This is a genomic window from Pantoea sp. BRR-3P, assembly GCF_039621635.1.
In the GTDB taxonomy this organism is placed as follows: Bacteria; Pseudomonadota; Gammaproteobacteria; order Enterobacterales; family Enterobacteriaceae; genus Pantoea; species Pantoea floridensis.
The window spans coordinates 3,450,858-3,566,200 of sequence record NZ_CP155066.1; the positions used below are offsets into that span (position 1 = coordinate 3,450,858).

Below are 115,343 nucleotides of genomic sequence, written 5' to 3' on the forward strand. Positions count from 1 at the left end.
CTGCAGATCCCTCCCTGGTCGCCATAAATGGCGACCCTACGTTGTTGGATTGCCGTTATTGTAGGGTCGCCATTTATGGCGACCTGGAAATTTGAGGAATTTTCATGCTGGAGCTTTTTAAAGCCATCGGGCTGGGATTGGTGGTGATTTTGCCGCTGGCCAATCCGCTCACCACCGTTGCGCTGTTTCTTGGCCTTGCAGGCGATATGAATTTTCAGGAGCGTAATCGCCAGGCGATGCAGGCCTCGATCTACGTATTCCTGATCATGATGGTGGCGTGGTACGCCGGCAGCGCGGTGTTGCACACGTTTGGTATCTCGATTCCCGGCTTGCGTATGGCGGGCGGGCTCATTGTGGCATTTATCGGTTTTCGCATGCTGTTTCCGGCGAAACCTGTTGGGCATTCGGTTGAGGCCAAACACAAGCAGGATGAACTGGACGCCACCGATAACACACGCGAAACCGTGAATATCGCCTTTGTGCCGCTGGCGATGCCGAGCACTGCGGGGCCAGGCACCATTGCGATGATCATCAGCTCGGCTTCCACGGTAAAAGCCGGCGTCGATTTTCCTGCGTGGGTGGTGGCGGTCGCGCCGGTGCTGACGTTTCTGGCTGTGTCTGTGATTCTATGGATTTCACTGCGCAGTTCTGGCGCCATTATGAAGCTGGTTGGTAAAGGTGGGATCGAGGCGATTTCACGTTTGATGGGCTTTTTGCTGGTGTGTATGGGCGTGCAGTTCATCATTAACGGCGTGTTAGAAGTGATTCACACTTTCCATTAAACCGTCTTATAAAACCAGGTCGCCATGAATGGCGACCCTACAACCGCGTAGGGTGCGCATTCATGCGCACCTGGAATTACAATATTACTTCAACGTCTTACGAACTTCCGCTACCTGATCTTTGGTCACCGCCGGCGCATGGTTGCTCCAGCCCTGACGAATGAAGGTCGCCAGTTTCGCCACTTGGTCATCATCCAGACGCTTAGCAAAATCCGGCATCGCCAGGGTTGATGGCGCCTTCGCGGTCGATGGCTGCTGCGCACCGGCCAAAATGGTGTGGATCAAACCACTGGGATCTTTAGCATTAACGATCGTCGCCTGATCCAGCTCCGGGAAGATCCCCGGCGCGCCTTTACCGGTGACAAAGTGACACGCACCGCAGTTGTCGATGTACAAACGCTCCCCTTCCGACAGGCCTTTCGCCGCCGTTAGTTTCGCTTCCGTCGCCTGCTGCTGCTGCACGTTGTACGCCTGCAGCGGCGGATTACCACCGAGGAACTTAAGATAGGCTGCAATCGCTTTCAGATCCGCATCCGTCATGTGCGAGCTGGAGTGCTCAATCACCGACTTCATCTCACCGCCTACCGCGGCCTTGTCGTTACGTCCGGTTTGCAGGTAATCGACGATCTCCTGTTCACTCCAGCGCGGCACACCGCGCAGCGACGGCACATCCCAGTTGTTCAGGCTGCCACCGGCAAGGAACCGATCGTCGCCGCTATCCAGCGCTTTCTCGTTCATGCCGAGACCGCGCGGCGTATGGCAGCTGCCGCAGTGGCCAAGGCTTTCGACGATATAAGCCCCGCGATTCACCTCTTCCGATGCGCCACCAATCGGCTGGAACGGTTTATCTGAGGTGAATGCCCAGTTCCAGAAGCGCATACCCCAACGCTGGCTGAACGGGAAGCTGAGATCGGTTTCCGGCGGCTGCTCGCTGCTCGGCTTCACGCCCTTCATAAAGTAGACGTAAAGCGCGTGCATATCGGCATCTGAGATTTTGGCGTAATCCGGATACGGCATTGCGGGATAAAGGCGTGAACCGTTCGGCAGCACGCCTTTGCGCACCGCGTCCGAGAACTGCTGCTCGCTATAGTTGCCGATACCGTGCTCTTTGTCCGGCGTGATGTTGGTGGAGTAAATGGTGCCAAGATTCGACTCAATCGCCAAACCGCCGGCGTAATCCGCTTTGCCCGCCACGGTATGGCACGCCATACAGTCGCCGAGGCGCGACAGGTATTCACCCTGCTTGATCAATTGAGCGTCATCTTCCGCGTGAGCCTGCAGGACAAAGCTGCCCAGCAGCACGGCGTTGGCGATTAACAATGATTTTAATTTCATGCGCTTATGCCTGTACCAGTGGGCCGGGATTTTTCAGATAATGTTCTTTGATGGCTTGTGCCGCCATCAGGGTGATCGCGCCGATGGTATCGGTCGGGTTCGCCTGGAAGTTTTGCGGGAAGGCGTTGCCGCCCGGCACAAACACGTTATGAACATCCCAGCTCTGCAGGTATTTGTTCAGTGCAGAGGTTTTCGGGTTATCGCCCATCACCGCGCCGCCCACGTTGTGGGTCGAGACATATTTGGTGAGGTCAAAGTCAGCGCCCATCGGCAGGAAGCTCATGCTCATGCTGTCCGGATTCAGCTCTTTGGCGATGTTGCCGACGATACCTTTCAAGTGCTGTTGCAGCTTAAGTTCGTTCTCTTTCCAGTTGAAGGTCATGCGCAGCAGCGGCTGGCCGCGATGATCGGTGTAGTGCGGATCGAGATCCAGATAGATATCGCGATACGACTGACAGGTGGTGGTAATGCTGATCTTCATGGAATGGTTGTACCACTGCTCGAGACCTTCCTTGTAGCCCATGCCCCAGCTCGGCGTACCTTTCGGCAGTGAGGTGGCGATTGGCGTGCCGGTAGCCTGCGAACTGTGGATCTTCGCGCCGCCGAGGAAACCCAGTCCTGGGCCGTCGAAATTGCCTGGTGAGATGTCATTGAACATCTGCCCGGTGGCACCCGCGGTAGCGAAAGAGTTGAAGTTTTTATCCTTGAAGAACAGCGTTGCGCCGCCGTTTGACAGGAAGGCGTAGTTACGCCCCACCACACCCTCTTCGGTGATCGGGTTATACGGCTTGCCGATACCGGACAGCAGCATCAGACGCACGTTGTAGAGCTGGAAGCTGGAGAGCACCACGATTTTGGCCGGCTGGAACACTTCGTTGCCATCCACATCGTAGTAAATTACGCCCTTCGCGGTTTTCTGATCGTCATGCAGCACCACTTTCACCACTTCCGCGTGCACTTCGTAAGAGAAGTTCGGCATGCGTTTCAGCGCATCCATCACTGCCGTTTGCGGTGAGGCTTTGGAGTAGTTCAGGCACGGATATTTCGAGCAGTAACCGCAGTAGTTGCACGGGGCGATCTGGTTGCCGTACGGGTTTTTCCACGCGCGCGATACGCACGCAGAAGGGTTCGGGAACGGGTGATAACCAAGCTTGGTCGCCGCTTCTTTGAACATCACGTTGTTCAGCGTGTCTTCCAGCGCGGGCAGCGGATAAGGTTCTGAACGCGGGCCTTCAAACGGATCGCCACCTTCCAGAATCTGACCGCGCAGGTTGCCGGTATTACCGGATTGTCCGCAGATCAGCTCAAACTTGTAGTAATACGGCTCAATCTCCTCCCAGGTGAACGGGAAGTCCATCACGCGCATATCTTCCTGCAGGATGCCCGGCTTGTAGGCCTCATCCACGTAGGTTTTCAGCTTCAGATCGGTTGGCGTTGGACGAATCAGCACCGCCGTCCAGTGCATACCCGCGCCGCCCACACCGGTGCCTGGCGCAAACGCGCCCCACTTGCGGGTCGGTAACGCCGTCTGGCTGCTGTTGTAACGCACGGTGACCGCCACTTCTTTGGGCGTCGCGAACACTTTGTTACGCACGTTGTAAGCGTATTCATCAGCCGGTTTCGGATAGGCGAAATCCGGGTAATCGCGCTCGCCGCCGCGCTCTAAGGCGCGCACTTCCAGTCCGGCCATTGCCAGTTCGATACTCATTAGCGAGCCGGCCCAGCCGAGGCCGCATACGACAACGTCGACTTCTTTCTTTGTAATCTGTGCCATGTTAATCCTGTCTCACAAACCAAAAACGGGGGTGTGCTTACGCGCTTTCACCCAAGAGGCTGACCGGCCCTAGCGGGTACGGCACGTTGTGCTGCTTCACCCATTCGGTAAAGCTGGCGCGTGCGCCCGGGAAGCCGATGGCAATCCAGGCTTTCATGCCTTTGTTGCCGCCGTACATCGGGTCAGCGAGGTAGCCGTGTTTGGTATCTGAAAGCAGCTGGCTGAAGAACTGTGAAGCCTTCAGGTTCGGTTCGCCTAACGCGGCGAAATCGATGCCGTCGTTTTTGTTCACTTTGGTGAGGACCGCATCTTTCTCTTCCAGCGACAGCGCATGGAACGGCTTCTGAAAGTGGCTTTGCGTCCACTGATTCACCAGCTTGATACCGGTTTGGTACATCTGCTGTGGCGTAAACGGAATTTGATATCCCATGGTGGCAGGAGCATGCACGTCGAATGGGCCCTGCATGTAGATCTCTGCGCCGAACTCCGGGCTGTGCAACTGCTGATCGATAAAGATCGGCACGTTGGTTTCCAGCGCGCCTGGCGCTTTACCCTTACCGCCAGCAGGAATAAGACGATCGGCTGCGGCAAGAATAAATTGCCACTCATCGCTAGTGAAAAAGATCGGTTTATAGTCGGCGAGCTCAGGTGCGGCCATTTCCGCAGCTTGCGCGGCAGTCAATCCCTTAAATACCAGGTCACTTAATGGCAAAGCCAACAGCGACCCAAGTAAAAACTTACGTCTGGTGGTCGGTTTATTTAGAAGCATGGCGTGACAACTCTCACTTGCTAAGAAAGATAATTATTTTTGTTAATAGATTTATAAATCGGTAAATAACCTGGCAATCTTAGGGATATAGGTATTTCTGAATGTAAAAATTAAATTAAAAATGTGTTTTGATGAAATTCAATCATCATGTTGAATTTAGGTTAAGGCTTGGTAAAGGGCTTTCGAGGTGGAAATGGCGGATTTAACCGTACAAATGCGGTGATTTTGGCAATATTTAGTGGGCAATTGACCAGGGATTATCGCGCATGGAAATAATCGCCAAAATGAATCAATGAAAATAAATCATACTTCCATACCAGAGAATTATTCTCATTTATAACATCTTATTTACTTAATTGGCGAAGGGGTGAGCGCTTTATTTTCCGAATATGAAAGGCAGCGCACAAAATAAACGCAATAATACCTCAACGTAATCAATTGTTATTTTCCGGCACAGCTCAGAACAAACCGGCATTTTGCCTGGACGATGGCAGAGATAAAGTCTCTTCATCTTCTCTCCAGGAAAACAATAATGCGCTCATTGATTTTGCTCGTCGCTTTATGGGGCAGCAGCTTTGCCCTGCATGCTGCCACACCGAAAGATACCCTTGTCGTTGCCGTCCCGCTCGACGGCATCATTAGCTTTGACCCGGCTGAAAGCTTTGAAACCGTCAGCAATAGCGTGCAGCGCAATATCTATCAAACGCTGGTGGAAGCCGATCGTAACTCGCCGCAAAAATTGTCGCCGCTGCTGGCGACTCGCTGGCAGCAAGGCAGCACGCCGCATAGCCTGATATTTACCCTCAAGCCCGACGCCCGCTTCTCCAGCGGCAATCCGGTCACGGTGCAGGATGTGATCTTCTCGCTGACGCGCGCGGTGCAGCTGAACAAAGCGCCCTCTTTTATCCTCGCTGAATTTGGCTGGACCAATGAAAATATCGCCAGCCAATTTAAAGTGCTGAATGACCATCAGCTGGAGATGCAGTGGCCAGCGCAGATTGGTCAGAACCTGGCACTGCGTCTGCTCACGGCGCCGGTTGCTTCGGTAGTCGATAGCAAAACCGTGCAGCAGAATGCAGTGAATAACGATTTCGGTAACGGCTGGCTACATACGCATTCTGCCGGCAGCGGCGCCTTCACCATTCAACAATATGTGCCGCAGCAGGCGCTGGTGCTAAGCGCGAATCAACAGGCCAATCCGCAGCCGAAGCTGAAACGTATTCTGCTCAAAGGCGTAGCAGATGCCGGTGCGCGTCGCCTGTTGATTCAGCAAGGCGATGTCGATGTCGCTTATCAACTCGGCCCGGATCAAATTGATGCGCTGAAGCGTGACAAAAATCTGCGTATTGAAGCCTTCCCCTCCAGCCTGGTGTATTACCTCGGGTTTAACACCAAGGATAAAGCGCAACCGGCGCTGGGCAATCCGGCGCTGTGGCAAGCCGCACGTTGGCTGGTGGATTATCAATCTCTATCGCAGGACCTGCTGAAAGGCCAGTACCGCATTCATCAGAGCTTTCTGCCGCAGGGTTTTGACGGCGCGCTGGAAGATCAACCGTTCCATTACGATGTCGCGAAAGCCAAAGAGATTTTAGCCAAAGGCGGCATCAAGCCAGGAACTAAATTTGCGCTGACGGTGATCAATCAGCCGCCTTATATTGACGTGGCGCAGGCGCTGCAGGCCAGCTTCGCCAAGGCGGATGTGCAGATCGAGCTGCAGCCGGTGGCGGAATCAGAACTGTGGAGCAAGATGCGCGGCCGTGATTTCCAATCGATCTTCATCTATTGGGGTGCGGACTATGTCGATCCGAACACCAACGCCAGCGCCTTTGCCTATAACGTACCGGGCGGATCTAAAACCCTGGCATGGCGCGTCGGTTGGGATATCCCGGATTTAAGCGCCAAAACCCGCACCGCTGCCGGAGAAAGTGATGCCGCCAAGCGACGCGCGTTATACACCGATTTGCAAAAAACCGTGCAGCAGAACTCACCCTTTGTGGTGACGCTGCAGGGCGCGCAGCAGGTCGCGGTGCGCAATAACGTGAGTCATGTGCAGCAGGGAATCGGCGTGAGTTTGCTGTTTTTTGATACGGTGCAGAAGTAATTACCCTCACCCTAGCCCTCTCCCGCACGCGGGAGAGGGGACAGTCCGCTGCAGTTTATAGCTAAGCCATAAATCCGCTGGATCGGCTCCTTCTCCCGCTGGCGGGAGAAGGTTGGGATGAGGGACAGCGCGCACCCACCCGACTTTTTCGGCACAATCCTCCTCCCTCCTTGCGCGTCGCTTGCTATCCTTTCTGGCATAACCTATTGCCTGAGAGCGAAATAATCATGACCACTCCGTTGCTGATTGCCCAAACGCCTGACGTCCAATTGCATCTTCTCTCCAACATGGCAAACCGCCACGGTTTGATCACTGGCGCCACCGGCACCGGCAAAACCGTGACGCTGCAAAAGCTGGCGGAATTTTTCTCTGACATCGGCGTGCCGGTATTTATGGCGGATGTGAAAGGCGATCTCACCGGCATCTCTGCGGCGGGCGAAGGTTCAGAGAAGCTGCTGGCGCGCCTGGCAAAAATTGGCGTCAGCGACTGGCAGGCGCAGAAAAATCCGGTGATGGTGTGGGATATCTTCGGCCAGCAGGGCCATCCGGTGCGCGCAACGGTGTCCGATCTCGGTCCGCTGCTACTGGCGCGCCTGCTTAACCTCAACGATGTGCAATCCGGCGTGCTGCAGATCATCTTTCGCATCGCCGACGATCAGGGTTTATTACTGCTGGATTTCAAAGATCTGCGCGCCATGACGCAGTACATCGGCGACAACGCCAAAGCGTTTCAGACGCAATACGGCAATATCAACGGCGCGTCGGTGGGGGCGATTCAGCGCGGTTTGCTGGCGCTGGAGCAGCAAGGCGCCGAGCACTTCTTTGGCGAACCGATGCTGGATATCCGCGACTGGATGCGCTGCGACAGCAACGGCAAAGGCTTCATCAACATCCTCTCGGCGGAAAAGCTGTATCAGATGCCGAAGCTTTACGCTACCAGCCTGCTGTGGCTGCTGGCCGAACTGTATGAGCAGCTGCCAGAAGCAGGCGACCTCGATAAGCCCAAAATGGTGTTCTTCTTCGACGAAGCGCATCTGCTGTTTAGCGATGCGCCGCCGGTGCTGCTGGAGAAGGTTGAACAGGTTATTCGCCTGATTCGCTCCAAAGGGGTTGGCGTCTATTTCGTCACGCAGAATCCTGGCGATATTCCCGACAACGTGCTGGGGCAACTCGGCAACCGCGTGCAGCATGCGCTGCGCGCCTTTACGCCGAAGGATCAGAAAGCGGTGAAAAGCGCCGCCGAAACCATGCGCGCTAATCCAGACTTTGATACCGCGGAGGCGATTCAGGCGCTCGGCACCGGCGAAGCGCTCATCTCCTTCCTCGATGAAAAAGGCAGCCCCGCCATGGTGCAACGCGCAATGGTGATTGCGCCCGGCTCACGCATGGGGCCGGTAAACCAGGATGAGCGTAATGGCCTGATCAACAACTCGCCGCTGTACGGTAAATACGACACCGAAATAGATCGTGAATCGGCATTCGAAATGCTGCAAAAAGGCGTGCAGACGGCGACGCAGCAAGCCAATGCCCCGGAAGCCAAAGGGAACAGCGTCGATGTCGATAACGGTATTCTTGGCGGCCTGAAAGATATTCTCTTTGGCACTACCGGACCACGCGGCGGCAAGCGCGATGGCGTCGTGCAGAGCGTGGCCAAGAGCGCCGCGCGTCAGGTAACCAACCAAATCATTCGCGGCGTACTCGGAAGTTTATTGGGCGGCCGTCGTCGTTAAAAGGGATTATGGATAAATATCAACAACTCAAACGCAGCAAACGTCTGGCGCTGTCGCTGCTGCTGATTGCCGCCACGATTTTCGTCGTGACGCTGTTTCTGCCGCCCAACTTTTGGGTGCTTGGCGTGAAGGCCATTGCCGAGGCAGCCATGGTCGGCGCGTTAGCCGACTGGTTCGCAGTGGTGGCGTTATTCCGGCGAGTCCCGGTACCGTTTATCTCGCGCCATACGGCGATTATTCCACGTAATAAAGATCGAATTGGGGAGAATCTTGGCCGTTTCGTGCAGGAGAAATTCCTCGATACTGATTCGCTACTGGCGCTGATTCGCCGCCACGATCCGTCGCAAATGTTGGCAACGTGGCTTAACACGCCAGGCAATGCCGATCGTATTGGTCGCCATCTGCTGCAGGTAATGCGCGGCTTTCTCGATCTTACCGACGATCAACGCATTCAGCGCTTTTTGCGTCGCGCGGTGCATCGTGCGCTGGATAAAGTCGATCTCACCCAATCCAGCGCGCTGCTGCTGGATAGCCTGACCAAAAACAATCGCCATCAGGAGTTGCTGGATGCGGCGGTGCAACAGCTGCTGCGCTTGCTGCATAAGCCCGGCACGCGCGAGTTTATCGCCGCGCAAATTGTGCGTTGGCTGAAACGCGAACACCCGATTAAAGCCAAAATGTTGCCGACCGAATGGCTTGGCGAGCACAGCGCTGATTTAGTAGCAAATGCCGTGGATTCCATTCTCGATCAGGTGGCGCTTGATCAGGGCCATGAGCTACGTCTGGGCTTCGACCGGGCGGTGCAGCGGCTGATTGAACGGCTGAAAACCGATCCTGAAATGGCCGAACGCGCCGAAGGCATTAAGAACTGGCTGAAGGAAGATGAGTCGTTCAATCGTTATATCGGCGAGCTGTGGCAGGATTTACGTGGCTGGCTGAAAGATGATTTGAACAGCGAGGATTCGCAGGTGCAGGAGCGCGTGCGGCTGGCGGCGCTGTGGTTGGGCGAGACGCTTGCCGCCGATGAAGCGCTGCGCGCCTCAATGAATCAACATCTGGAAGATGCCGCACGCAGTGTCGCACCGGAGTTTGCGGCGTTCCTGACACGCCATATTAGCGATACCGTAAAAAGCTGGGACGCGCGCGACATGTCACAGCAAATTGAGCTAAATATTGGCCGTGATTTACAGTTTATCCGCATTAACGGCACCCTGGTGGGCGGCACGATTGGCATGATTTTGTATTTGCTATCGCAGCTGCCGGGTTTCATCCAGCAGTTGCCATAAGCAGGTCGCCATGAATGGCGACCCTACGTTTTTGTCGCTGGGTTTTTGTAGGCTGCGCATTCATGCGCACCTGCATAGATCAGCGATTTATTGCTTAACTAAGCGGCATTACGCCATGAATGGCGATCCCAAAACCCCTCCTTCCATGTTCTTTCATCTATTTTCACTTTGCAGATCACAAAATCTGCAATTCGCGATCACTTTCACTTAAACTTTCATTTATTGTCATTTTGTCATTAAAAATGAAAGGAAGAGAAAATGAACCGCATTACCCAGCAGATGGCGCGCATGATTGATTTGAGCGCCGTTCAGGCAACCAATACCGAAGCTGATATTCGCCAATGCGCGGAGTTGGCCATCCGCTACAACATCATCGCTATTCACGTTTTACCCTGCTGGACGCGCTTTCTCAGCACGCTGCTGCCAGAGCAAGGTCGCGGTGACATCATGATCGGCGGTCCGGTCGGTTTCCCAAGCGGCGGACATGCCACCGATACCAAAGTGCAGGAAGTGCGTCAGCTGATCTGCGACGGCGCGCGTGAAGTCGACATGGTGGTGAATATCGGCAACGTGCTGTCGGGTCGCTTTGATGAAGTGAAGCAGGACCTTCAGCGCGTGGTTGAGGCCGCAGCGCCGGTTGAAGCCAAAGTGATCCTCGAAACCCATTATCTCGACGAACAGCAGATCCGCCGCGTGTGTGACATCGCCGTAGAAGCTGGCATGAAATGGATCAAAACCTCAACCGGCTGGGCAGCCAGCGGGGCGACCGAAGAGAAAGTGGCGATCATCGCCGATCAGCTGCAAGGGCGTTTACGCATCAAAGGATCGGGCGGCATTCGCGATCTCGACACCATCCGCACGCTGTATCGTTTGGGCGTCCGCCGCTTTGGCATGAGCGCCAGCGCTACCGAGAAAGTCCTGAGCCAATTAGAACAGGATCCGTCGCTGTTCCCGGAACTGAATCATACGGTGTAAACGCTGCAACTCTCCGGCGTGATATGGAGTGAATAATGAAAAAAAACCTTCTGACCCTCGACATCGGCACGGGCAGCACGCGCGCTGCTCTTGTCACGCCCGACGGCACCATCGTCGGCTTTGCCCAACGTGAATATTCGCAGACGTCTCCGCAACCTGGCTGGGTGGAACAATCCCCGTCGCTGTGGTGGCACTCTGCTTGCGACGGCATCCGGGAACTCAACTCACGCTTTGCCCAAGAAATGGCGCACATCGCTGCAATTGCGGTATGTGGCCAGATGCACGGCACGGTCCTACTCGATAGCGCAGGTCATCTGGTTGAAGACCGCGCTTTACTTTGGAATGACAAACGCGCCTGGCCGCAGGTGGCTGCTTTCCGGGAACGCGAGGAGATGCCTTTCTGGCTCACACATCTTAATAACCCACCAACGCCGGCCTGGCCCGCTTTTAAACTGCAGTGGATACGCGAATATCATCCCAACGTTTGGGCACGTGTCGCCAGCGTATTGATGCCAAAAGACTTTATTAATTTTCGTCTTACCGGCGTGCGTGCAACCGACTATAGCGAAGCCTCCTGTTATTACCTGATGGACAGCGCCACGCGCCAATGGTCGCACGCGGCGCTCGATCGCTTCCAGCTATCCGCCGATCTGCTGCCTGACATTCATGCAGCCAGCGATGTGATCGGCAGCATCACGCCCGAGGCGGCGCGAGAAACCGGCTTAAGGCCCGGTATTCCGGTGGTGGCAGGTACCGCCGATATGGCCGCCAGCCTGCTGGGTTCGGGTGTGTATCAGCCCGGACAGGCCTCGGATAGCACCGGCACATCAACGTTAATCACCGTCGTCAGCGACGCGCCGCTGCTGCATCCGCAGGTTAATAATCTGCATCTCAGCAATGCTGCCTGGGGCGGTTTTACGCTGCTGGATGCTGGCGGTGATGCGATGCGCTGGGCGCGGGAGGCCTTTGGGGGCGGGCAGCATTCGCACCCTGAAATGCTGCGCCTTGCCGCAGAGACGAGAGCCGGCGCAGAAGGTCTGCTGTTTCTGCCCTATCTCACCGGCGAACGCCTGGCGGATAAATGCAACTCGCGTGGCCAGCTGTTTGGATTACAGCGGCGGCATGCGGCAGGACATCTTTACCGCGCGGTGCTGGAAGGCGTGGCATTTGCCTCGTGGCGCAATCTGCGCCAGTTAAGCGCCTGTTGCACCATGCCCGACAGCATCATTGCCTCCGGCGGCGGCTCACGCAGCGAACTGTGGCTCAGCATTAAAGCCTCAGTGTACAACCGGCCAATTCAGCACACCGTTAATCAGGAAAACGGCACGCTGGGCTGCGCTATTCTCGCCGCCACCGGCATCGGTTGCTTCAGTGACCTCGCACAAGGCGTGCAGCGTATGGTGCACATTGCCGGTGAGATTCAGCCCGATGCGCGCCTGCACGATGCTTATCAACGTCAGTTCGACATCTTCGACCAACTTTATTTGCAGGCACAGCCGCTTTGGGATCGTCTCGATGCCGCCTCCGCCTGTTTTGAGGAGCAGGGATCATGAGCGAAATAGTGATTAAAAAACAAGATGAGGTCGCCGGTGCACATGGGGAAACGCTGGACCGCAGCGCCTATTTGCCCGCTACGCCGTGGCTGCAATTGCTGATGGTGTGCTGCCTGTTTGCCCTGTGGGGCATGGCGGGCAACCTCAACGATATCTTGATCGCCCAGTTCAAAAAGGGGTTTAACCTTAGCGATACACAAACGGCGCTGGTGCAGTCGATCTTCTTCCTCGGCTATTTTCTGGTGGCCTTACCCGCCGCCGCGGTGATTAAGCGCTATTCGTACAAAGTGGCGATCATCATTGGGCTGTGTCTCTATGCTGCCGGCTGTTTCCTGTTTATCCCGGCCGCACATGCTATGACCTACGCGGCGTTCCTTGGCTGCCTTGGGGTGATTGCCAGCGGTTTATCATTCCTCGAAACCTCGGCCAACACCTATTCGAGCCTGCTTGGCACCGCCGAAACCTCTACCCAACGCATCAACTTTTCACAAATCTTCAATTCCGTCGGCGTAATCATGGGTGTGGTCATTGGGCAACAGCTGGTGTTCAACAAAGACGATCTTACGCATGAGCAGCTTGCTGCCCTTCCCGTCGAAGTAGCGGACGGCATTCGCCAGCAAATGGTGTCGCAGGTCGTCACGCCTTACCTGATCATCGGTTCGATTTTGGTGGTGCTGGCGCTGGTGTTTGTGGCGGTAAAATTTCCCGCCTGTAAACCGGCGACGAAAGCCAATACCGCTGCGGAACCCCTTGCCCAATCGCTGAAAAAACTGTGGTCAGTACCGCGTTTTCGTATGGGCGTACTATCGCAATTCCTCTACGTCGGCGCGCAGGTGGGCCTGTGGAGCTTTACCATCCGCTTTGTTCAATTAATTGAACATGGCACCAGCGAGCATTCCGCCACCTGGTGGCTGATTGCCACGCTGCTGTGCTATTCCGCCGGTAAAGTTGTGACGACCGCACTGATGAAACGCTATAGCCCGGCGCTGCTACTAGGCGTGTTCTGCTCGATATGTGTAGTGCTATTGCTGTTTGCGGTGAGTCAGAAAAGCATGGCGGCAGTGGTGGCAATCATGGGGGTGAACTTCTGTATGGCGCTATGCTGGCCAACCAATTTTGGCTTAACCATCAAAGGTATGGGTGCAGAAACTCAGCTGGCAGGCTCCATTGTTGTGATGTCGATTATTGGTGGCGCGGTAATCCCGCTGGTGATGGGGATTATGTCTGACCTTAACGGCGGCGACATGCAGTTCGCCTTTATCATCCCGCTGGCATGCTTTGTCTATGTTGCCTTTTTCGGCTTCTGGTGCCAGCGCAAAGGAGTGTAGTAATGATTACATCGTTAGCGCACATTGGATTACGCACACAAAACATCGCCGCGGCGCGTGAATTCTATCGCTCACTGGGATTTGAGCCTCAGCGCCAGATCGAGATCGAAGAAGCACGCGGTACCATCGTCGTTCAGTTTATGCAGATGCAAGGCACGGTGTTAGAGCTCTATCAGCTGCCCTGGCAAGCCGATGCCCGCGCGCCGCAGGATAGCGGTATCGATCATCTGGCCTGGCAGGTAGCAGATTTGTCTGCTGCCGAGCGCTGGATTATCTCGCTTGGCTATCCTTTGGTGGAAGGACCTTGCGATCATCCGGCGGGCTGCCGCTACTTTATGATTGCCGGCCCAGATGGTGAGCGCGTGGAGTTTCTGCAACCGCTCAATCGCTAAGTGAATTGTCCGGGCGGAGTTCACGCCGCCCGGAACCTGAGATAGAGTGTTGCGGTTTCCCCCCGTTTGAGGCCGATATGTACTTAGAGGAAAGACAAGAAAAAATCCTCGCCATCCTGAAAGAGAAACGCAAAATCTCCGTAGGCGAAATGAGTGAACGTTTCAACGTTTCCGGTGCCACCATTCGCACCGATCTGCGTTTGATGGAAGAATCTGGCCAGCTGACGCGCACCCACGGCGGCGCCATTCTGCGCACCCGCGCCAGTTTTGAGATGGGCTCAGACCTGCGCGAGAGCCTGAATATTGATGCGAAAGCCCGCGTTGGTGAGCGTGCGGCACAGCTCATCGAAGACGGCGATATTATCGTGCTCGATACCGGTACCACGACGCTGCATATTGCGCACCACCTGCGCGAACGTAAAAATCTCACCGTAATTACCAACGATTTCGCCATTGCTCGCGTGCTGGAAGAAGCCAGCGGCGTGCAGGTGGTCTTGCTGGGCGGCATCGTGAAGAAAGGTTATCACTGCGTGATTCCTGCCGCAGGTGGGCAGATGATGGATCATCTTAACGTCGATAAAGCCTTTATGGCGGTGAACGGTATTTCACTCAAACAAGGCGCGTGCGTTGCCGACATTATGCTGGCAGAGAGTAAGCGCACCATCATCGAACATGCCAGCCAGGTGATTGTTGTGTGTGACAGCAGCAAGCTGGGAAACACCTCACTGGCACAGTTCGCGCGCAGCGATCAGGTTGATATGTTGGTGATGGATAATTTGCCAGAAGATGCCGATGCCTGGCAGCAGGCGGGAATTGCATTGGTGACGCTGGAAAGCTGAAAGTTTTAACCGTTTTATGAAAAAGGCCGCCATAAATGGCGTGATGCCGCTCACTTAAGCAAAAATGCCTTTTTATGCAGGTGCGCATGAATGCGCACCCTACGAAAACCCGGCTATATCCACGTAGGGTCAGCATTAATGCTGACCGCAACCCGTTACCGGCGCTTCATTAGCAGGAACAAACTGATCGCGAAGAAGGCGCCGCTCGGCAGAATCGCGCCCAATATCGGCGGTAAACCGTACACGAGGCTTAACGGGCCAAAGATCTGGTCCAGCACGTAGAATAAGAAGCCAAAGCTAATCCCCGTCACCACGCGCACGCCCATGGAGACGCTACGCAGCGGACCAAAGATAAATGACAGCGCCATCAGCATCATCACCGCCACCGACAGCGGCTGGAAGATTTTGCTCCACATATTCAGCTGGTAGCGTCCTGAAACCTGGCCACTCTGCTTGAGGTATTTACTGTAGTTATACAGGCCGCTGATCGACAGCGCGTCTGGATCCAGCGCCACCACGCCGAGCTTATCGGGCGTGAGGTTGGTTTTCCACTCGCCGCTCAGGCTCTGCGAACCGGTAATTTGTTTGGCATCCTGCAGATCGGATTCATCCACCTGCGATAGCACCCACAGCTTTCTCTCCGCATTCCAGGTCGCGCTCGCCGCGTAGCGCACGCTCAGTAAGCGACGCTGGTCGGTGAATTTATAGATGCTGACGCCATCAATCTCGTTATCGCCTTTAATGCGCTCGATGTAGATGAAATCATTGCCATCCTTCGCCCATAACCCGTTTTGCGTCGAAACCAACGAGCCGCCGTACAGCTGCTGCGCCCGGTAGTTACGCGCCATCTGCTCGCCCTGCGGCGCCACAAATTCGCCGACTGCCATGGTCAGTAACACCAGCGGAATCGCCGTTTTCATCACCGCCAGCGCCACCTGCATGCGGGTAAAGCCCGATGCCTGCATCACCACCAGCTCACTACGCTGCGCCAGCGTGCCCAAACCGAGTAACGCGCCCAACAGCGCCGCCATCGGGAAGAAGATTTCGATATCTTTCGGTACGCTGAGCAGCGTGTAATAACCCGCATCCAGCGCGGTGTAGGCGCCCTGCCCGGTTTTACGCAGCTGATCGACGAACTTAATAATGCCCGACAGCGATACCAGCATGAACAGCGTCAGCATGATGGTGTTAAAGATAGTTTTGCCGATATAGCGGTCAAGAACCTTAAACATCAGACCGATCCTCCACGGCTAAAACGGGCACGGATGCGACGCATCGGCACGGTATCCCACATGTTTAGCAACACCGCCAACGCCAGATAGGATAAGTTCACCACCCACATCCAGATGGCAGGATCGAATTTGCCTTTTGCCGCATTGGAGCGCAGCGAGCTCTGCAGCAGGAAGAAGATTAGATACAGCAGCATGGCGGGCAGCATTGAGAGCACGCGGCCCTGACGCGGGTTCACCACGCTAAGCGGCACCACCATTAATGCCATCACCAGCACCGCAAAGATCAGCGTTAAACGCCAGTGTAGCTCCGCCTGGAACTGAGGCGTCTTGGTTTTCACCAGAGTGCTGATATCGGCTTGATCGGCATCGTTCGGATCGAGCGTGGCTTCTTTGTAGCCTACCAGCGCCTGATAATTCACGAAGTCGGTGATACGGAAGTCGCGGAGCATCGCCGTGCCTTCAAAGCGCGTGCCTTTATCCAGCGTGACCACCTGTGAGCCATCTTTACGCTGCTCCATGTGCCCGCTGTCGGCCAGCACTACCGAAGGACGCGCATTCCCTTTCGGACGCAGCTGCGCCAGGAACACGTTGCCAAAGGTATTACCTTTCACATTCTCAACAAACAGCACCGCATTCCCGTCGCTGGAGGTTTGGAACTGCCCAGCCGCTAGCGCTGCCGCGCCCGGGTTAGCTTTAGCATTTTGTGTCACCTCTTCCTGATAACGCGACGACCAGGGACCTAACCAGATGACGTTAACGGCTGCGACCGCTGAAGTCAGCAACATCAGGATCATCGCCGCTTTGATGAGCACGCTTTTGCCGAGGCCGCAGGCATGCATCACCGTGATTTCACTTTCGGTGTACAGCCGTCCCAGGGTCATTAAAATCGCCAGAAACAGGCTTAGGGGCAGGATAAGTTGTGCCATTTCAGGCACGCCAAGTCCTAACAATGTCAGAACTAAGTTTGTTGGGATCTCGCCATCCACCGCAGCACCCAAAATCCGCACTAACTTCTGACAAAAGAAGATCAGTAGCAGGATGAAGAGGATAGCCAGCTGGCTTTTGAGCGTTTCCCGAACCAGATATCTAATGATGATCACGCTTAGTACGCCTGTGATAACTTGTCTTTTTGCAGGAAAATCGCTAGTTTCAACGCTTATCAGCCATTTTTCTTCATCAATGGCCGTCATCGTAGCTAAAATAGTATGACGAACGCGTTAGCGTGGTGAAAAAACAACGTATTGTCACCACAACTCATTATGACTACCGGCGTTGAATTGTCATGGCGTCGCAACGAAGTAATGAGTTACGAGCGCGCTACATTCTAACGACAGCTAAGGCCGTTGTCTTTAAGATTCAGGAGAGTGCATGGAGTTCAGTGTAAAAAGCGGTAGCCCGGAAAAACAGCGTAGCGCCTGCATTGTCGTTGGCGTTTTCGAACCGCGCCGTTTGTCGCCCATTGCTGAGCAATTGGATAAGATTAGCGATGGCTATATCAGCGCCCTGCTGCGCCGCGGTGAACTGGAAGGGAAAGTGGGCCAAACGCTGCTGCTGCACCATGTGCCGAATATCCTCTCCGAACGCATCCTGCTGATTGGCTGCGGTAAAGAGCGCGAGCTGGATGAGCGCCAGTACAAGCAGGTGATTCAGAAAACAATTAATACGCTGAATGACACCGGTTCGATGGAAGCGGTGTGCTTCCTGACCGAGCTGCACGTAAAAGGCCGCAATACTTACTGGAAAGTGCGTCAGGCGGTCGAAACCTCGAAAGAGGCACTCTACAACTTCGATCAGCTGAAAAGCAATAAAGTGGAGCCGCGTCGCCCGCTGCGCAAACTGGTGTTCAACGTGCCAACCCGCCGTGAACTGACCAGCGGCGAACGTGCCATTCAGCACGGGTTAGCCGTGGCTGCCGGTGTGAAAGCAGCCAAAGATCTCAGCAATATGCCGCCAAATATTTGTAACGCCGCGTATCTGGCTTCACAGGCGCGACAGCTGGCGGATGCGTATAGCAAAAATGTCACCACGCGCGTCATTGGCGAGCAGCAGATGAAAGAGCTGGGGATGAACGCTTATCTGGCGGTCGGCGCGGGTTCCCATAACGAATCGCTGATGTCGGTCATTGAGTACAAAGGCAGCAACGATCCTGAAGCTCGGCCGATTGTGCTGGTGGGTAAAGGCTTAACCTTCGATTCCGGCGGTATCTCCATCAAACCGGCCGAAGCGATGGATGAGATGAAGTACGACATGTGCGGCGCGGCCTCGGTGTATGGCGTGATGCGCATGGTGGCAGAACTGAATCTGCCGCTGAATGTGGTGGGCGTGCTGGTAGGCTGTGAAAACATGGCCGATGGCAAAGCGATGCGACCGGGCGACGTGTTAACCACCATGTCTGGCCAAACCGTTGAAGTGCTCAATACCGATGCCGAAGGGCGTCTGGTGCTGTGCGATGCACTCACCTATGTCGAGCGCTTCGAGCCAGAAGTGGTGATTGACGTGGCAACGCTGACCGGTGCCTGCGTCATTGCATTAGGCCATCACGTTAGCGGATTGATGTCTAACCACAACCCGCTGGCACACGAGCTGATCAGTGCATCTGAGCAGTCTGGCGATCGCGCCTGGCGCTTGCCGATGGCCGATGAGTATCAGGAGCAGCTGGAATCCAATTTTGCCGATATGGCGAACATTGGCGGCCGTCCTGGCGGCGCGATCACCGCAGCCTGCTTCCTTGCACGCTTTGCGCGTAAGTTTAACTGGGCGCACCTGGATATCGCCGGCACAGCATGGCGTTCTGGTAAAGCGAAAGGCGCCACCGGCCGTCCGGTGCCGCTGCTGTCGCAGTTCCTGCTGAATCGTGCGGGATTGAACGGCGACGATTAAGTTGTCGCTGTGCGGTCATTGAAACGGTGCGCATCAATGCGCACCCTACGAAGTTGGGTTGCCATTAATGGCGACCGAAAAGATAGACGCACGAACCCGCGGGGCGCACAATGCGCCCCACTGTCATTTATGGAAATGAGTCCGCCATGAAAAACGCCACTTTCTATGTGATGGAGTCTGAGAGCGCAGGCGACGGCTTAACCGCCATTGAAGCCCTGGTGTGCTCTCTTGCCGAAACACGCTGGCGTGACGGCAAACGCATCCTGATCGCCTGCGAAAATGAAGAACAGGCCAATCGGCTGGATGAAGCACTCTGGCAGCTCCCGGCCAACGCCTTTGTGCCACACAATCTGGCTGGCGAAGGCCCGCGCTATGGCGCACCAGTTGAACTGGCCTGGCCGCAGCGCCGCGGCAGTTCGCCGCGCGATCTGCTGATCAGCCTTTTGCCGCAGTTCGCAGATTTTGCTACTGCTTTCCATGAAGTGATAGACTTCGTACCTTATGAAGAATCCCTAAAACAACTGGCGCGCGATCGCTATAAAGCCTATCGCAGCGTTGGTTTCCAATTGAATACGGCGACGCCACCCTCGCCGCAAACGACAGTGTAGAAATGGAAAAGACATATAACCCGCAAGATATCGAGCAGCCGCTCTACGAGCACTGGGAACAGCAGGGCTACTTTAAACCGAATGGCGACACCAGCCAGGAAAGCTTTTGCATCATGATCCCGCCGCCGAATGTCACCGGCAGCTTGCATATGGGTCACGCTTTCCAGCAAACCATCATGGATACCATGGTGCGTTACCAGCGCATGCAGGGCAAAAATACCCTGTGGCAGGCCGGTACCGATCACGCCGGTATCGCGACGCAGATGGTGGTTGAACGTAAGATCGCCGCTGAAGAGGGCAAAACGCGCCAGGATTACGGCCGCGATGCGTTCATCGACAAAATCTGGCAGTGGAAAGCGGAATCCGGCGGCACCATCACCCGTCAGATGCGTCGTCTTGGCAACTCGGTTGATTGGGAGCGCGAGCGCTTCACCATGGACGACGGTTTGTCCAACGCGGTGCGTGAAGTGTTTGTCCGCCTGTATAAAGAGAACCTGATTTACCGCGGCAAGCGCCTGGTAAACTGGGATCCAAAACTGCGTACCGCCATCTCCGATCTAGAAGTGGAAAACCGCGAGAGCAAAGGCTCGATGTGGCATATCCGCTATCCGCTGGCCGACGGTGTGAAAACCGCGGAAGGCAAAGATTATCTGGTGGTGGCCACCACCCGTCCGGAAACCCTGTTGGGCGATACCGGCGTCGCGGTTAACCCGGAAGATCCGCGCTACAAAGATCTGATCGGCAAAGAAGTGATCCTGCCGCTGGTGAACCGCCGCATTCCGATCGTTGGCGATGAACACGCCGATATGGAAAAAGGCACCGGCTGCGTGAAGATCACGCCAGCGCATGACTTCAACGACTACGAAGTCGGTCGTCGTCACAAGCTGCCAATGATCAACATTCTGACCTTTGATGGCGATATCCGCGAGCGCGCGGAAGTGTTCGACACCAATGGTGAAGTCAGCGACGAGTGTGCCGACGATATCCCAGCACCGTTCCAGAAAATGGAGCGTTTTGCTGCGCGTAAAGCGATTGTCGCAGCCGTTGACGAAATCGGCCTGCTGGAAGAGATCAAACCGCACGACCTGACCGTTCCTTACGGCGATCGCGGCGGCGTGGTGATTGAACCGATGCTCACCGACCAATGGTATGTGCGCACCGCGCCGCTGGCGAAAGTTGCGGTGGAAGCGGTTGAAAATGGCGACATCCAGTTCGTGCCAAAACAGTACGAAAACATGTACTTCTCATGGATGCGTGACATTCAGGATTGGTGTATTTCGCGTCAGCTGTGGTGGGGACACCGCATTCCGGCGTGGTACGACAACGACGGCAACGTCTACGTTGGCCGCACCGAAGATGAAGTGCGTCAGGAAAACCATCTGGCCGCCGACGTCGCGCTGCGCCAGGATGACGACGTGCTGGATACCTGGTTCTCATCCGGCCTGTGGACATTCTCTACTCTCGGCTGGCCAGAGAACACTGAAGCGCTGCGTACCTTCCACCCAACCAGCGTACTGGTGAGCGGCTTCGACATTATCTTCTTCTGGATTGCGCGCATGATCATGCTGACCATGCACTTCATCAAAGATGAAAACGGCAAGCCGCAGGTACCGTTTAAAACCGTCTATATGACCGGTTTGATCCGCGATGAAGAAGGCCAGAAGATGTCCAAGTCGAAAGGCAACGTCATCGATCCGCTGGATATGATTGACGGTATTTCGCTGGAAGATCTGCTGGAGAAGCGTACCGGCAACATGATGCAGCCGCAGCTGGCTGAGAAGATCCGCAAACGTACCGAGAAGCAGTTCCCGGACGGCATCGTGCCTTCAGGTACTGATGCGCTGCGCTTTACCCTCGCCGCGCTGGCTTCTACCGGCCGTGACATCAACTGGGACATGAAACGCCTGGAAGGTTACCGCAACTTCTGTAACAAGCTGTGGAACGCCAGCCGCTTCGTGCTGATGAACACCGAAGAGCAGGATTGCGGACAAAACGGCGGCGAAATGAAGCTGTCGCTGGCGGATCGCTGGATTTTGAGCGAATTCAACCGTAGCGTGAAGGCGTATCGTGAAGCGCTGGATAGCTATCGCTTTGATATCGCCGCCAATATTCTCTACGACTTCACCTGGAACCAGTTCTGTGACTGGTATCTGGAGCTGACGAAGCCGGTGATGACCAGCGGTAGCGAAGCGGAACTGCGCGGCACGCGTAATACGCTGGTTACCGTGCTGGAAGCGCTGCTGCGTTTGGCACATCCGATCATTCCTTACATCACCGAAACCATCTGGCAGCGTGTGAAAGGCCTGAAAAACATCGATCACGATACCATCATGCTGCAGCCGTTCCCGCAATATGAGGCGGCAAAAGAAGATGCCGAGGCGCAAGCCGATATCGAGTGGATGAAGCAGGCGATCGTCGCGGTGCGTAATATTCGTGCCGAGATGAATATTGCACCAAGCAAGCCGCTTGATGTGCTGCTGCGTGATTGCTCCGCTGCGGCGCAGCGTCGCGTGGATGAGAACCGCACCTTCCTGTCGCGCCTGGCGCGTCTGGAGAGCCTGACCATTCTGCCTGCCGGCGAGAAAGGCCCGGTTGCGGTGACCAAGATTGTTGAAGGCGCTGAGTTGCTGATCCCAATGGCGGATCTGGTGAACAAAGAAGCCGAGCTGGAGCGCCTGGCGAAAGAGCTGGTGAAACTTGATGTCGAAATCGAGAAGATCCAGGCCAAGCTGGCGAATGAAGGCTTTGTGTCACGTGCGCCGGAAGCGGTCGTCGCCAAAGAGCGTGAGCGCGTGGCTGAGCTTGAACAATCTAAAGCAAAACTGTTTGAACAGCAGGGCGTGATTGCGGCATTGTAAGCGCTTCAGTCCAATTGCTTAATCGAAGCCGGGCACTGCCCGGCTTTTTTATACCGGAAGATAATGATGACCACCGACGCCCCCATCAATTTAAAGGTGCGCCCGATTACAGCCGCCGATAATCCGCTGATCGCGCAGGTGATCCGCGACGTATCAGCCGAATTTGGTCTAACGGCGGACAAAGGCTACACCGTGTCCGATCCCAATCTGGATCGCCTGTTCGAGTTGTATAGCGAAGCCAACAGCGCTTATTGGATTGTCGAGCATGAAGGCGTGGTGGTGGGCGGTGGCGGCGTTGCACCGCTGGCCTGTAGCGCACCAGATATTTGCGAGCTGCAGAAGATGTATTTCCTGCCGCAGGTACGCGGCTTGGGGTTGGCGCGCGATCTGGCGCTACGCGCCATGGAGTATGCCCGTCAGCAAGGTTTTCAGCGCTGCTACCTGGAAACCACCGGTAGCCTGACGCGTGCGATTAAGCTGTATGAGTCGTTGGGGTTTGAGCTGATTGATAGCGCGATGGGCTGCACCGGGCATGTGGATTGCGAAGTGCGGATGTTGAAGGTGTTGTGATGAATGAGGTCGCCATAAATGGCGACCCTACGTTACACCGTAGGGTGCGCATTCATGCGCACCGCGTAACCGCTAAAAAATCAATGTCTTAAACCGCCGGCACACCGCTATGAAACCGCAACTCGCCATCCGGCTCGCTGATTAAGCGCGCTTCTGCGGCACCAAACGCCTGCACCCGTGGCGCAATATCCTTCGGCGAAATCTGCTGCGCCAGCTTCAGGTAATCCTGATAGTGACGCGCTTCCGATCGCAACAGCGAAATGTAGAACTTCTCCAGCTGCTCATCCAGATACGGCGCCAGGCTGGCAAAACGCTCACAGGATCGCGCTTCGATGTACGCTCCGCAAATCAACTTATCCACCAGCGCATCTGGCTCATACGTGGCGATTTCACGGATCAGCCCTTTGGCATAACGGCTGGCGGTGATTTTGCGATAGGGCAAACCGCGCGACTGCATGATTTCCCACACCTGATAGAAATGATGCAGTTCCTCTTTAATCAGCAGCACCATCATCTCCACCAAATCATCCGCCCACGGTAGCTCGTTGCGTACAATGATGCTTTTGGTCAAATTCTTGTGCGCATTGATGAAGTTGTTGTCCGGCTCATCGCGGTAAATAAAATCTTCATAAGGCTTAAGCCACGCCAGAATGGCATCACCACTCGGCTTATCCGCCACGTATTTACGGATGATAAACACCGCGGTTTGCGCGGCCTTCAACTCGCATACCATGTGATCGGTAAGCAGCAGCGTCAGATTTTCCGGCTTGCGAGCCTCATCAATCCACGCTTGTGGCGTGCGGCAATGCAGGAATTGATAGATTGGTTCTAACAGTGGAGCGTAATTCATCGGCAATCTTTTTCTGGCGAGGAGAAAGTATCAGGGCGGCGAGCGCCGCCCATGAAGGCTTAGTGACGGACACCGTTGTCTTCTTCGTCGTCGATGAACTCGCCATCGTCGTCTTCATCTTCGGCATCCGGATCTTCAAAGTAGGTGCCCCAGCCGTCGTAATCGACGTTGTAGCTGCCCGCCAGATTGACCAGTTGCTCAACCTGCGCATCAATCAACTCAGGCTTCAGAGCGCCTTCGCTCAGGATATCCACGCACATTACGGTAGTGCCATCTTCCAGCTCCAGCTCTTCCGGCTCGCTGACTTCATAGCCCAGTTTGAAGGCATCAACGGCGACTTTTTCCAGCGAGTCGAAATTGTTGCAGGAGAGATGATGCTCGATAGTGTAAAGCGCATCGGGATCGCTGCCGTCTTCCAGCAACTCTTCGATGATCAGTCGCGTCTCTTCGCGCTGTTCTTCCAGCAATGCTTCATATGCCATGGATGTGTCCTCAAAATATTCGGCTGAATACAATTATTTTCCCACACTGCCTCGCGCGCCACTACACAAAACAACAAGTTTCTTAACGGCGGGGTTGAAAATGAATATTCATACGGTTAAATTGAATTTTAATTCATTTTAATGCGAGTATCCGGAGCGCTGTATGAGTCAGCTACATCAAAGACATTTCCTGAGATTGCTGGATTTTACCCCAGCCGAAATCGATTCTCTGCTGAGTCTGGCAGGTGAATTAAAACACGCCAAGAAAAATGCCAGCGAAACGCAGTACCTGAAAGGCAAAAACATCGCGCTCATCTTCGAAAAAGACTCGACTCGTACCCGATGCTCTTTCGAAGTTGCCGCTTACGATCAGGGCGCTAACGTCACCTATCTTGGTCCGAGCGGTAGCCAAATAGGCCACAAAGAGTCGATGAAAGACACCGCGCGCGTGCTGGGCCGTATGTATGACGGCATCCAGTATCGCGGCTACGGCCAGGAACTGGTGGAAACTTTAGCGGAGTTCGCTGGCGTGCCGGTGTGGAACGGCCTCACCACCGAGTTTCACCCAACGCAGCTGCTGGCCGATCTGCTGACCATGCAGGAACATCTGCCCGGCAAATCGCTGAATGAAATGACGCTGGTGTACGTTGGCGATGCGCGCAACAACATGGGCAACAGCATGCTGGAAGCCGCGGCGCTGGTGGGTCTTGATCTGCGTCTGGTGGCGCCAAAAGGTTGCTGGCCGGAAGCGGAATTAGTAGAACAATGCCGCGTGGCCGCCCAGCAAACCGGCGGTAAAATCACGCTGACCGAAGATATCGCCGAAGGCGTGCAAGGTGCCGACTTCATCTATACGGATGTATGGGTGTCGATGGGCGAAGCCAAATCGGTGTGGGAAGATCGCATCGCCCTGCTGCGTCCGTATCAGGTGAACAGCGCCATGCTGGCACTGACCGGTAATCCGCAGGTGAAGTTCCTGCACTGCTTACCGGCTTTCCATGATGACAAAACCACCTTGGGCCGCCAGATGGCGGAACAGTACGGTTTGCAGGATGGCATGGAAGTGAGTAATGCGGTGTTTGAATCGGCGCACAGCATCGTGTTCGATCAGGCAGAAAACCGCATGCACACCATCAAAGCGGTGATGGTTGCAACGTTGGGTAAGCGATAAATACACCGAAGCAAACGTTTACCTCGCGCGAGATATTTGCTTGCTGCAAATCAGTGAATGCGTATAATGCGGCCCAATTTGCCGGAGGAAACATGCAACAGCGCAGCGCACAACTTGACGCTCCACGACGCCTGACAGCGGGCGGCGCACCTGTTTCTTTCCGTCATCAATCGATCGTCAAAAAAGCCCCTTAAGCAGGGGCTTTTTTTTGTCCGCAATCCGGCAACGCAGAGGAGAACGCTATGGCCAACCCGCTATATCGCAAGCACATCATTTCCATTAACGATCTCAACCGCGACGAGCTGGAGCTGGTGCTGCATACTGCCGCCCAGCTCAAAGCGCATCCTCAGCCGGAGCTGCTGAAACACAACGTTATCGCCAGCTGCTTCTTTGAGGCTTCAACGCGTACGCGCCTGTCGTTTGAAACTGCGATGCATCGCCTCGGTGCGTCGGTGGTCGGCTTTGCGGATGGCAGCAACACCTCGCTCGGTAAGAAAGGCGAAACCCTCGCCGATACCATTTCGGTGATTGGTACTTACGTAGATGCCATTGTGATGCGACATCCGCAGGAAGGCGCGGCGCGTCTGGCGACCGAATTTTCCGGCGGCATTCCGATACTTAATGCCGGTGACGGTGCCAACCAGCATCCGACGCAAACGCTGCTCGATCTCTTCACCATCCGCGAAACGCAAAGCCGCCTGGATAACCTGAATGTGGCGATGGTTGGCGATCTCAAATATGGCCGCACCGTGCATTCACTGACGCAGGCGCTGGCGAAGTTTGACGGCAACCGCTTCTTCTTTATCGCCCCCGATGCGCTGGCGATGCCGTCGTACATCACCGATATGCTGGATGAGCAGAACATTGCCTGGTCGCGCCACGACACCATCGAAGAAGTGATGTCACAACTCGATATTCTCTATATGACGCGCGTGCAAAAAGAGCGCCTCGATCCGTCGGAATATGCCAACGTCAAAGCGCAGTTCATCCTGCGCGCCGCCGATTTGGTCGGTGCGCGCGATAACATGAAAGTGCTGCATCCGCTGCCACGTATCGATGAGATCACCACCGATGTCGATAGCACGCCGCATGCCTGGTATTTTCAGCAGGCCGGTAACGGCATCTTCGCCCGCCAGGCACTGCTGGCGTTGGTACTCAATAGCGAACTGGCACTGTAAGGAGTAAACCGATGACTCACGATAATAAACTGCAGGTTGAAGCCATCAAACGCGGCACGGTGATTGACCATATTCCCGCGCAGGTTGGCTTTAAGTTACTCTCGCTGTTCCGCCTGACTGAAACCGATCAGCGCATCACCATCGGCCTCAATTTGCCGTCGGGCGAAATGGGGCGCAAGGATCTGATCAAAATTGAGAATACTTTCCTGACGGACGATCAGATCAACCAGCTAGCGGTATATGCTCCGCTCGCTACGGTTAACCGCATTGATGAATACGAAGTGGTGGCCAAGATCGCCCCAACCTTGCCGGATCGTATCGATCGCGTGCTGACTTGCCCAAACAGCAACTGTATCAGCCGTAACGAGCCGGTGTTCACCAGCTTTGCGGTGAAAAAGCGTGCGGATGATGTGCACCTGAAGTGCAAATATTGTGAGAAAGAGTTTGCGCGCCACGTGGTGCTCGGTCACTGGTAATCGCCCACGTCGTCCCTATAATGGGGCGAGCAATTTCGCGGCGGACATCGGTCGGCCGCGCACTTATTAAGGAGAAACAATGTCTCGCGAAATCAGTACCTCAAACGCACCGGCAGCGATTGGCCCTTACGTGCAGGGCGTGGATCTCGGCAGTATGATCATCACTTCTGGCCAGATTCCGGTTGATCCGGCCACCGGCGCCGTGGCAGATGACGTGTCTGCACAGGCGCGTCAGTCGCTGGAAAATGTGAAGGCGATTGTTGAAGCCGCCGGCCTGAAAGTGGGCGACATTGTGAAAACCACCGTGTTTGTGAAAGACCTGAATGACTTCGCCACGGTGAACGCGACGTATGAAGCGTTCTTCACCGAGCACAACGCCAGCTTCCCAGCGCGTTCCTGCGTGGAAGTGGCGCGCCTGCCGAAAGATGTGAAGATTGAGATTGAGGCGATCGCGGTACGCCGTTGATTGTTAAGGGTGCGCATCAATGCGCACCCTACAACTCTTCGTGCCTTTCAGAGGGTCGCCATTCATGGCGACCTCCGCTATTTAAACGATCGCAGCAGCTTCTCCAGCGGCCTGACTAGCGCCAGCACAGTTTCATCCTGCACCTGCGCTGCGGCGTCCAGCTGCGCATGCATCTGCGCGACCTCACCCGCACCGTACGCCTGATTACGCTCCAGCGCGTTCACCAAATCCAGCCCCATTCGGCTCAGCTGAGCAACCTGCTGCACCTGCTGCTGTAGCGGCTTGAGTTGATAATTGCCCAAAACCAACGGCATCACCGCATCACTGTTGTTCTGCCAGCGCTGCAGTTGCTGGCGGATCGCATGTGCCGCCGCGTGATCCGTGCGGTTAGCAATCAGGCGATCGACCTGTTTATCCAGCAAGCGCACCGCGTTGCTCTCGGCGGGCAGCACATCTGCCAACCGGTTCAAGGGTTCAAAGTAGTCGTAATGCCCCGCCTGGAATTTCAGATGTTGCCGCGTGTAGTATTGCGCCGGTTCAAGCACTTCGGCCAGCACGCGCAGCGGCGTGATGTCGCTGCTGTTTGCCAGCCGCATCATCTGCACTTCCGCTTGCTGATGCTGCTGCAAGCCCACCGAAATCGTGCCCCAGCGTTCCACGGCGCTCAAACGCCGATACATGTTATCGCTGTCGGTGACATCTTTTGCAGACCACAATCGCTCGGCCACCACAAAGGCACGCGGCCACAGGCGCGTATCGATCACCCGACTATTGACGTTCTCCGCCCACAGCGCCGCTTCACCGCCAATCAGATTATTTTGCACCTGTTCAGGCGTAGGCAGCGATGGCGCAATACCTTTTGGTACCTGCGTCAACTTGCTGCCTTCTGCTGGGTAACGTACGTTGCCCACCAGCATATAGCCGGTCAGCTTGTCTTGCGTCAGCGTCACCATCGGCTGGAAAGGTCCCATCCACGTATCAACACTGAACGTCAGCTGCGTTGGTGAGAGCCAGCGGATATCGCTGACCATACGACGCGCTTTGCCGCTGAAATCAATAAAGCCGCGCCAGCCGTTTTTACTTTCAATCAGGGTAAAACTGCCTTTTAGCGCACTGCCTTTCAGGCGTGGCATGGTGAACTGCCAGCTCTGAGCCTGCTCGCCGGATTGCAGCTGATCCGCACCGTTGAGGCCTTGTGGCCAGGGCTCGTTGCGATAGTGATAGGCGGCGGTTTGCGGCTGATCGAGATAAAACCCGGTGGAAAGAATGCCGCGGAAGTCATTTTGCGCCACGGTGCCAAGTGCGTCCTGGCCTTGCCACGATTGAATCAGAATGCTTTTCGGCAGATCCGGATGGTAAACCTCATCCCACCCAATCATGCGGCGCTGGTGCGCTTCGAGGATTTTTTCGACGCGCTGGTTAAACCAGGCCTGCAGCGCATGCGTATCCTTCAGGCCGCGATCGCGCATAAATTGCTGAATACGCGTCGAATCATCCCACTGCGTGGGATCAACCTCATCGCCGCCAATGTGCACATAGGGATCCGGGAAGATCGCCGTCACTTCGCCCATCAAGGTGTCGATAAAGCGGAACACCGCTTCGTTGCTGGGATCGAGCAGCGGCTTAAACACGCCCCAGCCACGCTCCATTTGATACGGCCCCGGCGCGCTCATCAGTTCAGGCATCGCCACCGCAATCGCCGACGCATGACCCGGCAGATCGATTTCCGGCACCACGCGCACGCCGCGCTGCGTGGCATAGCGCACCACATCGCGCATCTGCTGCTGCGTATAGTACAAGCCGTCGCTGGCTTTCTCCTGCAGCTGTGGATAGTGGCTGGAGGCAAAGCGCCAACCTTGATCGTCGGTTAAGTGCCAGTGAAACACATTCATGCGCGCGGCCGCGATGCCATCGATTTGCCGCTTCACGGTTTCAATCGGCAGGAAGTGACGCGCCGAATCAATCAGTACACCGCGCCATGGAAAACGCGGTTTGTCGTCAATGGTAACGTAAGGAATTTGCGTCCCGCTTTCGGTGTTTTCGATCAGCTGCAGCACCGTTTCCATGCCGCGCATCGCACCAAACCGCGTATTGGCTTTTAATAATACGCCTGCGCTGTTGACCACGAGATGATAGCTTTCGTCGCTGTCCGGCTGCGGAAGGGGATCAACCGCCTGGGCAATTTGCACCTGGATGCTGGGGTGATCGCTGGAGGCGCTGTCTGGCAACAGCGGCCAGCCAGTTTGCCGTGCAATGCGCGCGCGCCAGCGCGCTTCGGTTCCCTCCAGATGATCGCCCGTAATATGTAGCGTAAATTGCGGTGTCAACGCATAGGCGCCGCCAGTGCTAGGCTGCTCAACGCTCTGCGGCCATGGCATTAAAGGGAGATCGCCTGCGGGTGCGGCGAAAGTTGAAAAAGTCATGGATAAACAACAGGCAAGCAACGTTCTTTGCAACAGCATGTAGGCATCCTTGTAAATGAAACGACGGACCAAATTGGGCAAAAGGCTCATTAAACCTGTTTCGCGTTGCAAAGCAAGTGATAGCAGGCTGAAATCTGGACGGGTTAAAACTTTTTCATTTTAGCGGGGTTAACGATTGCGCGGCTTTCAATCTTCGTTGTGGCTTCTTTGCTGTAGGTCAAACAGTAGGTGATTAATTCTCCCTTAAGCACCACATATAGCGGTTAAACTCCTTAAAACATCAATATGTAGTTCTACGGAGAGAAGATGGCGACGGTGGTGATTAAGCGTGACGGTTGCAGAGTGCCGTTTGATGCGCAGCGAATTGAAGCGGCAGTGCAGGCTGCCGCGCGTGCAGCACAGATCGACGATACGGCATGGTGCGAACAGGTTGCTAAACAGGTGAGCCAGCAGCTTGCTGCGCACGCGGAAGTGGATATACGCGATATTCAGTGCGCAGTAGAAGAGACGTTGATGAGTGGCCGCTGGCCGCAATTGGCGCGCGCTTATATCGAATACCGTCACGATCGTGACCTGGCACGCGAGCAGCGTGGCAAACTGCATCACGCTATCCGTGGGCTGGTTGAACAAACTAACGCCGCTTTGCTCAATGAAAATGCTAACAAAGACAGCAAAGTGATCCCAACGCAGCGCGATCTGCTGGCAGGGATCGTTGCTAAACACTATGCGCAGCAGCAACTACTGCCGCGCGATGTGGTATTGGCGCACGAGCGCGGGGAAATTCACTATCACGATCTCGACTACTCCCCCTTCTTCCCGATGTTTAACTGCATGCTGATCGATCTGCACGGCATGCTGACCAACGGTTTCAAAATGGGTAATGCCGAAATCGAGCCGCCCAAATCGATCGCTACCGCCACGGCGGTCACCGCGCAGATTATTGCCCAGGTTGCCAGCCATATTTATGGCGGTACCACCATCAACCGCATTGATGAAGTGCTGGCACCGTTCGTCACTCTCAGTCTGGAAAAACACCGCGCGGTCGCGCAGGAGTGGCAAATTGCTGATGCCGAAGCCTACGCTCGGGCTCGTACCGAGAAAGAGTGCTATGACGCGTTTCAGTCTCTGGAATACGAAGTGAATACGCTGCACACCGCCAACGGCCAGACGCCCTTTGTCACCTTCGGCTTCGGTCTCGGCACAGATTGGGCAGCACGCCTGATTCAACAGTCGATCCTGCGTAACCGCATCGCCGGGCTGGGCAAAAATCACAAAACCGCCGTCTTCCCGAAACTGGTGTTTGCTATTCGCGAAGGCGTTAATCGCAGCAAGGGGGATTTTAATTATGATATCAAGCAACTGGCGCTGGAGTGCGCCAGCAAGCGCATGTACCCCGACATCCTTAACTACGAGAAAGTGGTGGAGGTCACCGGCTCATTTAAAACGCCGATGGGCTGCCGTAGCTTCCTGGGCGTTTACGAGGAGAACGGCGAACAAATTCATGAAGGCCGCAACAATATTGGGGTGATCAGCCTGAACCTGCCACGTATCGCGCTGGAAGCGAAAGGTAATGATGCGCAGTTCTGGCTACTGCTGGATGAACGCTTGGCGCTAGCGAAACGTGCATTAATGACGCGCATTGCCCGGCTGGAAAAAACCAAAGCGCGCGTAGCGCCCATTCTCTATATGGAAGGTGCCTGCGGCGTGCGGCTGAAAGCCGATGACGAAGTCGGCGCCATTTTCCGCAACGGTCGCGCATCCATTTCCCTTGGCTATATTGGCCTGCACGAAACGCTGAACGCGCTGAGCGGCAACGAAGTACATCCTTATGATGCGGATTATCTGCGTGAAAAAGGCGTGGCGATTGTGACGCATCTGCGCAACGCGGTGGATGCATGGAAAGCCGAAACTGGTTACGGCTTCAGTTTGTACAGCACGCCGAGCGAGAATTTGTGCGATCGCTTCTGCCGTCTCGATGCCGCTGAGTTTGGCGTAGTCGCCGGCGTGACCGATAAAGGGTATTACACCAATAGCTTCCATCTCGACGTCGAGAAAAAGGTCAATCCTTACGACAAGATCGACTTTGAAGCACCCTATCCGGCCATCGCCAACGGCGGTTTCATCTGTTACGGCGAATATCCCAACATCCAGCACAATCTCAAAGCGCTGGAAGACGTGTGGGATTACAGCTATCACCGCGTGCCCTATTACGGCACCAACACGCCGATTGATGAGTGCTACGAATGTGGCTTTAGCGGCGAGTTCAGCTGTACCAGCAAAGGCTTTACCTGCCCATGCTGCGGTAATCACGACCCGGCGCGCGTTTCGGTGACGCGTCGCGTGTGCGGCTATCTCGGCAGTCCGGACGCGCGTCCATTTAATGCCGGTAAGCAGGAAGAGGTACAGCGCCGCGTCAAACATCTGGAGACAGGACAACTGGGATGATGCGCATCCACCGCTACTATCCCGTCGATATTGTTAATGGACCCGGCACCCGCTGCACGCTGTTTGTAGCGGGCTGCGAGCATCAGTGTCGCGGCTGCTATAACCAGAGCACGTGGCGAGTGGATTCTGGCGTGCCCTTTACGCTGGAGATGGAAGAGCAGCTGATTGCCGATCTTAACGATCGGCGGATTCCACGCCAGGGATTGTCACTGAGCGGTGGCGATCCGCTGCATCCGCATAACGTGCCGCATATTCGCCGCCTGGTGAAGCGCGTGCGGCGTGAATGTCCGGATAAGGATATCTGGCTGTGGACCGGTTACGAAATGGCAGAGCTTAGCGATGCGCAGCGCGAAGTGCTGGATGAGATTGACGTGCTGATCGACGGACGTTTTATTGAGGCAGAGAAAGATGCGCGGCTGCTGTGGCGCGGCAGCCGCAATCAGAAAATGTGGTGGCTACGCCAGCCACAAGCCGAGCACGCCGAGCAGCATCCCGCTGCAGGCCACGCCGATTAGCGCGATCCACAACGCACGGGCGGGAAATGCCCGATGCAACATCAATAAAGACGGCACACTGACGGCGGGCAGCGTCACTAGCAACGCCAGCGCAGGCGCAATTCCCATGCCCGCTAACATCATAGTCTGCACAATCGGGATTTCTGCAGCGGTGGGAATCACAAACAAGCAGCCCGCAATCGCCATTAACATCACCCAGATCAGCGTATTGCCCACCGCACCATTAGCATGCGGAAACAGCCAAACTCGTGCAGCTCCAAGCAACAATACCGCGACGATATACAGCGGAATGGTGTTGCAGAACAATCGCCACATCACCCGCAGCCAGCGTGTCAGAAACGGCTGTTCATCGTGAGTAACCGTGACGGGCGCAGCAACGGCGTGATCGGGCACGCTGCGTTGCACCAGCCAGGCGATACCCAACACCATGATCAGACCCGCCACCAGCCGAATGGCCGCAACGTTCCAGCCGAGCACAAAGCCCATAAAAATCAGCGTTGCCGGGTTGAGTAACGGATTCGCCAGCCAAAACGCCATCGCCGCGCCGCTCGAAACCTGCGACTGACGCAAGCCAGCGGTCACCGGTGCCGCACAGCAGCTGCACATCATCCCCGGCAAGCCCAGACCGGTGCCGACCAGCGTAGAGCCGAAGCGCGAGTCGCCCATCAAACGCATCAGCCAGCTGCGCGGAACCAGCACCTGCACCAGCGAACCCAGAATCACACCCAGCACTGCCGCTTTCCATACCGCAAGAAAATAGACCATGGCGTAATCGAGCGCCGCGCGCCACGGCGAGTCAGCCGCATTGGCCAGGATCGATTTACCGATCGAGTGGGTTTCAGCGGCAGTAAAAGCTTTACCGTAATAGGGCTGCCATTTGACATACCATAGGCCGATGACCACCACGGCCAGAAACAGCAGCGGTTTCCACCAGGCAAAGCGTGCTGCCGATGCTGAGGGGATACATTGAGTCATAACAGATTCCGTATTCAACTGAATAACGATTACCGCGCCGGGAGACGCGCTGAAGAGACCGCATTGTTATGCAGGTCTTTCGAATCTGCCATATTCAAACGGTGCAAACTTGATCCATCTCGGAAATTTACCTCGGTTGCGTTCAGCCGGCTGGCTTGCATTTTTCGCCATGGCGACCAGGCTTGTGGGTGAGTTATGTAACGAACACCCGTTCGGAATCAGCAAGGAGGAAAAAGATGAGCAAGAAAATAGCGGTACTGATTACCGATGAATTTGAAGACTCAGAGTTTACCTCACCGGCGGAGGCTTATACCAAGGCCGGACACGAAGTGGTCACCATTGAGATGCAAGCCGGTAAAATCGTCAAAGGTAAACAGGGCAAAGCCGAGGTCAAAATCGATAAAGACATCGATGATGTCAGCGCGGCAGAATTCGATGCACTGCTGCTGCCAGGTGGACACTCGCCCGACGCCTTACGCGGCGACGATCGTTTTGTCAACTTCACCAAAGAGTTTGTGGCCAGCGGCAAACCGATCTTTGCCATTTGTCATGGCCCGCAGCTGCTGATCAGTGCCAACGGCGTACGTGGCCGCAAAATGACCTGTGTAAAAGCTATCGCCATTGATCTGCGCAATGCCGGTGCGGATTTTTATGATAAAGAAGTGGTGGTGGATGACGACAAGCTCGTGACCAGCCGCACGCCAGAGGATCTGCCCGCGTTTAATCGCGAATCGCTGCGCATTTTGAACGCTGCTTAAACTCTTCTTTCGCATTGGGGTCGCCATAAATGGCGCCCCTACGACTTTGTCCATATTATCTTCTTACCAAATCCCAGCGCATTGTCGGTCATCTTCACTTCGTCGAGCGTGATCTCCCACAGCGGTGCAGTGACTTTTTTCGCCACCGGAAAACGCTTTTGATAGGCACGGCGCGCTATCGCCTCCCGTTCTCCACTCAGCTGCGTAATCTGACCACGATACTGCACGCCTTTAATCAACAGCACACTTTTCGGCTGGCCATTAATGGTGCCCGCAATACGTGGATTCATCTGCATTAACTGGCCATGACGGGTTTCCAGCTCAGTCATCAGCCAGAATGCCATGCTCGTTTCATCAAACACGTAAAAACAGTTAGCACACCAACTCTCGTCGCCGCTAGTCGCACAAAGCGAGAGCACGTGCTGCTTCTTCAGATAGCGAATCAGATGGGAAAGGTCAGACAAAGTGCGACTCCGTATGGCAAATAGCAGTGAGGACTGAAGCGCGCTACACTGCCTGCCAGCTATTTTTTGAGATGAGTATTATGGAACAGCGCTGGCAGCTTTATCTGCTACAAACTGCCGCTGGCATGCTTTATACCGGCATTACCACTGACGTTAATCGCCGTTTGCAGCAACATCAGCAGGGGCGCGGAGCACGCTCGCTGCGTGGCAAAGGTCCGCTGACGCTGGTTTTTCACTGTGATGCGGGTGACAGGGCTGCGGCTTCGCGCCTGGAATATCAGGTTAAGCAGCTAAGCCGCGCACAGAAACTGCAGCTGGTTGCGCAGCAGCCGCCCTGCCTGATAACCTGGTTTAGTCGAGACGATTAAACGGCAGCGCGAATTCGATCAACCCTTCCACGCCGACAAACGCGTCGTCTGCCAGTTTGTACACCTGAAAAGCGGCTTCGCTGCCTAACCAACGACAGTGCAAACCATGACGCGCAGCGGGCTCAAAACCGAGCGGATTGTAGAACTCAGGATCGCCCAGCACCACCACAGCGCTATAGCTGAACTCGTTGAGTGAATCCAATCCTTCGTACACCAGTTTTTTAGCCAGCCCTTGCCCACGCACCGATTCATCCACGGCGAGCGGGGCCAAAGCGACCCAGTTACGGTCTTCACCTTGCAAGGTCACCGGGCTAAAAGCGGCATAACCCAGCACCTGACCTTCATCATCCGTGGCGACAACGCCGAGAGTAAGCAAGCCATCTTCGCGCAGTTGTTGAATTAATTCCGCTTCGGCCGCGGTAGCAAAACTGCGCCTTAACAGGCTATCGATGCCTGCGGCATCAACGCCAATTTCAGTACGAATTAACATGAGATCCCCGCGCGCGCCTCAGCGGCCTTCGCGTCCTGTTTCATTCCTGCTTCAATAAAAGCAGCCAGCTGCTGCAACCCCGTGCGTAAAGGCGTGGGCATGGCATCCAGTTCAATGGCATCCATTAGGTTCTTCACCTCCAGACCCAGCTCCGTGTCACCTTCAATCACCAACCGGCGTTGAAAGAACAACATATCGGGATCCGCTTTGCGTGCTGCTACCAGCAACAGATCGTTGGCTTCGCCGCGAAACCAGACATCAGCTTCGGTGTCGCGCGAAACGGTCAGGCGCCCTGCTTGCAGGGTGGTGATCCAGCGTAGATTGACATCGGCAATCTCGATTCCCAGAAAGCGCCCTTCCAGAAAGTCTAACTCACCTTCGGACAAAGCATGACGAAATTGCCAGTTTAAGAGTTGTTGCAGAATGGCTTTTTTCAACGGGAACGGAGTGATAGAAACCGGTAAGGCTAGGAATTCTGGTCCTTTTTCAACAATCAAACCACGTAAGCGCGCAAACATCATCGACATTCCCTTCAGAAAATTTCATCTATTTTGCCACAATCGCCAGGCTTCGCCTCCACTGAGATCAAGTAAATCGTTTCACAACTGGTCGAAAATGCTTCACTCCCGATCATCAATGGCGCTTTCACTGCCTTAAATCAACATTATCGTGAAGGCAGTTATCTACACTCTTCGGCTTAAGAATCCGGGGAGGAAAATGTATGGAACTGCTGTGTCCAGCGGGGAATTTGCCTGCGCTGAAATCGGCGGTGGAGCATGGTGCTGACGCGGTGTATGTCGGCCTGAAAGACGATACCAATGCCCGCCACTTTGCTGGCCTCAATTTTACCGATAAGAAACTGGCCGAGGCTGCACGCTATCTGCACCAGCATCGCCGAAAACTGCACGTGGCGATCAACACGTTTGCGCATCCCGATGGCATGAATCGCTGGCAGACGGCGATTGACGTTGCCGCCCAGAACGGAGCAGACGCGCTGATTTTGGCCGATATCGCTACGCTTGAATATGCAGCAAAACATTATCCGCAGGTCGAACGCCATCTTTCCGTGCAGGCCTCCGCCACCAATCTGCAAGCCATTCATTTTTATCATCGCCATTTTCAGCTTAGCCGCGTGGTGCTGCCGCGCGTGCTGTCGATGCATCAGGTGAAACAGCTGGCGCGCGAGACACCGGTACCGCTCGAAGTGTTCGCCTTTGGCAGCCTGTGCATCATGGCTGAAGGCCGCTGCTACCTCTCATCCTGGCTGACCGGTGAGTCGCCGAATAGCGCAGGAGCCTGCTCTCCGGCGAAATTTGTACGCTGGCAGCAAACGCCGAAGGGGATGGAATCACGCCTTAATGAAGTGTTGATTGATCGTTACGCGCCCAACGAAAGCGCGGGATATCCCACGCTGTGTAAAGGCCGTTACGAAGTGGATAACCAGCGCTATCACGTGCTGGAAGAGCCTACCAGCCTGAACACGCTATCGCTGCTGCCTGAACTGCTGCGCGCCAACATTGCCTCGGTGAAAATCGAAGGCCGTCAGCGCAGCCCGGCGTATGTGGCGCAGGTGGCTAAAGTGTGGCGCCAGGCTATCGATCGCTGTATGGCATCGCCGGAGCACTATGTGGTGCAGGAGCCGTGGATGCAGGCACTCGGCGAATTGTCCGAAGGTAGCCAAACCACGCTGGGTGCTTATCACCGCGACTGGCAATAAGGAGATCGCATGAAATACGCTATCGGGCCGGTGCTGTGGTACTGGCCAACCGCAACCCTGGAAACCTTTTATCAACGTGCCGCCGCAAGCAGCGCCGAAATCGTTTATCTCGGTGAAGCCGTTTGCAGCAAGCGGCGCGCTACCTCATTCAACCAATGGATGGAGATGGCGCGCATGCTGGCGCAGCACGGCAAGCAGGTGGTGTTGAGCACGCTGGCCCTGCTGCAGTCGCCTTCAGAGGTGAAAGAGCTGCGGCGCTATGTCGAAAACGGTGAGTTCCTGCTTGAAGCCAATGACATGGGAACCGTGAACATGGCGGCGGAACGCCAATTACCGTTTGTCGCCGGTCCCACGCTCAATGTGTACAACGCGCAAACGCTGCAGCTGTTACTGAAAGAAGGGATGACGCGCTGGTGTATTCCTGTGGAAATGTCACGCGACTGGCTAATTCAGCTGCTGCAACAGTGCGACGCTGCTGGCGTACGCGATAAGTTTGAGGTGGAAGTCCTCGGCTACGGCCATTTGCCGCTGGCGCTGTCGGCACGCTGCTTCACCGCGCGCGCCGAGAATCGCGCTAAAGATGATTGCCAAACCTGCTGCATTAACCATCCCACCGGCCGCCGCGTACTATCGCAGGAAGGCCAGCAGGTGTTTGTGCTGAACGGCATTCAGACGATGAGCGGTTACTGCTACAACCTCGGCAATGATTTAACGGGCATGCATAACTGGGTCGACATCGTACGTCTGTCGCCACAGGGCGAAAGTACGCTAGGTGAAGTGGATCGCTTCCGTGCGAATGAAGCCGGACAGGCACCGCTGATGATGGCGCGAGGCAGTGACAGTAACGGTTATTGGCGTCGTCTGGCCGGTATGGAACTGGAAGGCGGCAGGTAAAGGCACATTCCGGCTATATTCGTGCTGTTATTAGCAGTTTTAATATGGGTATCGATGAGTAATACTCACTGGTGCAGGTAAGATTAAACACCTGCGCCATCCTTATCTGGAGTACCCATGTCTGAGAAAAAAACTGTTCGCCTGTCCGTATTGGATTTGGCTCCGATTCCGCAAGGTTCCGCAGCGCGCGACGCGTTCCACAATTCACTGGCGCTGGCTCGTCAATCTGAAGCCCTTGGTTTTCACCGCTACTGGCTGGCTGAACATCACAACATGACCGGGATTGCCAGCGCTGCAACCTCCGTATTAATTGGTTATTTAGCCGCAAATACCAACACGCTTCGTCTTGGCTCAGGCGGTATTATGCTGCCAAACCATGCGCCGCTGGTGATTGCCGAACAGTTTGGTACCCTTGAATCTCTCTATCCTGGCCGTATCGATCTCGGATTGGGCCGCGCCCCCGGATCGGACCAGCGCACCATGTTGGCATTGCGTCGCCATCTCTCCAGCGCACAAGCCGATAGTTTCCCGGAAGATGTATCAGAGCTGATTCGCTGGTTTGACGCCGAAGAAGGCGAACATCCGCCGGTACAACCGGTGCCAGGATTAGGGCTAAAAATTCCCGTATGGCTGCTCGGTTCTAGCTTGTACAGCGCACAGTTAGCCGCACAGCTCGGCCTGCCTTTCGCCTTTGCTTCACACTTTGCGCCGGACCTGTTGTTCCAGGCATTGCATCTTTATCGCGAGAAATTTAAACCTTCCGCGCGTTTAGCTAAGCCGTATGCCATGGTGTGCGTCAACGTGGTCGCCGCCGATAGCGAGCGTGATGCGCGCTTCCTCTTCACGTCAATGCAGCAGCAGTTTATTAATTTACGCCGTGGAAAACCGGGTCCGCTACCGGCTCCCGTGGAGAACATGGATAATCTGTGGTCGCCCTCTGAACAATATGGCGTGCAGCAAGCGTTGAGTATGTCGATTGTCGGTGACAGCGATAAAGTACGAAATGGCCTCGCGGCGCTGATGCGCGAAACTCAGGCGGATGAGATCATGGTCAATGGCCAGATTTTCGATACGCAGGCGCGTCTGCGTTCATTCGCACTGGCGATGGAAGCTGCACGCACGCTGTAACTGTTATTGCGGTGGGTAAAAACCTTCTGGCCCCACCGCAATCATGCGCACATCTCGCGCTGGCGACTGGCCGTGAAAGCGGCTGTACTCGCGACTGAACTGCGATGCGCTCTGATAACCTACCCGATAGCCCGCCGTTCCGGCATCCAGCTTCTCAATCAGCATCAAGCGACGTGCCTCGTTCAGACGCAGCTGCTTTTGATACTGCATCGGCGTCATCGCCGTCACCGCCTTAAAGTGATGATGCAGCGAAGAGATACTCATCCCTACGCTGCTTGCCAGCTGGTCCATTTTCAGCGGCTGATGAAAGTTCTCGCGCAGCCAGCGCGCGGCGCGGGCCACTTTGTTGCCGGGTCGCTCCGTCAACGCCATATTGAGAATGCGCGGGCCTTCTGGCCCGGTAAGCAGACGATAAAAAATCTCCTGCTCAATTAATGGCGCCAGCGCGGTGATGTCCTGCGGCTGATCCAATAACTCAATCAAACGCATTACCGCATCCACCAACGGCGGCGCGACTTTATGCACGGTAATACCGCGCTCGCTTATTGAATTGGTGCCAACATGATGGTGTGGAAAGTGCTCCAGATAACGCATCAGACGCGCTTCGTTGATGGTAATGCCAACGCCCAGATTGGGTTTTTCTGGCGTTGCCATCACCACGCAGGATTGCACCGGCATATCGAGCGTCACCAGTAATAAATCGCCCGGTCCGTAATGCATGACATCGTCGCCCATGCGCAGCGCTTTTTGCCCTTGCGCTACCAGCGCAAAACTTGCCCAGGTGGCGATGTGCGCCAAACTGGTGGGTTTTGAACTGCGGCCAAACGAGAGAAAATCGATCGGGCTATTATGTCGGCCATCTTCCGGCGCGTGGTGAGCAATTTTCGCTACCAGTTGCTGCCACTGTTCCTGATGAATCATGCGATGCGCGCTCCACCATGAGAATTCACTGAGCGAGTATTCTCGCTTTTTGCATCAGCTTCGCCTAGTCCTTGAGCAGTAGATTTGCAGGATCGTGCAAAAAGCTTGCAGGATTGCGCTACCGCCAGATTGTAAGGAAAGCGCATGCTTTATCTTCCCCGAAATCTCAGGTGGAGAGACACGATGAAAACACTTGAAGGCAAAATTGCGCTGGTGACGGGCGCTTCGAAAGGCATTGGTGCCGCCATCGCCATGACTTTCGCGGCGGCCGGTGCTCGGGTAGTAGTGAATTATCTTCAGGACGAAGTTGGCGCGGCGGATGTGGTGACAGACATCCAGGCGCTGGGAAGCGATGCCATCGCCGTTCAGGCTGATATCTCACGCCAGGCCGATGTGCAGCGCTTGTTCGCTAGCAGCATTGAGCAGTTTGGCGCGCCAGATATTGTGGTGAACAATGCCGGTATTTTCCACCATGGTGATTTTGCCGATCTCAGCGTTGGCGAGATGCAGCAGCAGCTCAATGTGAATTTGCTTGGCACTCTGCTGGTATGCCAACAGGCGGCACATCACTTTCCGGCGCGCGGCGGATCCATCATCAACCTTAGCGCGCTCAACAGCCAGCGCAGCACGCCCGGCTCGGTGCTGTGGGCGGCAACGAAGGGTGCGATTGACACGCTGACACAAGGCCTGGCTCGAGAACTGGGGCCGCGCAATATCCGCGTCAATGCGTTAGCGCCCGGCATCATTTTGACCGAAGGTTTGCTGGCTGCTAAAAAGATGCACCCGGAGTTGAAGGCGCAGTTAATTGCCGCCACACCGCTTGGGCGCTTTGGTTTACCAGAAGATGTGGCACAGGTGGCGCTATTTCTGGCTTCTGAAGAGTCAGCTTACGTGAGTGGTGAACGCGTGCTGATTGCTGGCGGCGTGTAAAGCTTACTTTCCACATGCATAAAAAAAGGGACGCCTTCGCGTCCCTTTTTACTTTAAGCGTTTATCGCTTATGCGTCACGACGACGTGGTGCAGCGGCTGCACCCTCTTCACGACGTGGGCCACGACCACCTTCACGGCTGAAGCGTCCGCCTTCGCGGCCGCCTTCACGACGATCGGAGAAGCGACGTGGAGCGCCTTCGCCACGTGGTGCGCCATCACGCGGAGCACCGTTACCGCGACGTTCGCCGCCGGCAGGACGACGTTCGCTACGCTCATGCACCGGTGCATCACCCATCAACTGCATATTCATCGGTTTGTTCAGAATACGCGTACGAGTGAAGTGCTGCAGCACTTCGCCCGGCATACCTTTCGGCAGCTCGATGGTTGAATGGGTACCGAACAACTTGATGTTGCCGATGTAACGGCTGCTAATGTCGCCTTCGTTAGCGATCGCGCCAACAATGTGACGCACTTCAACACCATCATCACGGCCCACTTCAATGCGGTACAGCTGCATTTCGCCAACGTCACGACGTTCACGACGAGGACGGTCACCATCGCGGCTGTCACGGCTTTCGCGTGGACCACGAGAATCACGTGAATCGCGGCGATCACCACGGTCAGGACGATCGCTGAATTCACGACGTGCTGGACGCGGTGCTTCTGGTGGCAGAATCAGTGGACGTTCGCCCTGAGCCATTTTCAGCAGTGCTGCGGCCAGTGTTTCGATATCCAGATCTTCACCCGGCTGCATTTTGCTCAGCAGTGCGCGATACATGTCCAGATCGCTGCTTTCCAGCTGCTGCTGTACTTTAGCCGCGAACTTAGCCAGGCGACGCTCACCCAGCAGCTCTGCGTTAGGCAGCTCAACTTCTGGAATGGTCAGCTTCATGGTGCGTTCAATGTTGCGCAGCAGACGACGCTCGCGGTTCTCAACGAACAGCAGTGCGCGACCAGCACGACCAGCACGGCCAGTACGACCAATACGGTGAACGTAAGATTCAGCATCCATTGGGATGTCAAAGTTTACCACCAGGCTGATGCGTTCCACGTCCAGACCACGTGCGGCTACGTCGGTAGCGATCAGAATGTCGAGACGACCATCTTTCAGACGCTCCAGCGTCTGCTCACGCAGTGCCTGGTTCATGTCACCGTTCAGTGCTGCGCTGTTATAACCGCTGCGCTCAAGCGCTTCGGCCACTTCTAGCGTGGCATTTTTAGTACGTACGAAGATGATGGCTGCATCGAAATCTTCAGCTTCCAGGAAGCGAACCAGCGCGTCAGTTTTACGGCCATATGCGGTCCAGTAAGACTGAGAAATGTCTGGGCGCGTAGTCAGGCTTGACTGGATACGCACTTCCTGCGGATCTTTCATGAAGCGTTTGGTGATACGACGAATCGCTTCTGGCATGGTTGCTGAGAACAGCGCGGTCTGATGACCGTCTGGAATCTGCGCCATGATGGTTTCAACGTCTTCGATGAAGCCCATACGCAGCATTTCATCAGCTTCGTCCAGCACCAGACCGCGCAGGTTAGACAGATCTAACGTGCCACGTTTCAGGTGATCCAGCAAACGACCAGGGGTACCCACTACCACTTGTGGTCCCTGACGCAGTGCGCGCAGCTGCACGTCATAACGTTGGCCACCGTACAGGGCAACAACGTTAATGCCACGCATGTGTTTAGAGAATTCTGTGACGGCTTCAGCAACCTGTACCGCTAATTCGCGGGTCGGTGCCAGCACCAAAATTTGCGGTGCTTTAACAGTAGGATCAATGTTGTTTAGCAGCGGCAATGAGAATGCCGCGGTTTTACCACTACCGGTCTGCGCCATACCCAACACATCACGGCCAGCCAGCAGGTGAGGAATACACTCAGCCTGGATTGGAGAAGGCTTAACGTAGCCCATACCGTTCAGTGATTCGAGGATGTCGGCGTTCAGGCCAAGGTCAGCAAAAGTGGTTTGAATATCAGTCATGTAGTACACGTGCCTCTTAGATTGCGGCGGCCAGTCTACATAACTCGTCGTGAAAACTTTCAGTCATTTTCATCAAAAAGTGTGAACCGGCTCAAATTAGAAGTTTTGACGAACAGAAAAGCCCTCATCTCTGAAGATGATGACTTTACAGGTATTCAGGCAATAAAAGTTCGTCAGCTATTGCTGGTCAGATTCTGATAAATCGTCTTGTGTCTGGCCGAGTTGCGCCAGTTCCAACAATGCGTATCGGTGTTCAACAAAGTTGTTTACGTTGTTGGCCACCGCCAGTTTGAACAACGCTTTCGCGTCGTCCTTCTCCCCCAGACTTAGGTAGTACTTACCTAAATAGAAGTTGGTTTCACTGAGATGTTCAGCGAGCGAGGTGTTATCCGTTGCGTCCGCCTTGAGACGTTCCATCAATGTTTTTTCACTGATGTCGCCAAGGTAGAACTCGACAATATTCCATCCCCATTGGTCCCGGACCGCTTTGTCATGACGCTGTCTCAGCGTAACTTTCGCCTTGTCGGCATCCATATCGCTTTCAACGAGATAGAGCCAAAGGCTGCGGAAAGGATCGTTAGGATCGTCTTGATAAAACGCCAGCAGATCATCTTGCGCTAACTTGTATCGACCGCCGTAATAGAGGGCGATACCACGGTTTAAATGCGCATAGTTGTAAGTTGGATCAAGCTCAAGTACAGAATCAAACGCTTCATAGGCAGCATCAAAATTGCCTGCCTGCGTTAAGTATATACCGAGATAGTTAAATACCTCAGGCATATCTGGTCTTATAGACAGCGCTTGCGAAAAATCGTTCCGCGCTAATGCCCTCAGACCCAAACTATCATACAACACTCCGCGCTCATATAACAGCTGTGCGCGTTCATCATCGGTAAGGGCACGACTGGCAAGAATTTGTTCCATGCGCGCAAGAATGACTTCTTGCTGCAGTGTGGGCTGCAAAGGTACTGCCAGAACTTCGTTCTTACGCCAATTGGAGTTGCTGCATCCTGCCAGCGTGATAGCTGTCGCAACAAAACACCAGCGCAAAAAAGGCTTCATTTCCCACTCCCGAATACAAACATTGGGACAACCATCCTGTCATCCTCCTGCTGTGCACAAGGATTCCCGCCCTCGCGATGATCTAAATACCTCTCCCCGCAAAGCAGGGAGAGGCCAATCGGTAAACGCTTACTCGGCGTCAGATGCATCAGTGGCAGCGGTAGCAACTTCTTCCGCTGGTTTCTGCTCTGTCGCTTCTTTGATGCTCAGGCGTACACGGCCCTGACGGTCCACTTCCATGACTTTCACTGGAACTTCCTGGCCCATCTGCAGGTAGTCGGTCACTTTTTCAACGCGCTTATCGGCGATCTGAGAAATATGAACCAAACCTTCTTTACCGCCGCCAATGGCCACGAAGGCACCGAAATCAACGATACGTGTCACTTTGCCAGAGTAAACGCGGCCAACTTCGATCTCAGCAGTGATCTCTTCGATGCGGCGAATGGCTTCTTTGGCTTTCAGGCTATCAGTTGCAGCGATCTTCACGGTGCCATCATCTTCGATTTCGATGGTAGTACCGGTTTCTTCGGTCAGCGCACGGATAACCGAGCCGCCTTTACCGATAACATCTTTGATCTTGTCTGAACTGATTTTGATGGTGTAAATGCGCGGCGCGAACTCAGAGATTTCCTGACGCGGCGTGCTGATTGCCTGTTCCATCACGCTCAGGATATGCAGACGTGCACCCTTCGCCTGGTTCAGAGCAACCTGCATGATTTCGCGGGTGATACCTTCGATTTTGATATCCATCTGCAGCGCGGTGATACCCTCGCGGCTACCCGCAACTTTGAAGTCCATGTCGCCGAGGTGATCTTCGTCACCCAGGATGTCAGACAGAACCACAAAGTTGTCAGCTTCTTTGACCAGCCCCATAGCAATACCGGCTACGGCTGCTTTGATCGGTACACCTGCGTCCATCAGTGCCAAAGAAGCACCACACACAGAAGCCATTGAAGAGGAACCGTTTGATTCGGTGATTTCAGACACAACACGTACGGTGTATGGGAAATCAGCTTGCTTAGGCATTACTGCCAGCACGCCACGCTTCGCCAGACGGCCGTGACCGATCTCACGACGCTTCGGTGAGCCAACCATACCGGTTTCACCCACGCAGTACGGAGGGAAGTTGTAGTGGAACAGGAAGCTATCAGTACGCTCGCCCATCAACTCATCCAGATTCTGCGCGTCACGCGCGGTACCCAGCGTTGCGGTAACCAGCGCCTGCGTTTCACCACGGGTGAACAGTGAAGAACCGTGCGTGCGCGGCAGTACGCCAGTACGCACGTCGAGGCCGCGAATCATATCTTTTTCACGACCATCGATGCGCGGTTCGCCACGGATAATACGGCTACGCACAACGCTTTTCTCGAGGTCATGCACGATGTCAGCGATGTCGCCTGCATCCAGGGTTTCGTCTTCAGCCTGCAGAGCGGCGATGGTCGCGTCTTTAACCGCGCCAACCTGCGTGTAACGCTCTTGCTTGTCGGTGATGCGGTAAGCATCGCTGATGCCTGCTTCTGCCAATGCAGTAACGCGTGCGATCAACGCATCGTTAGTTGGCAATGGCTGCCAATCCCAACGTGGCTTACCGGCTTCAGCAACCAGCGCATTGATGTTTTCGATTACGATCTGCTGCTGATCGTGGCCATAGACCACGGCACCCAACATCTGCTCTTCAGTCAGGATGTCTGCTTCAGATTCAACCATCAGCACCGCATTCTGCGTACCGGCAACCACCAGGTTCAAACGAGATTCGTTGATCTCATCGGCAGTTGGGTTCAGAACGTACTGATCGTTGATATAACCCACGCGAGCAGCACCGATTGGACCATTGAACGGCAGCCCAGACAGCGCTAACGCTGCAGAAGCACCGATCATCGCCACGATGTCCGGGTTAACTTGTGGGTTTACAGAAACAACGGTCGCAATGACCTGCACTTCGTTGATGAAGCCTTCCGGGAAGAGCGGACGAACTGGACGGTCAATCAGACGTGAGATCAGGGTTTCGCCTTCGCTTGGACGGCCTTCACGACGGAAGAAACTACCCGGGATACGACCAGCAGCGTAAGTACGCTCCTGATAGTTAACCGTCAGCGGGAAGAAATCCTGACCTGGTTTCGTTTTTTTCTGGCCAACAACGGTAACAAATACAGCCGTGTCATCCATGCTCACCATTACTGCTGCGGTAGCCTGGCGCGCCATCATGCCGGTTTCCAGCGTGACGGTATGCTGACCATATTGGAATTTGCGTACGATCGGGTTCAGCAAAATTTAAGTCCTTAAATTCGGGGGGCGCAGCCTATTATGGCGCGCCGGGGATTACCGATCTTCAGTTGCATCCTCGCGACTAATGACAACCTTAACCGCCCTTGCGGTAAAGCCTCTCATTAGCCGCGCGAACCTCTGCAAGCAAAGATCGCTCTCTGCAACAATACATGAGTTTGGTCCGGATTGCTGCGGATTGCTCGAAAAAAGGGGCCATCAAGGCCCCCTTTTCGCGAAACTCGCACAAATCTGATCGTCAGATGCGTTTTTTTGCATACTGGATGCGCTACACCCTTGATCAGATTCTTCAGACTTAGCGACGCAGACCCAGGCTTTCGATCAGACCGGTGTAACGTGCAACGTCTTTACGCTTCAGGTAGTCCAGCAGCTTACGACGCTGAGATACCATGCGCAGCAGACCGCGACGGCTGTGGTGATCTTTCTTGTGCTCAGAGAAGTGACCCTGCAGGTGATTGATCTGAGCAGTCAGCAGAGCAACCTGAACTTCAGTTGAACCGCTGTCGTTGGTACCACGACCGTATTTAGCAACGATCTCTGCTTTAGCTTCTACGCTTAGAGACATAATAAACTCCAGTAATAAATGAATGTATGGGTGCCGATCTCTAATTCAGCAGCCCGCTTTTAAAGCCGCGCCATTCTACTCTTCGCCTGATAGCAACGCAAATGCGCCGTTACGTCAGATTTGAGTCGCTTGATTATGCAGGAAATTCTACCACCAGACGACGCGGCGCCACGCGCCCGTCATCAGCAATTTCGGCCATGCCAATGAATTTGTGCTCATCACCTTCGGTCACGCGCACCAAGCCTTGTTCCGGCGCATCTGCCACCTGAACCGGCATTCCTTGCTTGAAATAGGCCGCCACAGCAGGCAAGAGATTCACAATTGGGAACTCTTCAGCCGGGCTATCCATTGGTAGCAATAACGCGTCAAGCGCGCTGTAATCCGGCGGTACCGCCATGTTGACGGTGGCGGCCACTTCCTGCAGCTGCTCCAGCGTCACCATTCTTTCAATGGGATAACGTGCCACCTGCAAACGACGCAGCATGATCACATGCGCACCACAACCAAGCTTCTCACCGAGATCGTCAATGATGGTACGGATGTAAGTGCCTTTAGAGACATGAATCTCTAGTTCCAGCTCATCCCCTTCCCAGCGAATAAACTGCAGTTCGAACACTTTGATCGGACGTGCTTCACGCGGCACGGTAATGCCTTCACGCGCGTACTCATACAACTTACGTCCCTGATACTTCAGCGCGGAAAACATGGTCGGCACCTGCATGGTGTCGCCGCGAAAATACTCCAGCGCTGCATCTAGCTCAGCCTGATTGAACGTAATTGCACGCGTTTCAACAATATTACCGTCGGCATCTGACGTATCGGTACGTTCACCAAGACGAGCGATGACGCGATAGCGCTTGTCAGAATCGAGCAGATACTGCGAAAACTTGGTGGCTTCACCGAGGCATACCGGCAACATGCCGGTTGCCAGCGGATCAAGCGCGCCGGTGTGGCCCGCTTTATTCGCATTAAACAGGCGTTTTACTTTCTGCAGTACATCATTGGAGGATGCGCCTTGATGCTTATCCAGCAGAAACACACCGTGGACGTCGCGACCGCGACGACGAGGACGACTCATTAGTCCTCCTTGTCATCTTCCGCCGGGCTATCGCCACGACGCTCAACATCACTCTTGATAACATTGCTGACCAGGTTCGACATGCGCATGCCTTCAATCAGCGAATTGTCGTAGAAGAAGGTCAGTTCCGGCACGATACGTAAACGCATCGCTTTACCTACCAGCGTGCGAATATAACCAGAGGCTTCTTTCAGCGCCTTCAGCCCGTTTTGCACCGCTTCTTCGTCTTTGTCATTTAAAAAGGTCACAAACACCTTGGCATAAGCCAGATCGCGGGAGACTTCAACACCCGAAACTGTCACCATCATTCCAAGACGCGGATCTTTAATTTCGCGCTGCAGGATGATTGCAATCTCTTTCTGCAACTCCTGAGAAACGCGCTGTGGGCGGCCAAATTCTTTTGCCATTATTCTTTCTCCCAAATAATTCGGGAGGCCAGAGGCCTCCCAAATTGCAACACATCAAATGATGATCAATCGATGGTGCGTTTAATTTCAATCACTTCGAAGACTTCGATCATATCGCCAACGCGAACGTCGTTGTAGTTCTTCACACCGATACCACATTCCATGCCGTTACGAACTTCGTTGACGTCATCTTTGAAGCGACGCAGTGATTCCAGTTCGCCTTCATAGATAACCACGTTGTCACGCAGTACACGGATTGGGTTGTGACGCTTGATGTTGCCTTCGGTGACCATACAGCCCGCGATAGCGCCAAATTTCGGTGATTTAAACACGTCACGTACAGCAGCCAGACCGATAATCTGCTGTTTGTACTCTGGTGCCAACATACCGCTCATCGCTGCTTTCACTTCGTCGATCAGATTATAGATCACGGAGTAGTAACGCAGATCGACGCTCTCAGCTTCAATTACGCGGCGAGCAGAAGCATCAGCACGTACGTTGAAGCCAAGGATGATCGCGTTGGATGCTGCAGCCAGCGTCGCGTCGGTTTCGGTGATACCACCTACACCCGAACCGATAATCCGCACCTTCACTTCGTCGGTAGAGAGTTTCAGCAGGGAATCGGAGATCGCTTCCACAGAACCTTGTACGTCAGATTTCAGCACGATGTTCAGCTCGGACACTTCGCCTTCGGTCATGTTGGCGAACATGTTCTCCAACTTAGACTTCTGCTGACGCGCCAGCTTAACTTCACGGAATTTGCCCTGACGATACAGTGCAACTTCACGCGCTTTCTTCTCATCACGAACTACGGTCGCTTCATCACCCGCTGCCGGCACACCGGACAGACCGAGGATTTCAACTGGAATGGATGGACCCGCTTCCAGGACTTCACGACCCAGTTCATCACGCATCGCACGTACACGGCCGTATTCAAAGCCACACAGCACGATATCGCCTTTGTTCAGCGTACCTTCACGTACCAGCACGGTTGCAACCGGACCACGACCTTTATCGAGGAACGATTCAATCACCACGCCGCTCGCCATACCTTCACGGATAGCGGACAGTTCCAGCACTTCGGCCTGCAGCAGAATCGCGTTCAACAGATCGTCAATACCGGTACCGGCTTTCGCTGATACGTTAACGAACATGTTCTCGCCGCCCCACTCTTCCGGAATAATACCGTATTGGGTCAGTTCGTTCTTAACGCGGTCTGGATCAGAATCAGGCTTATCAACTTTGTTGACTGCAACAACCACTGGCACACCGGCTGCTTTCGCATGCTGGATCGCTTCGATGGTCTGTGGCATCACGCCGTCATCAGCCGCAACCACGAGGATTACGATATCCGTTGCCTGCGCACCACGTGCACGCATTGCGGTAAACGCGGCGTGACCAGGGGTGTCGAGGAAGGTGATCATGCCGTTATCGGTTTCAACGTGATATGCACCGATATGCTGGGTAATACCACCCGCTTCGCCTGACGCGACTTTCGTAGAACGAATGTAGTCAAGCAGCGAGGTTTTACCGTGGTCAACGTGACCCATGATGGTCACAACCGGCGCACGACTTTCCTGCGCAGCATCGGTATCACGATCGTCCATTACCGCTTCTTCCAGCTCGTTCTCACGGCGCAGGATCACTTTGTGACCCATTTCTTCCGCGACTAACTGAGCCGTTTCCTGATCGATAACCTGGTTAATGGTCGCCATTGCGCCCATTTTCATCATAGCTTTGATGACCAGTGAACCTTTGATCGCCATTTTATTGGCCAGTTCAGCAACGGTGATGGTTTCACCGATGACAACATCGCGGTTAACAGCCTGAGCGGGTTTGTTGAAGCCTTGCTGCAGGGTGCTTGGCTTGCGGTGTTTACCACCTTTGCCGCCACGAACCTGAGCGCGCGCTTCTTCACGATCGGTTTTAGCTTCAGAATGCTTGTTGCCTTTCTTCACCGGACGTGCAGCTTTAGTGGTGCGAGCACGTGCGCGGCCTGCTTCAACCTGGCGATCGTTCTCATCTTCTGCCTGACGGGCGTGAGTTGAGGTCGTGACGTGATAGTCGCCTTTGTCCTCTTCCTCAGGTTTTTCCCATTCGGCTGATTTTTCTTCTGCCAGGCGGCGGGCTTCTTCTGCCACGCGGCGGGCGTCTTCTTCCAGCTTACGACGCGCTTCTTCTTCCGCTTTACGTTTCAGTTCGGCAGCTTCAGCTTCACGACGGGCTTTATCAGACTGCGCAGCCTTAGCTGCTACGTCGGTAGGTTGATTAGTCACTTTCTCTTTTTCCGCTGCTTCACGTTTGGCCTTGTCAGCGGCTTCGCGCTTGGCTTTATCTTCGGCTTCACGTTGCGCTTTCTGTTCAGCTTCGCGACGGGCTTGTTCTTCCGCCTCGCGACGCGCCTGCTCTTCCGCTTCACGCTGCGCCTCGGCTTCCGCTTCTGCCTGAGCTTGCTCAGACTCTGCGTCGCCTTTCACGTATGTGCGTTTTTTGCGGACTTCGATTTGTACCGACTTACTTTTACCCCCGGTGACGGGAATATTCAAGGTGCTGCGCGTCTTGCGCTGCAAAGTCAGCTTACTTGAACCGGTCTGACCGTGCTCACGATTCAGGTGAGACAGTAAGGTTTCTTTCTCTTGCTGTGACACCGCATCGTTCTCAGACTTACGGATCCCTGCATCAGCAAATTGCTGTACCAGGCGATCGACCGGGGTCTGAATTTCGGCGGCCAGCGATTTTACGGTTACATCTGTCATGCTGTTCCTTCCTGTTATTACGCGTCATCGCCGAACCAGCAGATATTACGTGCAGCCATAATCAGCGCACCGGCTTTCTCGTCATCCAGCCCTTCAATATCTGTCAGATCGTCAACACCTTGCTCAGCGAGATCTTCCAGCGTGCAAACGCCTTTCGACGCCAGGCGATACGCCAGCGCACGATCCAAGCCCTCAAGATTCAGAAGGTCCTCAGCGGGCTCCTGATTACCAAGGCTCTCTTCTTTCGCTAATGCCAGGGTAGTTAACGCATTTTTTGCTCGTTCACGCAGGGCTTCAATGGTCTCTTCATCGAGGCCGTCGATTTCCAGCAGCTCGTTGATTGGCACATAAGCCAATTCTTCCAGCGAAGAGAAGCCCTCTTCCACCAGAATGGTGGCGAACTCTTCGTCGATGTCGAGATGTTTGGTGAACATATCGATCGCTGCATGGGCTTCAGCTTGGTGCTTCGCCTGCAGATCATCGACGGTCATCACGTTCAGTTCCCAACCGCTCAGCTGGGAAGCCAGACGCACGTTTTGGCCGTTACGGCCGATCGCCTGAGCCAGATTGCCAGCTTCAACAGCGATATCCATGGTGTGATTATCTTCATCCACCACAATTGACGCCACATCTGCAGGCGCCATAGCGTTGATAACGAACTGCGCTGGGTTGTCGTCCCACAGTACAATATCGATACGCTCGCCACCCAGCTCGCTCGAAACCGCCTGCACGCGCGCACCGCGCATACCGACGCAAGCGCCCACTGGATCAATACGTTTATCGTTGGTTTTCACTGCGATTTTGGCGCGTGAACCCGGATCGCGCGCTGCCGCTTTGATCTCGATAACTTCTTCGCCAATTTCTGGCACCTCAATGCGGAATAACTCAATCAACATTTCAGGTTTAGAACGGGTCACGAACAGCTGAGCACCACGCGCTTCAGGGCGAACGGCGTACAGCACACCGCGGATGCGGTCGCCTGGACGGAAGTTCTCACGTGGCAGCATGTCTTCGCGCACAATCACCGCTTCAGCATTGCTGCCAAGATCCAGTGAAATATTGTCGCGGTTCACCTTCTTCACCACGCCAGTGATGATTTCGCCTTCGTGTTGACGGAACTGATCAACCACCATCGCGCGCTCAGCTTCACGTACTTTTTGTACGATAACCTGCTTAGCGGTTTGGGTAGTGATACGGTCGAAGGTGACAGACTCAATCTGATCTTCAACATATTCGCCCAGATTGAACGCTTCGTCTTCATAGCGGGCTGCATCCAGCGTGATCTCGCGAGTCGGCTGCGTAACTTCTTCAACAATCTGCCAGCGACGGAAGGTGTCGAAATCGCCGCTACGACGGTCAATGCTGACACGCACTTCGATCTCTTGCTCATACTTCTTTTTGGTCGCAGTGGCCAAAGCGCTCTCCAGCGCTTCGAAGATTTTCTCACGCGGCAGGGCTTTTTCGTTAGAAACGGCTTCTACTACAGCTAAGATCTCTTTGTTCATCCTGGTTAGCCTCAATCCGGACTTTTAAAAGTGGGGGACCAGGTTCGCTTTCTGAATGTTGCTCAGCGCGAACACTTCATCGTTACCCTCAACGGTTACCGTAATCATCTCGCCTTCAACAGACTTGATGATTCCCTGCCATTTACGGCGGTTTTGTACGGCCATGCGTAGTACCAGGCTCACCTCGTCACCGGCAAAACGTGCATAGTGTTCAGCAGTGAAAAGAGGACGTTCGAGACCCGGCGAGGAAACTTCAAGGTTGTAAGCCACGGTAATAGGATCTTCCACATCCATTACTGCGCTGACCTGGTGGCTAACATCGGCGCAATCATCAACATTGATACCCTCTTCACTATCAATATAGATGCGCAAGGTTGATGTGCGACCACGAATAAACTCGATACCGACTAATTCGTAGCCAAGCGCTTCTACTGGAGCAGAGATCAACTCTGTCAATTTTTGCTCTAATGTGGACAAGCCCACCCCCAAGACATAAAAAAAGGGCCTATAGCCCAGTGTGTCGATTTCCTGATAACAAAAAACCCCGAATATTCGGGGCTTTTTGTGACTGGACCCTGTACGCCGCATAGCGGCTTCGGAGCACAATCCAAAAGAATTTTTTTCAAAATCACTGATGAGTGCGTCCGTCGATGCATACAGTATATTTGAAAAAGAACTCTAAGGGAAAGTGGTTGCGGGGGCCGGATTTGAACCGACGACCTTCGGGTTATGAGCCCGACGAGCTACCAGGCTGCTCCACCCCGCGTCCGAAAACGTGGCGAATAATACGCCGACCTTGCAAAAAACGCAAGTTATACTGAGATTTGGTACCGAGGACGGGACTTGAACCCGTAAGCCCTTTCGAGCACTACCACCTCAAGGTAGCGTGTCTACCAATTTCACCACCTCGGTACATCACTAGACTGCAACGTTACATTGTTGCACTACAGCGTTGACGATCTTACTGCGGGATATCATTGCCCGGCGTAGCCGGTTTAGCTGGCTGAGTCTGCTGTTCAGACTGAGCTGGCGCAGTGAGGTTATCCCACTCACTTCCTTTGGCTGTTTTATTCGTGTTCAGATTGCCAAGAACCAGACTGATAATGAAGAACAGCGTAGCCAGTACCGCAGTCATGCGAGTCATAAAGTTGCCAGACCCGTTTGAACCGAACAGCGTACCAGAAGCGCCTGCACCGAATGATGCTCCCATATCAGCGCCTTTGCCTTGCTGCAGCATGATCAAACCTACGAGGCCAATCGCTACAATAAGGAAAACAACTAACAGAGCTTCGTACATAATCAACCTGTTTCCTTGCGCATTTTCTGCACAGTTAAAGCTTCAACCAATATTGATGGGGCGTCTCGTCATCACCCATCAGAAGCGGGTGTGAATACTAACCAAAGGGACATACCTCTGCAAGTGCAATTTTCACCAATGCTCTCGATTGCGGAAAAAAGCACCATCCCGGTGATTTTACAGGCGGAAAAGGTAAAATCTTTCCGCCTGAATAGCCTTATACGGCTTTTACTGCATCCGCAATTTTGTGTGCCAGCGCACTAACCTGCGCCTCGTCTTCGCCCTCCACCATCACGCGAATCAACGGTTCAGTGCCGGACTTACGCAGCAACACCCGACCACGTCCCGCCAGCGTTTTTTCAACTTCAGCGGTTACGGCTTTCACACTGTCGCTTTCCAACGGATCGTTTTCACCTGCAAAACGCACGTTGACGAGGATCTGCGGTAACATTTTCATGCCACTGCATAGATCGTGCAGAGTCATATGGTTGCGCACAACAGCAGTAAGTACTTGCAAACTTGCTACAATGCCGTCACCGGTGGTGGTTTTATCCAGCAGAATAACGTGACCAGAATTTTCAGCGCCTAAACGCCAGCCTTTCTCCTGCATTTTTTCCAGCACATAGCGGTCACCGACTTTCGCACGGGTGAAAGGAATGCCCAGCTGTTTCAGCGCCAGTTCCAGTCCCATATTACTCATCAACGTTCCGACCACACCACCACGCAGCTGGCCCTGGCGCAATCCTTCACGCGCGATGATGTAAAGAATTTGGTCGCCGTCGACCTTATGGCCCAAATGGTCAACCATCATGATGCGATCGCCGTCGCCATCGTAGGCCAGCCCGAGGTCGGCTTTTTCTTCCAATACGCGATGCTGCAGCAGACGCAAATCGGTGGCGCCGCAATCTTTATTGATGTTCATACCATCCGGCTGCGTACCGATAGCAATCACGGTAGCGCCGAGTTCGCGCAGCACGTTTGGAGCGATGTGGTATGTCGCGCCATTCGCGCAATCAACCACAATCTTGAGTCCGTTGAGGCTCAATTCGCTTGGGAAGGTACCTTTACAGAACTCGATGTAACGGCCTGCAGCATCCACAATGCGGCTAGCGCGGCCCAGCTCAGCAGACTCAACGCAGGTGATGGGTTTTTCCATCTCCAGCTCAATGGCTTCTTCAACTTCATCCGGCAGCTTGGTGCCTTCAGCCGAGAAGAATTTAATGCCGTTATCATCAAACGGATTATGCGACGCTGAAATCACGATGCCCGCTTCGGCACGGAAAGTACGCGTCAGGTAAGCGATGGCCGGCGTTGGCATTGGCCCGGTAAAGGCCGCAGATAATCCGGCGGCGGCTAGACCCGCTTCCAGCGCCGATTCCAGCATATAGCCTGAAATACGCGTATCTTTACCAATCAATACTTTGCGAGATCCCTGGCGCGCCAGCACTTTGCCCGCCGCCCAGCCCAGCTTGAGGACAAAATCAGGGGTAATCGGCGCTTCACCGACTTTGCCGCGAATACCATCTGTACCGAAATATTTACGATTACTCATGCCTTTATCCTTTTGCTCTTCGTGTCGCTTCGACGACGCGCATCGCTTCGACCGTCTCTTTCACATCATGTACGCGAATAATTTGTGCCCCTTGCATAGCGGCGATCACCGCACAGCTTAGGCTGCCGGTCAGGCGCTGCGCCGGGCCAACATTTAATAGCTGTCCAACCATCGATTTACGCGACATTCCTACCAACAGCGGTAAACCGTAATGGTGGAAATGGCTCAGATGCGCCAGCAGTTCATAGTTGTGGCTGAGATTCTTACCGAATCCGAAGCCTGGATCGAGCAGCAGATTCTCTTTTTTTATTCCAGCCGCTTCACAGCGCGCAATCTGCGCAGCGAAGTAAGCGTCCACTTCGCTGACAATATCTTGATACTCCGGTGCTTGCTGCATGGTGCGTGGCTCACCTTGCATGTGCATCAGACATACCGGCAACGCCGATTCGGCAGCCGCAGCCAAGGCGCCCGGTTCAGATAAGGAACGAATATCATTGATGATGTGAGCACCTACTCGCGCTGCCTCACGGATGACTTCAGCCTTTGAAGTATCCACGGAAATCCACACCTCAAAGCGCTGAGCGATGGCTTCCACTACGGGAATCACACGTTCCAGCTCTTCTTCCACGCTAACTTCATCAGCCCCGGGACGCGTCGATTCACCACCAACGTCAATAATGGTGGCACCGGCATTCACCATCTCATTGGTATGCGTTAACGCATCCACCAAAGTGTTGTGAGTGCCACCATCTGAGAAAGAGTCCGGCGTGACATTTAAAATACCCATCACATGGGGAAAAGAGAGATCGAGATGGGAATCACGAGCGAACAACTTCATGGTGAAAATCTCCTTTGGGAAATCACTGAATCCCACAATGAAAAAACCCCGGACATGCCGGGGTTTGCATTATAACAAGCAGTGCGGGCTGCAAATCCAGCGGTAGAGTTAACATCCCGCCAGATTGCTATCACATAATCTTGTCTGAACCCGGCGTTTTCGGGTCATCCACAGGGCGAGGAGCCTGGGTTGAGTCGCCGTTACCAACGGCGACTTTAGCCTCTTCCCAACCTGCAGGTGGACGCACTTCACGGCGTGCCATCAGATCGCTGATTTGTGGTGCATCAATGGTCTCATACTTCATCAGCGCGTCTTTCATCGCGTGAAGGATGTCCATGTTTTCGTTCAGGATGCGGCGAGCACGCTGATAGTTCGTATCGATAAGGTGTTTAACTTCCTGATCGATAATGCGCGCCGTTTCATCTGACATGTGTTTTGCTTTTGCCACTGAACGGCCGAGGAACACTTCGCCCTCTTCTTCAGCGTAGAGCAACGGACCCAGCTTCTCAGAGAAGCCCCACTGCGTAACCATGTTGCGTGCTACGCTGGTCGCCATTTTAATGTCAGAGGAAGCACCCGTCGAAACATAGTCCGGACCATAAATGATCTCTTCCGCCAGACGTCCACCGTAAGCCACAGAAATACGGCTTTCCAGCTTTTGACGGTTAGCGCTGATCTCATCGCCCACAGGTAAGAAGAAGGCAACGCCGAGCGCACGACCACGCGGAATAATTGTCACTTTGTGCACCGGATCGTAACCCGGAACCAGAGTACCCACAATCGCGTGACCCGCTTCATGGTAAGCCGTCGATTCTTTCTGCTCTTCGGTCATCACCATGGAACGACGTTCCGCCCCCATCATGATTTTGTCTTTGGCTTTTTCAAACTCAACCATCGAAACAACACGCTTATTACCGCGAGCAGCAAACAGCGCCGCTTCGTTGACCAGGTTAGCCAAATCCGCACCGGAGAAGCCCGGCGTACCACGTGCAATAACGGATGCATCCATATCGGTAGCCAGTGGCACACGACGCATATGCACTTTCAGAATCTGCTCACGACCCCGAACGTCTGGCAGACCAACCACAACCTGACGGTCAAAGCGACCTGGACGCAGCAGCGCTGGGTCAAGAACGTCTGGACGGTTAGTTGCCGCGATCACGATGATGCCTTCATTACCTTCAAAGCCATCCATCTCAACCAGCATCTGGTTCAGCGTTTGCTCACGTTCATCGTGACCACCGCCTAAACCGGCGCCACGTTGACGGCCAACCGCATCGATTTCATCGATAAAGATGATGCACGGTGCCGCTTTCTTCGCTTGCTCGAACATGTCACGCACACGAGATGCACCAACACCGACAAACATTTCAACGAAGTCAGAACCGGAGATAGTGAAGAATGGGACTTTCGCTTCGCCAGCAATCGCTTTCGCCAGCAGCGTTTTACCGGTACCCGGAGGACCGACCATCAAAACGCCTTTCGGGATTTTACCGCCCAGTTTCTGGAAACGGCTCGGCTCACGTAAATACTCAACCAACTCACCGACTTCTTCTTTGGCCTCATCACAACCGGCCACGTCAGCGAACGTGGTTTTGATCTGATCTTCGGTCAACATGCGGGCTTTGCTCTTGCCGAAGGACATCGCGCCCTTGCCGCCGCCGCCCTGCATCTGCCGCATAAAGAAGATCCACACGCCAATCAACAGCAGCATTGGGAACCAGGAAATGAAGATTGAAGCCAGCAGGCTTGGTTCTTCTGGCGGCTCGCCAACCACTTTGACGTTTTTGGTCAACAGATTATCGAGTAACTTAGGATCGTTGACGGGGATATAGGTGGTGTATTTATTGCTGTCTTTTTTGACAACGTTAATCTCACGCCCGTTAATTCGTGCCTCGCGGACCTGATCTTGGTTCACTTCCGATAGGAAAGTTGAATAATCAACCCTACGGCCATTCGACTCGCTGGGCCCAAAGCTCTGGAATACAGACATCAGCACAACCGCGATGACTAACCAGAGAATCAGGTTTTTCGCCATGTCACTCAAGGGATTAACCTCATATTACAACGATGTTAACAGACAGCGTAGGGTACTATAGATCCTTCATACCTGGAATCGCAGTGCGGATGATTTTACTTGTTTACCCTGAAACTCAGAATTAGACATCAGAATAAACGCATTGGTCGTCTTACTTTGATTCCGGCAATTCAGGCTAAAGTTTGCGCCCCGTCGCCACAATGTACACTTCGCGCGAACGAAGTCGCGAAGCGTCCGGCTTACGAATTTTCACTTTCGTAAACAGGGAGCGAATTTCCCGCAGGTATTCATCGAAGCCATCTCCCTGAAACACTTTCACTACAAAACTGCCGCCCGGCGCCAGAATATCCCGACACATTTCCAGCGCCAATTCTACCAAATACATCGAACGTGGAATATCAACCGCAGGTGTACCGCTCATATTGGGTGCCATGTCTGACATGACCACTTGCACCTTTTGGTCGCCTACGCGCTCCAGCAAAGCGTTAAGCACCGCTTCATCGCGAAAATCGCCCTGCAAAAAATCAACGCCAACTATCGGGTCCATTGGTAACAGATCGCAGGCGATGATACGACCACTTGATCCGATAAGCTGAACCACATATTGCGACCAACCGCCGGGTGCTGCACCCAGATCAACCACCGTCATGCCGGGTTTGAAAATCTTGTCACCCTGCTGTATTTCCTCAAGTTTAAACCAGGCACGCGAACGTAACCCTTTTTTCTGTGCCTGCAGCACATATTTATCGCTAAAGTGTTCCTGAAGCCAGCGACTGGAACTGGCCGAACGCTTTTTACCCGTCATAATTTTTCCAATTAAATCGTCATCGTAGCGATAAATCAGCACGCAATGGTCGCGTTGATTTGGCGATATACTCGAGATGGCGGTAGAATGAACCGTTTTCAATCCCTGAGTAAGCAAAAAATACGATGAATCTGAGTACCAAACAAAAACAGCACCTGAAAGGCCTTGCCCATCCGCTTAAGCCGGTTGTCATGCTGGGCGGTAACGGCCTTACTGAAGGCGTGCTCGCCGAAATCGAACTGGCGCTCGAGCATCACGAATTGATCAAGGTAAAAATTGCCTCGGAAGATCGTGAAACCAAGCAGCTGATCGTTGACGCTATCGTGCGTGAAACAAAAGCAGGCAACGTACAGGTCATCGGCAACACGCTGGTGCTGTATCGCCCTGCAAAAGAGCGCAAAATTACTCTTCCGCGTTAATCATGCCCTTAAAGGCGGCGACGGGCAAAGAAAGTGCCACGCTCCTGCATGTGATAAAAGGCCGCTATGCGGCCTTTTTCCTTTCTTTACAAAATGCAGCGACATATTGCAAAGCGTAGCAATAGCTTAAAGGTATTCCACCTTTAGCACTTCATATTCCACATCCCCGCCAGGGGTTTTCACAATCGCTACGTCGTCCGCTGATTTACCCACCAACCCACGCGCCATCGGTGAATTCACTGAAATCAGGTTCTGTTTAAAATCAGCTTCATCGTCACCCACAATGCGGTAGGTGAACTCTTCATCCGTATCCACATTCAGGATGGTTACGGTAGCGCCAAAAATCACGCGACCAGTTTTTGGCATGGCGGTCACATCAATGACCTGCGCATTAGAGAGCTTGGCTTCAATCTCTTGAATACGCCCCTCGCAGAAACCCTGTTCTTCGCGAGCCGCATGGTATTCGGCATTCTCTTTCAAATCGCCGTGCTCACGGGCTGTGGCGATGGAGGCGATAATGCGCGGACGCTTCACGGATTTCAGTTCGTTCAGCTCTTCGCGCAGCTTCTCAGCGCCTTTCAACGTCATCGGAATCTGATTCATTTTGGCTCCTCGTCATCTATCCTGGTTAACGGCGTCATCCTGACCGGTGACAGCAGAAAACAGCTTCTGCGGCGCGTTACCTCTTTTCACAAGCAAAAGAAGCCTGACCCGGAAAGCTTTCCGGGTCAGGTTCGGTTTTGCATTTTGATACGTATTTTACCCCAGAGTTCCCTGTGGGTCATCGTTTACTTTGCACCGTCTGGGGACGTAGTATTGACGCCTTCACCCGTCAGTTACCGCGAGATTATGCGATTTTCACGACTTGTTACCGGATTAACCTGTGCGTTTATGCTGCAGGCACAAGCAGCCCCCGTTGAAGAATACATGCAGTATTTGCCAGACGGCGCAAACCTGGCGCTGATGGTACAAAAAGTGGGCGCATCAACCCCGATAATCGATTATCACGGCAAACAGATGGCATTACCGGCCAGCACCATGAAGGTGGTGACGGCGCTGGCGGCCCTGCTGGAACTCGGTCCTGACTTCCGTTTCCAGACCACCATGGAAACCAAAGGCGCGGTTAACGATGGCACGCTCAATGGCGATTTAGTCGCACGTTTTGGCGGCGATCCGACGTTAAGTCGCCAGGATCTGCGCAATATGGTTGCTGCGCTAAAAAAGCAGGGCATCACCCATATCAAGGGCAATCTGGTGATCGACACCTCGGTGTTCGCCAGCCACGATATGGCCCCAGGCTGGCCGTGGAACGATCTGACGCAGTGCTTTAGTGCACCGCCGGGTGCTGCCATTGTCGATAAAAACTGTTTCTCAGTTTCGCTCTATAGCGCCACTACGCCGGGCGAGAATGCCTTTGTGCGCATCGCTTCGTATTACCCAGCGCACATGTTCAGTCAGGTGCGCACCATCGGCCGTAACAGCGGTGACGGACAATATTGCGAGCTGGATGTGGTGCCAGGCGAACTTAATCGCTACACCCTAACCGGCTGCATGCGTCAACGTGCTGAACCGCTGCCGCTGGCGTTTGCCGTGCAGGATGGCGCCGCGTGGGCCGGTGAGATCCTCAAAGCCGAGCTGCGCGCTGCCGATATCGATTACAGCGGCCATTTAGTGCGTCAATCACAAGTGACCTCACCGGGCAGCGTGCTGGCGTCAACGCAATCGGCGCCGCTGCATACACTGCTGCACACCATGCTGAAAAAGTCGGACAACATGATTGCCGATACCGTATTCCGCACCATCGGCCATCACTATTTCAACGTGCCGGGTACATTCCGCGCGGGCTCAGATGCCGTACGCCGAATCCTGCGGGAAAAAGCCGGCGTTGATCTCGGCAACAGCATTCAGGTTGATGGTTCCGGACTGTCGCGTCATGACCTGATCGCGCCAGATACCATGATGCAAGTGCTGCAATACATTGCGAAAAACGATTCGACGCTGAATTATATTTCGATGCTGCCGCTGGCGGGTTATGACGGCACCCTGCAATATCGCGGCGGTCTGCATGAAGCAGGACTGGATGGTAAAGTGTCGGCAAAAACCGGTTCACTGCAGGGCGTCTATAATCTGGCTGGATTCATTACCACCTCAAGCGGTGCGCGCGTGGCGTTTGTCCAGTATCTCTCCGGCTATGCGGTTCCGCCGGAAGATCAGAAAACGCGCCGTATTCCATTGGTACGTTTTGAGAGTCGCCTCTACTCGGATATCAACAAAAATAACTAATGAAACTGCTCATTGTCGAAGATGATACGCTGCTGCAGTCGGGCCTGGCGCAAGCGCTCAGCGCGCAAGGTTACGCCATCGACTGCGCCAGTACAGCTGCCGAAAGTAATGCACTGCTGCGCAGCGGTCAGTACAGCCTGATCGTGCTCGATCTTGGCTTACCGGATCGCGATGGCGCGTCCTTGCTACGCCAGTGGCGCCGCGACGGCATCGCGGTACCCGTGCTGATCCTCACGGCGCGCGATGCGCTGGATGATCGCGTGGATGGCCTGGATGCCGGCGCCGATGATTATCTGGTGAAGCCGTTTGCGCTGGTTGAGTTACAAGCCCGCGTAAGGGCATTAATTCGCCGCTATCAGGGCCACAGCGATAACCTGCTGCAACAGGGCGATCTGACGCTGAATCTCAGTTCGCAGCAGGTTCTGCTGGAAAATCTTCCGCTGGAGATCACGCCCAAAGAGTTCGCACTGCTGACGCGCTTACTGATGCGAGTGGGACAAAACGTCCACCGCGAAACGCTGCAGCAAGATCTCTACAGCTGGAATGACGATCCCGGCTCCAACACCCTCGAAGTTCACATTCACAATTTGCGTCGCAAGCTCGGGAAAGATCGCATCAAAACCGTGCGCGGCGTAGGTTACCGCCTGGAAATCCGCGAATGAACAGCATGCGTCAGCGGTTATTAATCATGCTGGCGCTGATCCTCCTCACCTGTCAGGTGATGAGCGCCATCTGGCTGTGGCATGAAAGCCGCGAACAAATCAGCTTTTTAGTTAACGAAACCCTTTCCGCACAAGCGCGTAACGATCGCGTGGAAAATGAGATTCGCGAAGCCATTGCGTCGCTGCTACTGCCCTCTTTAGTGATGGTAGGCCTTACCTTGCTGCTGTCATTTTGGGCGATTAACTGGATCATTCGCCCGCTCAAGTCGCTACAAGACAGTCTCGCGCATCGCTCGGCGGATAATCTCTCTCCTTTACCGATCTATTCAGAAATGGATGAGATTGTGGCGGTAACGTCGTCGATTAACCAACTCTTTTCGCGCCTGGATCACACGCTGCAGCAGGAACGATTATTCACCGCCGATGCGGCGCACGAGCTGCGTACGCCGCTGGCGGGATTGCGGCTGCACCTTGAGCTCCTGCATCAGCAGAACGTGCCGCAAAGCGAGATGCTGATTGAACGTATCGATCAGCTGATGCACACCGTAGAACAGCTGCTCATGCTGTCACGCGCCGGACAGGCATTGGCAGGGGGTCACTATCAGCAGGTACTGTGGCAAAAAGAGATCATGCACCCGCTGCGGCCGGAAATGGCCGAACTTTACCACCAGCGGCAGCAAATCCTGCATTGGCCACAGAGCGATGATCTACAGCAGCAAGGGGAACCGATGCTGCTGCGCCTGATGCTACGTAATTTGCTGGAAAACGCCTCACGTTACAGCCCGGAAGGTAGCGAAGTGACGGTAAAAATGCGGCAGGACAAGCAGCAGGTGATTATCGAAGTGTGGGATCAGGGGCCGGGTATTGATGCGACGGCCGCAGAAGAGCTGACGCAGGCGTTTCGTCGTCGCGATCAGCGTTACGGCGGTAGCGGGCTTGGTCTTAATATTGTGCTGCGTATCGTGCAGATGCACCGCGGCAGATTGGAACTGATTAATCGTGAGGATAGCAGCGGACTGATTGCCCGCTGCTATTTGCCATTGCAACTGATTGGCTGAACGCCATCAGAAGTGGGTATTCAGACTCACATAATAAGTACGACCTGATTCATTGTAGGTATTCGCCCCCGCCCCATACAGATACGAGTTCGTCGTGGCATTGCCGGTGGTTTGCGCATTCCCTTCACGGTAGTGACGCTTATCGAACAGGTTATCGATACCCAGCGTGATGCTGGCGTACTTATTGATATCGTAGGTGCCGCTCATGCCGATAATCGAATAAGGGCTCACCGTATCAGTGGCGCTACCGGTTGAGGTATTGCCTTTGTAGTCATATTTCTTCGGCGTCTGGGTACCGTACCAGGTCAGCGTGGTCTGCAGCGACAGATCCTGCATTGCCTGCCAGCTCAGCGTCGAGTTTAGCGTGTACTCCGGAATCACCGATAAGCGATCGCCGGTCTCTTTGTTCTTACTTTGCAGCATATAAGTGAAGTTGTTGTTCCACGTTACGCTGTCCGAAAACGGCACGTTGACAGTACCTTCCAGCCCTTCCACCACCGCTTTGGGTACATTTTCCCACTTATAGATATCGGTGGTGCCATTAGAGGCTTTGCCCACTGGCGAGTAACCGGCTTCGATCTTGTTGCGGTAATCGTTGCGGAACCAGGTTAAACCGGCCTGATATCCTTCATGTTTCCACTCAAGACCAATCTCTTTGTTGATGCTGTTTTCCGCTTTCAGGTCGTTATTCCCCTGCAGATAACAAGCGCCGGTGCTGGCCGCGCAACCTTGGCCATTGCTGTACAGCAGATAGTTAGGGTTGGTCTGATACAGGCTCGGCGCTTTATACGCACGCCCTATCCCCATCTTCAGGGTGAAGTCATCCCCTAAACCTTGCGACAGGTTAAGCGACGGGCTCCAGTTGTTGCCAACTATCGAGTGATGGTCGAAACGCAGGCTTGGCGTCAGCATGGTGCTGTCGGTCAACTCCATGTTGTCTTCAGCAAACAGTGAAAAAATCTCTGCCTGTGAATAAGGGCTGCGGCCAGTGTTATCGATGCCAGGCACCGCGCCGTAGCTCGCTGCCTGGGTGTTAGAGGAGCCATCTTTCATGCGCTGCTGGTTCCATTCAGTACCCAGCGTCGCGGTTTGATTGAACAGCAGTTCAAACGGAATGCTCACTTCGCTATGCAGCAGCACATCGTCCAGCTGAATAGTGTTAAAACCGCTATTCGAGAAGATACCCTCAGTGCCGCCCGCTAAACCCTCATTGATGCGCGAGTTGCGGGTCTTCTCGTAACGCGCATAGGTATTGGTGCTGACGCCGTTATCCCATGCGCCCGTCCACTTCAGCGAGACATTTTGTCGATACAGGCGGTTAGTTTCATCACCGTACAGGCTTTTCACCAGCGCACTGGTGTTGGTGTTCTGCGTGTCGCCAGCATACAGGTTGCCCTGGCGGCTGTAGCCAGCCTGCCACTCCAGCGTTTGCATTGGCGCAAATGCCCAGCTCAGTAACGCATTGATATCTTTATTCACCGAGCCTTCACGCCCGGCCGGATAACTGCCCGCGTATGAACCGGTGCGCGCCGCCGCATGCCCCTCGTTGATGTCATAGGCATCGGCCTGGGTTTTGGCTAAACCGCCATACAAACGGAAGTTGAAATCGTCACCCAGCGGCCCTTCCAGACTGAAGTTAGTGCGTTTGGTGGCGCCTTCCGCTTTGTGTTCTGGCACGTTGTAATAGGTGTTCCAGGAACCGTGCCACTGCTGATCGGTTTGTTTTTTGGTGATGATATTCACCACCCCGCCCGCCGCGCCGTTGCCGTAGCGCACTGCTGCCGGTCCGCGAATCACATCGATATGATCGATCATCTCCGGTGGCACCCAATTGGTATCACCGCGCGTATCACGCTCGCCACGCCAGCCAAGGCGCACCGAGTTACGGCTGGTAATCGGCATGCCATCCACCATGATCAGGGTGTTTTCCGGACCCATGCCGCGAATATCGATCTGGCGATTGTTACCGCGCTGGCCGCTGGTGGAGTTACCGGTGAGATTCACGCCCGGCATGGTACGGATGATCTCGGAGACATCGCGCGCAGGCGGGTGTTTTTTAATTTCGTCGGCGGTGATAGTTGAAACACCCAGCGCCTGCAGGTTTTGCTGCTGCGCGGTAACCATTAAGGTGCCGCCGTCCATGGATTGGGCGTCGGTACTGCTTACAGAGGTATTGCTGGAAGAAGTGTCCGCTGCCCAGGCACCGCTGGAGAGCAGTGAGGCGCTGAGCCCCAGTTCAATCAGAATGGCTAATGATAACCGTGAGTAATTTTTCATTTTATGCGTTCCTGGATTGCCAGCAAAAACCCTGAGGCTTGCGTGGCGAGCCGGTGAGAAGATCCCTGTTCCTAACGCGCCCGGATCCAGCCCCTCCAACCCTTCCTTTGCATCACCTTGCCAAATGGAAAGAGTTAGGCGGAACGAGCGTGCTCTTTTTTGAGCGCAGCCACCCTATTGCAAATGCAAATTATTATCAATAGTATTATTCATCAAACTTATCTCCCTCTCCGCGTAAACACCGACTGGCAGCCCTATGACCTGGCGAAATGATGTAACCGGCAGCGCAGCCTGGTGGCAGGCGCAACAATCCCAAGGCATTCCCCGTATTGAGTTAGCCGATGATGGCCACTGTCGGGTCACTTTCTTCTGGCGCGACCCGCAAGGTGACGAGACTCAATCCTCCATCCAGCGCGTGTGGATCAACATCACGGGTGTCACCGATCACCACCAGCGTCGCCCACCGCAATCGTTGATGCGTGTGGCAGGAACCAACGTGTGGTACTGGCAAACCGAGCTTCCCGCCAACTGGCGCGGTAGTTATTGTTTGATGCCCGATGAGCAGGCCACCGACTTCACGGGCGTGGCCGACATGCATGCGTTGCGCAGCTGGTGGCGCGATAAATTTCCCACGGCGCAGGCCGATCCGCTGAACAACTTGCGTGGCTGGTCGGGCGGACGCGGCATGGGCGTATCACCGCTGCATCTCCCGCAGGCACCGGATCAACAGGTGTGGCAGGCGCTGGATAACGGCACGGCGCCCACCCTAAAACTGCAGCAGCTGCAATGGGATAGCGCGCTATTAGGCAACAGCCGCCCCGTGTGGATTTACACCACCGGCGATGCGACTCCTGAGCAGCGTCCACTGGCGATCTTGCTTGATGGCCAGTTCTGGGCGCACAGCATGCCGATTGCCGGGCCGCTACAGCAGCTCACCGATAACGGCGCGTTGCCGCCCGCGGTGTATCTGTTTATCGACATCATCGATCGCGATCACCGCAGCCGGGAGTTGCCGTGCAACCCGCAATTCTGGCAAGCCATCCAGCAAGAACTGTTGCCGCAGGTGGCACACTCAGTGCCTTATCGCCAACAGGCGGCAAGCACCATTGTGGCCGGACAAAGTTTTGGCGGCCTCGCGTCGGTATTTGCCGCGCTGCACTGGCCGGAAACCTTTGGCAATGCGCTCAGCCTTTCCGGCTCTTTCTGGTGGCCAGAGCGCGGCAACCCACACGGCTGGTTGCTGCAAGAACTCGATCGCGGCCTTGCACCGCGCCAACCGCTGCGCTTCTGGCTGGAAGCAGGCAAGCGCGAAGGCTTAATTCTGCAAGCTAATCAACAGCTACAACAGCAACTTCACGCCGCCGGTTATCAGGTGCATTACCAGCCGGTGGAAGGCGGCCACGATGCGCTCTGCTGGCGCGGTGGCCTGCTAAGTGGCTTACAAGCCCTGTTGAATAAACCGGAGCATCCATGTCCGAATCTCTGATGAATAAATCTATGATTGACCACCAAACCTTGCCGTTAGTCGCGGCACAGCCCGGTATCTGGATTGCCGATCAGCTGTCACCGCACCACAACGCTTATGCAGTAGCGCACTTTGTTGAGCTGCGCGGTGACATTGATAGCGCCTTACTGGCCCAGTCAATTGTCGCGGGCATGCAGGAAGCCGATACGCTAAACATGGCATTTGGCGAAGTGGAAGGCGAAGCATTGCAGTGGCTGCAGCCACAAGAATTTAGTCCGCCGCAGATTATCGATCTGCGCGGCGAGGCCGATGCCGTCGCCACAGCACGCAGGCTGATGCGCGACGATATGAATGGCGATCTGCGCGTGTTAAGCGGCGCAAAACTGTGGCATCACACTCTTTTCCAACTTGGCGATCGCCACTGGTTCTGGTATCAGCGCTATCACCATTTGGTGGTGGATGGCTTCAGCTTCACCGCGCTGACCCGCCGCATCGCCAATCTTTACAGCGCAGCAGTGCGTCAGCAGCCTGCTGAGCCCACGCCGTTTATCCCGTTTAGTGAAGTGGTCGACGAGTATCAGCGTTACCGCGAATCCTCCTCCTTTGCGCGTGACGGCCAGTTCTGGCGCGAAAAAGGCGCGGCGCTGCCGTCACCGGCTTCGCTCTCACCGCTGCCGCTCGCCGGACAAACCGCCAGCACCGATCTACTGCGCCACAGCGTGACGCTGGAGCGCAGCACCTTTCAGACGCTGGTGCAGCAGCACCCGCACTCCAGCGCCGCCGATCTGGCTTTTGCCCTCGTTGCGCTGTGGCTGGCACGTCTCAGCGGCCAAAACGACTTTGCCGCCGGCTTCATCTTTATGCGTCGTATCGGTTCTGCCGCCTTGTGTGCCACCGGGCCGGTGATCAACGTGTTGCCGATGGCGGTACATTACGATCCCACCCAGCCACTGAGCACCCTCGCCGCGCAGCTGGCGGGCGAAGTGAAAAAGATGCGTCGTCATCAGCGCTATGACGCCGAACAGGTGCAGCGCGATCTGGGTCGTCTCGGCGATGGCGATCCGCTGTACGGTCCGGTGATCAACCTGAAGATGTTTGATTACCAGCTCGATTTCGCTGGCGTAGAAGGCATCACCCATCAGCTGGCATCCGGGCCGGTACGCGATCTGGAGATCGCCATCTATATCAGCGAGCAGGGTGAATTAACCCTTGAACTGCTGGCTAACGCCGAGCGCTACAGCGAGCAGACCTTGCAGCGCCATGCCAGCCGCTTCGCCCTGCTGCTGGATCAGCTGGCTAAGCAGCCGCAGCGACCGTGTGGTGAACTCGATCTGCTCACCGCCGAAGAGCACGCGCAGATTGCCGCGATTAACCAAACCGCCCATCCGCTGCCGGCAGAAACGCTGGCCTCGCTGTTGGCGCAGCAGGCAGCACGCACGCCGGATGCCCCGGCGCTCGCCGATGCTCAGCATCAGCTGAGCTATCGCCAAATGCAGCAGCAGGTGTTTGCGCTGGCCGCGGATTTGACCGCCGCAGGCGTACAGCGTGGCGATATTGTCGCGGTAGCGCTGCCGCGCTCGGTGCAGCTGTCGCTGGCGTTGCAGGCGATTGTTGCGCTTGGCGCCGCGTATTTACCGCTCGATACCGGCTATCCGGACGAGCGCCTGCAGCTGATGCTGGAAGACGCCGCGCCGAAAACCCTGATCACCTGCGCGGCGCTCAGTGCGCGCTTTAGCACTATCGCCCAGGTAAACCAGCTGCATTTTGATGCGCTGTATAGCACGCCAACTGCGCCGCAACCGGCCAGCGCACCGACGCCGCAGGATGGCGCCTACATCATATACACCTCGGGTTCTACCGGCCGTCCTAAAGGCGTGCTGGTGGGCCATGAAGCCATCGTCAATCGCCTGCTGTGGATGCAGGATCGCTATCCGCTGCAAGCAGATGATGTCGTTTTACAAAAAACCCCGAGCAGCTTTGACGTTTCCGTGTGGGAATTCTTCTGGCCGCTGCTGGTCGGCGCGCAGCTGGTGATGGCGCCGCCCGAGGCGCATCGCGATCCTGAAGCGCTGCAGCAACTGTTTGCCCGCTACAAAGTCACCACTACGCATTTCGTACCCTCGATGCTGGCGGCCTTTGTCGCGGCCCTTGATGATCAACAGGCAATTACCTGCTGCGCCAGCCTGCGCAACGTGTTCTGCAGCGGTGAGGCGCTGCCGACTGACTTATCACGCGAATGGGAAAAGCTGACGCGGGTGCCGCTGCACAATCTGTATGGTCCAACCGAAGCTGCGGTGGATGTCAGCTGGTATCCGGCGTTTGGTGATGCATTGGCCGCCGTCGAAGGGGCCAGCGTGCCGATTGGTTTCCCGGTGTGGAATACCGGCCTGCGCATTCTTGATGCCCGCATGCAACCGGTGCCGCCGGGCGTGGCAGGCGATCTCTATTTAACCGGCGTGCAGCTGGCGCACGGCTATTTGGGCCGTCCCGATCTCACCGCCAGCCGTTTTATTGCCGATCCCTTCAGCCCCGGTGAGCGCATGTACCTCACCGGTGACGTGGCGCGCTGGCTGGATAACGGCGCGGTGGAATATCTTGGCCGCAGCGACGATCAGCTGAAGATTCGCGGTCAACGTATCGAACTAAACGAAATTGATCATGTGATGAGCGCGCAGCCAGGCATTGAGCAAGCGGTAACGCATGCCGTGGTGCTGGGCGACGCGGCGGCGCAGGGTGATGCACGTCAGCTGGTCGGTTACGTGATTGCCGCGCAGCCGGTGGATGGCGAAGCACTGCGTCAGGCGCTGGCGCAGCGCTTGCCGGCGCATATGGTGCCCGTTGCCATTGTGCAGCTTGATGCCTTCCCGCTCAGCAGCAACGGTAAACTGGATCGCAAAGCGCTGCCGTTGCCTGAATCCGCCACGACCCGCGCGGGACGAGCCCCACACGCGGGTCTGGAAACTACTCTGGCAGATGCCTTCTGCCAGCTGCTGGCACGCGATGCCATCAGCGCGCAGGATGATTTCTTCGCCCTTGGCGGTCATTCGCTGTTGGCAATGCGCTTAGCCGCCAGGCTGCGTCGCGAGCTGCAACTGCCGGTCTCGGTGGGGCAAATTATGGTGGCCTCGACGGTGGAGAAGCTGGCTACGCTGCTTAGCGATGCGCAATCCCATCAGCAGGCCGGTTTCGAAGCGGTGCTGCCGCTGCGTAAGAGTCACGGACCTACGCTGTTCTGTTTCCATCCTGCCTCCGGTTTTGCCTGGCAGTTCAGCATCCTGCAACGCTATCTCGACCCGCGCTGGTCGTTGATCGGCATCCAGTCGCCAGATATCGACAGCCCGCTGAACCAAAGCGCGCATTTGGACGACGTGTGCGACGCACATCTGCAAACCCTGCGCGAAGTACAGCCGCACGGGCCTTACTATTTCCTCGGCTATTCGCTCGGCGGTACGCTGGCGCAAGGCATTGCCGCACGGCTGGAAGCGGCGGGCGAAGAAGTGGCCTTCCTCGGCTTGCTGGATACCTGGCCGCCGGAAACTCAGAACTGGGATGAGAGGCGCGGCGAGAACGTGCTGGATCCGGCGGTATTGGAAGAGGTGAATCGCGAGCGCGAGCAGTTTATCGCTGCGCAGCGCCATCAGGCCGGTGAAGAGATGCGCGCGATGTTCGATACCATCGAAGCCAATTACGCCAGTTCAGTGCGCCTGCTGGCCACCGCGCGCAGTGCACGGTTTAACGGCCGCGCCACGCTGTTCCTCGCCGAACAAACCCAGCAGCCAGGGCAGGATGCGCGCCGCGCCTGGGCACCGTATGTGGGTGAGCTGGACGTATGGCCCATGGATTGTGCCCATGTCGAGATCATTTCACCGCAGATGTTTGAGCAGATTGGGCCACTGTTGCATCGGTTGCTGGGTTAGATGCAAACCAGGTCGCCATGAATGGCGACCCTACGATGTGCCGGTGTGATTTTGTAGGGTCGCCATTCATGGTGACCACCTCAATTATCTTCCGCACCCCAGCGGCACAATCATCGGCGTATGCGCCACCGGATCTTCCACAATCACGCAGCGCAGACCATACACCTGCTCGATCAACGCTGGCGTCACGATCTCCGCCGGTTTGCCCTCGGCGACAATCTTGCCATAACGCATGGCAATCAAGTGCGTGGCGTAACGACACGCGTGGTTGAGATCGTGCAGCACCACCACCAGCGTGCGGCCATGCTGCTGATTCAACTCCTGCATCAGCTCCAGCAACTCAATTTGATGCGTGATATCCAGCCAGGTGGTCGGTTCATCCAGCAGCAGCAGCGGCGTTTCCTGCGCCAGCACCATCGCAATCCACACGCGCTGGCGCTGACCGCCCGATAGCGTATCCACCGATTGCTGCGCCAGGTCGGCCACGCCGGTGGCCTGCATCGCCTGCTGCACCGCCGCTTCATCTTCCGCACGCCAGCGACCAAACAGCGCCTGATGCGGATAACGTCCGCGCGCCACCAGCTCTGTTACGCTGATGCCCGCAGGTGCGTTCGAACTTTGCGGCAGCAGGCCAAGACGGCGCGCCACTTCTTTCGTGGGATAGCGCGCAATCGCTTCGCCATCCAGCAGCACTTCCCCTTTCAGCGGCGTATGCAGGCGGCTGAGCGTGCGCAGTAAGGTCGATTTTCCACAGGCGTTGGGGCCGATAATCACCGTCAGTTCACCCTCGGGAATCGCCACCGACAAATTCTCTGCCACCACTTTTTTATCGTAGCCCAGCGTCAAACCTTCGCCGCGCAGACGTGAAGGGATATCGATCATTGGCGTCGCGCCTCCCGCACCAGTAAAGCAATCAGATAAAGTCCACCGAGGATGACGGTAATCACGCCAACCGGTAATTGATAAGGCAGAAACAGATGCTGTGCGGCATAGTCAGCGGCAAGTAGCAACAGTGCGCCACACAGCGCCGAGAGCAGCAATGCACCTTTAATGCCGCCGCCAAGACGACGCGCAATTTGCGGTGCCAGCAGCGCGACAAACGAAATCGGTCCCACCAGCGCCGTTGATGCTGCCGTTAACACCACGCCAATCAGCATCAGCCACATACGGCTGCGCTCCACCGGCACGCCGAGCGCACAGGCGGTATCGTCGCCCATCTCCAGCAGGCGCATGCGCCGCGCCAATAACGCCATCAGCAGTAACGCCAGCAGCAGCACCACAATCACCGGCGGCGTTTTCGCCCAGGTAATTCCGTTGAGCGATCCGGCGCTCCATAAGCCGGCACTCAGCGCCGACTCCAGCGACGCGCTGATAATCAGCCACGAGTTCAGCGCCATCAGCAGCGCGCGCACGCTGATGCCAACAATGATCAGGCGGAAGGTTTCCACGCCGTTGCGCCAGGCGAACAGATACACCAACGCCGCCGTGGCGATGCCGCCAATCAGCGCCGCGCCGGTCATCGCCGTGACGCTTTGATTGAACAGCACTAACGCCACCAGTACGCCGCTGTAAGCGCCGGTGTTAAAGCCGAGAATGTCCGGACTGCCGAGTGGATTGCGCAGCAGCGACTGGAAAATCGCCCCGCTAATCCCTAACGCAGCACCAATCAGCAACGCCATCAGCACGCGCGGCAAACGCCACTCCAGCACGATCAGCTTGACGTTGCCGGCCCCCTGCCCGAGCAGCAGCTGCCCGATTTGTTCGCTGCTAATCTGTAACGCGCCGCGCGTCATCGCCAGATACGCCAGCAGCCCGCAGCAAAGCAGCAGCCAAAGCGCGTGTAACCAGGCACGATGCGTCATAGCCCACCCCGGCCCAGTTTGCGGCGTACCAGCACAATCAGCATCGGTGCACCAAGCATTGCCGTGACGATGGAAACCCGCAGCTCGCCCGCCACCAGCAGGCGGCCAAGAATATCGGCGGCGAGTAATAAAATCGGTGTAATCAGCGCGGTTGCAGGCAGCATCCAGCGGTGATCGTTGCCTACCAGCCAGCGGGCAAAGTGCGGCGTCATCAGGCCCACAAACGCAATTGGCCCCACCGCCGCCGTCGCTGCACCGCACAGCAGCGCAATCGCCAGCAGGCCAAGCAACTGCGTGCGCGCCACGCGCGTACCGAGCGCGGTAGCCATATCGCCCCCCATGCTCAGGCTGTTAAGCGCCTGCGACAGAAGAATCGCTACCACGCCGCCCACCAGCACCGCCGGAAACAGCGTGCGCAGCACGGTAAAATTGCGGATATCCAGCGAGCCGCTGTGCCAGAAGCGCAGGTGATCGTAGATGTCAGGGTTGAGCAGCGACAGGCCGGATGTCAGCCCATCCAGCACCGCGCCAAGCGCGACGCCCGCCAGCGTAAGACGCACCGGATTGACGCGCCCGCCGCCAATCGCACCGGTCAATGCCACCAGCAACGAAGAGAGCAGTGCACCGGCAAAAGCGAAGCCAAGCCAATCCACCGGCGAATCTGCGCCGAACAGCGCTATGCCAATCACCACCGCGAAACCGGCTCCAGCATTGACGCCGAGAATACCGGGATCGGCCAGCGGGTTGCGCGTCAGGCTCTGCATTAAGGCACCGGCCAGCCCGAGCGCCACGCCCGCCAGCAGACCAGCCAGGGTGCGCGGCAGGCGCGCGTCACGCACAATCACACACTCCGCGCTGTTACAGCTGGAGGTAAGCGAATGATAAACATCGGGAAGCGGTATCGATTTGGCCCCTAGCATCAAGCTAAGAGCGATGAGGAGCAAGAGCAGAATCCCTGAGCCTGCCAATGCACGGATCTGGCGCATAGCGTTCTAAACCTTCACTGTTCAACGTCGTCGCATGCGCGATGCAACTTGATAATGGTTATCGTTATTACTCGCGTTTAGCTATGTTACCATGACTCGCCTCGCGGACGATGAGGAAAATTGGTGCAAAAAGGCGAACCTATGAACAAATCTTCCCACTTTATCGATCTTTCACTGCTGAAAACCCATCCGGCTTTTCGCGCGGTATTTATTGCGCGCTTTATCTCGATTGTCGCGCTCGGCATGCTTGCCGTCGCGGTGCCGGTCCAGATCCAGCACATGACAAATTCACCGCTGCTGGTAGGATTGGCGGTGACACTGGCCGCTGCGGGCATGTTTATTGGTCTGCTGACCGGCGGCGTATTGGCAGATCGCCATGAGCGCAAAAAGCTGATTCTGCTGGCCCGATCCACCTGCGGCTTAGGCTTTATCGCGCTGGCGATCAACGCCGTGCTGCCGGAACCCTCGTTAATCGCCGTTTATCTGCTGGGCTTCTGGGATGGCTTCTTCGGGGCGATTGGCGTCACCGCGCTATTGGCCGCCACGCCCGCGCTGGTGGGGCGTGAAAATATTATGCAGGCCGGAGCCATCACCATGTTAACGGTGCGCTTCGGCTCGATTTTGTCACCTGCGATTGCCGGTTTGGTGATTGCCCACGGCGGCGTAACCTGGAACTATGGTCTCGCCGCGTTCGGCACGCTGCTCACGGTGTTGACGCTGTTAAAATTACCGCACTTGCCGCCTCCGCCGCAGCCGCGTGAACATCCGCTGAAATCCCTGGCCGCTGGCGTGCAGTTTCTTTTTGCCAGCCCGATTGTCGGCATGGTGGCGCTGATTGGTGCACTGGTAACCTTAGCCAGCGCGGTACGCGTGCTCTATCCCGCACTCGCGCCGCATTGGTCAGTGAGTGCTGACCAGCTGGGTTTGCTTTACGCCGCGGTGCCGCTCGGTGCGGCGGTGGGCGCGTTGACCAGCGGCAAACTGAAACACGCCGCGCGTCCAGGGCAGTTAATACTCGGCAGCGCGATTGCGGCGTTTATCGCCCTTGGTTTGTTTAGCCTGATGCCGAACCTGCCGCTGGCGTTAGCTTGCCTGATCGCCTTCGGTTACTTCAGCGCCATCAATAGCTTGGTGCAATACGCGATGATTCAAGCGCTCACGCCCGATCATTTGCTTGGTCGCATCAATGGGTTGTGGACCGCGCAGAACGTCACTGGCGATGCGATTGGTGCAGCGGTGATTGGCGCGATGGGTTCCTGGCTGCTGCCACCGCAGGCCGCTGCGGTGTTTGGCTTCGCCGCGGCGCTGCTGGGCATGGTGATGTGGTTAGTGATGGGGCGTTTACGTCGTTACCACCCGCCAGCGCCAGAGCTGGCGGAACAGGTATCATGATTTAACGAACAGTTTTTCCAGACGCGCGAGCAGATTGCTGGCGCTGTAGTAATCGAGACGGAACGAATCGACACCCAATTCGTACACCTGCTTGTTTTGCACCGCAGCATTCTGCGCCAGGAACGGATTGCTCAGCACCGACTGCGTGGTTTTGTCGTCGGCGGCAAACAGCAGGAAGGTTTTACCCGTCAGGCCGCTGGCGAGGTTTTCGCCTGACAGCTGAATGATGTCTTTACGCTGTCCCATGCTGTGGCTCTGCTCCACGCTGGCCGGCGGTACCGCCAGGGTGAAACCGAGTTGTTCCAGCAGCTTGCCCTGCGCCGAGGCGGCGGTCCACAGGTTGACCGCGCGCCCACCGCCGTTCCACACCATGGCGGAAACCGGCTGCGGCGGCAGCGTGATGGCTTTCTTCAGCGCGGCTTCGCGATCGTTGAAGGCGTTAACACGCTGTGCCGCCTGAACTTCGTGGCCGGTGGCCTGGCCTAATAGTGTGACCACATCCTGCCAGCTTTTATCGTCGTAGTTGACCACTAACGTCGGTGCGATGGCAGAGAACTGATCGACGAGTTTGATGGCGGAGTCATTGCCGGTGGCGCTGACGATGATCAGGTCCGGCGCTTCGGCTGCTACCGCTTCGGCACTCGGTTCACCAATGTACAGACGTTTGAGTTGGTGCTGTTTGGCGACCTCGCTCCATTGGCGGAAGAAACCCTGCTCGTCGGCCAGACGGCTATTGGGTGCAGTCGCACCCGAGGCGATGACCGGCGCATCAATCGCCAGCAGCGAACCGGTCAGCGTGACGCTGGTGGAAACAATACGCTGTGGCGCTTTGTTTAAGGTGAGCGATCCGTTAGCCCCTTGAAGGGTGCGCGGCCAACCTTGTTCGGCATGCGCGACGCTGGTGAAAATCTGGAAAACACTCATTAGGGCTGCAATAGCCCAAAAACCGCATTTATTCATAAGTTTTAGCCCACTTTTTAGCATATTGCCCTGTTCAGCGTCAGCGCCTGATTACGTCAAAAGGTCGCTGAAATCCCGCGAATGGATTGACACTTTTGCCCAATCGACGTAGGTTACAGGCCCATAATAAAAATGATAATCATTCTTAATAATCTTATCATTTATAGGTGAAAATTATGGTGGAAACGACCACGTTTGAAAATGCCTGGCTGAAGGATTATTCCGCGCTTTGCCGTGGTTTTCTCTTTACCTCGCCGTGGCGCAGTTTGGCAACGCAAGGATGCTATACCACCATTAGCGCGCCGGTACATGATGCCGCGTCGCTGCAGGGTGATTTCCAACAACAGCTGCGTCAGCACTTTGCTGCCGCAAAAAAACAGGGCATCGCCAATCCGATTCTGGTCGGGGCGATCCCATTCGATGTCAGCCAGCCTGCGGCGTTGTTTATTCCCGAAGCCCATCAGACCTTCAATCGCGACGACCTGCAAAACGCACTGCCGCAAGGCATCAGCGATCTGCCAGAGGTGCGCCGTCGCACGCCGGTACCAGACCACGATGTCTTCCTCAATATGGTGGCAGATGCGGTAGCAGCCACGCAGCGCGGCGAGCTGGATAAAGTGGTGCTGTCGCGCCTGATGGATATCGTCACGGAGCAGCCGGTGGATACGGCAACGTTGATGCAGCGCGTGATTGCGCAGAATCCGAATAGCTACCATTTCCATCTGCCGCTGCCGCAAGGCGGTGCGCTGATCGGTGCCAGCCCGGAACTGATGCTGCGTAAACAAGGTCGCGATTTCAGTTCTTGTCCGCTCGCCGGATCTGCACGGCGCAATCATGGCGATGCGCAGCAGGATCGCGCGGCAGGTAACACGCTGATGAATTCCAGCAAAGATCGCCATGAACACAAACTGGTGACCGACGCGATGCGCGATACGCTGCAGCCGCGCAGCCGTTTGCTGTCAGTACCGAGCACGCCTTCGCTGATCACCACCGCTACGCTGTGGCATCTGGCGACGCAAATTGACGGCGAAGTCCAGAATGAGCAGGAAAATGCCCTGTCGCTGGCCTGCCTGCTGCATCCAACGCCGGCGCTGAGCGGCTTCCCGCATCAGCGCGCGCAGCAGCTCATCCAGCAGCTGGAACCTTTTGATCGCCAGCTGTTTGGCGGCATCGTCGGCTGGTGCGATAGCGAAGGCAATGGCGAATGGGTAGTGACTATCCGCTGCGGCACCGTGCACGGCACGCGTGTGCGGCTGTTTGCCGGCGCGGGCATCGTCGCCGACTCCCAACCTGAATCAGAATGGCGCGAAACCGGCGTGAAGCTGGATACAATGTTGCGCGCCTTTGGACTGCAATAAAGGAAAGAGCATGAGCATTCCCTATACTCGCTGGCCGGACGATCTGGCCGCGCGCTACCGCGAAAAAGGCTACTGGCTGGATGTACCGATGACCGATATTTTGGCGCGTCATCAGCATAACGATGCCATCGCGGTGATTGATGGCGATCGTCAAATTAGCTATCGCGAATTGGATGTACTGAGCAGCAACCTGGCCGCCGCGCTACAGCGTCGTGGCCTGCAAAACGGTGATACTGCGCTGGTGCAACTCGGCAACGTGGCCGATTTTTATGTCACGGTGTTTGCGCTGTTCAAGCTCGGCGTAGCATCAGTCTTCGCGCTGTTCAGTCATCAGCGCACCGAACTGAGCGCCTATGCGGCGCAGATTGAGCCCAAGCTGCTGATTGCCGATCGCACCCATGCGCTGTTTGCTGACGACACCTTTATCAGCGCACTGTGCGACGCGCAGCCTTCGCTGCAGCAGGTGATTTTACGCAATGACAATCAGCCGGAAAACACGCTGGAAGCGCTGATGGCGGAAGCGGCGGGTGATTTCGTCGCCACGCCAACTGCCGCCGATGAAGTGGCATTTTTCCAACTCTCAGGCGGCAGCACCGGCACGCCAAAGCTGATTCCGCGCACCCACAACGATTACTACTACAGCATTCGCGCCAGTGATGAGATCTGTGAGGTAACCGCCGATACGCGCTATCTCATCGCCCTGCCCGCCCCGCATAACTTCGCCATGAGTTCACCCGGTTCACTCGGCGTATTTTACGCGGGTGGACAGGTGATATTGGCCGCCGATCCCAGCGCGACGCTGTGTTTCCCGCTGATTGAAAAGCATCAGGTTACGGATACTGGTTTGGTGCCACCGGCGGTGAGTTTGTGGCTACAGGCGATTCAGGAATGGGGCAGCAACAAGCAGCTGGCCTCGCTGCAGCGCATTCAGGTGGGCGGCGCCAAATTGGGTGAAACCCTGGCCGCACGCATTCAGAACGAAATGGGCTGTCAGCTGCAGCAGGTGTTCGGTATGGCCGAAGGTTTGGTGAACTACACCCGCTTTGGCGACGATGAGAACACCATTCTCACCACGCAAGGCCGCCCAATCTCTGAGGACGACGAAGTGTGGGTTGCAGATGAGCACGGCAATGCGCTGCCAACTGGCACCATTGGTCGCCTGATGACGCGCGGTCCTTACACCTTTCGCGGCTACTACAAGAGCCCAGAGCATAACGCCGCCAGCTTCGACACCCATGGGTTTTACTGCTCTGGCGATCTGATTGAGATTAACGCGCAGGGTTACATCACTGTACAAGGACGTGAAAAAGATCAGATTAACCGCGGTGGCGAGAAGATCGCAGCGGAGGAGATCGAAAATCTGCTGCAGCGCCATCCAGACGTGATCCACGCCGCGCTGGTGTCGATGAACGATGAATTGATGGGTGAAAAGAGTTGCGCCTTTATCGTCGCCAGCCAGCCGATTAAAGCGGTGGCGCTGCGCCGTCATCTGCGTGAGCTGGGCGTGGCCGAGTTCAAATTACCTGACCGTATTACCTGCGTAGATGCCCTGCCGCTAACGCCTGTTGGCAAGGTAGATAAAAAACGTTTACGCCAACAGCTTGCCGATCAACAAGCGCAAGCCTGACCTGTTCCGGAGATTGTAATGGCTATTCCAAAACTGAATTCTTACGCATTACCAGCGGCAACTGAGCTGCCAACTAACAAGGTGAAATGGGCCGTGGAACCGCAGCGTGCCGCGCTGCTGATTCATGATATGCAGGCGTATTTCCTCAATTTCTGGGGTGAAGACAGCCCGCTGGTGAATCAGGTGGTGGAAAACATCGCGCGCCTGCGCGCCTACTGCAAGGCGCAGGGCATTCCGGTGTTCTATACCGCGCAGCCGAATGCGCAGAGCGACGCCGATCGCGCGCTGCTTAACGACATGTGGGGACCGGGCCTGAACAAGCATCCGGATCAGCAGAAGATCGTTGCTGCACTGGCGCCGGATCAGGACGATCAGGTTTTGACCAAATGGCGCTATAGCGCGTTTGTGCGCTCACCGCTCGAATCAACCTTGCAGGAAATGGGCCGCGATCAACTGATCATCACCGGCGTTTACGCACATATTGGCTGCCTGACAACCGCGACAGACGCCTTTATGCGCAACATCCAGCCGTTTATGGTGGCCGATGCGCTGGCTGATTTCACACGTGAAGAGCACATGATGGCGCTGACTTACACCGCTGGTCGCAGCGGGAAAGTGGTGATGACCGCCGATCTGATGCCGCTACCGCTGAGTAAAGATGATCTGCGGGCGCTGATTTTGCCGCTGCTGGAAGATGACGATGTGCCAGCAGATGACGAGAGCCTGATCGATTACGGTCTGGATTCGGTGCGCGTGATGTCGCTGGCGGCGCGCTGGCGTCAGGTGCATAGCGATATTGATTTTGTCAGCCTGGCAAAAAATCCGACCATTGATGGCTGGTGGGCACTGTTATCACGGGTGCCAGCCAAATGAATACTTTTGATTTCAGTGGAAAAATCGTCTGGGTCACCGGCGCGGGAAAAGGGATTGGTTATCATACGGCGCTCAGCTTCCATCAGGCCGGCGCGCAGGTGATCGGCTTCGATCTGCGTTTCGATCAGGCCGACTATCCGTTTGCAACCCAAGTATTGGACGTGGCCAACGCCGCCGAGGTGAAAACGGTTTGTCAGCGTTTACTGGCGGATCAGCCGCGCTTAGATGTGTTGGTTAACGGTGCCGGAATTTTGCGCATTGGCGCAACCGATGAACTGTCGTTCGAGGACTGGCAGGCTTGTTTGGCGGTTAACGCCGGTGGTGCTTTCAATATGTTCCAGCAAACCCTGCCGGTGTTTCGCCAGCAGCGCACGGGCGCGATTGTCACCATCGCGTCCAATGCCGCACACGCCCCGCGCCTCGGCATGTCCGCTTATGGTGCATCCAAGGCGGCGCTACGCAGCCTGTGCCTGACCGTTGGTTTAGAGATGGCGCCGTTCGGCGTGCGCTGTAATATCGTCTCGCCGGGATCGACCGATACCGATATGCAACGCAGCCTGTGGCATACGCCTGAAGCAGAACAGGAGATGATCAATGGTTTCCCGGATCAGTACAAGCTGGGGATCCCGCTGCGTAAGATCGCCAAGCCGCAGGAGATCGTGGCAAACGTGATGTTCCTCGCTTCGGATCTTGCCAGCCACGTGGTACTGCAGGATATTGTGGTCGACGGTGGCGCAACGCTGGGATCCTAACAGATGGCAATGTGGAAACGATCGATTGATCTTGAGACGCTGAATAAGCTGGGTGAAAACTCGCTGGTGGCACATGTCGGTATTGTGTTTACCGTCATTGGTGAAGATTATCTGGAAGCCATCATGCCGGTGGATGTCCGCACGCAGCAGCCATTTGGCCTGCTGCACGGCGGCGCCTCGGTGGTGCTGGCGGAGTCGATGGGATCGATCGCCGGTTATCTCAGCATCGAAGAAGGTAAAAGCGTGGTGGGGATTGAGGTGAGTGCCAGCCACCATCGCGCGGTGAGCAGCGGTGAAGTGCGCGGGATCTGCCGCCCGCTGCACCTTGGTGCGCGCAATCAGAGCTGGCAGATTGAGATCCGCAATGCTCGCGATCAGCTGTGCTGCACGTCGCGTTTAACGGTAGCGGTGCTGGGTTAGGTCCTCTGCGGCCCGATGCCCTCACCCCGGCCCTCTCCCACTGGGAGAGGGAGACGCTGCGTCATGTAAGTAATGATTCAAAGTTTGCTCTATCGATTCCCTCGCCCGCTTGCGGGAGAGGGTTAGGGTGAGGGCAAAAAAAAAAGCGGCCATCTGGCCGCTTTCTCTTGTGCGATTAACGCTGGTAAATGATTTCGACGCCTTCGTCGTCCTCTTCGTCCCAGTCGTCATCCCAATCATCATCTTCTTCAACTTCCTGCGCGGTCTCCATAGCTTCGCGGTGATAATCATCCCACATGAAGGCCACTTTCTCCGGCTGCTTCTCTTCCAGCTCGGCTTCTTTAGGATTGTCGATGATAAAGCTCATCACATCCCAGCACAGATCAGTTACGCCATCGCGGCTTGCGGCAGAGATCAGGTAGTATTTATCTTCCCAACCCAACGCTTCTGCAATCGCCTTAGCACGGCTTTCCGCTTCTTCGCGGCTCAGCAGGTCAGTTTTGTTGAACACTAACCAGCGTGGTTTCTGGAACAGCTTATCGCTGTATTTTTCCAGTTCGCCAAGAATGATACGGGCGTTTTCGACCGGATCAGATTCGTCGATTGGTGCAATGTCGATGAGGTGTAACAGAACTCGACAGCGCTCAAGGTGTTTCAGGAAGCGAATACCCAGACCCGCGCCATCCGCTGCCCCTTCAATCAGGCCAGGAATATCTGCCACGACAAAGCTCTTTTCGCTGTCCATACGGACCACACCAAGGCTTGGTACCAGAGTGGTAAACGGATAATCCGCCACTTTGGGTTTTGCTGCGGAGACAGAGCGAATAAAGGTCGATTTACCGGCATTTGGCAGACCCAGCATACCGACATCAGCCAGCAGCATCAGCTCCAGCTGCAGGTCACGCTTCTCGCCCGGCGTACCCATCGTTTTCTGACGTGGAGAACGGTTAACCGATGATTTAAAGCGGGTATTGCCCAAACCATGCCAGCCGCCCTTCGCGACCATCAGCTTCTGCTCATGGCGCGTCATGTCGCCCAGCGTTTCGCCCGTACCCTGGTCAATCACGCGAGTACCAACGGGCACTTTGACGATGATGTCTTTACCACGCTTACCGGTGCAATCACGGCTCTGGCCATTCTGGCCACGTTCGGCACGGAAAGACTTTTCAAAGCGATAATCGATCAGGGTGTTGAGGTTTTCATCCGCCAACAGATACACGTCGCCGCCGTCGCCGCCGTCGCCGCCATCCGGGCCGCCTCTTGGAATATATTTTTCACGGCGGAAGCTTACGCAACCGTTGCCGCCATCACCCGCGACCGCAAGGATCGTCGCTTCATCTACAAACTTCATTTTATTTCTCCGTCACGCTGTCGTTTACGGCAGCTTGCAGGCCGCAAACGGGTCCGCCAGGGTCTTCTGCGCTGACCGACGGCGGATAATACAAGATTGGCAAAGCCAAGAGTACATAAATTGTACAACAACTGTGCTAAAGCGTAACTGTTATCCAGCAAGCTTCAGCAGAATGTAAAAAGCCCCGCAAAGCTGCGGGGCCTTTCATTCGTGTATTCAGACGGTAGACGTCTGCAGCACGACAACCTTACTCAGCAACGATGCTGATATATTTACGGTTGTTCGGGCCTTTAATCTCGAATTTAACTTTGCCGTCTGCGGTGGCAAACAGGGTGTGGTCACGACCACAACCTACGTTGCTACCTGCGTGGAATTTGGTGCCACGCTGACGAACGATGATGCTACCTGCCAGAACAGATTCACCACCGAAACGCTTAACACCCAGACGTTTTGCGTTGGAGTCGCGACCGTTACGGGTCGAGCCACCAGCCTTCTTATGTGCCATTTGTCAGATCTCCTCTTACGCGCCGATCACAGTGATTTTCACATCTGTGAACCACTGACGGTGACCAGCCTGCTTACGGTAGTGTTTACGACGACGAAACTTAACGATTTTAATTTTCTCGCCACGACCGTGAGCAACAACTTCTGCCTTGATCACACCGCCTGAAACCAGTGGCGCGCCGATTTTCACGTCTTCGCCATTTGCGATCATCAGAACCTGGTCAAACTCAATGGTTTCACCGGTTGCGATGTCCAGCTTTTCCAGGCGAACGGTCTGACCTTCGCTTACTCGGTGTTGTTTACCACCACTTTGGAAAACCGCGTACATATAAAACTCCGCTTCTGCGCGTGCCTTTCTATTCATCAGGCGGCGCGATAAATATTCACAATAGGGCGCGAATTCTACGCAATACTCCAGCAGAAGACAAGAGCACTTTGCACTCTCTTGCAGAAAAAAAGCGCAAGGCGAATGCAAACGTTTCGCAACCCGATTTTTCAAGTACAATCAGTAACAGATTACCTGAACTCACGCTGTGTAAAGCGCTTACCATGCAAAAAACGAGTAAAGCTGAAAAGACGAATGAACTTAGAACAGATTAATGAATTAACCGCGCAGGACATGGCGGCCGTCAACCAGACCATCCTCGAGCAGCTGAATTCAGAAGTCTCACTGATTAACCAGTTAGGCTATTACATCATCAGCGGCGGGGGAAAACGCATCCGTCCGATGATCGCCGTGCTTTCAGCACGCGCGCTGAATTATCAAGGATCGTTGCACATCACCAATGCGGCGCTGATCGAATTTATCCATACGGCGACGCTGCTGCACGATGATGTGGTGGATGAATCCGATATGCGCCGTGGCAAAGCCACCGCCAACGCTGCGTTTGGTAATGCGGCCAGCGTGTTAGTGGGTGATTTTATCTATACGCGCTCATTCCAGATGATGACCAGCATGGGATCGTTAAAGATCCTCGCGCTGATGTCAGAAGCGGTGAATGTGATCGCCGAAGGTGAAGTGCTGCAGCTCATGAACTGCAACGACCCGGATATCACAGAAGAGAGCTACATGCGGGTGATTTACAGTAAAACCGCACGTCTGTTTGAAGCGGCTTCGCAGGCCTCTGCCATTTTGGCCGACGCCACGCCTGCGCAGGAAAAAGCGTTGCAGGATTATGGCCGCTATCTGGGAACCGCTTTCCAGTTAATTGATGATTTGCTGGATTACAGCGCAGATGGCGAAACGCTGGGTAAAAATACCGGTGACGATCTCAGCGAAGGTAAGCCAACGCTGCCATTGCTGCACGCGATGCACAACGGCACGCCTGAGCAGGCTCAGATGATTCGTAAAGCCATTGAAGAGGGCAACGGTCGTCACCTGCTGGAGCCTGTACTGGCGGCAATGCAACAAACCGGTTCGCTGGAATGGACGCGTAAACGCGCCGAGGACGAGGCGGATAAAGCTATCGCCGCGCTACAGGTGTTACCAGAAAGCCCGTGGCGCAGTGCGCTTGAAGCGTTGGCGCACATGTCAGTGCAGCGCGACTTCTGATTTTCAACAGGGCCAGCTCTGGCCCTGCTTCTTTTCTCCCCCCTCTGTTACATCCTTTGCATTGCTTTTGCGTAAAGCAACGCAGTTTCTGCGCGTCGGACAAACAATTACTGGAAATTTATAGGAAACATTTGCTATAAAACGCTGGTTTTTCCAGATAACTCTGCGATGAGGGGAATCATTGGACAGCAGAGAGAGGAAGTCACAACACGGACAAGGAGAGAAAAGTTATGTATGCAAGGAAAGAGGATTGGCATCCGGCAGACATCATCGCTGCACTGCGCAAGAAAGGCACGTCACTGGCGGCATTATCACGTGAATCAGGTTTAAGCTCATCAACCCTGGCTAATGCACTGTCGCGTCCCTGGCCCAAAGGGGAGTGGCTAATTGCCAACGCGATCAAAGTTCATCCCTCAGAGATCTGGCCGAGCCGCTATTTTGATCCTGTCACCTGCCGGCTGCTTGATCGCAAGAAACGCATCCGATCGCCAAAGGATCGTAAAAAGATCTGACCGTGGCGCAGATGAAAAAAAACCAGTCGCGCGATCGTGACTGGTTTTTTAAACGCCATGAGCAAAAATTATTCGCCGCTTACGCGCTCGATATTGGCACCCATTGCTTTCAGTTTATCTTCGATATGCTCATAACCACGATCGATGTGATAAATGCGATCAACGAAAGTGGTGCCTTCAGCAATACAACCCGCCAGCACTAAACTGGCCGAGGCTCGTAAATCGGTGGCCATTACCTGTGCACCCGACAGCGTTTCAACGCCGTGACAAATCGCCGTATTGCTCTCGATTTCCGCGTGCGCACCCATACGAATCAGCTCAGGGATATGCATAAAGCGATTTTCGAAGATCGTTTCGGTAATCACACCGGTTCCTTCCGCCACCAGGTTGAGCAGCGTGAACTGCGCCTGCATATCGGTTGGGAAACCTGGGTGCGGCGCCGTGCGGATGTTAACCGCTTTAGGACGCTTGCCATGCATATCAAGGCTAATCCAATCTTCGCCCACTTCAATATCGGCACCGGCATCACGCAGCTTGGCCAGGACGGCATCCAGCGTATCCGGTTTGGTATTGTGGCAGATCACCTTACCGCGTGAAATCGCAGCCGCCACCAGGAAGGTGCCGGTTTCGATGCGGTCGGGAAGCACACGATAAACGCCGCCACCCAGGCGTTCAACGCCTTCAATGGTGATTTTATCGGAGCCCGCACCGCTAATTTTCGCGCCCAAGGTGTTGAGGAAGTTTGCCGTATCGACAATCTCCGGCTCACGGGCTGCGTTTTCAATGATGGTGGTGCCGGTCGCCAGCGTCGCAGCGCTCATAATGGTGACGGTTGCGCCTACGCTCACTTTATCCATCACGATATGTGCGCCTTTCAGACGACCGTTAACAGAAGCTTTAACGTAGCCCTCTTCCAGCTTAATCTCCGCACCCAGCTGTTCAAGACCAGTAATGTGCAAATCAACTGGGCGCGCACCGATAGCGCAACCGCCTGGCAGGGACACCTGGCCCTGACCAAAGCGCGCTACCAGCGGGCCGAGCGCCCAGATAGAGGCACGCATGGTTTTCACCAAATCGTATGGCGCACTGAAAACATTAACTTCGCGAGCATCAACGTGGACCGAACCATTACGCTCAACGCGCGCTCCCAGCAGATTCAGCAGCTTCATGGTGGTATCGATATCACGCAGCTTCGGCACGTTCTGAATCTCTACCGGCTCTTCCGCCAGCAGAGCAGCAAACAGAATTGGCAACGCAGCATTCTTCGCCCCGGAAATGGTCACTTCACCACTTAAACGGGTGGGGCCTTGCACACGAAATTTGTCCATTAACACGGCTCTCAATTATCTATCAATAAAACAACCGGCGGGATGCTTAAAAACCGTTGAGTTTACGGTCGCGCGCCCACTCGGCGGGGGTATAAGTTTTGATGGAAACCGCATGAATGCGGTTATCCGCAATATATTCCATCAGCGGCGCGTACACAGCCTGCTGCTTCTTCACGCGACTCAGTTCGCCGAACATTTCGCCCACCGCGATGACCTGAAAGTGACTGCCATCGTTGCTAAGTACGTGTACTTCTTCTAATGCCAGCGCCTGCATCAGCACGGCCTGAACTTCACTATTTTCCATCGCTCGTTACTTCACTTAATAATAATAAGGCAGACATCTTAGAGGAAAGCGCCTGACTCTTAAATACGCAAAAGCCCCTGAAAAAATCAGGGGCTTAGCATCGACATCCGGCAATCAGGCGATTTTTTCCGCAGAAACAATAATCTGCTGCAGGTTATACAGCGTAATTAATGAATGGAGTTTATCGGAGATCCCGGTAAAAAGCGGTACGTTGCCCTGTGCCCGCACAATTTCACGCAGATGCACCAGCAGTGCCAAGCCAGCTGAGTCAACCCTTTCAAGCCCAGCAACATCAATGGTGGTGATATCCGCGACCGCAGTGTCACGTTCCTGCCACAACGTCAGCAACGTATCACGATCTAATTTGCCGCTTAAGGCCAGGGTGCTGGCAGTGCGCTGCCAGCGTAACGGTTCACTCATTATTGCTTTTTATCCAGGGTGATAGGCTGTGCTGCATAGGTTTTCAGCTGAGCAGTCAGGCCATCAATGCCTTTGGTACGCAGCAGATCGCCCCACTCATTCTGTTTAGTGGTAATCATGCTGATACCTTCAGCGATCATGTCATATGCCTGCCAGTTACCGGTTTGGCTATTCTTGCGCCATTGGAAATCAAGGCGTACCGGCGGACGGCCGTTCGGATCGATAATCGTGACGCGTATCGCGACGATATTCGCATCGCCAATCGGCTGCTCTGGTTGGATTTGGTAAGTTTGACCGTTATACAGCGCCAGCGCCTGGCCATAAGCCTGCGCCAGATAATCACCAAAAGCAGCGAAGTAAGCTTCGCGCTGTGCAGGTGTCGCGTCGCGGTAGTAGCGTCCCAGTACTAACGCACCGGCATATTTCACCTGAACGTATGGCATCAGTTCCTGGCGAACCACTTCACGCAGATAATTCGGATCTTGCTTAATCTTTGGCTGTTCGTTCTTCAGGCGCGTAAAGGTCTTAGCTGCCGCTTCGTTCATCAACTTATAGGGATTGCTTTGGTCCGCTGCAGTAGCTGCCAGCGGTACGATTGCCAACATGGCAATCATCAGTAAACGTTTAAACATCATGTTTTACCTCTTGGTTATTCCGTTGTTGCCGGCGCTGCCGGTGCGCTCTCGGCACCCTGGGATTTATCGTCAGGTTTGTTATCGCCACTCTTATAGAGGAATTGGCCGATAAGATCTTCCAGTACCAGTGCCGACTTGGTATCGCGGATGGTGCCGCCATCTTTCAGCATTGACGAGCCCAGTTCAGGATCGTCAAAGCCTAAATTGAGTGCCAGGAACTGCTCGCCGAGCAGGCCTTGGGTGCGAATCGCTAATGAGCTGGTATCTGGAATTTTATTCGCATATTTGTCGCTGATATCCATGGTGATGCGCGGCGAAAGCGTTTTCTCATCCAGCGAGATGTCGGCCACGCGGCCTATTAGCACGCCGCCAATTTTCACCGGTGAACTGACTTTTAGTCCGCCGATATTATCGAAGGTGGCGTACATCTTCCACGTGGGCTCCGAGCCGATTGTTTTGAGATCGGCAACGCGCAGGCCAAGAAATAATAGCGCTAGCAGCGCAGCCAGCATGAAGACGCCTACCCAGATTTCGTTTTTCTTGCTTTGCATTGCATCAATTCCCAAACATCAGTGCTGTCAGCACAAAATCCAAACCGAGTACCGCCAGTGAAGCATGCACCACGGTACGCGTCGTCGCCCGACTAATCCCTTCCGAAGTCGGAATGGCATCATAGCCATTAAATAACGCAATCCAGGTTACCGTAACGGCAAAGACCGCGCTTTTAATCATGCAGTTGACGACATCCGTACGAAAATCAACCGCATTCTGCATCGCTGACCAGAAGAAACCAGGGTCGATACCTTTCCAGCTCACGCCAACCAACGCACCACCAGCAATCCCCACCGCAGTGAAGATCAGCGCCAGCAGCGGCATACTGATAAAACCGGCCCAGAAACGCGGGGAAACCACGCGACGCAGCGGATCGACGGCCATCATCTCCATACTGGAGAGCTGTTCCGTCGCTTTCATCAATCCGATTTCTGCTGTCAATGCCGAGCCGGCACGTCCGGCAAACAGCAACGCCGTCACCACCGGCCCCAGCTCGCGCAGTAGCGAAAGCGCCACCAGCATACCGAGGCTGGTTTCTGCATTGTACGTGGTGAGCACCAGATAACCCTGCAGGCCCAACACCATGCCAATAAACAGGCCTGATACGACGATGATCAGCAAAGATAACACGCCCACGCTGTACAGCTGCTTAACCAGCAGCGGCGCGTGTCGACGAAACGCGGGTTTACCCACCAGCGCATGAAATAACATTAAGCCTGCACGGCCAAAAGCGGCACAGGTATTAATTCCCTGACGTCCAAATGACGCCAGCGCCTGTAACAACATCAGTTTATGTTCTCCCTGAGCGAGTCAAGTCGCTGAGGTAATCTCCAGCGGCAAAGCGGAAAGGCACTGGGCCATCCGCATGACCCTCAATAAACTGGCGCACACGCGGATCGGGATTTTCCCGCAGCTCCGGCGCACTACCCTGAGCAATAATTTTTTGTCCGGCAACAATATAGGCATGATCGGCAATGCTCAAGACCTCTGGCACGTCGTGTGAAACCACAATGCAGGTCAGACCCAACGCATGATTAAGCTCATCAATCAATTTCACTAACACACCCATGGTAATGGGGTCCTGCCCGACGAAGGGCTCATCAAACATGATTAGCTCCGGCTCCAGCGCGATGGCGCGAGCCAGGGCGGCGCGGCGCGCCATGCCACCAGACAACTCGGCTGGCATCAGTTTAGCTGCCCCACGTAAGCCAACGGCTTCCAGCTTCATTAAAACCGTACTGTGCAGTAATTCAGGAGGTAATCGCGTATGTTCACGCAGGGGCCATGCGACGTTTTCATAAACGTTAAGATCGGTAAAAAGCGCCCCCGATTGAAACAGCATGCTCATTTTTTTACGCGCTTCGTATAATTTCGTGCGCGAGAGCGTCGGGATGTTCTGATCGCGGAACCAAATCTCCCCTTTATCAGGCTGTAACTGCCCGCCAATCAGACGCAACAGCGTGGTTTTACCAATACCGGACGGCCCCATGATTGCGGTAACTTTTCCGGCGGGCACCGTTAACGAGATATCGTCGAAGATCGTACGATCTCCGCGCGTGAAACTGACGCCACGAACCTCAACCAGATTCGTTTGCTGCTGGATCATCTTTACCTCTTTATGCGGATCGGGCGTTATCAAAGCTGTCGATGGTAGCCTGGTAGCCTCTAATGCACGATAGTTTTACAGAAACTTACCCACTTGGTGTGGCGAAAACGGCCTTAAAATTTACTTTTGCCTCTCAGACAGTCAAAATCAGCGCCTGCTTACGTGTGCAGCATGCTTTTACCTGTCGGACAAGGTTTGCCGGCCCCCCATCCATCAAGGATTTTTAATGTTCGTAGCCTCTGCCTTGCTGTTTATCGGATTGATTTTACTGGTTTACGGTGCCGACCGTCTGGTGTTTAGCGCCGCGATCCTGTGTCGATCCTTTGGCATCCCACCGCTAATCATTGGCATGACGGTGGTGAGCATTGGTACATCCTTACCGGAATTAATTGTCTCGTTCTCAGCAGCACAGCATGGACAAATGGATTTAGCCGTGGGAACCGCTCTCGGTTCTAACATTACGAATATTCTATTAATTCTTGGCGGCGCAGCGCTACTCCACCCCCTGACAGTACACTCCAATCTCATTCGGCGCGAACTGCCATTACTGCTGCTTGTCTCACTGCTCAGCGGCATCATGCTGTTTGATAATTATTTGAGCAGGCTTGATGGTGTGGCGTTGCTGCTCATCGCGCTGGGTTATCTGCTGGTGGTGATCCGCATTGCCCGCCGTGCCGAACGTGACAATAATGACACCCTAACCCGCGAACAGCTGGCCGAGCTGCCGCGCGATGAAGCGGGTAATACCGTGGCTTTTCTGTGGCTGGCCGTCGCGCTGATTATTTTACCGATGTCGACGCGTATGGTGATCGACAACGCGACGGTTTTTGCCGACTACTTCGGTGTGAGCGAACTGGTGATGGGTTTGACGCTGATTGCCGTCGGCACCAGCTTACCTGAACTGGCAACGGTGGTAGCAGGCGCACTAAAAGGTGAAGATGATATTGCCATTGGCAATCTTATCGGAGCCAATATTTTTAACCTGGCGATTGTGCTCGGCCTGCCCGCACTGATTCATCCCGGAAGTATAGATACACACGCCTTTGCGCGTGATTATTGGGTAATGCTGGCCGTTAGCGTGCTGTTCGCCCTGCTCTGTCTGCTGCGTAAGCGGCGGATTGGCCGTATTGCAGGCACTCTATTATTAGGTGGATTTATCGCGTGGGTTCTGTGGCTATGGCTCAGCCCCATGGTTATCACAAGCTATTAAGGACGGACTGACCATGTCACATCAGCAACCGGATTTCGATTTTCAGCAGGCAGGTAAAGCGGTGCTGCGCATCGAACGTGAAGGGCTGGAGCAGCTTGATCAATACATCAATGACGATTTCAGTCGCGCCTGCGCAATGATATTTGCCTGTCGCGGCAAAGTGGTCGTGATGGGCATGGGCAAATCGGGACACATTGGTAAAAAAATGGCCGCGACCTTTGCCAGTACCGGTACGCCATCATTCTTTGTGCACCCCGGAGAAGCCAGCCACGGCGATCTCGGTATGGTAAGCACCAATGACGTGGTCATCGCCATTTCCAATAGCGGCGAGTCAGGTGAAATCCTTGCGCTGATTCCGGTGCTAAAGCGCCAAAAAGTCCAGCTGATTTGTATCACGGGCCGCCCGGAAAGCGCGATGAGCCGCGCAGCTGATGTGCACCTGTGTGTGAAAGTGCCGCAGGAAGCCTGTCCGCTGGGCTTGGCACCGACCACCAGCACCACCGCCACCTTAGTCATGGGCGATGCGCTTGCCGTCGCTCTGCTGGAAGCGCGTGGATTTACGCAGGAAGATTTTGCGCTGTCGCATCCCGGCGGCGCGTTGGGGCGTAAACTGCTGTTGCACGTCAGCGATATCATGCACAGCGGCGATGAAATCCCGCACGTCAGTCGTGACGCGTCAATGCGTGATGCATTACTGGAAATTACGCGTAAGAATCTCGGCTTGACGGTCATCGTCGATGATCTGATGAAAATTGAAGGCATCTTCACCGATGGGGACTTACGTCGCGTGTTTGATATGGGCATCAATTTCCAGACGGCCCGCATCCAGGATGTGATGACCAGCGGCGGCATTCGCGTGCGTCCAAATATGCTGGCGGTTGACGCACTTAATCTGATGCAAAACAAAAACATTACCGCCCTGCTGGTCGCCGATGACGATCGCCTGCTCGGTGTGGTACATATGCATGACATGCTGCGCGCTGGCGTAGTCTGAACAGGAAATACTCATGAGTACTGAAACGGCGATGGTCGAGACTTGCTACGGTCCAGTGAGCGCAGCGGTGATGGCACGTGCCGCGCAGATTCGCCTGCTAATTTGTGATGTCGACGGCGTGATGTCCGATGGCGTGATTTATATGGGGAACAGCGGTGAAGAGCTAAAAGCTTTTAACGTACGCGATGGCTATGGCGTGCGTTGCCTGCTGACCTCCGGCGTCGAAGTGGCTATTATTACCGGCCGCAAAGCAAAACTGCTGGAAGATCGCTGTAAAACGCTCGGCATTACGCATCTTTACCAGGGACAATCGGATAAGCTTTTGGCCTGGCGTGAACTCCTGGATAAACTGTCGTTATCTGCCGAACAGGTGGCGTACATCGGTGACGATCTGATCGACTGGCCAGTAATGGCGCAGGCGGGTTTGAGCGTTGCCGTGGCGGATGCCCACCCGATTTTGCTGCCGCGCGCGCATTATGTTACCCGCATTGCCGGTGGCCGCGGCGCAGTACGCGAGTTGTGCGATCTGATTTTGATTGCGCAGAACAAATTTGAGGATGCCATAGGGCAATCAATATGAGTAAGAGCAGGCGTTGGATGACGCTGATTCTGGCCCTGATCGCGTTGGTGCTGATCGGCTGGAATCTCACCAACCAGGATGACAACAAAACGCCGGTGGCGACGAATAATCAAGAGCCAACGTATACCAGCGAAAAATCCAATACTGTGGTGTATAACCCCACGGGCGCACTGGGTTATAAGCTGGTGTCAGATAAAGTGACCTACTTTTCAGCCGATGAGGTAAGTTGGTTCGATAATCCGGTGATGACCACCTATGACGAAAACAAAGTGCCGACGTGGTCAGCGCGTGCTGACAAGGCAAAGCTGACTAAAGATCGTATGCTTTACCTTTACGGCAATGTCGTCGTCAATACGTTGACCCAGGATTCACAGCTTGAGCGCATTCTTACCGATAACGCTCAGGTAAATTTGGTCACCCAGGACGTGACGTCTGACGATAAAGTCACCCTTTTTGGCCGCAGTTTTAATTCCACTGGCATGAAAATGCGCGGCAATTTACGGACGAAAAATGCTGAGCTGCTTGAAAAGGTCAAAACTTCCTATGAAATCCAAAATGAACCAAAACAGCCTTAAGTTATTGCTGGTGAGTGCCCTGCTGGCAACGAGTTTGCCCGCCCTGGCGCTGACCGGCGACTCAGACAAGCCCGTTAATATTGACTCCGTTAATCAGGCGCTGGACCTGCAAGGCAACGTCGCGACCTTTACCGGCAACGTGATTGTTACCCAGGGTTCGATCAAGATTACCGCCGATAAAGTCGTGGTCACACGTCCTGGCGGCGACAGCAAGAAAACCATCGTTGATGCCTATGGTAATCCTGCCACCTTTTACCAAATGCAGGACAGCGGCAAGCCGGTTCAGGGCCATGCCAGTAAACTGCACTACGAATTGGCGAACGACTTTGTTGAGCTGACGGGCAATGCCTTTATTCAGCAGCAGGACAGCAATATTAAAGGCGATCGTATCACTTACCTGGTGAAAGAGCAGAAAATGCAGGCATTTAGCCAGGGTGAAAGTAAGCGTGTGACCACCGTTCTGGTACCGTCGCAGCTGCAGGATAAAAACGGCTCGTCCGCGAGCCCTAAAAAGAGTAACTGATTGCTATGGCCACACTGATCGCTGAAAACCTGGCGAAAGCCTACAAAGGCCGCCGCGTGGTGGAAGATGTTAGTCTGCAGGTAAAATCCGGCGAGATTGTCGGCCTGCTGGGCCCAAATGGTGCCGGTAAAACCACCACGTTTTACATGGTGGTTGGCATTGTGCCGCGCGATGCCGGCCGCATCGTGATTGATGATGAAGACATCAGCATTTTGCCGCTGCATGCACGCGCACGCCGCGGCATCGGCTATTTACCTCAGGAAGCCTCGATTTTCCGCCGCTTGAGCGTGTACGACAATCTGATGGCGGTGCTGCAGATTCGCGATGATCTGACCGAAGAGCAGCGCCAGGATCGTGCTAACGAACTGATGGAAGAGTTCCACATCGCGCATCTGCGTGACAGCATGGGCCAGGCGTTATCGGGCGGTGAGCGCCGTCGTGTGGAGATTGCGCGCGCGCTGGCGGCTAATCCGAAGTTTATCCTGCTGGATGAGCCTTTTGCCGGCGTTGACCCCATCTCCGTTATCGATATCAAGAAAATCATTGAGCATTTGCGTGACAGCGGCCTTGGCGTGCTGATTACCGACCACAACGTGCGTGAAACCCTCGCGGTGTGTGAACGCGCTTATATTGTTAGCCAGGGGCATTTGATTGCCCATGGCACACCTGATGAAATTCTTGTAGATGAGCAGGTTAAGCGTGTTTATTTGGGCGAAGAGTTCAGACTCTGATAAGGTGTCGTAACACCCTACGTTTGCTTAGGAAATTCTAACCGAATTATGAAGCAAGGTTTGCAACTCAGGCTCAGCCAACAGCTGGCGATGACACCACAGTTGCAGCAAGCTATCCGCTTGCTGCAACTCTCTACGCTTGAACTCCAGCAAGAACTCCAACTGGCGCTGGAAAGCAATCCGCTGCTTGAACAAACCGATCTGCATGAAGAAGTCGATGCGCGCGAATTTCAGGATCAGGAAAGTGATTCACTAGATACGCGTGAAGCACTTGAACAGAAAGATATGCCCGAAGAGTTGCCGCTCGATGCCACCTGGGACGAAATCTACACCGCGGGAACCCCTTCAGGCACAGGTACCGACTACCAGGACGATGAGCTGCCGATCTATCAGGGCGAAACCACCCAATCGCTGCAGGATTATCTGATGTGGCAGGTTGAGTTAACGCCTTTTAGCGATACGGACCGCGCGATTGCCACCTCGATTGTCGATGCCATTGACGATACCGGTTATCTCACCGTCACTATACAAGACATTTATGACAGTATTGGTGATGAAGAGTTGACGCTGGAAGAAGTCGAAGCCGTGCTTAAGCGCGTGCAACGTTTCGATCCCGTTGGTGTAGGTGCGCGCGACTTACGTGATTGTCTGTTAGTACAGCTCTCTCAATATTCGTCCGAAACACCTATGCTGGCGGAAGCCCGTTTGATTGTCAGCGAGCATCTCGATCTGTTGGCTAACCATGATTTCCGCAGTCTGATGCGCGTGACGCGTCTCAAAGAAGAGATACTGAAAGACGCGATGCTGCTGATTCAGTCGCTCGATCCGCGTCCGGGTCAATCGATCAACACCAGCGAACCAGAATATGTTATTCCTGATGTTCTGGTGCGCAAAATCAGCAAGCGCTGGACAGTTGAACTCAACTCAGACAGCATGCCGCGCCTGAAAATCAACCAGCAGTATGCTGCGATGGGCGGTGCCGGACGTAACGAAAGCGATAATCAGTTTATCCGCAGTAATTTGCAGGAAGCCAAATGGCTGATTAAGAGCCTCGAGAGCCGTAACGATACGCTGCTCAAAGTGACACGCTGTATCGTTGAGCAACAGCAGGCATTTTTTGAGCAGGGCGAGGAGTATATGCGCCCGATGGTGCTGGCAGATATCGCCCAGGCCGTTGATATGCACGAGTCCACCATTTCACGCGTGACCACGCAGAAATACTTGCACAGTCCGCGCGGCATCTTTGAGTTGAAATATTTTTTCTCCAGCCACGTCAACACCGAGGGCGGCGGCGAAGCCTCCTCCACGGCGATTCGCGCACTGGTGAAAAAATTGATCTCCGCGGAAAATCCCGCAAAACCCTTGAGCGACAGCAAACTGACCTCCATGTTATCTGAACAGGGCATCATGGTAGCGCGACGTACGGTTGCTAAATATCGCGAGTCTTTATCTATACCGCCATCAAACCAGCGCAAACAATTGGTTTGACCGAACGAAGAAGGAAGACCTATGCAGCTAAACTTGACCGGACTTAACGTTGAGATTACCGAACCTCTGCGTGAATTTGTAAATACCAAATTTGCCAAACTGGAACACTATTTTGATCATATCAATCAGGTTTATATTGTTCTAAAAGTAGAGAAGGTGACGCAGGTTGCGGACGCAACACTGCACGTCAACGGCGGAGAGCTGCACGCCACATCGGAAGCGGAAGACATGTACGCGGCCATCGACGGGTTAATCGATAAGCTTTCCCGTCAGCTGACCAAACATAAAGACAAACTGAAAAAACACTAACCTTCACGCTTGCAGAGTGCTGACTGATTCGGCACTTAGAGCAAAATGGGGCGGGTTTAACCGCCCCGTTTTGTCATCTGCGCAAGCGCCAACGGGCGAACCGCAATGCAGTTAATTGCCTGATCCCCGCGGCTATGTGAACTCGCAAGTGAAACGATGATGAACAACGATCTGACACTGGAATTGAGCTCGGTCCTTTCACTGGACTGTACCCGTAGCGGCGTACACTGCCAGAGTAAAAAACGCGCGCTGGAAATTATCAGCGAGCTAGCAGCGAAGCAGCTCAATCTGCCGCACCAGACGCTTTTCGAAGCAATCCTGACCCGCGAACGCATGGGCAGTACCGGCATTGGCAACGGCATTGCTATCCCACACGGCAAGTTGGAAGAAGATACATTGCGCGCCGTAGGGGTGTTTATCAGCCTTGATCAGCCCATCGCTTTCGATGCGGTTGATAACCAGCCGGTTGACCTGCTGTTTGCCCTTCTGGTACCCGCGGACCAGTGTAAAACCCACTTGCACACGCTTTCGCTTGTTGCTAAACGCCTGGCGGACAAAACGGTCTGCCGCCGTTTACGTGCAGCACAGAGCGATGAAGAGCTCTACGCCATTATCACAGAAGCTCAGGAAGCACACTCTTAAGCGTAAAACACTTTTACCGGCCAGTTCGCCGGTTTAAAACGGGAGAAATGTGATGGTGCTGATGATCGTTAGCGGTCGGTCAGGCTCAGGAAAATCGGTTGCGCTCCGTGCTCTTGAAGACATGGGCTTTTACTGTGTCGATAACCTTCCGGTTGTGCTATTGCCGGAGCTGGCGAATACCTTAACCGAACGCAACATCTCTGCTGCGGTCAGCATTGACGTGCGTAATATGCCTGAATCGCCGGAAGTGTTTGAAGCCGCGCTCAACAATCTGCCCGACTCTTTCTCGCCGCAGTTGCTGTTTCTCGATGCCGATCGCAACACATTGATCCGTCGTTATAGCGATACGCGTCGCCTGCATCCGCTTTCCAGCAAAAATTTGTCGCTGGAGTGCGCCATCGATGAAGAGAACGATCTGCTGGAACCCTTGCGTTCACGTGCCGATCTGATTATCGATACGTCTGAGATGTCGGTTCATGAGCTGGCGGAGATGCTGCGTACCCGTCTGCTGGGTAAACGCGAGCGTGAATTAACCATGGTGTTTGAGTCATTTGGCTTCAAACACGGTATTCCGATCGATGCAGATTATGTGTTCGATGTGCGTTTTCTGCCGAACCCGCATTGGGATCCTAAGTTGCGTCCGATGACGGGCCTCGATCGGCCAGTAGCGGCATTCCTCGATCGTCATACTGAAGTGCATAACTTTATCTATCAAACGCGTAGCTATCTGGAATTGTGGCTGCCGATGCTGGAAACCAATAACCGCAGCTATCTTACTGTTGCCATCGGCTGCACCGGCGGCAAGCACCGTTCAGTGTATATTGCTGAACAACTGGCGGATTATTTCCGATCGCGCGGTAAAAATGTGCAGTCTCGCCATCGCACTTTGGAAAAACGCAAATCATGACCGTGAAACAAACCGTTGAGATTCGAAATAAGCTGGGCATGCATGCGCGTCCAGCGATGAAGCTGTTTGAGCTGGTACAAAGCTTTGATGCTGAAGTGCTGTTGCGCAATGAATCAGGTACCGAAGCCGAAGCTAGCAGCGTCATTGCGCTGCTCATGCTCGACTCGGCGAAAGGCGGTCATATCGAAATTGAAGCCAGCGGCCCGCAGGAAGAACAGGCGCTGGCGGCGGTTATCGAACTGTTTGAAGCGGGCTTTGACGAAGACTAAGCTTTTAGTGCAGTTTGTAGCGATTGAGGAAACCTTCGCCGCCCAGCTGCCGCATCTGGCGCATAATCCACTGCTGACGCTGACGCGTGTAGCCAGAAGGCGCATCGGCACGGAAGCGAATCGGATTAGGTAGCACTGCCGCCAGCAGCGCCGCCTCTGACATTGTGAGGCGACTAGCGGGCTTATTAAAGTAGCGCTGCGACGCTTCCTCCACCCCGAATACCCCGTTACCAAATTCTGCAATATTCAGATATACCGTCAGGATGCGGCGCTTCGTCCACACGGTTTCAATTCCCACCGTCAATCCTGCTTCCAGCCCTTTGCGCATCCAACTCCGCCCATCCCATAAGAAGAGATTTTTTGCCGTTTGCTGGGATAAGGTTGAGGCACCGCGCATGCGCTCATTACCCTCGTTATCCAGTACTGACTGAATGGCATCAACATCAAAACCCCAATGCTCAGGAAATTTTTGATCTTCTGATGCGATCACCGCCAGGGCCATCCAGGGAGAAATCTCGTCCATGCTGACCCAGTCTGAGTGCGCCACATAATCAAAATGCCCGGTAAACCAGGCGCCGATTTGTCGCTCTACCATCACTGCAGAAAACGGCACAGGTAAGAACGCAAACAGCAGAATGCCCGCTAACCACATACCCAACCAGGCCAGCAGAACTTTAGCAATCAGTACCTTAATACGTTTTCCCAGCTTCCCTTTACTCTTGCTCATGCAATTTTCTCTTACCTGTTCCCTGTATTAATTAATCACTCAAGTCACGATATCAAACAGCAATGTCTCAACGCTAAATTTTAACCCTATACCCGTTGAGTAACGAGGTTAATTAACGTTCAGCATGCACAATGCTTCTGTATTAGAGCCAAATACATCAAGCACTTCCAGTAAAAAAGGAATCGGTTCCATAAACAGAAATCGATCCAATGCAGTCTCACTGGATACTTAACTGAATGTGATGTCGATCACGCAAAACCTTTCGTAATGCTTAACTATAACTTTTAGTAGTCTTCGAAGATGCTCATTGATATCCAAGACCATTCTTAAAATCATGGCGGAATTCGCCCTGTCATCCATCGATTAGCACGTGGAAGAGGTAAAGCGATTTACCGCACAAATGGTTTACATTGCACGCTAAACCTTAAACTGGAACTTTCAACAGAGGGTTTCCAAAACGTTTTGGATAACCTGACCGAAAAAAAGCTTTTTTTGATAATTTTCAGAGCGTTAACCTTACTCAACTGCAATTTATCGTCAGTTTGAGTTTTTCCATGCTCCTTACAGGGCTTTCTAACGAAACGCTGAAGCAAAACCAGGCAAAAAGCAGAACAATTGGTCAAAAAGAGTGCAATTTGGCAAAGAAATTAATTCCTTGCTTGACTGTGTCAGCAAATTAATGTTTTCTGTATTTAATCGCTGCTCAACATCACACAATTTAATGAATCTTATCGCAAGCGTTAGCGAATTTGTTAAGGTGATTTGGAAGCGTTAACCAATACCACACTGTTGCTTTTTTATTCGATCTCTCATAATAGCAGCAGTACCCATTTCCCTGGTGTTGGCGCAGTATTCGCGCACCCCAGTTTCGACTGGGGTCATTTTTTTCTGACGTCCTGTAATTTCTCTCGCTCAGCAACCCATTCACGTAACACGTTCACGTCCTGCAACCATTCCTGTTTTAATTCGTCGATCCACTCCTGGACATTGTCCCACCACGCTGGCAATTCCGGCGACTGAATCTGCTTCGCCAGCTGTTGCAAATGCAGTAAGCCAACCGAACCCGCCGCGCCTTTAATCTTGTGGCCTTCTTCGGCAATGCCCTTCTGATCGCGCGCCATCATGTTCGAATCCAGCACATCAAGGTATCCGGGCATCATCTGCTCAAACATCGTTAAGCTCTGCGTAATCAATCCTGGACCCACCAATTCAATATATTGTTCCAGCATTGGGACATCCAACAGCATGCGTGATTGCTCGGCCGACGACTCGCTGACGATCTCTTCCTGCTCCGGCTGGTAATCCCAAAACTTTTTGATCATGGCGGTCAGCGCCGGTACGGCCAGCGGTTTGCTCAGCACATCATCCATGCCCGCATCGAGATACTCTTTTTTGTCCTTCAACACGTTTGCTGTCAGGGCCACCAGCGGCGGCAACGTTGTGCCAGCATGGCGCTGATGGATGGCGCGCGATACATCAAGGCCCGTCATATCGGGCAGTTGAATATCGAGCAAGACCAGATCGAACTCCTGTGGATCAAACATCGCCAGCGCGTCCGTGCCAGTCATGGCAACTTCCACGCTGCAGCCCAATTTCTCCAGCACTGAACGCGCGACAATCACGTTTAGCTCGATATCTTCCACCAGCAGGACGTGCAGCGCCGGTAACGGCATGCTGTCATCCAGATTGTCGTCCTCAACCTCTTCAGCAACACGTGGCGCGTTGATCTCAACGGTAAAGCAAGAACCCTGCCCCGCGACGCTGCTGACGCGGATATCGCCACCCATCGCTTGTGCCAGACGCCGTGATACCGCCAGGCCAATACCAGTGCCCGTTGCTGGCTTTCCGCCGTGCTGATCTTTCACCTGATAATACATAGCGAAAATCTTGTCCTGCTCCTCCTGAGGAATGCCCATACCTGAATCCTGCACTTCAAAGCGCAGTGTTTCATCCTGAAGATAGGCAACGCGCACCACGATTTCGCCCTGCTGAGTAAATTTCACCGCGTTACCAATCAGGTTCCACAGAATCTGACGTAGACGTGTACCATCTGCTGAGATTTTATGCGGCAGCGGCAGCTCTGGCGCCATAACAAACTTCAGCCCTTTCGGCTGCGCCAACAGTCCAGAGAGGTTTTCCAGATCGGCGAGGAAGCCGGTGAAATCCAGCGGCTGATTATCCAGCTGCACTTTTCGGCGTTCGATTTTGTCCACTTCAATAACATCGTTAAAGATGTTGCCGAGCGTGATGGCAGAAACGTGGATAGTTTTAAGGTACTTCAGCTGTTCCTGATTCAGATCGGTATCGAGCAGAATGCGACTCAGCCCGACGATGCCGTTAAGCGGCGTACGCAGCTCGTGGCTGATAGTTGAGATAAAGGTCGTCTTCTCACGACTGGCGTTCTCCAGCGCGTCTTGGTAGCGCTTACGTTCGGTAATATCGCGGCCAAAGCCCATCAAACCACTGCGTTTCCCCACGCGGTCGTAATATGGCACTTTGCGGATCTCAAAGCAGGCTTTGCGCCCATCGGGATATTGCAGCCACTGTTCGTAAGTCAGCGATACATTATGACGGAACACCTTCTCATCGGTTTCCAGCACTTTAGTCGCCGCCTCATCATCATAAATATCGCGCGGCGTCATACCAATCAGCTGTTTTTCGCTCATGCCGGTCAACAGTTCCATGGCGCGATTGCAGCCGGAGAACTGCTTATCAATGTTGCGGTAGAACACCAGATCGGGCGACGCATCAAGGAAAGAGCGCAGGAAGGAGGATTGCTGTTCCAGCTCAATTTGCGCCTGCTCGCGCCGCGCCATCTCTTCGCGCAGCTTGTCCATCACCTGCTCACGCGCCTGTTCGGCTTTGATGCGGTCGTTAATTTCCTGATTCAGCTGCGTGATGGTTTCTTTCATCTGCTGGTTAAGCTCAAGGTCGCGTGTGCGCATCTCTTCCAGCTTATCCACCAGTTTCGTCAGGCGCTGGCGCGACTCTTCCAGTTGATCGACCACCACCGAGAGGAAATAAACCGCCCAGGGCGTAATTAACAGGCCGAAGAATATCGATCGCACTACGTCAATGCTCTCAACGTGGCCGCGCAGCACCATGGTGACCGCCATCTGCACCACCATTGCCAGCACCACCAGCGCCGACGCTAATAGCAGTGAAAAGCGCACCAGCCCCAGTTTGACCATCAAATCAACGTAGTACTGCGCTAAAAGGCGAATCTGCTTCATTACAAGCTCCCTGAACGAAATCTGGCCCATGATAGCGTAAATATCGCTACGCCGCGCCGCTTCACCGCAGGAGTTTTGCTCTGTAATGGTGCACCACCGCAGGATTTCGCCGACGTTCCCGTCTATATGCGTAAAGCGCTTGACTAATTCTGCCAACTGAATAATCTGAAAGGCCGCACTTTTGTCGCGCTTTTCTCTACATCCTGTGCTAATCAGCACCCTGGCAGTCATGTCGTCTCATGGCTGCATGCCTTTATTGCATACCCATTCAACTTAAACGATTTTTTAATCACGTGTAGCGTGATTAATTTTACTAATGCCAGCGTGATTTTGATTCAAATATGACGCCATAAGAAAAACAGATACATGCTGTGCATCAGCCGCACCCAACAGAATTTAATGCTGCCATAAGCATCGATGCCAGCATTGTTTAGATATTAGAGGCACAGGTCACAGTGAGACGGCTCACAGTTACTGGGGGAATGGGAAGGGGAAGATTGACATAAATTTACGAGTAAAAAACTTATAAATCATCATGTTAATCATTAAAAAAGCAGATTACCCTCAACAAAGCTGGCTATTTGACCTGAGTTCGCTTTCCCGATAAGTTGGAATTCCACTGGGAGCTTTCCTGGTGGGGCTGTGTCTCGGCATATCTATGCAGCAAGAAGACTCCCTCTAGATGCAAGCTATCTCCCGAAAGAGACCGGATTAAAGAGCAGCTCATTAAGGACGTGACAACAGTGTCTTAAGAGCCTTTGCTCGGTGTTGCGACGCCCGCTCTTTACGGAGCGGCACAAGAATTGATACCGCAGCCTTTGCAGCTTCAGTCACGCTGCGGTACGCGAAAAAATGCAGGTAATGTCAAAAGAAGTTTAAGGAGACTCTCAATGTCCACGCAAAAACCGAATCCCTATGGTTTGTATGATCCATCAGCCGGAAGTGATAGCTGTGGTGTAGGTTTCATTACCCGTAAGGACGGCGAGCAGACCCATGAGATCCTGCAGATGGCCCATAGCGCGCTGTGCACGGTACCGCACCGTGGCGGCATGTCCGCCGAAGGCGTGGGCGATGGCGCTGGCGTTAACGTCGATCTCTCCCTGAACTTCTTCCGCAAGGTCACAGGTCTGGCGCTGGAAGCTGGCCGTTTTGGCGTGGGTAACTTCTTTGTGCCCAAAGACGCGGAACTGCGCGCTAACGCTGAACGTCTGGTAGAAGAAACGCTGGCGGCACACAACTTCCCGGTATTAGTGAAACGCGATATGCCGCTGGACGGCAGTGTGACGCGCCCGGCTGCCCTGCAATTCCAGCTGCCGATTGTACAATGGGTTTTTGCTGCGCCGCAGGAAGTGGCTGACCAACTGGAATTCGAGCGCCAGATTTATCGCGCGCTGCTGGATATCGAAGCGCGCGCCTTTACCGAAAGCGAATTCGGCGGCCTTTATCCGCTGTCGCTCTCCTCGCGCACCCAGGTATTTAAAGCCCGCCTGAACTCCAACGAAGTGATTCCTTACTTCAAAGATTTAACCGATGCCGACCATCAGGTGCGCGGGTTGTTCTTCCATACCCGCTTCTCCACCAACACCGATCCGCATACCACCATGGCGCAACCGTTCCGCTTGATGGCGCACAACGGCGAACTGAATACCGATCGCAAAAACCGTATTGCCGAAGCGGCACTGATGCTGGCGCGTGGAAAGAAAATTGTGCGCCCTAAAGGTCAGTCCGACAGCTCACGTCTGGACCAGAGCATTCACAGCCGCTTGATGGAAGATAACCTCGACCTGATCAACGCCGTTGTTTCCATGATGCCACCGGCCTGGGAGAACGATACGTCGCTCTCAAATGAAGTACGCGCCATGCTTGAGTACTTCTCATTATATGAAGAGAAAAACGATGGCCCGGCCGCGCTGATCTTTGGTAATGGCGAAGTGATTGGTGCCCGTCTTGACCGTCTCGGTCTACGTCCGCTGCGTTCCGTTGAAACGGCGGAATATATCGGAGCCATGTCTGAAGCGGGCCAGATCGCCTTCCCACCGGAAAGCGTGCTGCGTCGCGGCCGTATCGAAGCGGGCGGTATGCTCTATTACGATCACAAAGAGAAACGCTCTTACACTACCGTGGAAGCGTTGGAAAAACTGGCGGCGGAGAAGGATTACCTGTCGCTGCTGAGTAAAGCGCGTGTCGACCTCGCCGATCTGCCAGAAATTCAGGCTGAGCAGCTCGGCTCTCCGCTGCGTTATCGTGGTGACCTGCAAACCTATCAGCGTTTTGTGGCCTACTACTACAACCAGGAAAGCTTCAAATTCATGATGGACCCGATGCTGCAAACCGGCGCTGAGAAGATCTCAGCGATGGGTTACGGCAACGCCATCAACGGCCTGTCCGACCACGAAGGCGGCATGGCGCACTACTTCTCGCAACGCTTTGCCCAGGTCACTAACCCGCCGCTTGACTCCATCCGTGAAGCGGACGGCATGACGCTGCGCGTTGCCCTGGGTGCGAAACCGCACCTGGGTCGCAGCAAGGGCCAGCAAATCATCGTACCAACACCAATTTTGACGCACCTCGACATGCTGCGCCTGCGCGAACAAACCGTCGCGCCTTATGCGCGCTTCGAGATGCTGTACGAGCCAGTCGTCGGCAAAGATATCGTCAGCCGCGCAGCTAACGCCAACGCGCTGGAAAAAGCCATTGATGACTTAGCGCAGCAGGTTGTTGATTTCGCACGCCAGCAAGGTGGCATCGCGGTAATTACCGACCGCCACATCTCCTCAACCCACGCGGCGATTCCGATGCTGCTGATGGTATCGGCGATTAACCAACGTTTGGTGCAGGAAGGTCTGCGTCTGGATGTATCGCTGGTAGTAGAAAGCGGCCAGAGCATCTCTTCGCACCATATCGCGGCAACGCTGGGCTTCGGCGCTTCTGCCGTTTACCCACTCGGCGTGCAGATGCGTGCGGAAGAGAAATTCGGTGAAGGCGAAGAAGGTAACAAAGCCTTTAAACGCTATGCCAAAGCAGCAGAAAAAGCGTTAATGAAAACCATGGGCAAAGTGGGCCTGTGTACCGTTGAGAGCTACAGCTGCGGCGAGTTCTTCGAGCCTAACTTCCTGAATACCGACGATCCGGTATTGAAAAAGTATTTCCCGAATATCAAAACCCCCGTTGGCGGCGCTGGCTTCCCGGCTATCGCCCAAATGGCGGTCGACTGGCATCAAAGTGCGCTGAAAATTCAGGGCGAAGCGGAAGTCCCCTTGCTCGGCCTGTTCAAAGAGCGTGCTGAAGGTGCTGGCCATTCGTACGGCACCATTGCGGTACGTACCTTCATTGATATGACGGAGCAGCCGATTCGCTTTGCTAACAAAGAGCGCGAAGAGGACAACTTTATTCGCCTGATGACGCTGGCTAAACTGGATAATGCTTTCAATATCAAAGCGGAAGCCTTTAAAGACAGCAGCTTCGAGCGCATCCCGAATGATGTTATCGATAGCTTTGCCATCACGCCCGATTACCGTCAGTTCTCCAGCCTGATGCATGCCGAGCGTAAACGTCGTCCTGCGGCGCTGCGGGACATCCTCGCGCTGCCTTGCGATTTGACGCACGTGGATAGCGAAGCGGAATTCGGCCGTAAGCTGGGCCGCTACTCGCTGGTTAACAACGGCTTCGCGACGCGCGGCCTGAAGTGTGAAGCGGTAAATGGCAGCCTGAATCAGTTTGAGCTGCGCCTGATCGATGCGATTGCTGGCCTGAAGCCAGAGAATGAGCGCCTCGAAGCACTGTCGCGTGCGTTGAAAACGCGCTTCAGCGACGATATCGAAAGCAGCAATGTGGCGGATGGCGTTCTGCACATCACCGCTTACGGCAAAGCTGCGGATTATCTGTCGCTGATCTTCACTGCGCTGCCCTCGCTGCCGCTGGAAGAGATTCAACCGGCACACGAAATTACCCGTACCTTTGCTTCCGGAGCCATGAGCCACGGTGCGTTGGTAGCGCCTGCGCACGAAGCGGTGGCGCACGGTACCAACATGGTGGGCGGCATGAGCAACTGCGGCGAAGGTGGCGAACACTATTCACGCCACGGCACCATCCGCGCCTCACGCATTAAACAGCTGGCGTCTGGACGTTTCGGCGTGTGGGCAGCTTATCTGGCCGACCCAATGCTGGAAGAGCTGGAGATCAAAATTGGTCAGGGCGCGAAGCCAGGTGAAGGCGGCCAGCTGCCAGCACCAAAAGTGACCGTTGAGATTGCGGCAGCCCGTGGTGGTACACCAGGCGTTGAGCTGGTTTCACCACCGCCGCACCACGACACTTACTCTATCGAGGATTTGGCTCAGCTGATCCACGACTGCAAAGCCGCGCGCGTGCGCGTCATTGTGAAACTGGTGTCATCTGAAGGCATCGGCACCATCGCCGTGGGCGTGGCGAAAGCCGGCGCGGACGTGATTAACGTGGCGGGTAACACCGGCGGTACCGGTGCAGCATCGGTCACCAGCCTGAAATATACCGGTCGCGTAGCGGAAATCGGCATCGCTGAAGTACATCAGGCGCTGTGCGCCAATGGCCTGCGCGACAAAGTGCAGCTGCGCTGCTCCGGCGCACAGCAGACCGGCAGTGATGTGATCAAATCTGCCCTGCTCGGCGGCGACAGCTTCGAGTTCGGTACCACCGCGCTGATGATGCTGAAATGCGTGATGGCGAAAAACTGTAACGTTAAATGCCCGGCCGGTTTAACCACCAACGCCGAAGCTTTTGATGGCGATCCGCGTCAGCTGGCGCAGTACTTCATCAACGTGGCGCAGGAAGTGCGTGAGTTCCTTGCTCGCCTCGGTCTGCGTTCACTGCGCGAAGCACGTGGCCGTTCTGATCTGCTGCATTTGATGGATCACCCGCTGGAAGTCGGCAAACTGGATCTGCGCGCCATGTTAACCGTGGTGCCAGAGCAAAAAATTGCTAAGCCAGTCTATCTGGAAAAAGATTTTGAGCTGGATGATGGTTGGGTCAATGAGCTGAAAACCCAGCTGGTTGGCGAGGCAAGCCGTGAAATCGCGCTGGGCGCGGGCATCACGCTGAACAACCGTAACAAGAGCGTGGGTGGACAGCTGGCAATTGATATCGAGCGCATGCTGAACCACGAGCTCACTAAAGAGCAATTAGCAGCGCTGCCAGCGGTGCTGAAAGATGACCGCGGTCGTCACTATCTGGCGCCAGCCACCGTGCTGATCAACACCAGCGGTTCTGCCGGCCAGTCGTTCGGCGCATTCTGCAACGACGGCATGCAGCTGAAACATTACGGCACCTGTAACGATGGCGTGGGCAAAGGTCAGTGTGGCGGCGAGCTGGTGGTGATGTCACCGGGCGGCGGCGCACAGGATAGCGATGGCAACGTCTTGATCGGTAACTTCGCCCTGTTTGGTGCCACCGGTGGTCGTCTGTTCGTACAGGGCCAGGCGGGTGACCGCTTCGCGGTGCGTAACTCTGGCGCAACCGCGGTAGTGGAAGGCGTTGGCGACTTCTGCTGCGAATACATGACCAACGGCGCCATCCTCAACCTTGGCACCTTCGGTAAAGGCTTCGGCAACGGCATGAGCGGCGGTTTCGCCTACCAGTACGATCCGTATGGATCGCTGGCGGCACATGCAGCCGGTGATTCAGTCCTGTTTGGCTCCATCGCCGATGAAGATGAAATGGCGCAGGTGCATAAGCAAGCGGTGCTAACCATGCTGAACTGGCATCTGGAAGCTACCCAGTCACCGCGCGCTGCCTGGCTGCTGGAGAACTGGGAAACCGAGTGCCACCACTTTGTTTACGTGATGCCACGTTCGCTGCTGCTGTATCAGGATGGCACCGAAATCCTGAAAGCCAAATCGCGTAAAGACCTGCTCGAAGAGCTGTCGACGTCGCTGGCTGCACATCAGGTCGCTAAATTCAAATCGGCGTGGCGTGACGGTAAAACCATCGCCAACGGTGCCGTACCGGCCTACGGCGCGACCGATACGCTTGAGATGTTTGTGCTGCTGAATAACTACACCGTGCTGAGCCTCGCGCAGCAGCTGGCGTTGGGCAAACTGCCAAAAGGCACGGCGGTGGAAGATCCGGCCGTTGAGAAAGCCGTGCGTAATCTGCTGATGACCGAAGATTTCGCGCTGATAAGCAAGCTACAACGTCATGCGCGCTCTGCGATTGAAAGCTATAGCGATGACGAGCTGGCAAGCCTGATCGCCGCTAAACGTATGGCGGATTATAAAGCGGCATTAACGCAACGTAACATTCGCTCCATGGACAGCCTGGCGACGTATGGCTGGATCATTTATCAGGATGCCTGCAACCGCGAGGTTCTTGGCCATCTACCTGATTTCGAAGAGCTGTTTGCACGTGCTGCACTGCCAGAAATCGCTGCTGCGGTCGGGAAACTTTCCTGATTATAGCTTTACGGAACATGTGTAATTTAGACTTTATATTTTGATTGAACAGGATTGAGCGCCTTACCGATGAAAATTCCTTACATTCCTGAAGATGCACCGTTTAACGGTGAGCAGAAATATTGGCTGGCGGGTTTTCTCGCCGGTCTCCACTCGCGCCTGCTGGTATTAGAAGACAAGCAGAGCGCACCGGCTGCCGGTGCCAACACGCAGCTGCATATCCTGTTCGGTTCACAAACCGGTAATGCCGAAGCGCTGTCGCAAACTGCCGCTAAAGCCGCGCGTGCCAAAGGTTTAGTGCCGGTGGTTCAGGCTCTGGGCGAAGTGGATCTGGATGTGTTCGCCACCATGCGTCACGTGCTGATCGTCACCTCGACTTACGGCGAAGGCGAAATGCCGGACAACGCCCAGCTGTTTTGGCAGGCGATTTCAGCCAGCGCCGCACCGCGTCTGGAGCAGATGCACTTTGCAGTACTGGCGATTGGCGACACCGGCTACGACGGTTTCTGCCAGGCGGGTAAATTCATCGATATGCGTCTGGAACAGCTCGGTGCGAAACGCGTGGCCGATCGTATCGACTGCGATATTGATTTCGAAGAGCCGTCCAGCGAGTGGATTGGCACGGCAATGCCGCAGTTTGCCGCCAGCGCAGGCAGCAGCGGAACTGCACTTGAGAGCGCACCTGAAGCACCGGTCATTCCGGGCAGCAATAAGCAGAACCCTTATGCTGCCGCATTGGCGACCAATAAGCGCCTGTCGGCTGAGGAGTCGGCTAAAGATATTCGTCACTTTGAATTCGATCTCACCGACAGTGGTTTGAAATATGAAGCCGGCGATGCGCTGGGTGTGATCCCGGTGAACGACGCGGCGTTGGTTTCACTGCTGCTGGCCGAACTGAAAGCGGATTACGAAACGCCGGTGCCAGGCTTTGATCGCAACCTTGGCGATCTGCTGACGCACCAGTTCGAAATCTCTGAGCCATCACGCAAACTGATTGAGTGGGTTGGACAGCACACCACCAACCAGGAATTGCGTCACGTTTTGCAGCACGACGACAAAGATACTCTCGCCGTTTGGCTGTGGGGCAAAGATACGCTGGATCTGCTGCAGCTTGAGCTGACGCGCAGCCTCTCAGTGCCGGAATTCGTTGCCATGCTGCGCCCACTGCAGCACCGTGCGTACTCCATCTCGTCGAGCTCGAAAGCGCATCCAAATCAGGTGCATCTGACCATCGCTTCCGTGCGCTATCACAGCGGCGGCCGTGAGCGTAAAGGCGTGTGCTCAACCTACCTGGCTGAACGTGTTCGTCGTGGCGAAAAGCCGGCGATCTTCATTTCGCCCAACAAAGCGTTCCGCGTGCCGGCAAATGGCAATGCTCCGCTGATCATGGTGGGTCCAGGCACCGGCATCGCCCCGTTCCGCGCGTTCCTGCAGGAACGTCAGGCAACCGGCGCGCAAGGTAAAAACTGGTTGTTCTTCGGCGACCAGCATCAGGCACATGATTACATCTATGAAGAAGAGCTGAGTGCGTGGCAGGAGAATGGCCTGCTGACAAACCTCGATCTCGCCTTCTCACGCGATCAGGAAGAGAAGATTTACGTGCAGAATCGCATGCTGGAGAAAGGCGCGGAGCTATACGCCTGGCTGCAGGATGGCGCCTACTTCTACGTGTGTGGCGATGCCTCACGTATGGCGAAAGATGTGGATGCCGCGCTGTATGAGGTGGTTCGTCAGTTCGGCGGCTTGTCCAGCGAGCGTGCGGCAGCCTACATTGATCAGCTGAAGAAAGATAAACGCTACCTGCGTGACGTCTACTAAGACGCGCAGACATAAAAAAACGGGCCAATCATCGGCCCGTTTTTATTTCACACTCTCAGACGCTTTATTTCACTACGCGGAGTGAAGGTCGTCCGCCACGCGGCGGCGGCGGCTCATCATCTGGCGAGTGATCGTCATCAGTCGCATCATCCGGACGATCGCCATCAATCACAGACATCATCGTCTCTTCCTGACCACTACCATCCTGATCTTCCGTCGCCAGCTCATAAGCCGGTTCCGGTTCGAACATGGTGCCAGCACCGTTTTCACGGGCGTAAATTGCCAGAACCGCAGCCATCGGCACAGAGACCTGACGCGGTACGCCACCAAAGCGCGCATTGAAACGCACTTCATCATTGGCGAGGTCAAGATTGCCTACCGCACGTGGCGCGATGTTCAGAACAATCTGCCCATCGCGCGCATATTCCAGCGGCACCTGCACACCAGGCAGATTAATGTCGACCACCAAATGCGGCGTCAGCTGGTTATCAAGCAACCAGTCATAGAATGCACGCAGTAGATAGGGACGACGCGCCGTTAGTTGCGACATTTCCATACTATTAGCCCCGAGCTTGCAGGCGCATTTCACGTTCTGCTTCTGTCAGTGACGCAAGGAAAGAGTCACGTTCAAATACGCGCGTCATGTAGCCTTTCAGCTCTTTAGAACCTGCGCCAGACAGATCCACACCCATTTGCGGCAGACGCCACAGCAGCGGCGCCAGATAGCAATCCACCAGGCTGAACTCTTCACTCATGAAGAAAGGCGTACGTGCAAACAGTGGCGCAATTGCCAGCAGCTCTTCACGCAGTTGCTTACGCGCTGCATCGGCTTCTGCACCATTGGCAGTTTCGATGGTGCGCATCAGGCTATACCAATCCTGCTCAATGCGGTGCATCATCAAACGACTTTCACCACGCGCAACCGGATAAACCGGCATCAGCGGTGGATGCGGGAAACGCTCATCGAGGTATTCCATGATGATGCGTGATTCGTACAGCGTCAGTTCACGGTCGACCAGCGTAGGTACTGTGCGATACGGGTTGAGGTCAATCAGATCCTGCGGCAGGTTATCCGTTTCAACCTGCTCGATCTCCACGCTGACGCCCTTCTCAGCCAGTACAATGCGTACTTGATGGCTGAAAATGTCAGTCGGACCAGAAAACAGCGTCATTACCGAACGTTTGTTGGCAGCGACAGCCATGAAAACCTCCAAGTTTGTTCACAAAAAGATACTGCGAATAGCCAACCACACGGCGACTCACCGGCTCATCAGATTCGCCTACCGTCAGCGTTAGAAGCATCGCCCAGCCTTCCCGACAGGAACGACAAGCACAACGCTGCTTCTCGCAGGCGCAAAGTGACAGTGAGTTTACCAGATTTTAAGCAGCTTGTGGGGCAGGCGTAATGATTTGCGGGCAAAATGCGGGTAAAGCTCGCGTTTTTGGTGGTAATAATTGGTAAAAAGGGCAATAAAAAACCCGCCGAAGCGGGTTTTTTGAGCCAATTGCCGCTGCCAAAGCAGCAAACAATTAACGCTTGGAGAACTGTGGACGACGACGTGCTTTACGCAGGCCGACTTTCTTACGTTCAACTTCACGTGCATCACGGGTAACGAAGCCCGCTTTACGCAGTTCAGAACGCAGAGACTCGTCGTACTCCATCAGAGCGCGTGTGATACCGTGACGGATCGCACCAGCCTGACCAGAAATACCACCACCTTTAACAGTGATGTACAGGTCAAATTTACCAACCATATCAACCAGTTCCAGCGGCTGACGCACGACCATGCGTGCAGTCTCGCGACCGAAATACTGCTCCAAAGAGCGCTGGTTAATTACGATGTTACCGCTACCCGGCTTGATGAAGACGCGAGCGGCAGAGCTTTTGCGGCGACCAGTGCCGTAGTTTTGAGTTTCAGCCATTGCCTATAATCCCGATTAAATGTCAAGAACTTGCGGTTGCTGCGCCGCGTGGTTGTGCTCGTTGCCTGCGTAAACTTTCAGTTTACGGTACATAGCACGACCCAGTGGGCCTTTCGGCAGCATGCCTTTAACCGCGATTTCAATCACACGCTCAGGACGGCGCTCGATCATCTCTGCAAAGGTCGCTTGCTTGATACCACCGATGTGGCCAGTGTGGTGATAGTAAATCTTGTCAGTACGCTTGTTGCCGGTTACAGCAACTTTTTCTGCGTTCAGAACGATGATGTAATCACCGGTATCAACGTGCGGAGTGTATTCCGCTTTGTGCTTACCACGCAGACGGCGCGCCAGTTCAGTCGCCAGGCGACCCAAGGTTTTGCCCGTTGCGTCAACAACATACCAGTCACGCTGTACGGTTTCTGGTTTAGCTGTAAAAGTTTTCATTGAAAAGCTTACCCAAATAAAAAGTTACACGTTGGTGAAATCCCAAACGCTAAGTAAACGATTGAGGCTCACACGACCATTTTGCCCAGCAAGCCACCCCTTCAAGTGAGTTACCGGATCACATCGAGTTCTTGGGAAAGAAAACCGATGCTGTAACGTGGGGTCGCAAGATTATAGAGAAGTCGAACCCAAAGATCGAACCTTTTTGCATCTAAATCCTGCGATTTCTGCCACGTCATCAGGGCAGATGCGGCAGACGCAAATACTCTTCGCTCTGCATCTCCTGCAAACGCGACAAGCAGCGTTGATACTCGAACTTCAAGCGTGTGCCCTGATAAATTTCAAACAGCGACGTTTCCGCCGCCACGACCAGTTTCACGTGGCGTTCATAGAATTCATCAACCAGCGCGAGGAAGCGACGCGCCTGATCTTCGGTCTTATAAATCATCACCGGCACATCATACAGCAAGACGCTGTGAAATCGGCGCGAGAGCTCAATATAGTCGTGTTGGCTGCGCCCTTCGCCACAGAGAGTCAGGAAATTAATCGCCAGCACGCCGTCATGCACGCCGAGCGTTGGCATCTGACGATGATTAATCTCCAGCACCGGCGCATCCTCACGCGCTTTACCGGACAGCGCACGGAACATACGCTCCATTTCAGCATGGGTGGCATCGCTCAGCGGGAAATTCCACAAGTGCGCTGAAGTCAGAGTACGCAAACGGTAATCGATACCGGCATCAACGTTCATCACTTCGCAATGACGCTTGATTTGTTCAATGGCGGGCAGGAAGCGCGCCCGCTGCAGGCCATTGCGATAGAGTTCATCCGGCGGAATATTTGAGGTTGCCACCAGCGAGATGCCGCGGGCAAACAGTGCCTCCATCAGCGTGCCGAGCAGCATGGCATCGGTGATATCCGAAACAAAAAACTCATCAAAACAGAGAATGTCGGTTTCAGCTTTAAAGCGGTCAGCGACAATCAGCAGCGGATCGCTGTGGCCCTGCAGCTGCGTCAGCTCCTGATGGACGCGCAGCATAAAGCGGTGAAAATGCAGACGCAGTTTGCGGTCGCCAGGAATTGACTGAAAAAACAGATCCATCACCCAGGTTTTACCGCGTCCTACACCACCCCACATATAGAGGCCGCGCACCGGAGCATCACTCGCACTTTTCTCTTTATTCATCATCTTAGACAGACGTCCAAACAGGCCTTTTGCTGCCGGTTCAACATGTTGCTGGCGAGCAATCAATCCTTGCTGGATGGCATCTAAGCGGGTAATCGCTTCTCGTTGTACGTCATCCGGGCGAAACTCGCCCTGCGACAGCGCTTGCTCATAGCGTGCAAGCGGAGATGAGGTTTGCATGGTTCTCTCAGAATCCCTGAAAAAGTCCGATTCACGGGTCGGTTGACGAAAAATAGGCCGCTCTACACTAAGCGATGCAGCCCGATAGTTCCACTTCCATGAGATTATTGGGTATAGTGACTGCTATTGAAGTTGATGTTGAAACAGAAGCAATGCCCTACGAAACAACGGAAATTACACGGGAGTCATTATGACCTGGGAATACGGGCTGATTGGTTTAGTGATTGGCATTATTGTCGGCGCGGTAGTGATGCGTTTTGGCAACAAGAAGCTGCGTGA

The 115,343-nt window shown here is 54.7% G+C and carries 103 protein-coding genes and 2 tRNA genes (1 of these 105 only partly in view); 53 read left to right on the forward strand and 52 right to left on the reverse strand.

Annotated elements, in window-relative coordinates:
• Nucleotides 1-104: 104 nt before the first annotated feature.
• Nucleotides 105-782 carry a MarC family NAAT transporter gene (locus AAGR08_RS16030; protein ID WP_097095047.1) on the forward strand — a complete coding sequence of 226 codons (678 nt, stop codon included), beginning with the start codon at nt 105-107 and terminating at the stop codon, nt 780-782.
• Nucleotides 783-866: 84 nt separating this feature from the next.
• On the opposite strand, the gene AAGR08_RS16035 is transcribed toward AAGR08_RS16030, so the two are convergent.
• From AAGR08_RS16035 to AAGR08_RS16045, 3 genes are read right to left on the reverse strand one after another with little or no spacing between them, the layout of a single operon-like run.
• The gene (locus AAGR08_RS16035) at nt 867-2,117 is read right to left on the reverse strand and encodes a cytochrome c (protein ID WP_345827341.1); all 1,251 of its coding nucleotides are present in this window, start codon (nt 2,115-2,117) and stop codon (nt 867-869) included.
• A gap of 4 nt (nt 2,118-2,121) precedes the next feature.
• Nucleotides 2,122-3,891: a GMC family oxidoreductase gene (locus AAGR08_RS16040; RefSeq protein ID WP_097095049.1), complete on the reverse strand. Its 1,770-nt coding sequence runs from the start codon at nt 3,889-3,891 to the stop codon at nt 2,122-2,124.
• Nucleotides 3,892-3,928: 37 nt separating this feature from the next.
• Nucleotides 3,929-4,660 (reverse strand): gluconate 2-dehydrogenase subunit 3 family protein, encoded by a 732-nt coding sequence (locus AAGR08_RS16045; protein WP_345827342.1) that lies wholly within the window; start codon nt 4,658-4,660, stop codon nt 3,929-3,931.
• 532 nt (nt 4,661-5,192) lie between these two features.
• On the opposite strand from AAGR08_RS16045, the gene AAGR08_RS16050 reads away from it, so the two are divergent.
• From AAGR08_RS16050 to AAGR08_RS16085, 8 genes are all read left to right on the forward strand, one after another.
• Nucleotides 5,193-6,761: an ABC transporter substrate-binding protein gene (locus AAGR08_RS16050; RefSeq protein WP_345827343.1), complete on the forward strand. Its 1,569-nt coding sequence runs from the start codon at nt 5,193-5,195 to the stop codon at nt 6,759-6,761.
• 227 nt (nt 6,762-6,988) lie between these two features.
• Complete coding sequence (locus AAGR08_RS16055; protein WP_345827344.1) at nt 6,989-8,491, forward strand: helicase HerA-like C-terminal domain-containing protein; 1,503 nt, start codon at nt 6,989-6,991, stop codon at nt 8,489-8,491.
• 8 nt (nt 8,492-8,499) lie between these two features.
• A complete protein-coding gene (locus AAGR08_RS16060) occupies nt 8,500-9,777 on the forward strand; it encodes a DUF445 domain-containing protein (RefSeq protein ID WP_345827345.1) in 1,278 nt (425 codons plus the stop codon).
• A 258-nt stretch (nt 9,778-10,035) separates the two neighbouring features.
• Nucleotides 10,036-10,752 carry a deoxyribose-phosphate aldolase gene (deoC, locus tag AAGR08_RS16065; RefSeq protein WP_345827346.1) on the forward strand — a complete coding sequence of 239 codons (717 nt, stop codon included), beginning with the start codon at nt 10,036-10,038 and terminating at the stop codon, nt 10,750-10,752.
• Between the two features lie 35 nt (nt 10,753-10,787).
• On the forward strand, nt 10,788-12,305 hold the full coding sequence (locus AAGR08_RS16070) for an FGGY family carbohydrate kinase (RefSeq protein WP_345827347.1): 1,518 nt from the start codon (nt 10,788-10,790) through the stop codon (nt 12,303-12,305).
• Nucleotides 12,302-13,633 (forward strand): L-fucose:H+ symporter permease, encoded by a 1,332-nt coding sequence (gene fucP / locus AAGR08_RS16075; RefSeq protein ID WP_097095057.1) that lies wholly within the window; start codon nt 12,302-12,304, stop codon nt 13,631-13,633. Before AAGR08_RS16070 ends, fucP begins: the two co-directional genes overlap by 4 nt.
• Before the next feature lie 2 nt (nt 13,634-13,635).
• Nucleotides 13,636-14,025, forward strand: coding sequence for a VOC family protein (locus AAGR08_RS16080; RefSeq protein ID WP_345827348.1), 390 nt, complete (start codon nt 13,636-13,638; stop codon nt 14,023-14,025).
• Nucleotides 14,026-14,102: 77 nt separating this feature from the next.
• Nucleotides 14,103-14,864 carry a DeoR/GlpR family DNA-binding transcription regulator gene (locus AAGR08_RS16085; RefSeq protein WP_097095059.1) on the forward strand — a complete coding sequence of 254 codons (762 nt, stop codon included), beginning with the start codon at nt 14,103-14,105 and terminating at the stop codon, nt 14,862-14,864.
• A 155-nt stretch (nt 14,865-15,019) separates the two neighbouring features.
• Here the strand turns inward: AAGR08_RS16085 and lptG are convergent, their stop codons facing one another.
• Together lptG and lptF are read right to left on the reverse strand one after the other, a co-directional pair.
• A complete protein-coding gene (lptG, locus tag AAGR08_RS16090) occupies nt 15,020-16,096 on the reverse strand; it encodes an LPS export ABC transporter permease LptG (protein ID WP_097095060.1) in 1,077 nt (358 codons plus the stop codon).
• Nucleotides 16,096-17,196: an LPS export ABC transporter permease LptF gene (gene lptF / locus AAGR08_RS16095; RefSeq protein ID WP_097097600.1), complete on the reverse strand. Its 1,101-nt coding sequence runs from the start codon at nt 17,194-17,196 to the stop codon at nt 16,096-16,098. The genes lptG and lptF overlap by 1 nt, the downstream gene beginning before the upstream one ends.
• A 268-nt stretch (nt 17,197-17,464) precedes the next feature.
• On the opposite strand from lptF, the gene pepA reads away from it, so the two are divergent.
• The 4 genes from pepA (at nt 17,465) to AAGR08_RS16115 (ending at nt 23,012) form a co-directional block, all read left to right on the forward strand.
• Nucleotides 17,465-18,976 (forward strand): leucyl aminopeptidase, encoded by a 1,512-nt coding sequence (pepA, locus tag AAGR08_RS16100; RefSeq protein WP_097095061.1) that lies wholly within the window; start codon nt 17,465-17,467, stop codon nt 18,974-18,976.
• A gap of 146 nt (nt 18,977-19,122) precedes the next feature.
• Nucleotides 19,123-19,584: a DNA polymerase III subunit chi gene (locus AAGR08_RS16105; RefSeq protein WP_036620276.1), complete on the forward strand. Its 462-nt coding sequence runs from the start codon at nt 19,123-19,125 to the stop codon at nt 19,582-19,584.
• Between the two features lie 2 nt (nt 19,585-19,586).
• Entirely contained in the window at nt 19,587-22,442 is a 2,856-nt protein-coding gene (locus AAGR08_RS16110) for a valine--tRNA ligase (RefSeq protein WP_345827349.1), read from the forward strand.
• Between the two features lie 66 nt (nt 22,443-22,508).
• The gene (locus tag AAGR08_RS16115; protein ID WP_097095063.1) at nt 22,509-23,012 is read left to right on the forward strand and encodes a GNAT family N-acetyltransferase; all 504 of its coding nucleotides are present in this window, start codon (nt 22,509-22,511) and stop codon (nt 23,010-23,012) included.
• Nucleotides 23,013-23,100: 88 nt separating this feature from the next.
• On the opposite strand, the gene miaE is transcribed toward AAGR08_RS16115, so the two are convergent.
• Both miaE and rraB read right to left on the reverse strand, forming a co-directional pair.
• A complete protein-coding gene (gene miaE / locus AAGR08_RS16120; RefSeq protein ID WP_345827350.1) occupies nt 23,101-23,862 on the reverse strand; it encodes a tRNA isopentenyl-2-thiomethyl-A-37 hydroxylase MiaE in 762 nt (253 codons plus the stop codon).
• Nucleotides 23,863-23,921: 59 nt separating this feature from the next.
• A complete protein-coding gene (rraB, locus tag AAGR08_RS16125; RefSeq protein ID WP_008104254.1) occupies nt 23,922-24,344 on the reverse strand; it encodes a ribonuclease E inhibitor RraB in 423 nt (140 codons plus the stop codon).
• Between the two features lie 163 nt (nt 24,345-24,507).
• On the opposite strand from rraB, the gene argF reads away from it, so the two are divergent.
• The 4 genes from argF to ridA all read left to right on the forward strand — a co-directional run bounded on the left by argF (nt 24,508) and on the right by ridA (nt 27,635).
• Nucleotides 24,508-25,515 carry an ornithine carbamoyltransferase gene (argF, locus tag AAGR08_RS16130; protein WP_345827351.1) on the forward strand — a complete coding sequence of 336 codons (1,008 nt, stop codon included), beginning with the start codon at nt 24,508-24,510 and terminating at the stop codon, nt 25,513-25,515.
• A gap of 242 nt (nt 25,516-25,757) precedes the next feature.
• Nucleotides 25,758-26,693: an aspartate carbamoyltransferase gene (gene pyrB, locus AAGR08_RS16135; protein ID WP_345827352.1), complete on the forward strand. Its 936-nt coding sequence runs from the start codon at nt 25,758-25,760 to the stop codon at nt 26,691-26,693.
• Between the two features lie 11 nt (nt 26,694-26,704).
• The gene (gene pyrI, locus AAGR08_RS16140; RefSeq protein WP_097095067.1) at nt 26,705-27,169 is read left to right on the forward strand and encodes an aspartate carbamoyltransferase regulatory subunit; all 465 of its coding nucleotides are present in this window, start codon (nt 26,705-26,707) and stop codon (nt 27,167-27,169) included.
• Nucleotides 27,170-27,248: 79 nt separating this feature from the next.
• Nucleotides 27,249-27,635 (forward strand): 2-iminobutanoate/2-iminopropanoate deaminase, encoded by a 387-nt coding sequence (gene ridA / locus AAGR08_RS16145; protein WP_061718232.1) that lies wholly within the window; start codon nt 27,249-27,251, stop codon nt 27,633-27,635.
• Nucleotides 27,636-27,712: 77 nt separating this feature from the next.
• On the opposite strand, the gene AAGR08_RS16150 is transcribed toward ridA, so the two are convergent.
• Nucleotides 27,713-30,097, reverse strand: a complete 2,385-nt coding sequence (locus AAGR08_RS16150) for a family 20 glycosylhydrolase (RefSeq protein WP_097095068.1) — start codon at nt 30,095-30,097, stop codon at nt 27,713-27,715.
• 267 nt (nt 30,098-30,364) lie between these two features.
• Between AAGR08_RS16150 and nrdD the strand changes: the two genes are divergently transcribed.
• Nucleotides 30,365-32,503 carry an anaerobic ribonucleoside-triphosphate reductase gene (nrdD, locus tag AAGR08_RS16155; protein ID WP_097095069.1) on the forward strand — a complete coding sequence of 713 codons (2,139 nt, stop codon included), beginning with the start codon at nt 30,365-30,367 and terminating at the stop codon, nt 32,501-32,503.
• A complete protein-coding gene (gene nrdG, locus AAGR08_RS16160) occupies nt 32,500-33,018 on the forward strand; it encodes an anaerobic ribonucleoside-triphosphate reductase-activating protein (RefSeq protein WP_345827353.1) in 519 nt (172 codons plus the stop codon). Before nrdD ends, nrdG begins: the two co-directional genes overlap by 4 nt.
• On the opposite strand, the gene AAGR08_RS16165 is transcribed toward nrdG, so the two are convergent.
• The gene (locus AAGR08_RS16165) at nt 32,959-33,993 is read right to left on the reverse strand and encodes a permease (protein WP_345827354.1); all 1,035 of its coding nucleotides are present in this window, start codon (nt 33,991-33,993) and stop codon (nt 32,959-32,961) included. The two genes, nrdG and AAGR08_RS16165, sit on opposite strands and share 60 nt — an antisense overlap.
• Nucleotides 33,994-34,229: 236 nt before the next feature.
• Here AAGR08_RS16165 and AAGR08_RS16170 point away from each other — a divergent pair, with 236 nt between their 5' ends.
• Complete coding sequence (locus AAGR08_RS16170) at nt 34,230-34,751, forward strand: type 1 glutamine amidotransferase domain-containing protein (RefSeq protein ID WP_345827355.1); 522 nt, start codon at nt 34,230-34,232, stop codon at nt 34,749-34,751.
• Between the two features lie 38 nt (nt 34,752-34,789).
• Here the strand turns inward: AAGR08_RS16170 and AAGR08_RS16175 are convergent, their stop codons facing one another.
• Nucleotides 34,790-35,215 carry a YhbP family protein gene (locus AAGR08_RS16175; protein WP_345827356.1) on the reverse strand — a complete coding sequence of 142 codons (426 nt, stop codon included), beginning with the start codon at nt 35,213-35,215 and terminating at the stop codon, nt 34,790-34,792.
• A gap of 80 nt (nt 35,216-35,295) precedes the next feature.
• Here AAGR08_RS16175 and AAGR08_RS16180 point away from each other — a divergent pair, with 80 nt between their 5' ends.
• Nucleotides 35,296-35,583, forward strand: a complete 288-nt coding sequence (locus AAGR08_RS16180; protein WP_345827357.1) for a GIY-YIG nuclease family protein — start codon at nt 35,296-35,298, stop codon at nt 35,581-35,583.
• Here the strand turns inward: AAGR08_RS16180 and AAGR08_RS16185 are convergent.
• The gene (locus AAGR08_RS16185; RefSeq protein WP_097095075.1) at nt 35,567-36,073 is read right to left on the reverse strand and encodes an N-acetyltransferase; all 507 of its coding nucleotides are present in this window, start codon (nt 36,071-36,073) and stop codon (nt 35,567-35,569) included. The two genes, AAGR08_RS16180 and AAGR08_RS16185, sit on opposite strands and share 17 nt — an antisense overlap.
• A complete protein-coding gene (locus tag AAGR08_RS16190; RefSeq protein WP_097097601.1) occupies nt 36,067-36,591 on the reverse strand; it encodes an SCP2 domain-containing protein in 525 nt (174 codons plus the stop codon). Before AAGR08_RS16190 ends, AAGR08_RS16185 begins: the two co-directional genes overlap by 7 nt.
• A gap of 203 nt (nt 36,592-36,794) precedes the next feature.
• On the opposite strand from AAGR08_RS16190, the gene AAGR08_RS16195 reads away from it, so the two are divergent.
• The 3 genes from AAGR08_RS16195 to AAGR08_RS16205 all read left to right on the forward strand — a co-directional run bounded on the left by AAGR08_RS16195 (nt 36,795) and on the right by AAGR08_RS16205 (nt 39,812).
• Nucleotides 36,795-37,790 carry a peptidase U32 family protein gene (locus tag AAGR08_RS16195; RefSeq protein ID WP_097095076.1) on the forward strand — a complete coding sequence of 332 codons (996 nt, stop codon included), beginning with the start codon at nt 36,795-36,797 and terminating at the stop codon, nt 37,788-37,790.
• A gap of 9 nt (nt 37,791-37,799) precedes the next feature.
• A complete protein-coding gene (locus AAGR08_RS16200; protein ID WP_345827358.1) occupies nt 37,800-38,684 on the forward strand; it encodes a U32 family peptidase in 885 nt (294 codons plus the stop codon).
• 117 nt (nt 38,685-38,801) lie between these two features.
• Nucleotides 38,802-39,812: a luciferase-like monooxygenase gene (locus tag AAGR08_RS16205; protein WP_097095078.1), complete on the forward strand. Its 1,011-nt coding sequence runs from the start codon at nt 38,802-38,804 to the stop codon at nt 39,810-39,812.
• 3 nt (nt 39,813-39,815) lie between these two features.
• Here the strand turns inward: AAGR08_RS16205 and AAGR08_RS16210 are convergent, their stop codons facing one another.
• Nucleotides 39,816-40,733: an AraC family transcriptional regulator gene (locus AAGR08_RS16210; protein WP_097095079.1), complete on the reverse strand. Its 918-nt coding sequence runs from the start codon at nt 40,731-40,733 to the stop codon at nt 39,816-39,818.
• A 183-nt stretch (nt 40,734-40,916) separates the two neighbouring features.
• Here AAGR08_RS16210 and AAGR08_RS16215 point away from each other — a divergent pair, with 183 nt between their 5' ends.
• The gene (locus AAGR08_RS16215; protein ID WP_097095080.1) at nt 40,917-41,663 is read left to right on the forward strand and encodes a glucose 1-dehydrogenase; all 747 of its coding nucleotides are present in this window, start codon (nt 40,917-40,919) and stop codon (nt 41,661-41,663) included.
• A gap of 68 nt (nt 41,664-41,731) precedes the next feature.
• Here AAGR08_RS16215 and AAGR08_RS16220 read toward each other — a convergent pair whose 3' ends face one another.
• From AAGR08_RS16220 to rlmE, 16 genes are all read right to left on the reverse strand, one after another.
• Complete coding sequence (locus AAGR08_RS16220) at nt 41,732-43,642, reverse strand: DEAD/DEAH family ATP-dependent RNA helicase (protein ID WP_097095081.1); 1,911 nt, start codon at nt 43,640-43,642, stop codon at nt 41,732-41,734.
• Nucleotides 43,643-43,819: 177 nt separating this feature from the next.
• Entirely contained in the window at nt 43,820-44,704 is an 885-nt protein-coding gene (gene nlpI / locus AAGR08_RS16225) for a lipoprotein NlpI (protein WP_008104288.1), read from the reverse strand.
• A 129-nt stretch (nt 44,705-44,833) separates the two neighbouring features.
• A complete protein-coding gene (pnp, locus tag AAGR08_RS16230; protein WP_097095082.1) occupies nt 44,834-46,972 on the reverse strand; it encodes a polyribonucleotide nucleotidyltransferase in 2,139 nt (712 codons plus the stop codon).
• 310 nt (nt 46,973-47,282) lie between these two features.
• Nucleotides 47,283-47,552 carry a 30S ribosomal protein S15 gene (rpsO, locus tag AAGR08_RS16235; protein ID WP_036620269.1) on the reverse strand — a complete coding sequence of 90 codons (270 nt, stop codon included), beginning with the start codon at nt 47,550-47,552 and terminating at the stop codon, nt 47,283-47,285.
• A gap of 133 nt (nt 47,553-47,685) precedes the next feature.
• Nucleotides 47,686-48,630: a tRNA pseudouridine(55) synthase TruB gene (gene truB / locus AAGR08_RS16240; protein ID WP_097095083.1), complete on the reverse strand. Its 945-nt coding sequence runs from the start codon at nt 48,628-48,630 to the stop codon at nt 47,686-47,688.
• The gene (gene rbfA / locus AAGR08_RS16245; RefSeq protein WP_007886693.1) at nt 48,630-49,037 is read right to left on the reverse strand and encodes a 30S ribosome-binding factor RbfA; all 408 of its coding nucleotides are present in this window, start codon (nt 49,035-49,037) and stop codon (nt 48,630-48,632) included. The genes truB and rbfA overlap by 1 nt, the downstream gene beginning before the upstream one ends.
• 65 nt (nt 49,038-49,102) lie before the next feature.
• Complete coding sequence (gene infB / locus AAGR08_RS16250; protein ID WP_097095084.1) at nt 49,103-51,793, reverse strand: translation initiation factor IF-2; 2,691 nt, start codon at nt 51,791-51,793, stop codon at nt 49,103-49,105.
• Between the two features lie 17 nt (nt 51,794-51,810).
• Nucleotides 51,811-53,298, reverse strand: coding sequence for a transcription termination factor NusA (gene nusA / locus AAGR08_RS16255; RefSeq protein WP_345827359.1), 1,488 nt, complete (start codon nt 53,296-53,298; stop codon nt 51,811-51,813).
• A 24-nt stretch (nt 53,299-53,322) separates the two neighbouring features.
• Complete coding sequence (rimP, locus tag AAGR08_RS16260; RefSeq protein ID WP_036620302.1) at nt 53,323-53,775, reverse strand: ribosome maturation factor RimP; 453 nt, start codon at nt 53,773-53,775, stop codon at nt 53,323-53,325.
• 212 nt (nt 53,776-53,987) lie between these two features.
• Nucleotides 53,988-54,064: transfer RNA gene (locus AAGR08_RS16265), tRNA-Met, on the reverse strand.
• Nucleotides 54,065-54,123: 59 nt separating this feature from the next.
• Nucleotides 54,124-54,210, reverse strand: a tRNA-Leu gene (locus AAGR08_RS16270).
• A gap of 49 nt (nt 54,211-54,259) precedes the next feature.
• Nucleotides 54,260-54,595, reverse strand: a complete 336-nt coding sequence (gene secG / locus AAGR08_RS16275; RefSeq protein ID WP_097095086.1) for a preprotein translocase subunit SecG — start codon at nt 54,593-54,595, stop codon at nt 54,260-54,262.
• Between the two features lie 217 nt (nt 54,596-54,812).
• Nucleotides 54,813-56,147 (reverse strand): phosphoglucosamine mutase, encoded by a 1,335-nt coding sequence (gene glmM, locus AAGR08_RS16280; RefSeq protein WP_097095087.1) that lies wholly within the window; start codon nt 56,145-56,147, stop codon nt 54,813-54,815.
• A 4-nt stretch (nt 56,148-56,151) separates the two neighbouring features.
• Nucleotides 56,152-56,985 (reverse strand): dihydropteroate synthase, encoded by an 834-nt coding sequence (gene folP / locus AAGR08_RS16285; protein WP_345827360.1) that lies wholly within the window; start codon nt 56,983-56,985, stop codon nt 56,152-56,154.
• 130 nt (nt 56,986-57,115) lie between these two features.
• Complete coding sequence (ftsH, locus tag AAGR08_RS16290; protein WP_097095089.1) at nt 57,116-59,023, reverse strand: ATP-dependent zinc metalloprotease FtsH; 1,908 nt, start codon at nt 59,021-59,023, stop codon at nt 57,116-57,118.
• 175 nt (nt 59,024-59,198) lie between these two features.
• On the reverse strand, nt 59,199-59,828 hold the full coding sequence (gene rlmE, locus AAGR08_RS16295) for a 23S rRNA (uridine(2552)-2'-O)-methyltransferase RlmE (protein WP_007886684.1): 630 nt from the start codon (nt 59,826-59,828) through the stop codon (nt 59,199-59,201).
• Nucleotides 59,829-59,953: 125 nt separating this feature from the next.
• Between rlmE and yhbY the strand changes: the two genes are divergently transcribed.
• The gene (gene yhbY / locus AAGR08_RS16300; protein ID WP_007886683.1) at nt 59,954-60,247 is read left to right on the forward strand and encodes a ribosome assembly RNA-binding protein YhbY; all 294 of its coding nucleotides are present in this window, start codon (nt 59,954-59,956) and stop codon (nt 60,245-60,247) included.
• A gap of 126 nt (nt 60,248-60,373) precedes the next feature.
• Here yhbY and greA read toward each other — a convergent pair whose 3' ends face one another.
• Entirely contained in the window at nt 60,374-60,850 is a 477-nt protein-coding gene (gene greA, locus AAGR08_RS16305) for a transcription elongation factor GreA (protein WP_008104312.1), read from the reverse strand.
• A 246-nt stretch (nt 60,851-61,096) separates the two neighbouring features.
• Here greA and dacB point away from each other — a divergent pair, with 246 nt between their 5' ends.
• The 3 genes from dacB to pmrB are packed head-to-tail and all read left to right on the forward strand — an operon-like array spanning nt 61,097 to nt 64,250.
• Complete coding sequence (dacB, locus tag AAGR08_RS16310) at nt 61,097-62,530, forward strand: serine-type D-Ala-D-Ala carboxypeptidase (protein WP_097097602.1); 1,434 nt, start codon at nt 61,097-61,099, stop codon at nt 62,528-62,530.
• Nucleotides 62,530-63,192 (forward strand): two-component system response regulator PmrA, encoded by a 663-nt coding sequence (gene pmrA / locus AAGR08_RS16315; RefSeq protein ID WP_345827361.1) that lies wholly within the window; start codon nt 62,530-62,532, stop codon nt 63,190-63,192. The genes dacB and pmrA overlap by 1 nt, the downstream gene beginning before the upstream one ends.
• Nucleotides 63,189-64,250, forward strand: a complete 1,062-nt coding sequence (gene pmrB, locus AAGR08_RS16320) for a two-component system sensor histidine kinase PmrB (protein WP_097095091.1) — start codon at nt 63,189-63,191, stop codon at nt 64,248-64,250. The genes pmrA and pmrB overlap by 4 nt, the downstream gene beginning before the upstream one ends.
• Nucleotides 64,251-64,256: 6 nt before the next feature.
• Here pmrB and AAGR08_RS16325 read toward each other — a convergent pair whose 3' ends face one another.
• The gene (locus tag AAGR08_RS16325; RefSeq protein WP_345827362.1) at nt 64,257-66,527 is read right to left on the reverse strand and encodes a TonB-dependent siderophore receptor; all 2,271 of its coding nucleotides are present in this window, start codon (nt 66,525-66,527) and stop codon (nt 64,257-64,259) included.
• A 256-nt stretch (nt 66,528-66,783) separates the two neighbouring features.
• On the opposite strand from AAGR08_RS16325, the gene fes reads away from it, so the two are divergent.
• Together fes and AAGR08_RS16335 are read left to right on the forward strand one after the other, a co-directional pair.
• Nucleotides 66,784-68,013, forward strand: a complete 1,230-nt coding sequence (gene fes, locus AAGR08_RS16330; protein ID WP_345827363.1) for an enterochelin esterase — start codon at nt 66,784-66,786, stop codon at nt 68,011-68,013.
• The gene (locus tag AAGR08_RS16335) at nt 67,998-71,909 is read left to right on the forward strand and encodes an enterobactin synthase subunit F (RefSeq protein ID WP_345827364.1); all 3,912 of its coding nucleotides are present in this window, start codon (nt 67,998-68,000) and stop codon (nt 71,907-71,909) included. Before fes ends, AAGR08_RS16335 begins: the two co-directional genes overlap by 16 nt.
• Nucleotides 71,910-71,993: 84 nt before the next feature.
• Here AAGR08_RS16335 and AAGR08_RS16340 read toward each other — a convergent pair whose 3' ends face one another.
• Genes AAGR08_RS16340 through fepD form a run of 3 tightly spaced genes read right to left on the reverse strand, consistent with a single transcriptional unit; the run spans nt 71,994 to nt 74,757 of the window.
• On the reverse strand, nt 71,994-72,791 hold the full coding sequence (locus tag AAGR08_RS16340; RefSeq protein ID WP_345827365.1) for an ATP-binding cassette domain-containing protein: 798 nt from the start codon (nt 72,789-72,791) through the stop codon (nt 71,994-71,996).
• A complete protein-coding gene (gene fepG, locus AAGR08_RS16345) occupies nt 72,788-73,771 on the reverse strand; it encodes an iron-enterobactin ABC transporter permease (RefSeq protein WP_345827366.1) in 984 nt (327 codons plus the stop codon). Before fepG ends, AAGR08_RS16340 begins: the two co-directional genes overlap by 4 nt.
• Nucleotides 73,768-74,757, reverse strand: coding sequence for a Fe(3+)-siderophore ABC transporter permease (gene fepD / locus AAGR08_RS16350; protein ID WP_097095097.1), 990 nt, complete (start codon nt 74,755-74,757; stop codon nt 73,768-73,770). The genes fepG and fepD overlap by 4 nt, the downstream gene beginning before the upstream one ends.
• A 141-nt stretch (nt 74,758-74,898) precedes the next feature.
• Between fepD and entS the strand changes: the two genes are divergently transcribed.
• Nucleotides 74,899-76,149, forward strand: coding sequence for an enterobactin transporter EntS (gene entS, locus AAGR08_RS16355; RefSeq protein ID WP_345827367.1), 1,251 nt, complete (start codon nt 74,899-74,901; stop codon nt 76,147-76,149).
• On the opposite strand, the gene fepB is transcribed toward entS, so the two are convergent.
• A complete protein-coding gene (gene fepB, locus AAGR08_RS16360) occupies nt 76,144-77,109 on the reverse strand; it encodes a Fe2+-enterobactin ABC transporter substrate-binding protein (protein WP_345827368.1) in 966 nt (321 codons plus the stop codon). The genes entS and fepB overlap by 6 nt on opposite strands.
• Before the next feature lie 176 nt (nt 77,110-77,285).
• Between fepB and AAGR08_RS16365 the strand changes: the two genes are divergently transcribed.
• The 5 genes from AAGR08_RS16365 to AAGR08_RS16385 are packed head-to-tail and all read left to right on the forward strand — an operon-like array spanning nt 77,286 to nt 82,139.
• On the forward strand, nt 77,286-78,467 hold the full coding sequence (locus AAGR08_RS16365; RefSeq protein WP_345827369.1) for an isochorismate synthase: 1,182 nt from the start codon (nt 77,286-77,288) through the stop codon (nt 78,465-78,467).
• 10 nt (nt 78,468-78,477) lie between these two features.
• Nucleotides 78,478-80,094, forward strand: coding sequence for a (2,3-dihydroxybenzoyl)adenylate synthase (locus AAGR08_RS16370; protein ID WP_345827370.1), 1,617 nt, complete (start codon nt 78,478-78,480; stop codon nt 80,092-80,094).
• Between the two features lie 18 nt (nt 80,095-80,112).
• The gene (locus AAGR08_RS16375; RefSeq protein WP_345827371.1) at nt 80,113-80,967 is read left to right on the forward strand and encodes an isochorismatase family protein; all 855 of its coding nucleotides are present in this window, start codon (nt 80,113-80,115) and stop codon (nt 80,965-80,967) included.
• Complete coding sequence (gene dhbA, locus AAGR08_RS16380; protein WP_097095103.1) at nt 80,964-81,719, forward strand: 2,3-dihydro-2,3-dihydroxybenzoate dehydrogenase; 756 nt, start codon at nt 80,964-80,966, stop codon at nt 81,717-81,719. The genes AAGR08_RS16375 and dhbA overlap by 4 nt, the downstream gene beginning before the upstream one ends.
• A gap of 3 nt (nt 81,720-81,722) precedes the next feature.
• Complete coding sequence (locus AAGR08_RS16385; RefSeq protein WP_345827372.1) at nt 81,723-82,139, forward strand: hotdog fold thioesterase; 417 nt, start codon at nt 81,723-81,725, stop codon at nt 82,137-82,139.
• A gap of 175 nt (nt 82,140-82,314) precedes the next feature.
• Here the strand turns inward: AAGR08_RS16385 and cgtA are convergent, their stop codons facing one another.
• The 3 genes from cgtA to rplU form a co-directional block, all read right to left on the reverse strand.
• Nucleotides 82,315-83,490: an Obg family GTPase CgtA gene (cgtA, locus tag AAGR08_RS16390; protein ID WP_007886648.1), complete on the reverse strand. Its 1,176-nt coding sequence runs from the start codon at nt 83,488-83,490 to the stop codon at nt 82,315-82,317.
• 247 nt (nt 83,491-83,737) lie between these two features.
• Entirely contained in the window at nt 83,738-83,995 is a 258-nt protein-coding gene (rpmA, locus tag AAGR08_RS16395) for a 50S ribosomal protein L27 (RefSeq protein ID WP_007886647.1), read from the reverse strand.
• A 15-nt stretch (nt 83,996-84,010) separates the two neighbouring features.
• Nucleotides 84,011-84,322, reverse strand: coding sequence for a 50S ribosomal protein L21 (gene rplU / locus AAGR08_RS16400; protein ID WP_007886644.1), 312 nt, complete (start codon nt 84,320-84,322; stop codon nt 84,011-84,013).
• Between the two features lie 252 nt (nt 84,323-84,574).
• Here rplU and ispB point away from each other — a divergent pair, with 252 nt between their 5' ends.
• Nucleotides 84,575-85,546 (forward strand): octaprenyl diphosphate synthase, encoded by a 972-nt coding sequence (gene ispB, locus AAGR08_RS16405; protein WP_097095105.1) that lies wholly within the window; start codon nt 84,575-84,577, stop codon nt 85,544-85,546.
• 230 nt (nt 85,547-85,776) lie between these two features.
• Complete coding sequence (locus tag AAGR08_RS16410; RefSeq protein ID WP_097095106.1) at nt 85,777-86,058, forward strand: helix-turn-helix transcriptional regulator; 282 nt, start codon at nt 85,777-85,779, stop codon at nt 86,056-86,058.
• A 68-nt stretch (nt 86,059-86,126) separates the two neighbouring features.
• On the opposite strand, the gene murA is transcribed toward AAGR08_RS16410, so the two are convergent.
• The 7 genes from murA to mlaF form a co-directional block, all read right to left on the reverse strand.
• The gene (gene murA / locus AAGR08_RS16415; RefSeq protein WP_097095107.1) at nt 86,127-87,386 is read right to left on the reverse strand and encodes a UDP-N-acetylglucosamine 1-carboxyvinyltransferase; all 1,260 of its coding nucleotides are present in this window, start codon (nt 87,384-87,386) and stop codon (nt 86,127-86,129) included.
• 46 nt (nt 87,387-87,432) lie between these two features.
• A complete protein-coding gene (gene ibaG, locus AAGR08_RS16420; protein ID WP_008104351.1) occupies nt 87,433-87,690 on the reverse strand; it encodes a BolA family iron metabolism protein IbaG in 258 nt (85 codons plus the stop codon).
• Between the two features lie 114 nt (nt 87,691-87,804).
• Nucleotides 87,805-88,110, reverse strand: a complete 306-nt coding sequence (gene mlaB / locus AAGR08_RS16425; RefSeq protein WP_097095108.1) for a lipid asymmetry maintenance protein MlaB — start codon at nt 88,108-88,110, stop codon at nt 87,805-87,807.
• On the reverse strand, nt 88,110-88,742 hold the full coding sequence (mlaC, locus tag AAGR08_RS16430; protein WP_097095109.1) for a phospholipid-binding protein MlaC: 633 nt from the start codon (nt 88,740-88,742) through the stop codon (nt 88,110-88,112). Before mlaC ends, mlaB begins: the two co-directional genes overlap by 1 nt.
• Before the next feature lie 17 nt (nt 88,743-88,759).
• Entirely contained in the window at nt 88,760-89,296 is a 537-nt protein-coding gene (gene mlaD, locus AAGR08_RS16435; RefSeq protein ID WP_097095110.1) for an outer membrane lipid asymmetry maintenance protein MlaD, read from the reverse strand.
• 4 nt (nt 89,297-89,300) lie between these two features.
• On the reverse strand, nt 89,301-90,083 hold the full coding sequence (gene mlaE, locus AAGR08_RS16440; RefSeq protein WP_007886633.1) for a lipid asymmetry maintenance ABC transporter permease subunit MlaE: 783 nt from the start codon (nt 90,081-90,083) through the stop codon (nt 89,301-89,303).
• Between the two features lie 4 nt (nt 90,084-90,087).
• Nucleotides 90,088-90,903: a phospholipid ABC transporter ATP-binding protein MlaF gene (gene mlaF, locus AAGR08_RS16445; protein WP_007886632.1), complete on the reverse strand. Its 816-nt coding sequence runs from the start codon at nt 90,901-90,903 to the stop codon at nt 90,088-90,090.
• 226 nt (nt 90,904-91,129) lie between these two features.
• Between mlaF and AAGR08_RS16450 the strand changes: the two genes are divergently transcribed.
• The 11 genes from AAGR08_RS16450 (at nt 91,130) to npr (ending at nt 99,131) form a co-directional block, all read left to right on the forward strand.
• Nucleotides 91,130-92,113, forward strand: a complete 984-nt coding sequence (locus AAGR08_RS16450) for a calcium/sodium antiporter (RefSeq protein ID WP_097095111.1) — start codon at nt 91,130-91,132, stop codon at nt 92,111-92,113.
• 13 nt (nt 92,114-92,126) lie between these two features.
• A complete protein-coding gene (gene kdsD / locus AAGR08_RS16455; RefSeq protein WP_345827373.1) occupies nt 92,127-93,107 on the forward strand; it encodes an arabinose-5-phosphate isomerase KdsD in 981 nt (326 codons plus the stop codon).
• Between the two features lie 13 nt (nt 93,108-93,120).
• Nucleotides 93,121-93,687, forward strand: a complete 567-nt coding sequence (gene kdsC, locus AAGR08_RS16460) for a 3-deoxy-manno-octulosonate-8-phosphatase KdsC (RefSeq protein ID WP_097095113.1) — start codon at nt 93,121-93,123, stop codon at nt 93,685-93,687.
• Complete coding sequence (gene lptC, locus AAGR08_RS16465; RefSeq protein ID WP_097095114.1) at nt 93,684-94,262, forward strand: LPS export ABC transporter periplasmic protein LptC; 579 nt, start codon at nt 93,684-93,686, stop codon at nt 94,260-94,262. Before kdsC ends, lptC begins: the two co-directional genes overlap by 4 nt.
• Nucleotides 94,231-94,785, forward strand: coding sequence for a lipopolysaccharide ABC transporter substrate-binding protein LptA (gene lptA / locus AAGR08_RS16470; protein ID WP_097095115.1), 555 nt, complete (start codon nt 94,231-94,233; stop codon nt 94,783-94,785). The genes lptC and lptA overlap by 32 nt, the downstream gene beginning before the upstream one ends.
• Before the next feature lie 5 nt (nt 94,786-94,790).
• Nucleotides 94,791-95,516 carry an LPS export ABC transporter ATP-binding protein gene (gene lptB, locus AAGR08_RS16475; RefSeq protein ID WP_007886624.1) on the forward strand — a complete coding sequence of 242 codons (726 nt, stop codon included), beginning with the start codon at nt 94,791-94,793 and terminating at the stop codon, nt 95,514-95,516.
• Nucleotides 95,517-95,564: 48 nt separating this feature from the next.
• Nucleotides 95,565-97,004 (forward strand): RNA polymerase factor sigma-54, encoded by a 1,440-nt coding sequence (gene rpoN, locus AAGR08_RS16480; RefSeq protein ID WP_097095116.1) that lies wholly within the window; start codon nt 95,565-95,567, stop codon nt 97,002-97,004.
• A gap of 21 nt (nt 97,005-97,025) precedes the next feature.
• A complete protein-coding gene (gene hpf / locus AAGR08_RS16485) occupies nt 97,026-97,313 on the forward strand; it encodes a ribosome hibernation promoting factor (RefSeq protein ID WP_097095117.1) in 288 nt (95 codons plus the stop codon).
• A gap of 159 nt (nt 97,314-97,472) precedes the next feature.
• Nucleotides 97,473-97,955 (forward strand): PTS IIA-like nitrogen regulatory protein PtsN, encoded by a 483-nt coding sequence (gene ptsN, locus AAGR08_RS16490; RefSeq protein ID WP_175501705.1) that lies wholly within the window; start codon nt 97,473-97,475, stop codon nt 97,953-97,955.
• Between the two features lie 52 nt (nt 97,956-98,007).
• Nucleotides 98,008-98,862, forward strand: a complete 855-nt coding sequence (gene rapZ / locus AAGR08_RS16495) for an RNase adapter RapZ (RefSeq protein ID WP_345827374.1) — start codon at nt 98,008-98,010, stop codon at nt 98,860-98,862.
• On the forward strand, nt 98,859-99,131 hold the full coding sequence (gene npr / locus AAGR08_RS16500) for a PTS phosphocarrier protein NPr (RefSeq protein WP_008104379.1): 273 nt from the start codon (nt 98,859-98,861) through the stop codon (nt 99,129-99,131). The genes rapZ and npr overlap by 4 nt, the downstream gene beginning before the upstream one ends.
• A 4-nt stretch (nt 99,132-99,135) precedes the next feature.
• Here npr and mtgA read toward each other — a convergent pair whose 3' ends face one another.
• Together mtgA and arcB are read right to left on the reverse strand one after the other, a co-directional pair.
• Entirely contained in the window at nt 99,136-99,858 is a 723-nt protein-coding gene (gene mtgA / locus AAGR08_RS16505) for a monofunctional biosynthetic peptidoglycan transglycosylase (RefSeq protein ID WP_097095119.1), read from the reverse strand.
• Nucleotides 99,859-100,736: 878 nt separating this feature from the next.
• Complete coding sequence (arcB, locus tag AAGR08_RS16510) at nt 100,737-103,091, reverse strand: aerobic respiration two-component sensor histidine kinase ArcB (protein WP_345827375.1); 2,355 nt, start codon at nt 103,089-103,091, stop codon at nt 100,737-100,739.
• 890 nt (nt 103,092-103,981) lie between these two features.
• Between arcB and AAGR08_RS16515 the strand changes: the two genes are divergently transcribed.
• Together AAGR08_RS16515 and AAGR08_RS16520 are read left to right on the forward strand one after the other, a co-directional pair.
• On the forward strand, nt 103,982-109,513 hold the full coding sequence (locus AAGR08_RS16515; RefSeq protein ID WP_345827376.1) for a glutamate synthase-related protein: 5,532 nt from the start codon (nt 103,982-103,984) through the stop codon (nt 109,511-109,513).
• A gap of 69 nt (nt 109,514-109,582) precedes the next feature.
• On the forward strand, nt 109,583-111,331 hold the full coding sequence (locus AAGR08_RS16520; RefSeq protein ID WP_345827377.1) for a sulfite reductase subunit alpha: 1,749 nt from the start codon (nt 109,583-109,585) through the stop codon (nt 111,329-111,331).
• A 64-nt stretch (nt 111,332-111,395) separates the two neighbouring features.
• Here AAGR08_RS16520 and sspB read toward each other — a convergent pair whose 3' ends face one another.
• From sspB to zapE, 5 genes are all read right to left on the reverse strand, one after another.
• Nucleotides 111,396-111,887 carry a ClpXP protease specificity-enhancing factor gene (gene sspB, locus AAGR08_RS16525; RefSeq protein ID WP_345827378.1) on the reverse strand — a complete coding sequence of 164 codons (492 nt, stop codon included), beginning with the start codon at nt 111,885-111,887 and terminating at the stop codon, nt 111,396-111,398.
• 4 nt (nt 111,888-111,891) lie between these two features.
• Nucleotides 111,892-112,533 carry a stringent starvation protein SspA gene (gene sspA, locus AAGR08_RS16530; protein ID WP_008104394.1) on the reverse strand — a complete coding sequence of 214 codons (642 nt, stop codon included), beginning with the start codon at nt 112,531-112,533 and terminating at the stop codon, nt 111,892-111,894.
• A gap of 328 nt (nt 112,534-112,861) precedes the next feature.
• Nucleotides 112,862-113,254, reverse strand: coding sequence for a 30S ribosomal protein S9 (gene rpsI, locus AAGR08_RS16535; protein ID WP_007886600.1), 393 nt, complete (start codon nt 113,252-113,254; stop codon nt 112,862-112,864).
• Between the two features lie 15 nt (nt 113,255-113,269).
• Nucleotides 113,270-113,698 (reverse strand): 50S ribosomal protein L13, encoded by a 429-nt coding sequence (gene rplM / locus AAGR08_RS16540; protein WP_007886599.1) that lies wholly within the window; start codon nt 113,696-113,698, stop codon nt 113,270-113,272.
• A gap of 238 nt (nt 113,699-113,936) precedes the next feature.
• A complete protein-coding gene (gene zapE / locus AAGR08_RS16545) occupies nt 113,937-115,064 on the reverse strand; it encodes a cell division protein ZapE (protein WP_097095123.1) in 1,128 nt (375 codons plus the stop codon).
• Between the two features lie 190 nt (nt 115,065-115,254).
• Here zapE and zapG point away from each other — a divergent pair, with 190 nt between their 5' ends.
• Nucleotides 115,255-115,343: the start of a Z-ring associated protein ZapG gene (gene zapG, locus AAGR08_RS16550; protein ID WP_097095124.1), read on the forward strand. It continues 316 nt past the right edge of the window; 89 of the gene's 405 nt are visible here — the first part of the coding sequence; the start codon lies at nt 115,255-115,257; its stop codon lies beyond the right edge, outside the window.

Excerpts from the sequence above, each read along its gene's own strand:
- pepA (WP_097095061.1), top strand. The coding sequence starts at position 17,465 with ATGGAGTTCAGTGTAAAAAGCGGTAGCCCGGAAAAACAGCGTAGCGCC.
- AAGR08_RS16375 (WP_345827371.1), top strand. The coding sequence starts at position 80,113 with ATGGCTATTCCAAAACTGAATTCTTACGCATTACCAGCGGCAACTGAG.
- infB (WP_097095084.1), bottom strand. The coding sequence starts at position 51,793 with ATGACAGATGTAACCGTAAAATCGCTGGCCGCCGAAATTCAGACCCCG.
- rplM (WP_007886599.1), bottom strand. The coding sequence starts at position 113,698 with ATGAAAACTTTTACAGCTAAACCAGAAACCGTACAGCGTGACTGGTAT.
- fepG (WP_345827366.1), bottom strand. The coding sequence starts at position 73,771 with ATGACGCATCGTGCCTGGTTACACGCGCTTTGGCTGCTGCTTTGCTGC.
- mlaE (WP_007886633.1), bottom strand. The coding sequence starts at position 90,083 with ATGTTGTTACAGGCGCTGGCGTCATTTGGACGTCAGGGAATTAATACC.
- nlpI (WP_008104288.1), bottom strand. The coding sequence starts at position 44,704 with ATGAAGCCTTTTTTGCGCTGGTGTTTTGTTGCGACAGCTATCACGCTG.
- miaE (WP_345827350.1), bottom strand. The coding sequence starts at position 23,862 with ATGAATTACGCTCCACTGTTAGAACCAATCTATCAATTCCTGCATTGC.
- rpsO (WP_036620269.1), bottom strand. The coding sequence starts at position 47,552 with ATGTCTCTAAGCGTAGAAGCTAAAGCAGAGATCGTTGCTAAATACGGT.
- AAGR08_RS16520 (WP_345827377.1), top strand. The coding sequence starts at position 109,583 with ATGAAAATTCCTTACATTCCTGAAGATGCACCGTTTAACGGTGAGCAG.
- rbfA (WP_007886693.1), bottom strand. The coding sequence starts at position 49,037 with ATGGCAAAAGAATTTGGCCGCCCACAGCGCGTTTCTCAGGAGTTGCAG.
- AAGR08_RS16165 (WP_345827354.1), bottom strand. The coding sequence starts at position 33,993 with ATGACTCAATGTATCCCCTCAGCATCGGCAGCACGCTTTGCCTGGTGG.
- AAGR08_RS16150 (WP_097095068.1), bottom strand. The coding sequence starts at position 30,097 with ATGCTGTTGCAAAGAACGTTGCTTGCCTGTTGTTTATCCATGACTTTT.
- AAGR08_RS16085 (WP_097095059.1), top strand. The coding sequence starts at position 14,103 with ATGTACTTAGAGGAAAGACAAGAAAAAATCCTCGCCATCCTGAAAGAG.
- AAGR08_RS16105 (WP_036620276.1), top strand. The coding sequence starts at position 19,123 with ATGAAAAACGCCACTTTCTATGTGATGGAGTCTGAGAGCGCAGGCGAC.
- npr (WP_008104379.1), top strand. The coding sequence starts at position 98,859 with ATGACCGTGAAACAAACCGTTGAGATTCGAAATAAGCTGGGCATGCAT.
- AAGR08_RS16220 (WP_097095081.1), bottom strand. The coding sequence starts at position 43,642 with ATGACTGATATTCAAACCACTTTTGCTGACCTTGGCCTGAACGCCGAC.
- AAGR08_RS16370 (WP_345827370.1), top strand. The coding sequence starts at position 78,478 with ATGAGCATTCCCTATACTCGCTGGCCGGACGATCTGGCCGCGCGCTAC.
- lptG (WP_097095060.1), bottom strand. The coding sequence starts at position 16,096 with ATGTTTAAGGTTCTTGACCGCTATATCGGCAAAACTATCTTTAACACC.
- kdsD (WP_345827373.1), top strand. The coding sequence starts at position 92,127 with ATGTCACATCAGCAACCGGATTTCGATTTTCAGCAGGCAGGTAAAGCG.
- ftsH (WP_097095089.1), bottom strand. The coding sequence starts at position 59,023 with ATGGCGAAAAACCTGATTCTCTGGTTAGTCATCGCGGTTGTGCTGATG.
- rplU (WP_007886644.1), bottom strand. The coding sequence starts at position 84,322 with ATGTACGCGGTTTTCCAAAGTGGTGGTAAACAACACCGAGTAAGCGAA.
- AAGR08_RS16060 (WP_345827345.1), top strand. The coding sequence starts at position 8,500 with ATGGATAAATATCAACAACTCAAACGCAGCAAACGTCTGGCGCTGTCG.
- nrdD (WP_097095069.1), top strand. The coding sequence starts at position 30,365 with ATGGCGACGGTGGTGATTAAGCGTGACGGTTGCAGAGTGCCGTTTGAT.
- AAGR08_RS16115 (WP_097095063.1), top strand. The coding sequence starts at position 22,509 with ATGACCACCGACGCCCCCATCAATTTAAAGGTGCGCCCGATTACAGCC.
- fucP (WP_097095057.1), top strand. The coding sequence starts at position 12,302 with ATGAGCGAAATAGTGATTAAAAAACAAGATGAGGTCGCCGGTGCACAT.
- AAGR08_RS16515 (WP_345827376.1), top strand. The coding sequence starts at position 103,982 with ATGTCCACGCAAAAACCGAATCCCTATGGTTTGTATGATCCATCAGCC.
- mlaF (WP_007886632.1), bottom strand. The coding sequence starts at position 90,903 with ATGATCCAGCAGCAAACGAATCTGGTTGAGGTTCGTGGCGTCAGTTTC.
- hpf (WP_097095117.1), top strand. The coding sequence starts at position 97,026 with ATGCAGCTAAACTTGACCGGACTTAACGTTGAGATTACCGAACCTCTG.
- fes (WP_345827363.1), top strand. The coding sequence starts at position 66,784 with ATGACCTGGCGAAATGATGTAACCGGCAGCGCAGCCTGGTGGCAGGCG.
- AAGR08_RS16410 (WP_097095106.1), top strand. The coding sequence starts at position 85,777 with ATGTATGCAAGGAAAGAGGATTGGCATCCGGCAGACATCATCGCTGCA.
- AAGR08_RS16190 (WP_097097601.1), bottom strand. The coding sequence starts at position 36,591 with ATGTTTGCGCGCTTACGTGGTTTGATTGTTGAAAAAGGACCAGAATTC.
- cgtA (WP_007886648.1), bottom strand. The coding sequence starts at position 83,490 with ATGAAGTTTGTAGATGAAGCGACGATCCTTGCGGTCGCGGGTGATGGC.
- AAGR08_RS16170 (WP_345827355.1), top strand. The coding sequence starts at position 34,230 with ATGAGCAAGAAAATAGCGGTACTGATTACCGATGAATTTGAAGACTCA.
- AAGR08_RS16195 (WP_097095076.1), top strand. The coding sequence starts at position 36,795 with ATGGAACTGCTGTGTCCAGCGGGGAATTTGCCTGCGCTGAAATCGGCG.
- AAGR08_RS16215 (WP_097095080.1), top strand. The coding sequence starts at position 40,917 with ATGAAAACACTTGAAGGCAAAATTGCGCTGGTGACGGGCGCTTCGAAA.
- AAGR08_RS16365 (WP_345827369.1), top strand. The coding sequence starts at position 77,286 with ATGGTGGAAACGACCACGTTTGAAAATGCCTGGCTGAAGGATTATTCC.
- pmrB (WP_097095091.1), top strand. The coding sequence starts at position 63,189 with ATGAACAGCATGCGTCAGCGGTTATTAATCATGCTGGCGCTGATCCTC.
- ibaG (WP_008104351.1), bottom strand. The coding sequence starts at position 87,690 with ATGGAAAATAGTGAAGTTCAGGCCGTGCTGATGCAGGCGCTGGCATTA.
- lptB (WP_007886624.1), top strand. The coding sequence starts at position 94,791 with ATGGCCACACTGATCGCTGAAAACCTGGCGAAAGCCTACAAAGGCCGC.
- mlaB (WP_097095108.1), bottom strand. The coding sequence starts at position 88,110 with ATGAGTGAACCGTTACGCTGGCAGCGCACTGCCAGCACCCTGGCCTTA.
- AAGR08_RS16180 (WP_345827357.1), top strand. The coding sequence starts at position 35,296 with ATGGAACAGCGCTGGCAGCTTTATCTGCTACAAACTGCCGCTGGCATG.
- lptC (WP_097095114.1), top strand. The coding sequence starts at position 93,684 with ATGAGTAAGAGCAGGCGTTGGATGACGCTGATTCTGGCCCTGATCGCG.
- argF (WP_345827351.1), top strand. The coding sequence starts at position 24,508 with ATGAGTCAGCTACATCAAAGACATTTCCTGAGATTGCTGGATTTTACC.
- nusA (WP_345827359.1), bottom strand. The coding sequence starts at position 53,298 with ATGAACAAAGAGATCTTAGCTGTAGTAGAAGCCGTTTCTAACGAAAAA.
- rpoN (WP_097095116.1), top strand. The coding sequence starts at position 95,565 with ATGAAGCAAGGTTTGCAACTCAGGCTCAGCCAACAGCTGGCGATGACA.
- greA (WP_008104312.1), bottom strand. The coding sequence starts at position 60,850 with ATGAATCAGATTCCGATGACGTTGAAAGGCGCTGAGAAGCTGCGCGAA.
- AAGR08_RS16325 (WP_345827362.1), bottom strand. The coding sequence starts at position 66,527 with ATGAAAAATTACTCACGGTTATCATTAGCCATTCTGATTGAACTGGGG.
- rpmA (WP_007886647.1), bottom strand. The coding sequence starts at position 83,995 with ATGGCACATAAGAAGGCTGGTGGCTCGACCCGTAACGGTCGCGACTCC.
- dacB (WP_097097602.1), top strand. The coding sequence starts at position 61,097 with ATGCGATTTTCACGACTTGTTACCGGATTAACCTGTGCGTTTATGCTG.
- fepD (WP_097095097.1), bottom strand. The coding sequence starts at position 74,757 with ATGCGCCAGATCCGTGCATTGGCAGGCTCAGGGATTCTGCTCTTGCTC.
- lptA (WP_097095115.1), top strand. The coding sequence starts at position 94,231 with ATGAAATCCAAAATGAACCAAAACAGCCTTAAGTTATTGCTGGTGAGT.
- dhbA (WP_097095103.1), top strand. The coding sequence starts at position 80,964 with ATGAATACTTTTGATTTCAGTGGAAAAATCGTCTGGGTCACCGGCGCG.
- glmM (WP_097095087.1), bottom strand. The coding sequence starts at position 56,147 with ATGAGTAATCGTAAATATTTCGGTACAGATGGTATTCGCGGCAAAGTC.
- sspB (WP_345827378.1), bottom strand. The coding sequence starts at position 111,887 with ATGGAAATGTCGCAACTAACGGCGCGTCGTCCCTATCTACTGCGTGCA.
- pmrA (WP_345827361.1), top strand. The coding sequence starts at position 62,530 with ATGAAACTGCTCATTGTCGAAGATGATACGCTGCTGCAGTCGGGCCTG.
- deoC (WP_345827346.1), top strand. The coding sequence starts at position 10,036 with ATGAACCGCATTACCCAGCAGATGGCGCGCATGATTGATTTGAGCGCC.
- folP (WP_345827360.1), bottom strand. The coding sequence starts at position 56,985 with ATGAAGTTGTTCGCTCGTGATTCCCATCTCGATCTCTCTTTTCCCCAT.
- AAGR08_RS16030 (WP_097095047.1), top strand. The coding sequence starts at position 105 with ATGCTGGAGCTTTTTAAAGCCATCGGGCTGGGATTGGTGGTGATTTTG.
- AAGR08_RS16335 (WP_345827364.1), top strand. The coding sequence starts at position 67,998 with ATGTCCGAATCTCTGATGAATAAATCTATGATTGACCACCAAACCTTG.
- mlaC (WP_097095109.1), bottom strand. The coding sequence starts at position 88,742 with ATGTTTAAACGTTTACTGATGATTGCCATGTTGGCAATCGTACCGCTG.
- yhbY (WP_007886683.1), top strand. The coding sequence starts at position 59,954 with ATGAATCTGAGTACCAAACAAAAACAGCACCTGAAAGGCCTTGCCCAT.
- AAGR08_RS16340 (WP_345827365.1), bottom strand. The coding sequence starts at position 72,791 with ATGATCGATATCCCTTCACGTCTGCGCGGCGAAGGTTTGACGCTGGGC.
- AAGR08_RS16205 (WP_097095078.1), top strand. The coding sequence starts at position 38,802 with ATGTCTGAGAAAAAAACTGTTCGCCTGTCCGTATTGGATTTGGCTCCG.
- arcB (WP_345827375.1), bottom strand. The coding sequence starts at position 103,091 with ATGAAGCAGATTCGCCTTTTAGCGCAGTACTACGTTGATTTGATGGTC.
- AAGR08_RS16035 (WP_345827341.1), bottom strand. The coding sequence starts at position 2,117 with ATGAAATTAAAATCATTGTTAATCGCCAACGCCGTGCTGCTGGGCAGC.
- fepB (WP_345827368.1), bottom strand. The coding sequence starts at position 77,109 with ATGAATAAATGCGGTTTTTGGGCTATTGCAGCCCTAATGAGTGTTTTC.
- zapE (WP_097095123.1), bottom strand. The coding sequence starts at position 115,064 with ATGCAAACCTCATCTCCGCTTGCACGCTATGAGCAAGCGCTGTCGCAG.
- AAGR08_RS16040 (WP_097095049.1), bottom strand. The coding sequence starts at position 3,891 with ATGGCACAGATTACAAAGAAAGAAGTCGACGTTGTCGTATGCGGCCTC.
- ridA (WP_061718232.1), top strand. The coding sequence starts at position 27,249 with ATGTCTCGCGAAATCAGTACCTCAAACGCACCGGCAGCGATTGGCCCT.
- pyrI (WP_097095067.1), top strand. The coding sequence starts at position 26,705 with ATGACTCACGATAATAAACTGCAGGTTGAAGCCATCAAACGCGGCACG.
- sspA (WP_008104394.1), bottom strand. The coding sequence starts at position 112,533 with ATGGCTGTCGCTGCCAACAAACGTTCGGTAATGACGCTGTTTTCTGGT.
- rapZ (WP_345827374.1), top strand. The coding sequence starts at position 98,008 with ATGGTGCTGATGATCGTTAGCGGTCGGTCAGGCTCAGGAAAATCGGTT.
- mtgA (WP_097095119.1), bottom strand. The coding sequence starts at position 99,858 with ATGAGCAAGAGTAAAGGGAAGCTGGGAAAACGTATTAAGGTACTGATT.
- kdsC (WP_097095113.1), top strand. The coding sequence starts at position 93,121 with ATGAGTACTGAAACGGCGATGGTCGAGACTTGCTACGGTCCAGTGAGC.
- secG (WP_097095086.1), bottom strand. The coding sequence starts at position 54,595 with ATGTACGAAGCTCTGTTAGTTGTTTTCCTTATTGTAGCGATTGGCCTC.
- rpsI (WP_007886600.1), bottom strand. The coding sequence starts at position 113,254 with ATGGCTGAAACTCAAAACTACGGCACTGGTCGCCGCAAAAGCTCTGCC.
- AAGR08_RS16110 (WP_345827349.1), top strand. The coding sequence starts at position 19,587 with ATGGAAAAGACATATAACCCGCAAGATATCGAGCAGCCGCTCTACGAG.
- truB (WP_097095083.1), bottom strand. The coding sequence starts at position 48,630 with ATGAGTCGTCCTCGTCGTCGCGGTCGCGACGTCCACGGTGTGTTTCTG.
- mlaD (WP_097095110.1), bottom strand. The coding sequence starts at position 89,296 with ATGCAAAGCAAGAAAAACGAAATCTGGGTAGGCGTCTTCATGCTGGCT.
- AAGR08_RS16050 (WP_345827343.1), top strand. The coding sequence starts at position 5,193 with ATGCGCTCATTGATTTTGCTCGTCGCTTTATGGGGCAGCAGCTTTGCC.
- AAGR08_RS16185 (WP_097095075.1), bottom strand. The coding sequence starts at position 36,073 with ATGTTAATTCGTACTGAAATTGGCGTTGATGCCGCAGGCATCGATAGC.
- ispB (WP_097095105.1), top strand. The coding sequence starts at position 84,575 with ATGAACTTAGAACAGATTAATGAATTAACCGCGCAGGACATGGCGGCC.
- AAGR08_RS16045 (WP_345827342.1), bottom strand. The coding sequence starts at position 4,660 with ATGCTTCTAAATAAACCGACCACCAGACGTAAGTTTTTACTTGGGTCG.
- AAGR08_RS16070 (WP_345827347.1), top strand. The coding sequence starts at position 10,788 with ATGAAAAAAAACCTTCTGACCCTCGACATCGGCACGGGCAGCACGCGC.
- rraB (WP_008104254.1), bottom strand. The coding sequence starts at position 24,344 with ATGGCATATGAAGCATTGCTGGAAGAACAGCGCGAAGAGACGCGACTG.
- ptsN (WP_175501705.1), top strand. The coding sequence starts at position 97,473 with ATGAACAACGATCTGACACTGGAATTGAGCTCGGTCCTTTCACTGGAC.
- AAGR08_RS16450 (WP_097095111.1), top strand. The coding sequence starts at position 91,130 with ATGTTCGTAGCCTCTGCCTTGCTGTTTATCGGATTGATTTTACTGGTT.
- AAGR08_RS16055 (WP_345827344.1), top strand. The coding sequence starts at position 6,989 with ATGACCACTCCGTTGCTGATTGCCCAAACGCCTGACGTCCAATTGCAT.
- pyrB (WP_345827352.1), top strand. The coding sequence starts at position 25,758 with ATGGCCAACCCGCTATATCGCAAGCACATCATTTCCATTAACGATCTC.
- AAGR08_RS16210 (WP_097095079.1), bottom strand. The coding sequence starts at position 40,733 with ATGATTCATCAGGAACAGTGGCAGCAACTGGTAGCGAAAATTGCTCAC.
- murA (WP_097095107.1), bottom strand. The coding sequence starts at position 87,386 with ATGGACAAATTTCGTGTGCAAGGCCCCACCCGTTTAAGTGGTGAAGTG.
- AAGR08_RS16080 (WP_345827348.1), top strand. The coding sequence starts at position 13,636 with ATGATTACATCGTTAGCGCACATTGGATTACGCACACAAAACATCGCC.
- AAGR08_RS16385 (WP_345827372.1), top strand. The coding sequence starts at position 81,723 with ATGGCAATGTGGAAACGATCGATTGATCTTGAGACGCTGAATAAGCTG.
- AAGR08_RS16200 (WP_345827358.1), top strand. The coding sequence starts at position 37,800 with ATGAAATACGCTATCGGGCCGGTGCTGTGGTACTGGCCAACCGCAACC.
- rlmE (WP_007886684.1), bottom strand. The coding sequence starts at position 59,828 with ATGACGGGTAAAAAGCGTTCGGCCAGTTCCAGTCGCTGGCTTCAGGAA.
- entS (WP_345827367.1), top strand. The coding sequence starts at position 74,899 with ATGAACAAATCTTCCCACTTTATCGATCTTTCACTGCTGAAAACCCAT.
- nrdG (WP_345827353.1), top strand. The coding sequence starts at position 32,500 with ATGATGCGCATCCACCGCTACTATCCCGTCGATATTGTTAATGGACCC.